The sequence below is a fragment of the Winogradskyella endarachnes genome, from assembly GCF_009741275.1.
GTDB lineage: Bacteria > Bacteroidota > Bacteroidia > Flavobacteriales > Flavobacteriaceae > Winogradskyella > Winogradskyella endarachnes.
Window position 1 is genome coordinate 115,343 of record NZ_WOWS01000003.1, and the last position, 115,343, is coordinate 230,685.

105 protein-coding genes and 1 tRNA gene (2 of these 106 running past the window's edge) are annotated in these 115,343 nt (G+C 33.1%); 61 read left to right on the plus strand and 45 right to left on the minus strand.

What is annotated here, in order from left to right; genetic code table 11:
• A protein-coding gene (gene mutY / locus GN138_RS08830; protein ID WP_157363443.1) for an A/G-specific adenine glycosylase crosses the window boundary here: on the minus strand, window positions 1-208 show its start. It extends 833 nt beyond the left edge of the window; 208 of the gene's 1,041 nt are visible here — the first part of the coding sequence; its start codon is at window positions 206-208; its stop codon lies beyond the left edge, outside the window.
• Between the two features lie 136 nt (window positions 209-344).
• Here mutY and GN138_RS08835 point away from each other — a divergent pair, with 136 nt between their 5' ends.
• Window positions 345-635 (plus strand): HU family DNA-binding protein, encoded by a 291-nt coding sequence (locus GN138_RS08835; RefSeq protein WP_008270198.1) that lies wholly within the window; start codon window positions 345-347, stop codon window positions 633-635.
• A gap of 318 nt (window positions 636-953) precedes the next feature.
• Window positions 954-2,498, plus strand: a complete 1,545-nt coding sequence (locus GN138_RS08840) for an Rne/Rng family ribonuclease (protein ID WP_157363444.1) — start codon at window positions 954-956, stop codon at window positions 2,496-2,498.
• 65 nt (window positions 2,499-2,563) lie between these two features.
• On the opposite strand, the gene GN138_RS08845 is transcribed toward GN138_RS08840, so the two are convergent.
• The 5 genes from GN138_RS08845 to leuS all read right to left on the minus strand — a co-directional run bounded on the left by GN138_RS08845 (window position 2,564) and on the right by leuS (window position 9,020).
• A complete protein-coding gene (locus tag GN138_RS08845; protein WP_157363445.1) occupies window positions 2,564-3,280 on the minus strand; it encodes a Bax inhibitor-1/YccA family protein in 717 nt (238 codons plus the stop codon).
• 127 nt (window positions 3,281-3,407) lie between these two features.
• Window positions 3,408-4,094 carry a zinc metallopeptidase gene (locus tag GN138_RS08850; protein ID WP_157363446.1) on the minus strand — a complete coding sequence of 229 codons (687 nt, stop codon included), beginning with the start codon at window positions 4,092-4,094 and terminating at the stop codon, window positions 3,408-3,410.
• Window positions 4,095-4,193: 99 nt separating this feature from the next.
• Window positions 4,194-5,294 (minus strand): alanine dehydrogenase, encoded by a 1,101-nt coding sequence (gene ald / locus GN138_RS08855; protein ID WP_157363447.1) that lies wholly within the window; start codon window positions 5,292-5,294, stop codon window positions 4,194-4,196.
• A 280-nt stretch (window positions 5,295-5,574) separates the two neighbouring features.
• Window positions 5,575-6,003, minus strand: coding sequence for a hypothetical protein (locus GN138_RS08860; protein WP_157363448.1), 429 nt, complete (start codon window positions 6,001-6,003; stop codon window positions 5,575-5,577).
• Between the two features lie 152 nt (window positions 6,004-6,155).
• Entirely contained in the window at window positions 6,156-9,020 is a 2,865-nt protein-coding gene (gene leuS / locus GN138_RS08865; RefSeq protein WP_157363449.1) for a leucine--tRNA ligase, read from the minus strand.
• A 167-nt stretch (window positions 9,021-9,187) separates the two neighbouring features.
• Here leuS and GN138_RS08870 point away from each other — a divergent pair, with 167 nt between their 5' ends.
• The 6 genes from GN138_RS08870 (at window position 9,188) to GN138_RS08895 (ending at window position 13,502) form a co-directional block, all read left to right on the plus strand.
• Window positions 9,188-9,883: a hypothetical protein gene (locus tag GN138_RS08870; RefSeq protein ID WP_157363450.1), complete on the plus strand. Its 696-nt coding sequence runs from the start codon at window positions 9,188-9,190 to the stop codon at window positions 9,881-9,883.
• Between the two features lie 27 nt (window positions 9,884-9,910).
• Window positions 9,911-10,789 carry a cell division protein FtsX gene (locus tag GN138_RS08875; RefSeq protein ID WP_157363451.1) on the plus strand — a complete coding sequence of 293 codons (879 nt, stop codon included), beginning with the start codon at window positions 9,911-9,913 and terminating at the stop codon, window positions 10,787-10,789.
• 82 nt (window positions 10,790-10,871) lie between these two features.
• Entirely contained in the window at window positions 10,872-11,135 is a 264-nt protein-coding gene (locus GN138_RS08880) for a DUF3098 domain-containing protein (protein ID WP_157363452.1), read from the plus strand.
• Between the two features lie 56 nt (window positions 11,136-11,191).
• Window positions 11,192-11,983 carry an undecaprenyl-diphosphate phosphatase gene (locus tag GN138_RS08885; protein WP_157363453.1) on the plus strand — a complete coding sequence of 264 codons (792 nt, stop codon included), beginning with the start codon at window positions 11,192-11,194 and terminating at the stop codon, window positions 11,981-11,983.
• Window positions 11,983-12,681, plus strand: a complete 699-nt coding sequence (gene truB / locus GN138_RS08890; protein ID WP_157363454.1) for a tRNA pseudouridine(55) synthase TruB — start codon at window positions 11,983-11,985, stop codon at window positions 12,679-12,681. Before GN138_RS08885 ends, truB begins: the two co-directional genes overlap by 1 nt.
• A gap of 80 nt (window positions 12,682-12,761) precedes the next feature.
• On the plus strand, window positions 12,762-13,502 hold the full coding sequence (locus tag GN138_RS08895) for an energy transducer TonB (protein WP_157363455.1): 741 nt from the start codon (window positions 12,762-12,764) through the stop codon (window positions 13,500-13,502).
• Window positions 13,503-13,572: 70 nt separating this feature from the next.
• On the opposite strand, the gene GN138_RS08900 is transcribed toward GN138_RS08895, so the two are convergent.
• Window positions 13,573-14,187 carry a thioredoxin family protein gene (locus GN138_RS08900; RefSeq protein WP_157363456.1) on the minus strand — a complete coding sequence of 205 codons (615 nt, stop codon included), beginning with the start codon at window positions 14,185-14,187 and terminating at the stop codon, window positions 13,573-13,575.
• A 78-nt stretch (window positions 14,188-14,265) separates the two neighbouring features.
• Here GN138_RS08900 and GN138_RS08905 point away from each other — a divergent pair, with 78 nt between their 5' ends.
• Entirely contained in the window at window positions 14,266-14,829 is a 564-nt protein-coding gene (locus GN138_RS08905; RefSeq protein WP_157363457.1) for a DNA-3-methyladenine glycosylase I, read from the plus strand.
• Here the strand turns inward: GN138_RS08905 and aat are convergent, their stop codons facing one another.
• From aat to GN138_RS08920, 3 genes are all read right to left on the minus strand, one after another.
• Complete coding sequence (gene aat / locus GN138_RS08910; RefSeq protein ID WP_157363458.1) at window positions 14,830-15,453, minus strand: leucyl/phenylalanyl-tRNA--protein transferase; 624 nt, start codon at window positions 15,451-15,453, stop codon at window positions 14,830-14,832.
• Window positions 15,454-15,730: 277 nt separating this feature from the next.
• Window positions 15,731-16,105: a DUF3127 domain-containing protein gene (locus GN138_RS08915; RefSeq protein WP_157363459.1), complete on the minus strand. Its 375-nt coding sequence runs from the start codon at window positions 16,103-16,105 to the stop codon at window positions 15,731-15,733.
• A gap of 43 nt (window positions 16,106-16,148) precedes the next feature.
• A complete protein-coding gene (locus GN138_RS08920) occupies window positions 16,149-17,018 on the minus strand; it encodes a flavin reductase family protein (RefSeq protein ID WP_157363460.1) in 870 nt (289 codons plus the stop codon).
• Between the two features lie 123 nt (window positions 17,019-17,141).
• On the opposite strand from GN138_RS08920, the gene GN138_RS08925 reads away from it, so the two are divergent.
• A complete protein-coding gene (locus GN138_RS08925; RefSeq protein WP_157363461.1) occupies window positions 17,142-18,299 on the plus strand; it encodes a sensor histidine kinase in 1,158 nt (385 codons plus the stop codon).
• A 70-nt stretch (window positions 18,300-18,369) separates the two neighbouring features.
• Complete coding sequence (locus GN138_RS08930; RefSeq protein ID WP_157363462.1) at window positions 18,370-18,726, plus strand: hypothetical protein; 357 nt, start codon at window positions 18,370-18,372, stop codon at window positions 18,724-18,726.
• Here GN138_RS08930 and GN138_RS08935 read toward each other — a convergent pair whose 3' ends face one another.
• Both GN138_RS08935 and greA read right to left on the minus strand, forming a co-directional pair.
• Entirely contained in the window at window positions 18,727-19,116 is a 390-nt protein-coding gene (locus tag GN138_RS08935) for an HIT family protein (protein ID WP_157363463.1), read from the minus strand.
• A 99-nt stretch (window positions 19,117-19,215) separates the two neighbouring features.
• The gene (gene greA, locus GN138_RS08940; RefSeq protein WP_157363464.1) at window positions 19,216-19,689 is read right to left on the minus strand and encodes a transcription elongation factor GreA; all 474 of its coding nucleotides are present in this window, start codon (window positions 19,687-19,689) and stop codon (window positions 19,216-19,218) included.
• A gap of 139 nt (window positions 19,690-19,828) precedes the next feature.
• Between greA and GN138_RS08945 the strand changes: the two genes are divergently transcribed.
• A complete protein-coding gene (locus tag GN138_RS08945) occupies window positions 19,829-20,266 on the plus strand; it encodes a hypothetical protein (protein ID WP_157363465.1) in 438 nt (145 codons plus the stop codon).
• Here the strand turns inward: GN138_RS08945 and GN138_RS08950 are convergent.
• The 7 genes from GN138_RS08950 to GN138_RS08980 all read right to left on the minus strand — a co-directional run bounded on the left by GN138_RS08950 (window position 20,263) and on the right by GN138_RS08980 (window position 27,637).
• A complete protein-coding gene (locus GN138_RS08950; RefSeq protein WP_157363466.1) occupies window positions 20,263-22,491 on the minus strand; it encodes a TonB-dependent receptor in 2,229 nt (742 codons plus the stop codon). The two genes, GN138_RS08945 and GN138_RS08950, sit on opposite strands and share 4 nt — an antisense overlap.
• A gap of 351 nt (window positions 22,492-22,842) precedes the next feature.
• Window positions 22,843-23,247: an alternative ribosome rescue aminoacyl-tRNA hydrolase ArfB gene (gene arfB, locus GN138_RS08955; RefSeq protein ID WP_317162725.1), complete on the minus strand. Its 405-nt coding sequence runs from the start codon at window positions 23,245-23,247 to the stop codon at window positions 22,843-22,845.
• Entirely contained in the window at window positions 23,247-25,373 is a 2,127-nt protein-coding gene (locus GN138_RS08960) for a DUF4301 family protein (RefSeq protein WP_157363467.1), read from the minus strand. The genes arfB and GN138_RS08960 overlap by 1 nt, the downstream gene beginning before the upstream one ends.
• Complete coding sequence (pnuC, locus tag GN138_RS08965; RefSeq protein WP_157363468.1) at window positions 25,334-25,966, minus strand: nicotinamide riboside transporter PnuC; 633 nt, start codon at window positions 25,964-25,966, stop codon at window positions 25,334-25,336. Before pnuC ends, GN138_RS08960 begins: the two co-directional genes overlap by 40 nt.
• The gene (locus GN138_RS08970) at window positions 25,950-26,210 is read right to left on the minus strand and encodes a hypothetical protein (RefSeq protein ID WP_157363469.1); all 261 of its coding nucleotides are present in this window, start codon (window positions 26,208-26,210) and stop codon (window positions 25,950-25,952) included. Before GN138_RS08970 ends, pnuC begins: the two co-directional genes overlap by 17 nt.
• A 75-nt stretch (window positions 26,211-26,285) precedes the next feature.
• Window positions 26,286-27,011 carry a geranylgeranylglyceryl/heptaprenylglyceryl phosphate synthase gene (locus tag GN138_RS08975; RefSeq protein ID WP_157363470.1) on the minus strand — a complete coding sequence of 242 codons (726 nt, stop codon included), beginning with the start codon at window positions 27,009-27,011 and terminating at the stop codon, window positions 26,286-26,288.
• A complete protein-coding gene (locus tag GN138_RS08980) occupies window positions 27,011-27,637 on the minus strand; it encodes a 4'-phosphopantetheinyl transferase family protein (protein WP_157363471.1) in 627 nt (208 codons plus the stop codon). Before GN138_RS08980 ends, GN138_RS08975 begins: the two co-directional genes overlap by 1 nt.
• A gap of 132 nt (window positions 27,638-27,769) precedes the next feature.
• On the opposite strand from GN138_RS08980, the gene ahcY reads away from it, so the two are divergent.
• Window positions 27,770-29,086, plus strand: a complete 1,317-nt coding sequence (ahcY, locus tag GN138_RS08985) for an adenosylhomocysteinase (RefSeq protein ID WP_157363472.1) — start codon at window positions 27,770-27,772, stop codon at window positions 29,084-29,086.
• 340 nt (window positions 29,087-29,426) lie between these two features.
• Window positions 29,427-29,714, plus strand: a complete 288-nt coding sequence (locus tag GN138_RS08990; protein ID WP_157363473.1) for a GIY-YIG nuclease family protein — start codon at window positions 29,427-29,429, stop codon at window positions 29,712-29,714.
• Window positions 29,715-30,138: 424 nt separating this feature from the next.
• On the opposite strand, the gene GN138_RS08995 is transcribed toward GN138_RS08990, so the two are convergent.
• Window positions 30,139-32,274 carry a S46 family peptidase gene (locus GN138_RS08995; protein ID WP_157363474.1) on the minus strand — a complete coding sequence of 712 codons (2,136 nt, stop codon included), beginning with the start codon at window positions 32,272-32,274 and terminating at the stop codon, window positions 30,139-30,141.
• A gap of 79 nt (window positions 32,275-32,353) precedes the next feature.
• Here GN138_RS08995 and GN138_RS09000 point away from each other — a divergent pair, with 79 nt between their 5' ends.
• The 3 genes from GN138_RS09000 (at window position 32,354) to GN138_RS09010 (ending at window position 35,064) form a co-directional block, all read left to right on the plus strand.
• Window positions 32,354-33,496, plus strand: coding sequence for a methionine aminotransferase (locus GN138_RS09000; protein ID WP_157363475.1), 1,143 nt, complete (start codon window positions 32,354-32,356; stop codon window positions 33,494-33,496).
• Between the two features lie 64 nt (window positions 33,497-33,560).
• Window positions 33,561-34,166, plus strand: a complete 606-nt coding sequence (locus GN138_RS09005; RefSeq protein WP_157363476.1) for a hypothetical protein — start codon at window positions 33,561-33,563, stop codon at window positions 34,164-34,166.
• Between the two features lie 115 nt (window positions 34,167-34,281).
• Window positions 34,282-35,064: an amidohydrolase gene (locus tag GN138_RS09010; protein WP_157363477.1), complete on the plus strand. Its 783-nt coding sequence runs from the start codon at window positions 34,282-34,284 to the stop codon at window positions 35,062-35,064.
• Here GN138_RS09010 and GN138_RS09015 read toward each other — a convergent pair.
• Together GN138_RS09015 and GN138_RS09020 are read right to left on the minus strand one after the other, a co-directional pair.
• Window positions 35,048-36,658 carry an Ig-like domain-containing protein gene (locus GN138_RS09015; protein ID WP_157363478.1) on the minus strand — a complete coding sequence of 537 codons (1,611 nt, stop codon included), beginning with the start codon at window positions 36,656-36,658 and terminating at the stop codon, window positions 35,048-35,050. The genes GN138_RS09010 and GN138_RS09015 overlap by 17 nt on opposite strands.
• A gap of 56 nt (window positions 36,659-36,714) precedes the next feature.
• A complete protein-coding gene (locus GN138_RS09020) occupies window positions 36,715-37,392 on the minus strand; it encodes a ComF family protein (RefSeq protein WP_197429332.1) in 678 nt (225 codons plus the stop codon).
• Window positions 37,393-37,461: 69 nt separating this feature from the next.
• Between GN138_RS09020 and GN138_RS09025 the strand changes: the two genes are divergently transcribed.
• Window positions 37,462-38,367 carry a hypothetical protein gene (locus GN138_RS09025; protein ID WP_157363479.1) on the plus strand — a complete coding sequence of 302 codons (906 nt, stop codon included), beginning with the start codon at window positions 37,462-37,464 and terminating at the stop codon, window positions 38,365-38,367.
• 78 nt (window positions 38,368-38,445) lie between these two features.
• Complete coding sequence (locus GN138_RS09030) at window positions 38,446-39,984, plus strand: glycine--tRNA ligase (RefSeq protein ID WP_157363480.1); 1,539 nt, start codon at window positions 38,446-38,448, stop codon at window positions 39,982-39,984.
• Window positions 39,985-40,086: 102 nt separating this feature from the next.
• Here GN138_RS09030 and GN138_RS09035 read toward each other — a convergent pair whose 3' ends face one another.
• From GN138_RS09035 to GN138_RS09050, 4 genes are all read right to left on the minus strand, one after another.
• A complete protein-coding gene (locus tag GN138_RS09035) occupies window positions 40,087-41,217 on the minus strand; it encodes an efflux RND transporter periplasmic adaptor subunit (RefSeq protein ID WP_157363481.1) in 1,131 nt (376 codons plus the stop codon).
• A gap of 2 nt (window positions 41,218-41,219) precedes the next feature.
• Window positions 41,220-45,539, minus strand: coding sequence for a CusA/CzcA family heavy metal efflux RND transporter (locus GN138_RS09040; protein WP_157363482.1), 4,320 nt, complete (start codon window positions 45,537-45,539; stop codon window positions 41,220-41,222).
• 67 nt (window positions 45,540-45,606) lie between these two features.
• Window positions 45,607-45,996 carry a hypothetical protein gene (locus GN138_RS09045; RefSeq protein ID WP_157363483.1) on the minus strand — a complete coding sequence of 130 codons (390 nt, stop codon included), beginning with the start codon at window positions 45,994-45,996 and terminating at the stop codon, window positions 45,607-45,609.
• Window positions 45,997-46,053: 57 nt separating this feature from the next.
• On the minus strand, window positions 46,054-49,485 hold the full coding sequence (locus GN138_RS09050) for a hypothetical protein (protein WP_157363484.1): 3,432 nt from the start codon (window positions 49,483-49,485) through the stop codon (window positions 46,054-46,056).
• Between the two features lie 145 nt (window positions 49,486-49,630).
• On the opposite strand from GN138_RS09050, the gene GN138_RS09055 reads away from it, so the two are divergent.
• From GN138_RS09055 to GN138_RS09065, 3 genes are all read left to right on the plus strand, one after another.
• Complete coding sequence (locus tag GN138_RS09055) at window positions 49,631-50,392, plus strand: exodeoxyribonuclease III (protein WP_157363485.1); 762 nt, start codon at window positions 49,631-49,633, stop codon at window positions 50,390-50,392.
• A 69-nt stretch (window positions 50,393-50,461) separates the two neighbouring features.
• Window positions 50,462-51,421, plus strand: coding sequence for an OmpA/MotB family protein (locus GN138_RS09060; RefSeq protein WP_157363486.1), 960 nt, complete (start codon window positions 50,462-50,464; stop codon window positions 51,419-51,421).
• A gap of 85 nt (window positions 51,422-51,506) precedes the next feature.
• Window positions 51,507-52,544, plus strand: a complete 1,038-nt coding sequence (locus GN138_RS09065) for an aldo/keto reductase (protein ID WP_157363487.1) — start codon at window positions 51,507-51,509, stop codon at window positions 52,542-52,544.
• A 41-nt stretch (window positions 52,545-52,585) separates the two neighbouring features.
• Here the strand turns inward: GN138_RS09065 and GN138_RS09070 are convergent, their stop codons facing one another.
• The 3 genes from GN138_RS09070 to GN138_RS09080 all read right to left on the minus strand — a co-directional run bounded on the left by GN138_RS09070 (window position 52,586) and on the right by GN138_RS09080 (window position 55,139).
• A complete protein-coding gene (locus GN138_RS09070; RefSeq protein ID WP_157363488.1) occupies window positions 52,586-53,056 on the minus strand; it encodes an Lrp/AsnC ligand binding domain-containing protein in 471 nt (156 codons plus the stop codon).
• Between the two features lie 81 nt (window positions 53,057-53,137).
• A complete protein-coding gene (locus GN138_RS09075) occupies window positions 53,138-53,662 on the minus strand; it encodes a hypothetical protein (protein WP_157363489.1) in 525 nt (174 codons plus the stop codon).
• Between the two features lie 112 nt (window positions 53,663-53,774).
• Window positions 53,775-55,139 (minus strand): saccharopine dehydrogenase family protein, encoded by a 1,365-nt coding sequence (locus tag GN138_RS09080; protein ID WP_157363490.1) that lies wholly within the window; start codon window positions 55,137-55,139, stop codon window positions 53,775-53,777.
• Between the two features lie 69 nt (window positions 55,140-55,208).
• On the opposite strand from GN138_RS09080, the gene GN138_RS09085 reads away from it, so the two are divergent.
• Both GN138_RS09085 and pckA read left to right on the plus strand, forming a co-directional pair.
• Entirely contained in the window at window positions 55,209-55,598 is a 390-nt protein-coding gene (locus GN138_RS09085) for a DUF423 domain-containing protein (protein ID WP_157363491.1), read from the plus strand.
• Window positions 55,599-55,664: 66 nt separating this feature from the next.
• Window positions 55,665-57,281: a phosphoenolpyruvate carboxykinase (ATP) gene (gene pckA, locus GN138_RS09090; RefSeq protein WP_157363492.1), complete on the plus strand. Its 1,617-nt coding sequence runs from the start codon at window positions 55,665-55,667 to the stop codon at window positions 57,279-57,281.
• A 76-nt stretch (window positions 57,282-57,357) separates the two neighbouring features.
• Here pckA and GN138_RS09095 read toward each other — a convergent pair whose 3' ends face one another.
• Window positions 57,358-58,107 carry a uroporphyrinogen-III synthase gene (locus GN138_RS09095; protein WP_157363493.1) on the minus strand — a complete coding sequence of 250 codons (750 nt, stop codon included), beginning with the start codon at window positions 58,105-58,107 and terminating at the stop codon, window positions 57,358-57,360.
• 18 nt (window positions 58,108-58,125) lie between these two features.
• Entirely contained in the window at window positions 58,126-58,776 is a 651-nt protein-coding gene (locus GN138_RS09100; protein ID WP_157363494.1) for a DUF4271 domain-containing protein, read from the minus strand.
• Window positions 58,777-59,008: 232 nt separating this feature from the next.
• On the opposite strand from GN138_RS09100, the gene GN138_RS09105 reads away from it, so the two are divergent.
• The 3 genes from GN138_RS09105 to GN138_RS09115 are packed head-to-tail and all read left to right on the plus strand — an operon-like array spanning window position 59,009 to window position 61,535.
• On the plus strand, window positions 59,009-59,731 hold the full coding sequence (locus GN138_RS09105; protein WP_157363495.1) for a polyprenol monophosphomannose synthase: 723 nt from the start codon (window positions 59,009-59,011) through the stop codon (window positions 59,729-59,731).
• A 6-nt stretch (window positions 59,732-59,737) separates the two neighbouring features.
• Window positions 59,738-61,081 (plus strand): dihydroorotase, encoded by a 1,344-nt coding sequence (locus GN138_RS09110; protein WP_157363496.1) that lies wholly within the window; start codon window positions 59,738-59,740, stop codon window positions 61,079-61,081.
• 1 nt (window position 61,082) lies between these two features.
• The gene (locus tag GN138_RS09115; RefSeq protein ID WP_157363497.1) at window positions 61,083-61,535 is read left to right on the plus strand and encodes a DUF4296 domain-containing protein; all 453 of its coding nucleotides are present in this window, start codon (window positions 61,083-61,085) and stop codon (window positions 61,533-61,535) included.
• Here GN138_RS09115 and GN138_RS09120 read toward each other — a convergent pair.
• Window positions 61,532-62,551 carry an NAD-dependent epimerase/dehydratase family protein gene (locus GN138_RS09120; protein WP_157363498.1) on the minus strand — a complete coding sequence of 340 codons (1,020 nt, stop codon included), beginning with the start codon at window positions 62,549-62,551 and terminating at the stop codon, window positions 61,532-61,534. The genes GN138_RS09115 and GN138_RS09120 overlap by 4 nt on opposite strands.
• Before the next feature lie 149 nt (window positions 62,552-62,700).
• Between GN138_RS09120 and tyrS the strand changes: the two genes are divergently transcribed.
• Window positions 62,701-64,011, plus strand: coding sequence for a tyrosine--tRNA ligase (tyrS, locus tag GN138_RS09125; RefSeq protein WP_157363499.1), 1,311 nt, complete (start codon window positions 62,701-62,703; stop codon window positions 64,009-64,011).
• A 95-nt stretch (window positions 64,012-64,106) separates the two neighbouring features.
• Window positions 64,107-64,577 (plus strand): DUF1572 family protein, encoded by a 471-nt coding sequence (locus GN138_RS09130; protein WP_157363500.1) that lies wholly within the window; start codon window positions 64,107-64,109, stop codon window positions 64,575-64,577.
• Between the two features lie 134 nt (window positions 64,578-64,711).
• Here the strand turns inward: GN138_RS09130 and GN138_RS09135 are convergent, their stop codons facing one another.
• The 3 genes from GN138_RS09135 to GN138_RS09145 all read right to left on the minus strand — a co-directional run bounded on the left by GN138_RS09135 (window position 64,712) and on the right by GN138_RS09145 (window position 69,496).
• Window positions 64,712-65,692: a LuxE/PaaK family acyltransferase gene (locus GN138_RS09135; protein WP_157363501.1), complete on the minus strand. Its 981-nt coding sequence runs from the start codon at window positions 65,690-65,692 to the stop codon at window positions 64,712-64,714.
• A 132-nt stretch (window positions 65,693-65,824) separates the two neighbouring features.
• Window positions 65,825-67,666 carry a T9SS type A sorting domain-containing protein gene (locus GN138_RS09140; protein WP_157363502.1) on the minus strand — a complete coding sequence of 614 codons (1,842 nt, stop codon included), beginning with the start codon at window positions 67,664-67,666 and terminating at the stop codon, window positions 65,825-65,827.
• Window positions 67,667-67,855: 189 nt separating this feature from the next.
• Window positions 67,856-69,496 carry a T9SS type A sorting domain-containing protein gene (locus tag GN138_RS09145; RefSeq protein ID WP_157363503.1) on the minus strand — a complete coding sequence of 547 codons (1,641 nt, stop codon included), beginning with the start codon at window positions 69,494-69,496 and terminating at the stop codon, window positions 67,856-67,858.
• A gap of 234 nt (window positions 69,497-69,730) precedes the next feature.
• On the opposite strand from GN138_RS09145, the gene GN138_RS09150 reads away from it, so the two are divergent.
• Window positions 69,731-70,417, plus strand: coding sequence for a response regulator transcription factor (locus tag GN138_RS09150; protein ID WP_157363504.1), 687 nt, complete (start codon window positions 69,731-69,733; stop codon window positions 70,415-70,417).
• Window positions 70,417-71,460 (plus strand): sensor histidine kinase, encoded by a 1,044-nt coding sequence (locus GN138_RS09155; protein WP_157363505.1) that lies wholly within the window; start codon window positions 70,417-70,419, stop codon window positions 71,458-71,460. Before GN138_RS09150 ends, GN138_RS09155 begins: the two co-directional genes overlap by 1 nt.
• On the opposite strand, the gene GN138_RS09160 is transcribed toward GN138_RS09155, so the two are convergent.
• On the minus strand, window positions 71,443-72,552 hold the full coding sequence (locus tag GN138_RS09160; protein WP_317162726.1) for a glycosyltransferase: 1,110 nt from the start codon (window positions 72,550-72,552) through the stop codon (window positions 71,443-71,445). The genes GN138_RS09155 and GN138_RS09160 overlap by 18 nt on opposite strands.
• Window positions 72,553-72,614: 62 nt before the next feature.
• Here GN138_RS09160 and trmB point away from each other — a divergent pair, with 62 nt between their 5' ends.
• From trmB to GN138_RS09195, 7 genes are all read left to right on the plus strand, one after another.
• Window positions 72,615-73,289 (plus strand): tRNA (guanosine(46)-N7)-methyltransferase TrmB, encoded by a 675-nt coding sequence (trmB, locus tag GN138_RS09165; RefSeq protein WP_317162727.1) that lies wholly within the window; start codon window positions 72,615-72,617, stop codon window positions 73,287-73,289.
• 2 nt (window positions 73,290-73,291) lie between these two features.
• Window positions 73,292-73,921, plus strand: coding sequence for a LysE family transporter (locus tag GN138_RS09170; protein ID WP_157363506.1), 630 nt, complete (start codon window positions 73,292-73,294; stop codon window positions 73,919-73,921).
• Between the two features lies 1 nt (window position 73,922).
• Window positions 73,923-74,252 (plus strand): MGMT family protein, encoded by a 330-nt coding sequence (locus GN138_RS09175; protein ID WP_157363507.1) that lies wholly within the window; start codon window positions 73,923-73,925, stop codon window positions 74,250-74,252.
• Between the two features lie 177 nt (window positions 74,253-74,429).
• Complete coding sequence (locus GN138_RS09180; RefSeq protein WP_157363508.1) at window positions 74,430-75,569, plus strand: Mrp/NBP35 family ATP-binding protein; 1,140 nt, start codon at window positions 74,430-74,432, stop codon at window positions 75,567-75,569.
• The gene (locus GN138_RS09185; protein WP_157363509.1) at window positions 75,570-75,812 is read left to right on the plus strand and encodes a NifU family protein; all 243 of its coding nucleotides are present in this window, start codon (window positions 75,570-75,572) and stop codon (window positions 75,810-75,812) included.
• A gap of 62 nt (window positions 75,813-75,874) precedes the next feature.
• Window positions 75,875-76,930 carry an NAD(P)/FAD-dependent oxidoreductase gene (locus GN138_RS09190; protein ID WP_157363510.1) on the plus strand — a complete coding sequence of 352 codons (1,056 nt, stop codon included), beginning with the start codon at window positions 75,875-75,877 and terminating at the stop codon, window positions 76,928-76,930.
• Window positions 76,930-77,265: a 2Fe-2S iron-sulfur cluster-binding family protein gene (locus GN138_RS09195; protein ID WP_317162728.1), complete on the plus strand. Its 336-nt coding sequence runs from the start codon at window positions 76,930-76,932 to the stop codon at window positions 77,263-77,265. The genes GN138_RS09190 and GN138_RS09195 overlap by 1 nt, the downstream gene beginning before the upstream one ends.
• A 54-nt stretch (window positions 77,266-77,319) precedes the next feature.
• Here GN138_RS09195 and GN138_RS09200 read toward each other — a convergent pair whose 3' ends face one another.
• The 7 genes from GN138_RS09200 to GN138_RS09230 form a co-directional block, all read right to left on the minus strand.
• A complete protein-coding gene (locus tag GN138_RS09200) occupies window positions 77,320-77,619 on the minus strand; it encodes a thioredoxin-like domain-containing protein (RefSeq protein ID WP_394366126.1) in 300 nt (99 codons plus the stop codon).
• Between the two features lie 234 nt (window positions 77,620-77,853).
• Window positions 77,854-78,750, minus strand: a complete 897-nt coding sequence (locus tag GN138_RS09205) for a metallophosphoesterase family protein (RefSeq protein ID WP_157363511.1) — start codon at window positions 78,748-78,750, stop codon at window positions 77,854-77,856.
• Window positions 78,751-78,837: 87 nt separating this feature from the next.
• A complete protein-coding gene (locus GN138_RS09210) occupies window positions 78,838-82,287 on the minus strand; it encodes a hypothetical protein (RefSeq protein WP_157363512.1) in 3,450 nt (1,149 codons plus the stop codon).
• Window positions 82,288-82,417: 130 nt separating this feature from the next.
• Window positions 82,418-83,596, minus strand: coding sequence for an acyl-CoA dehydrogenase family protein (locus tag GN138_RS09215; protein WP_157363513.1), 1,179 nt, complete (start codon window positions 83,594-83,596; stop codon window positions 82,418-82,420).
• 111 nt (window positions 83,597-83,707) lie between these two features.
• A complete protein-coding gene (locus GN138_RS09220; protein WP_157363514.1) occupies window positions 83,708-84,424 on the minus strand; it encodes a tRNA1(Val) (adenine(37)-N6)-methyltransferase in 717 nt (238 codons plus the stop codon).
• The gene (rimM, locus tag GN138_RS09225; RefSeq protein WP_157363515.1) at window positions 84,424-84,954 is read right to left on the minus strand and encodes a ribosome maturation factor RimM; all 531 of its coding nucleotides are present in this window, start codon (window positions 84,952-84,954) and stop codon (window positions 84,424-84,426) included. Before rimM ends, GN138_RS09220 begins: the two co-directional genes overlap by 1 nt.
• 175 nt (window positions 84,955-85,129) lie before the next feature.
• On the minus strand, window positions 85,130-85,624 hold the full coding sequence (locus tag GN138_RS09230; protein WP_157363516.1) for a 30S ribosomal protein S16: 495 nt from the start codon (window positions 85,622-85,624) through the stop codon (window positions 85,130-85,132).
• Between the two features lie 207 nt (window positions 85,625-85,831).
• On the opposite strand from GN138_RS09230, the gene GN138_RS09235 reads away from it, so the two are divergent.
• The 3 genes from GN138_RS09235 (at window position 85,832) to dnaE (ending at window position 92,387) form a co-directional block, all read left to right on the plus strand.
• The gene (locus tag GN138_RS09235) at window positions 85,832-87,157 is read left to right on the plus strand and encodes a DUF6252 family protein (protein WP_157363517.1); all 1,326 of its coding nucleotides are present in this window, start codon (window positions 85,832-85,834) and stop codon (window positions 87,155-87,157) included.
• Window positions 87,158-87,351: 194 nt separating this feature from the next.
• Window positions 87,352-87,801: a ferritin-like domain-containing protein gene (locus GN138_RS09240; RefSeq protein WP_157363968.1), complete on the plus strand. Its 450-nt coding sequence runs from the start codon at window positions 87,352-87,354 to the stop codon at window positions 87,799-87,801.
• A 200-nt stretch (window positions 87,802-88,001) separates the two neighbouring features.
• Window positions 88,002-92,387 carry a DNA polymerase III subunit alpha gene (gene dnaE, locus GN138_RS09245; RefSeq protein WP_157363518.1) on the plus strand — a complete coding sequence of 1,462 codons (4,386 nt, stop codon included), beginning with the start codon at window positions 88,002-88,004 and terminating at the stop codon, window positions 92,385-92,387.
• Window positions 92,388-92,499: 112 nt separating this feature from the next.
• On the opposite strand, the gene GN138_RS09250 is transcribed toward dnaE, so the two are convergent.
• A complete protein-coding gene (locus GN138_RS09250) occupies window positions 92,500-94,068 on the minus strand; it encodes a hypothetical protein (protein ID WP_157363519.1) in 1,569 nt (522 codons plus the stop codon).
• 370 nt (window positions 94,069-94,438) lie between these two features.
• Between GN138_RS09250 and trxA the strand changes: the two genes are divergently transcribed.
• From trxA to GN138_RS16165, 6 genes are all read left to right on the plus strand, one after another.
• Window positions 94,439-94,756 carry a thioredoxin gene (gene trxA, locus GN138_RS09255; protein WP_157363520.1) on the plus strand — a complete coding sequence of 106 codons (318 nt, stop codon included), beginning with the start codon at window positions 94,439-94,441 and terminating at the stop codon, window positions 94,754-94,756.
• 253 nt (window positions 94,757-95,009) lie between these two features.
• Window positions 95,010-95,939: a DUF58 domain-containing protein gene (locus GN138_RS09260; protein ID WP_157363521.1), complete on the plus strand. Its 930-nt coding sequence runs from the start codon at window positions 95,010-95,012 to the stop codon at window positions 95,937-95,939.
• A 66-nt stretch (window positions 95,940-96,005) separates the two neighbouring features.
• Window positions 96,006-96,079, plus strand: a tRNA-Asp gene (locus GN138_RS09265).
• A gap of 229 nt (window positions 96,080-96,308) precedes the next feature.
• Entirely contained in the window at window positions 96,309-97,538 is a 1,230-nt protein-coding gene (locus tag GN138_RS09270) for a site-specific integrase (protein ID WP_157363522.1), read from the plus strand.
• 97 nt (window positions 97,539-97,635) lie between these two features.
• Window positions 97,636-97,842 (plus strand): phage integrase SAM-like domain-containing protein, encoded by a 207-nt coding sequence (locus tag GN138_RS16160; protein ID WP_394366127.1) that lies wholly within the window; start codon window positions 97,636-97,638, stop codon window positions 97,840-97,842.
• A 139-nt stretch (window positions 97,843-97,981) separates the two neighbouring features.
• Window positions 97,982-98,149 (plus strand): site-specific integrase, encoded by a 168-nt coding sequence (locus GN138_RS16165; protein WP_231743059.1) that lies wholly within the window; start codon window positions 97,982-97,984, stop codon window positions 98,147-98,149.
• Window positions 98,150-98,278: 129 nt separating this feature from the next.
• Here GN138_RS16165 and GN138_RS09280 read toward each other — a convergent pair whose 3' ends face one another.
• On the minus strand, window positions 98,279-99,529 hold the full coding sequence (locus GN138_RS09280) for an IS256 family transposase (protein ID WP_157363523.1): 1,251 nt from the start codon (window positions 99,527-99,529) through the stop codon (window positions 98,279-98,281).
• Window positions 99,530-100,156: 627 nt separating this feature from the next.
• Between GN138_RS09280 and GN138_RS09285 the strand changes: the two genes are divergently transcribed.
• The 14 genes from GN138_RS09285 to GN138_RS09355 all read left to right on the plus strand — a co-directional run.
• The gene (locus tag GN138_RS09285; protein ID WP_197429333.1) at window positions 100,157-100,984 is read left to right on the plus strand and encodes a sensor histidine kinase; all 828 of its coding nucleotides are present in this window, start codon (window positions 100,157-100,159) and stop codon (window positions 100,982-100,984) included.
• Complete coding sequence (locus GN138_RS09290; RefSeq protein WP_157363525.1) at window positions 100,965-101,732, plus strand: LytR/AlgR family response regulator transcription factor; 768 nt, start codon at window positions 100,965-100,967, stop codon at window positions 101,730-101,732. Before GN138_RS09285 ends, GN138_RS09290 begins: the two co-directional genes overlap by 20 nt.
• Before the next feature lie 161 nt (window positions 101,733-101,893).
• A complete protein-coding gene (locus tag GN138_RS09295) occupies window positions 101,894-102,226 on the plus strand; it encodes a hypothetical protein (RefSeq protein WP_157363526.1) in 333 nt (110 codons plus the stop codon).
• Between the two features lie 61 nt (window positions 102,227-102,287).
• Window positions 102,288-103,130 (plus strand): DUF6515 family protein, encoded by an 843-nt coding sequence (locus GN138_RS09300; RefSeq protein ID WP_157363527.1) that lies wholly within the window; start codon window positions 102,288-102,290, stop codon window positions 103,128-103,130.
• A 151-nt stretch (window positions 103,131-103,281) separates the two neighbouring features.
• The gene (locus GN138_RS09305; RefSeq protein WP_157363528.1) at window positions 103,282-103,752 is read left to right on the plus strand and encodes a DUF2147 domain-containing protein; all 471 of its coding nucleotides are present in this window, start codon (window positions 103,282-103,284) and stop codon (window positions 103,750-103,752) included.
• Window positions 103,745-104,683, plus strand: coding sequence for a DUF6268 family outer membrane beta-barrel protein (locus GN138_RS09310; protein ID WP_157363529.1), 939 nt, complete (start codon window positions 103,745-103,747; stop codon window positions 104,681-104,683). The genes GN138_RS09305 and GN138_RS09310 overlap by 8 nt, the downstream gene beginning before the upstream one ends.
• Complete coding sequence (locus GN138_RS09315) at window positions 104,676-106,082, plus strand: TolC family protein (protein ID WP_197429334.1); 1,407 nt, start codon at window positions 104,676-104,678, stop codon at window positions 106,080-106,082. Before GN138_RS09310 ends, GN138_RS09315 begins: the two co-directional genes overlap by 8 nt.
• Window positions 106,072-107,127 (plus strand): efflux RND transporter periplasmic adaptor subunit, encoded by a 1,056-nt coding sequence (locus GN138_RS09320; protein WP_197429335.1) that lies wholly within the window; start codon window positions 106,072-106,074, stop codon window positions 107,125-107,127. The genes GN138_RS09315 and GN138_RS09320 overlap by 11 nt, the downstream gene beginning before the upstream one ends.
• A complete protein-coding gene (locus tag GN138_RS09325) occupies window positions 107,124-110,219 on the plus strand; it encodes an efflux RND transporter permease subunit (RefSeq protein ID WP_157363532.1) in 3,096 nt (1,031 codons plus the stop codon). Before GN138_RS09320 ends, GN138_RS09325 begins: the two co-directional genes overlap by 4 nt.
• A 74-nt stretch (window positions 110,220-110,293) precedes the next feature.
• Window positions 110,294-111,412 (plus strand): adenylate/guanylate cyclase domain-containing protein, encoded by a 1,119-nt coding sequence (locus GN138_RS09330; protein WP_157363533.1) that lies wholly within the window; start codon window positions 110,294-110,296, stop codon window positions 111,410-111,412.
• Between the two features lie 702 nt (window positions 111,413-112,114).
• The gene (locus GN138_RS09340) at window positions 112,115-112,987 is read left to right on the plus strand and encodes an AraC family transcriptional regulator (protein WP_157363535.1); all 873 of its coding nucleotides are present in this window, start codon (window positions 112,115-112,117) and stop codon (window positions 112,985-112,987) included.
• A gap of 465 nt (window positions 112,988-113,452) precedes the next feature.
• Window positions 113,453-114,472, plus strand: coding sequence for an NAD(P)/FAD-dependent oxidoreductase (locus GN138_RS09345; protein WP_317162730.1), 1,020 nt, complete (start codon window positions 113,453-113,455; stop codon window positions 114,470-114,472).
• A gap of 12 nt (window positions 114,473-114,484) precedes the next feature.
• Complete coding sequence (locus GN138_RS09350) at window positions 114,485-115,081, plus strand: short chain dehydrogenase (protein WP_157363536.1); 597 nt, start codon at window positions 114,485-114,487, stop codon at window positions 115,079-115,081.
• A 12-nt stretch (window positions 115,082-115,093) separates the two neighbouring features.
• On the plus strand, window positions 115,094-115,343 hold the beginning of the coding sequence (locus GN138_RS09355; protein WP_157363537.1) for a class I SAM-dependent methyltransferase. The gene runs 389 nt beyond the window's last position; 250 of the gene's 639 nt are visible here — the first part of the coding sequence; its start codon is at window positions 115,094-115,096; the stop codon falls past the right edge of the window.

Sequence of the window (115,343 nt, forward strand, 5' to 3'; positions counted from 1 at the left end):
AAACTTCTGTTTCAGAAGCTGTAGCAAGATCAAATATTGTTGGAAAATTAGAGGTAAAAGCCTCGTAATACGGTAGACCTTGTTTTACTTGTGTTTGTTGTAAAATAATTTCTGAGAGCCAAATGTTGTAAGGATTTTTGGTTTTACGCCAAGGCAAATCCCTCTTATGTGCTGAATACCAATTAATTAATGTATATTTGAAGTCCATTTAGTTTAAAAAGTGTTGAGGCAAAATTAAATCTTTAGAACGTTAAAATTTAATTAATTACGTTTGAAATATTGAAATTAAATTACTTATATTTGCCAACCCTTAGAATTTAATAGTAACCCTAAAACTAATAATAATGACAAAAGCCGATTTGGTAGCAAAAATATCTGATAAGTTAGGTATTGAAAAAGGTGACGTTCAAGCAACTGTTGAAACCTTTATGGAAGAAGTAAAAACATCTTTAGAAAGTGGAGATAATGTTTATTTAAGAGGTTTCGGAAGTTTCATCATTAAAACAAGAGCTGAAAAAACAGGTCGTAATATTTCAAAAAATACTACAATAAAAATTCCAGCTCACAACATACCTGCATTTAAACCTGCAAAAGTATTTTTAGAAGGTGTTAAATCTAATGTTGAAGTGAACTAATAAAGCATTTAAAACAAAATATTAATTAAAAAGCATTATTTATTATGCCAAGTGGTAAAAAAAGAAAAAGACACAAGGTAGCGACGCACAAGCGTAAAAAACGTAGACGCGCTAATCGTCACAAGAAAAAATAAATTGAAAAAAGTAGTTTTTAAACTACTTTTTTCAGTTTTAATGAAACGTTCTTTGATATAGAATTTTCAGCATTTAATAGAGTGCTGTTGATTTGTTGGAATCCCGATGTTTTTTCGGGACCTGTGTCAAAAAATTTAGTAAACTCCATCTATCTCAATTAAGAGTTAGATATAAATTAACATTATGAACAAGGAATTAATCGTAAGATCGAGTTCAGATATTGTTGATTTTGCTTTATTAAAAGATGGAAAACTTATTGAATTGCATAAAGACGAAGAGGATAACAACTTTTCAGTTGGTGATATTTTTATTGCCAAAATACGTAAGGTTATTCCTGGTTTAAACGCTGCGTTTGTTAACGTTGGCTATGAGAAAGATGGTTTTTTACACTATCATGATCTAGGACCACAATTGCCTTCACTTTTAAAATTCATTAAGCGTGTAAGCACAGGGAAGCTTAAGGATTATACCCTTAAGGATTTTCCTATGGAGAAAGATTTAGACAAAAATGGTAGCATAGCAAATGCTATTAAATCTAATCAATCTTTATTAGTACAAGTAGTAAAAGAGCCAATCTCTACAAAAGGGCCACGCATTAGTTCAGAATTATCTATTGCTGGTAGATACATTGTCTTGGTACCTTTTTCAAATCGTATTTCAATTTCGCAAAAAATTGATTCGCAAGAAGAAAAAGACCGTTTAAAAAGACTGGTAAAAAGTATTACACCTAAGGGATTTGGCGTTATTATACGTACAGTAGCAGAAGGCAAAAAAGTTGCCGAGCTAGATAGTGATTTACAAAACTTGCTGGATCGATGGACAGCAATGTGTAAAAAATTGTATAAAGCACATCACCCAACCAAAGTACTGGGAGAAATGAACAAAGCATCCTCAATTCTGAGAGATATTTTTAATGATTCATTTTCTGGTATAGTTGTAGACGATGAAGCATTGTACTTACAAGTAAAAGATTATGTGCAGCAAATTGCACCAAACAAAGAGTCTATAGTTAAATACTATAAAAATGGTGTTCCTATTTTTGAAAAATTTGGTATTGAACGCCAAATAAAAACATCATTTGGACGAACCGTATCTATGGCAAAAGGTGCCTACTTGGTAATAGAACATACCGAAGCCCTTCATGTTGTAGATGTAAACAGTGGTAATCGCTCTAACAAAGAGAAGAACCAAGAAGACACTGCCTTAGAAGTCAATATGATTTCTGCGCAAGAAATTGCTCGCCAATTACGATTACGTGATATGGGAGGAATTATTGTTGTTGATTTCATAGATATGGGCAAAGCAGAAAACAGAAAGAAGCTTTATAATTATCTTAGAGATGAGATGAAAGATGATAAAGCAAAGCACAAAATATTGCCGCCGAGTAAGTTTGGATTAGTGCAAATAACCAGACAACGCGTTAGGCCAGAGCGTAATATTAAAACGAAAGAAGAAAATCCTAACCTCATAGGAGGCGATGAAATTGAAGCACCGATTAAGGTGATAGAACGAATTAATCAAGACCTAGAGCGCATTTTCAAAAAAGACTATAAAAAGGTAACACTTAATACACACCCTTTTATAGCAGCCTTTTTAACCAAAGGGTTTCCATCAGTACGTTCAAAGTGGTTTGTTGAACACAAAAAATGGGTAAAAGTTTTACCTAGAGATGCTTACACATATCTTGAATACCATTTTTACGATAAAAATGGTAACAAAATCAAATAATATCTATTAGAAAAGCCCAATTGAGAAATCAATTGGGCTTTTTATTTTTTAAGGTTTAGAAATTCTTAATCTCTAGACATAAATATTCTTAAGATGTACCAAAATAATAACATTAAAGAGGCAAACAGTCCTAATGCAGCTGGTATATAATCTTCCATACCATAAGTTTTAACTAAGTTAGAGGTTTGGTATAATATAGAACCACCAGCAAGTAAACACATTGCTACGGAGAACCATAATCCTAAATTAAATCCGAATAAAGCACCAGCTATAATTAAACCAATTGCAATAAAGAATCCTATTGTTAAACCTGTTTTTAAGAATGAAAAATCTTTTTTAGTTAATAATACTGTGGCAGATAAGCCAGAAAATAGAGCTAATGTAACTATTGATGCTTGGTACAATAATTCTAAACCAGAATCCATATATACAGCAGCAATATAAAGCATAGGTATAAAAATTAAAGCTTCAAAAAATATATAAATACCATAGGCTAAATATTGCATATTTTTATCTGTTGTGCGCATAGCCATACTTTCTGCATAGTTTGTAGCAAGCATAAATCCGCCGAGCATAATTAACCATTTGTAGCCTTCGGTCATAGATAGCATAAAGTCAACGATGGTTTCACTTTGTAATAATAAATATTCAAACAAAACAAAAACAAGCACGCCTCCTGCAACATGTGCATAAGTTTTTTTGTAGAACGCAACACGTTCTGCTTCAGATAGATTACCGATTAATACTTTTTGAGGTAAGTGGTTTGGGATTTGATTTTCCATAGAAATTAAATAAGATTAGTTGTATAAATGTAGTTGAATTCAGACTTTAAAACAAAATAAAAGCCTTGAAATTCAAAGCTTTTATTATTAGGTAACTATAAAATGTATCTTACTTATATATCAAATTTTATCTTCTGTTTAGAAATATGCTTACAAAATATAATAAGGTTGCTAATGACCCTAATGCGGCAACTAAATAAGTTCTTGCAGCCCATTTTAACGCGTCTTTTGCACCTGCATGTTCTTCTCTGGTTACCATATTTTTGTTTTCTAGCCAAGCCAAAGCTCTATTACTAGCATCGTATTCTACAGGAAGTGTAATGAAAGTGAAAAGTGTAGTTACGGCAAATAAAATAATTCCCAGAAGTAGTATAGAACTACCAAATGAGCTTGTTGCAGACAAAACTAAACCAGCCATAATAACAATATTAGATAGCTTACTACTAATACTAACAGCTGGTACAATTTTAGAACGCATTGTTAACCAACTATACGCTGTTGCATGTTGTACAGCATGGCCAACTTCGTGAGCAGCAACGGCAGCAGCAGCAGCATTTCGCTGGTTATATACAACCTCACTGAGGTTTACCGTTTTATTTGCGGGATTGTAATGGTCTGTTAATTGACCAGGTGTTGAAATTACTTCTACATCATATATGCCATTGTCTGCAAGCATTTTTTCCGCAATTTCTCTTCCGCTTAATCCATTTCTTAGATGAAGTTTTGAGTAATGCTCAAATTTGCTTTTTAACTTTCTGCTTACAAAAGAACTTACTAAAAAGATAACTCCTGCAATAATATAATATCCCATCATAATTTAAATCGAATTTTGATTTTACAATTGTAAATATAACAAATAGTAAGCCAAATTTTGGTTAAGCAAAATTGTCAGTAAAATTATGACAGGTTTTTTTTATATAGCATCTACAGACCAGTTAAAAGCTTCAGCTATTTCTTCGTAGACTATTTTGCCATTAACAATATTTAAACCTTTAGCCAATGTTGGGTCTTTTTCACAAGCTTTTTCCCATCCTTGGTTTGCTAATCTAATTACGTATGGTAACGTAACATTTGTTAAAGCAAGCGTTGAAGTATATGGTACTGCACCTGGCATATTAGCTACACAATAGTGTACTACATCATCAATGATATAGGTTGGGTTCTCGTGTGTTGTGGCTTTTGTAGTTTCCATACAACCACCTTGGTCTACAGCGACATCTACTAATACAGTACCTGGTCTCATATCCTTAAGCATATCTCTGCTTATTAATTTTGGTGCCTTTGCGCCTTTTAGTAAAACACCTCCAACAATTAAATCGTGATCTTTAATTCGTTTTCTAATATTATATTCGCTAGAGAATTCTGTAACAACATGGCTAGGCATAACATCGTTAACATATCTTAATTGTTTCATGTTAATATCCATTATAGTAACATGTGCTCCTAAACCAGCCGCCATTTTAGCCGCTTGGATACCTACTACACCAGCGCCCAAAACTAAAACGCGTCCTGGAGGAACGCCAGGAACTCCACCTAATAATACACCACGACCTTTTATAGGTTTTTCTAAATATTTGGCACCTTGTTGTATGGCCATTCTTCCGGCAACTTCAGACATTGGTGTTAATAATGGTAAAGAGCCATCTTTATCTTCTACAGTTTCATAAGCAATACAAACCGCTTTACTTTTTAACATTGCTTTAGTTAAAGGCTCACTAGATGCAAAGTGAAAATACGTAAATACAACATGGTGTGATTGTATCAATGGATACTCTTGTTCAATTGGCTCCTTTACTTTAACAATCATGTCACTAGAGGCATAGACTTCTTCAATTGTATCTAATACAATTGCGCCAGCGTCTATATAATCTAAATCTGAAAATCCACTGCCAAAACCAGCTTCTTTTTGTACGTAAACAACATGTTTGTTTTTAGTTAATTCAAAAACTCCAGCTGGTGTCATACCAACTCGGTTTTCATTGTTTTTAATTTCCTTTGGAATACCGATTTGCATATTATGTAGATTTTGATATTAATAGCTTGTCGAAAATTACTATTAAAAAAGTTGTTGTTCCAAATTTGAAGCGCAATTTGAAATGATTTTTACGGAATTAATATATTACTGTTAATATTTTGAAAACTTCCAAAAAGAGTATTGGTTTACAGTGCAATATGATATTCGATGAATGTTTGATACTTTCGATAACCTGAAATACCTTTAAAGTAACATCATTAAAATTTGATAATAATGGTTCTTATTTTAAGAAATATAGTTAAACTAAAAAGCAATGTAACTAATCTTTACTCCGTGTAATTGCAGTTTTAATAACGTGGTTATTTCTAAAAAATAGCGTAAACTGTTTAATGTCTCCATTTTTAAATTTTCCGCGAACACCAACATAATAGTTAAATTGGTCTGCGTCTTTATAATTAGATTCTTTAGGGTAGCCTAATTGTTGTATAACCTCTCTTTTTGTATCATTAATAAAGAGATTTCTGTCTATAATATCATCTATCATTTCATAACGGTTCATAGGACTTTGTTTCCAGCGTTCTTCTGAAAAACGGTCTTCAAAAAAATAATGTAATGATGTGGCGATTACAAATGATACAAAAAAAATTAAACCAATTTGATTCACTTGATTATTTCTATAATCAAAATATTCCCATATAGCTTTTGGTTTCTTTTTGGATGAATTTGTTTTAACTGTAGGTTTGTCCAATAACATAAATTTGTGTGGCCTATGCTAGGAGCAAATTAATGATTTAAATGCATATGTAAGGCATTTGGAATTACTAGAATAGAATTACATCAAAAAATAACCCTTTCGATAAACATTATCAAAAGGGTTATTTTAAATAATTAATTTAATAGTTACCCAACAATATTTACAATTTTGCCAGGCACTACAATTATCTTTTTAGGTGTTTTGCCATCTAATTGCGCTATGGTTTTCTCGTGAGCCATAACGGTTTTTTCAATCTCGTCTTTAGGCATATCCATTGGTAACTCTAAGGTAAAACGCATTTTACCATTAAAAGAAATAGGATATTTTTTACTACTTTCTACTAAGTGACTCGCTTCAAATTTTGGAAAATCTACAGTTGATATAGAACCTTCATGTCCTAATTGTTCCCATAATTCTTCAGCAATATGTGGTGCGTAAGGCGAAATTAAAACCAATAAAGGTTCAAGAATTTCTTTACTTGTACACTTCTGGGCAGTCAACTCATTTACAGCAATCATAAATGTAGAAACAGAGGTGTTAAAAGAGAAATTCTCAATATCTTCTTCTACTTTCTTTATGGTTTTGTGTAAGGTTTTTAAGTTGTCTTTGCTTGGTTCAGTATCTGTTACTTTTAAACCATTTTCATTGACAAACAGTTTCCAAAGTTTTTTTAGGAAACCGTGAACACCTGTAATACCAGCTGTATTCCAAGGTTTGTATTGTTCTAATGGACCAAGAAACATTTCGTATAAACGTAAACTGTCTGCGCCATAATCTACTACAATATCATCAGGATTAACAACATTGTATTTTGATTTGGACATTTTTTCGACGTCGCGACCAACTTTATAAACTCCTTCTTCAAGAATAAATTCAGCATCAGCATAATCTTCTCCAAATTCAGAATCATTTTTTAACCCTTCAATATCTAATTCATCTGAAGCATTAACGTATTTAACTTTAACATGAATAGGAAGAACATTTTTTCCTTCAATTAATCCTTTAGAGACATAGGTGTTTGTGTTTTCTTCTCTATATAAAAAAGCACTAGTCCCCAAAATCATACCTTGGTTTATCAACTTTTTAAAAGGCTCTTCAACATTTACAAAACCTCTATCTTTCAATAATTTTACCCAAAAACGAGAGTAGAGTAAGTGACCTGTTGCATGTTCGCTACCACCAATGTATAAATCTACATTTTCCCAATACTTCAAAGCTTCTTCACTTGCAAACACTCCATCTCTATTGGCAGCCTCTTCCATATAACGGAAGAAATACCAAGAACTTCCTGCCCAACCAGGCATGGTGTTTAGTTCTAGTGGATGAATAGTTTCGTTATCAATTAACTCGTTACTTACTACTTTACACTTTTCTGTATCCCAAGCCCAAACGTCTGCACGTCCTAAAGGTGGTTCGCCTTCTTCGGTTGGTAAATATTTTTCTACTTCTGGTAATTTAATTGGTAAATGCTCAGCTTCTATCATTTGAGGCATACCATTTACATAATACACTGGGAAAGGTTCGCCCCAATAGCGTTGACGAGAAAATACAGCATCTCGTAATCGGTAATTGGTTTTTCCTTCACCTTGACCTAATTGCTCTAGTTCATAAATAGCGCGTTTAGATGCTTTTTTATAGTTCATGCCATTAAGGAAATCACTATTGGCAATTTTTACATTGTCTTTAGAGGTAAAAGCCTCCTCTAATTCCTCCGAAGGAGGAGAATTTTCACTTGAACCTTTTATACTTGATAAATCAAAAATATTAGGAATTGGAATTCCGAAGTGCTTTGCAAAATCAAAATCGCGTTGGTCGCCACAAGGTACAGCCATTACAGCACCTGTTCCGTAGCTTGCTAAAACGTAATCACCAATCCAGATTGGAATTGGTTCTTTTGTAAATGGATGTTCTGCATAAGCACCTGTAAACACACCAGTAATGGTTTTTACATCTGCCATACGATCGCGTTCGCTTCGTTTTGCTGTTTTTTCTATGTAAGCTTCAACGTCTGCTTTTTGTTCTGCTGTTGTTATTTTTGATACTAGCTCGTGTTCTGGTGCAAGTGTCATAAAGGACACACCAAAAATGGTATCTGGTCTTGTAGTGAAAACGTCAATGACGTCATCGTGTCCGTTTACATTAAAAGATACCGAAGCTCCAACCGATTTTCCTATCCAGTTTTTCTGAATGTCTTTTAAAGCATCTGTCCAATCAATCGTATCTAAACCTTGCAACAAACGTTCGGCATAAGCCGAAATTCGCATGCTCCATTGGGTCATTTTTTTACGTACCACAGGATGTCCTCCTCGTTCTGAAACACCGTTTACAATTTCGTCATTAGCTAAAACGGTTCCTAAAGCCGGACACCAGTTGACTTCGGTTTCTGCTAAATAGGTTAATCTGTATTTTAATAGAATTTCTTGTTTTTCAACTTCTGAAAAAGCGTTCCATTCTTCAGCAGTAAAAATTTCAATATCATCATCGCAAGCTGCATTTACAGTTGCATTTCCTTCCGCTTCAAATTTTGAAACTAAGGTTTTTATTTCTTCAGCTTTATTAGAGTCATTATTATACCAAGATTCAAATAACTGAATAAAAATCCACTGTGTCCATTTGTAATATTCAGGATTAGAAGTTCTTACTTCTCGGCTCCAATCAAAAGAAAAACCAATTTGGTCTAACTGACGACGATACGTTTTTATATTGGCTTCTGTTGTTACTGCTGGATGCTGACCTGTTTGTATAGCATACTGTTCTGCAGGTAGCCCAAAACTATCGTAACCTTGAGGATGTAAAACGTTAAAACCTTTGTGGCGTTTATAACGTGCGTAGATATCACTGGCAATATAGCCTAAGGGATGACCAACATGTAAACCTGCACCAGAAGGATAAGGAAACATATCTAATACGTAGTATTTTGGTTTGTCGCTTGTATTTGAAGCTTTAAACGTTTGGTTTTTTGCCCAATAGTCTTGCCACTTTTTTTCTATAGAATTAAAATCGTACATCATTATTTTTTTCGCCTTGTATTGATGTCGCAAATTTAAACTTATTGACTGATAATTAAAGGCCGAAGCGTAAAAATTATAGCTCATTAGCTATCAAAATTATAGAGATTATTACTTGCGTCGCTATAATATTTATTAATTTCGTGGTACATTATTTTAGCACCTAAAAAATGAGTGAAAATTTTGAATCAATTCTTTTAGAACATGAGGGTTTAAACAAGCTTATCACAGAAAAAGACCTTAATACGTTTGTTAAATTTCCGTCTTTTGATACGTTTAGTACAGCATTTATTGATTGGTTAAGCCCAAAATATTATGAAGCTTTTGTTGAAATATACACTACGCATTTAGGTACTAAGAAAGAGGCAAAGGTTGTTAAGCTAATTAATTCCACGTGGTTTTGTAATGCAGAAACTACAGATCGTATTGTAGAGTTTTTATCTGAGCGTTTAGACACAACTGTAGAATTATCTAAACAATTAAATAAAAAAATTACAGGAAATAAAAATCTAGAAGATATAATTAGTGTTAGCAGTTCAATGGTGAATGATGTATTAAACTATGTTAATAAAGCCATTTTCGAAAAAAATCATCCAGAAATTGCAGACAAGAAGAATGAAATTTTAGATAATAGCTTGGCAGTTTGCGAAGAGCTAAAACAATATAAAGCATCTAGCGAGGTAGAATTTACGATGTTTAATGGTATTTTAGACCGATTAAAAAGTATTAAACTAAATGAAGCACAATCTGTGCGTTACCAAGCTTGTGTTAATAAATCGAAATCATCGTCTAATAAATACTTAATAGTAACCGTTATACTCGTGATTCTTTTTATTGTTAGAATGATTGTACGGTTTGCAAATTAAATAAATAATATTTTACAGAATTAATATATGGCATCATCTTTTGATAAATACCAAAAACGTAAACTGATATCTTCTTATGTATCTGTAGTGATTAGTATTGCTTTGGTTTTGTTTCTTTTAGGCTGTTTAGGGCTTTTAGTAATTAACTCTAAAAAAGTAGCTGATCACTTTAAAGAGCAAGTGGTTATGACAATTTATCTCAATGATACGGCGAAAGAAGTAGAGGTTAATCAGTTAAAAAAGAGTTTGGCAATGGCAGATTATACCAAAGAAGCACTTTATGTTTCTAAGGAAGAAGCTGCTGAGTTTATGAAAGCAGAAACAGGCGAAGATTTTATGGATTTTGTGGGTTATAATCCGCTTAAAAATTCAATAGATGTGCATTTAAAAGCCGATTTTGTAACCACAGAACAATTAACAGAAATCACAGATAGCTTATCTAATAAAGCCTTTATAGAAGAAATTAGATACGATAATGATTTGGTAGAATTAATGAACGATAATGTTAAGAAAATTACCTTTTGGGTCTTAATAATTAGTGGGTTGTTTACATTGATTGCCGTGTTATTAATAAATAGTTCTATTCGTTTAGCAGTGTATTCTAAACGATTTATCATTAAAACCATGCAAATGGTTGGCGCAACAAAACGTTTTATACGTAGACCATTTGTTTGGAAAAGTGTACAACTAGGCATTATTGGTGCATTAGTGGCTTTAGCAGGTATGGCAGTGGTTTTATACTATTTAGATATTACATTTCCAGAATTAGAATTATTAAAAAATACCGTTTTAATTGTTGCATTGTTCATTGGGATTTTTCTTTTAGGAATTGTTATTACCTGGATTAGTACTTTTATTGCAACGCAACGTTTCTTAAACTTAAAGACGGATCAGTTGTATTATTAAGTGTTAGGAAAATACTAATGAAAACTTTTATTTATAAAAATTCTGTTACTTTGCAAACAACAAAAGCCTAGCTGAAAAGATTATGGGAGAGCAAAAAAGAAAAGAAGAATCTAAGTCCGAATTTATATTCGGGAAAAAAAACTATAAATTCTTATTTATTGGTTTAGCATTTATTGTTGTTGGGTTTATCCTTATGTCTGGCGGCGGAAGTGACGACCCAAATGTTTTTGACGAGTCGATTTATAGCTGGAGACGCATACGTTTAGCACCAACTTTAGTTCTTATAGGTTTTGGTATTCAGGTTTATGCTATTCTTTTAAATCCAAATAAGGAACCCAAGAAATAATTCGCTTTTTATTCACTTTTAGCATGTAGTTTTCTGATAATTGATACATTTGTCTCATGGAAATTATAGATGCAATTATTTTAGGAATTATTCAAGGGCTTACAGAGTTCTTACCTGTTTCCTCAAGTGGTCACTTAGAACTAGGAAAAGCAATTCTTGGTGACAATTCTGTACCAAAAGAAAGTTTATTATTTACAGTAGTACTTCATTTTGCAACGGCTTTAAGTACCATTGTTATTTTTAGAAAAGATATTCTTTTAATTATTAAAGGAGTTTTGAAATTTGAATGGAATGAAGATTTACAATTTGTTTCAAAAATTGCGTTGTCTATGATTCCTGCCGTAATTGTTGGTGTTTTTTTTGAAGAACAATTAGAGCAACTCTTTAATGGTAATATTTTACTTGTTGGTTGCATGTTAATTATTACCGCAGTTTTATTGTATTTGGCAGACAAAGCTAAGGATACTCAAAAGAAAGTTTCGTTTTCTAATGCATTTGTTATTGGTATATCGCAAGCCGTTGCTATGTTACCAGGAATTTCGCGTTCTGGTGCTACAATTTCTACTTCTGTAATTTTGGGTAATGATAAAACAAAAGCAGCTCGTTTTTCATTTTTAATGGTGGTGCCTTTAATTTTTGGTAAAATAGCAAAAGACTTGTTAGGAGGCGAATTAACCTATGATAGTTCTAATTTTACAGCTTTAAGCGTTGGGTTTATAGCAGCGTTTGTAGCAGGTTTATTTGCGTGTACATGGATGATTGCTTTAGTTAAAAAGAGTAAATTGTCTTACTTCGCAATTTATTGTTTAATCGTTGGTATTGTTGCCATCATATGGTCTTTAATGTAATGCAGACCAAAGAAGACTTTTTAGCCGGACAAGTTTTATTAATTGATAAACCTTTAACATGGACATCGTTTCAAGCCGTAAATAAATTGCGTTGGGAGATTCGTCAAGCTTTTAATATTAAAAAAATTAAAGTTGGTCATGCAGGTACGTTAGATCCACTTGCAACAGGTTTGTTGGTGATTTGTACAGGGAAAATGACCAAGCAGATTAACATTTTTCAAGGTCAAGAAAAAGAGTATACAGGGACGTTTACTTTAGGCGCAACTACACCTTCTTTTGATTTAGAATCAGAGATTAACCAAACGTTTCCTACGGAACATATTACGGATGAATTGATCCACGCAACCACAGAACAATTTATTGGTAAAATAGAGCAATTTCCACCTGTGTTTTCTGCAATAAAAAAAGATGGCAAACGTTTGTATGAATTTGCTAGAGCAGGAGAAGCGGTTGAAATTAAACCGAGACAAGTTGAAATTACTGAGTTTGAAATTACTAAAATAGATCAGCTAGAATTGCATTTTAGAGTGGTTTGTAGCAAAGGTACTTACATTAGGTCATTGGCTAATGATTTTGGAAAAGCGCTAAATTCTGGGGCACATTTATCTTCTTTACGTCGTACAAGAATAGGTGATTTTAAAGTTGAAAATGGTTTAACACCTGAAGAATTTATGGCTAGTTTGCCTTCTATAGATTGATTTGATTTTGTTTTTTATATTGGTATTTCAACTATTTCGTTATTATATTCGTATATACATTCAACACCAATTTTATTCTATTGAGTTTCATTGAAAAACATAAGGCACTAATTATTACATTTCTTCTTTCGAGTACTATAGTGCTTCTATTGTTTAGTGCAGAACTAAAATTAAAAGGAAAACTTATTAGTGAAAGTTATTATCTGTTAGAACCAGAACCAGAGAAGACAATAGAAGAGCTTAAACAATTAGAAGATTTAAATGCAGAATCTACCAATAAAGCATTTAACGAAGATCAAGAGTATAAAGAAATGATGCGTAACTTTAAATCTGTTAGTGCAAATGATTTTGAGCGTACTACAAAAGCAATTGAAGAAGCTAAAGCCAGTAAAATAGATAATCAAATTAACGAAGAGAATACTATAAAATCTTATGCTAATGGTGGAGACTACGCTTTAAATACATCCGAAACTGCATCATATAAAGAACTGCAAGAAGAGCTTAAACAACGTTTAAAAAATAAAAAGCTAGCAGATGAGCATGCTAAAAATAAAGGAACTTTAACTTATTCATTAAAAGGTAGAACTTTAGCGCATTACGAAATTCCCCGTTACCTCTGTGAAATTGGAGGTAAAATAGTAGTAAATATTAAAGTCAATGCCTCTGGTGATGTTTATGATGCTTACGTCAATGGTTCATCTAATTCTAACAACAAATGCTTAGTTGAACATGCTTTAGACTACGCAAAGTCTGTAGCATTTGATGCTTCAACTAAAAAAGACCAAATAGGCACAATAACTTTTATGTTTAAGGGGAAGTAAAGTAAGAAGTATAAACACAAAAGTTAATGTGGCCCTATTGATTATAACAATCTTAATAAAGCTAATTAGTTTACCCTAATAAATTAACTAAATCTTCAATTATAGATTGTCCTTTATCTTTATTGTACCATCGTTGTAATTCTTCTTTAAACTCTGGTGTAATTGTACCATGTTCTTCTTTATAAGCCTTAACCATGTTAGTAGCTATAGTTGGTCTAGGTCCAAAAGTGTTTAAAACTTCATTGGTTTTAGAATCTAACATAATTAATTTTGGTACTGCTTTTCCGCCGTTAGTTAAAAACTGGTTCATTAAAGCGTCGTTTTCATCTCTAAGTACCACTTTATAATCAATATTATCATTAAGCTCAGCGGCTTTATTAATAATAGGCATTATGTGTGCAGCATCTCCACACCAACTTTCAGAAATGACTAACCATGTTACTTTTTTATTGAAACTTTCAATTTTAGTTTTTAAGTTTTCGGCTACTTTTCCGGTTTTATCCCAACGTCTCATACGTCTATCGTTAAGCTGTGTGTAATTTACCATGGCATCCGATTTATCGTTTCCGGTAGTGGAATTTTCTTCAACTAAGTTAATAACCAGTGCTCTAAATTCAGCATAAGTCATACTATTTTTTAGACTTTCTGAAATAATATCTTTTACTGTAAGTGTGTCTGTTTCCATAAAACAAAAATAAGGTTCTGTTGCTATTTTTTATGCAACAGTTGTTACATTAGTAGCACTAAATAAAATTCCTTACATATGAATAAAAACAGATGTGGCTGGTGTGCCGGAAATGCATTATATGAAGCTTACCATGATCAAGAATGGGCAGTACCAGTTTTTGATGACGCCACGCTGTTTGAATTTTTAATTCTTGAAACGTTTCAGGCTGGTTTAAGTTGGATAACAATTTTAAAAAAACGCGATAATTTTAGAAAAGCATTCGATTTTTTCGACTATAAAAAAATAGCTAATTATGATACTTCTAAAGTAGAAGTATTGTTGCAAGATCCAGGAATTGTTAGAAATAAATTAAAAGTAAATGCAACCATTACTAACGCACAAGCGTTTATGAAACTGCAGGAAGAATTTGAGTCGTTTTCTAAATATATTTGGAATTTTGTAGATGGAAAACCTATTAAAAATAAGGTTGAAAATTATAAAAATGCACCAGCAAACACACCTCTAAGTGATACTATTAGTAAAGATTTAAAAAAGCGTGGTTTTAAATTTGTAGGTTCTACTGTAATTTATGCTTTTATGCAAGCTACAGGTATAGTAAATGATCACGAAACATCTTGTTTTAGATATAATCAAGTTTAATTACAGATATGATAAAAAAGCTTCTCTTGCTATATGTTTTGCGCCTAAACTTTCTAAATGTTTAGTATGTAATTGGCAGTCTATTAGCTTATAGTTAGAGTTGTTAATAAAAGTGATAAAGCCCACTTTACTTGCATTACTCACTTTAGTAAACATACTTTCACCACAAAAAACGGTATCGTTAATAGCAATGCCATACAAACCACCAACGAGTTCTTGGTTTTGCCAAACTTCTATAGATTTTGCAAAACCAAGCAGGTGTAATTTGCAGTAGGCCTCAATCATACCATCACTAATCCAAGTGCCATCTTGGTCTGTACGTTTTGCTAATGCACAATTTTCTATAACAGCTTTAAAAGCTTTGTTTTCTGTGACTTTAAAATCCCCTTTTCTTAAGACTTGTTTCATGCTTTTAGAAATTTTTATGTCCTCAGGAAACAGAACAAATCTGGGGTCTGGTGACCACCATAAAATGGGTTCTTCATCTTGAAACCATGGAAATATCCCATTTGCATAGGCATGGAGTAGGCGTTGAGGTGATAAGTCGCCACCAATAGCTAAAAGACCTTCTGCAGTAGCCTTAGATACATCCGGAAATTCAATTGCTTTGGTTAAATAGTGCATTAAGAATAAAAGGGGTTAACTTACTATTGCTGTTAAATTAACGCTTTAACTTTGATAGTAACAGATTTTTTTTCATATTTGAATTGACCTTTGTGAATTAAATTTTTGTTCATCATTGCTTTTTTTTTTTAATTTATTTGGAGAGGTCAAACCTAAAACCACAATACTAAGTCCTGATTAACCACCAGGACTTTTTTAGTTTTATAAACTGATAGACATAAAAAAGACTTGCCTTAAAAATAAAGCAAGTCCATCTTTATAGTATCTAACTAACGATTTAGAATGGTAAATCGTCGTTGTCATCTTCTTTTAAGTCACTAACAGGTTCAAAAGCTTCTGTTGGTGGAACAGGAGGCATGTCTCCGCCTGCTGCTGGTTGTAGAGCCTCAATTCTCCATCCTTGTATAGAGTTAAAATATTTAGTTTCACCTTGTGGGTTTACCCATTCTCTACCTCTTAAATTTATGTTTATTTTTACTTGTTGACCTACCTTATAATTATTTAATAAGTCTGTTTTATCTTGAACAAACTCCACCATAATATGCTGTGGGTATTGCTCTTCTGTTGTGACTACAATCTCTCTTTTTCTAAACCCATTACTTCCAAAAGTTTGAGTCTCTCCTATCATTTTAACACGTCCTTGTACTTCCATTTTTGCTTAATCTATTATTTAAATAATTCTTTTTTATTTCAGGCTACGAAAGTAATAACTTCCAAGCACTTTTTACGTCTCCATAGCTCAAATAATTTTGAGCTAATTTATGTTTTTCTCTGTGAGATGCTGTTTTAATATCCGGATAACGTTCCGAAATATCTTCAACAAATTGCTCTACTTCGTCTTTATTTGGTAAGGCTTCAACATTGCCAAGCATACCAAGATTATTACCAGTTAAAATCATGCTATTTCTTACATGTTCTGGCATATTATCTACACCAATTCCCATGGTTTGTAATGGTTTTGGGATTTCAAAAAATCCTTTTTTAGCTCTACTATAATAACTTCCGCCTGCTCTAGCCACTAGATCTAATGCTTCTTGGTTAATGGTATTGTCTTCATTTAAAACCTCTTCTGTAATATGAAGTTTTACCACTTCGCAAATTACTAAATTACCTGCGCCACCTTCAGTTCCTAATGTAACAATCTCATTGACTTTACATTCTAACTGTATTGGAGATTCAGCCACTCTAAATGGCTTAACAATATCCGATGCTACCATTGTTAAACCTGCTTTTTCAAATTCATTTGTTTCTGCAGGATATTCTGTACTTGTTAGTGACATTTGCTGAACAATGTCATAATTTACCACATTAATAACAACCTCTTTTGTAGCTTCTACATTTTTTAAAGTGTGTTTTATTGTATTGTCTCTAACGCGTCTGGCCGGAGAAAATATTAATATTGGCGGATTAGCACTAAAGACATTAAAAAAACTAAATGGCGATAAATTAGGATTGTCATTAACATCCATTGTACTTGCAAAAGCAATTGGTCTTGGAGCAACAGCACTTAATAGATAACTATGTAAAACGCCTGTTGAAAGATCTTTTGGGTTAAATGATATCATGTATTTAGCTGGTTTTCAACAAATATAATTTAATTGGTTTGGCAACGAAAGTGTTTTATAAACATTAACGTACAATATTATTAACAGTTTTGCATTATATTTAGAATAGATAAAAACGAATTAATGACTTTTAGCTTAAATAGAAATATAATCCGTTGGGTTATTATAGCGTCTTCTTTTATAATCATCTCTCTTATTCTATGGAATACGTATACGTTTTTTCAAAATTTTAAAGCCGAAGAACGTTCTAAAATGAAAACATGGTCTGTTGCGCAGATTGATCTAAATAGTATGGATAATCTAGATACAGACGTTAACCCTGTGACATCTCACGTTGTAACAGAAACCATTATTAGTACACCAGTTATTGTATTAGATGAAAATGGTTCTGTTAACTTTTCTAGAAATATAGATAGCTTAACAATAGCAAATCCAAAGAAATTAGAAGCCCTTATTCGGCAATATGAAAGTGAAAATCACCCTATTCCTGTAAAAATAGGAAAGAAGGTGAAACAAACTATGTATTATGGCAATTCACCACTTTTAAATAAATTAAAATTTTATCCATTGGCATTATTGCTTATAATTTTGCTATTTGGAGCAGTGGTTTATTTCTTTTACAGAAGCTCCAAAATTGCAGAACAAAATAAGCTTTGGACTGGTATGGCCAAAGAAACAGCCCATCAAATTGGTACTCCGCTTTCTTCTTTGGTTGGGTGGACGGAAATTTTAAAAACCGAAAATGTAAATTCAGAATACATTGTTGAGATTGAAAAAGATATAGATAGACTGCAAACCATTACAGATCGCTTTAGTAAAATTGGTTCTGTACCAACCCTTAAAACCAAAGATATTGTTGCAGTAACTAAGTCGTCTTATGAGTATTTAAAATCGCGTTCATCAAAACTTATTAAATTTGAAATTGTAATTCCCGATAGAGAAATTTACGTAAATTTAAACGAACAACTCTTTAGCTGGACTATAGAGAATTTGGTAAAAAATGCTATTGATGCCATGAAAGGTAAAGGCGATTTAAAGCTAGAACTAAACCAGGTTGAAAGACAGGTTTTTATTAATATTACAGATACTGGTAAAGGAATTCCTAAATCATCTTACACTAAAATTTTTGAACCAGGTTATACAACAAAAAAACGAGGTTGGGGACTTGGACTGTCTTTAGCTAAGCGTATTGTTAATGATTATCATAAAGGAAAAATAAAAGTACTAACTTCTGAAATAGGAAAAGGAACAACCATTCAGATTATGTTGAAGCAGGCCTAATTTTTGAATTTTTATAATTAAGAAATTTAGCTTAAAGTTTGATAATCAAAAATTTACTTTAAATTTGGGTATGAGTTCATCACAATTTCAACTTATTAAAGAAGCAAGGTTAAAAAATAATTGTCCGGAATGTTATTCTAATGATAGTTTAGAACTTACAATAAAACAAAAATTATCAGAAACACAATTTTATAAATCAATTACCAACGAAATTGTCAGTGATATTAATTGTCTTAATTGTGAGCTTCAAATTTTTCCGGTACGTTGGACAGATGATATAGAACAAGTAGTTAACTATCACAAAAGGGGATTAAATCTTAAAACAAAATCGGTAGCCTTAAAGCCAATTTCTTGGGGAATAATTACGTTTTTTACTGTGATTATTATTGCAACAATCTTATTCGCAACAGGTGTTTTGGTTCTGTAATTATAAATAAGACGCTATTTTATCTGCAATAGCTTTAAATTCTTCTGGATCTAATTTTTGTTTGTTAGAAAAACGTGCATCATCCATAGAGTGTAAAGGAATTAAATGTACATGCGTGTGTGGTACTTCTAAACCAATAACAGACATGCCTATTCGTTCGCAAGGCACTGCTTTTTCAAGAGCAATTGCCACTTTTCTAGAAAATTGCATTAAACCAAGATATAAATCTTCATCTAAATCAAAAATTTTATCAACCTCTTTTTTAGGGATGCAAAGTGTATGACCTTTAGAATTAGGGTTAATATCTAAAAATGCAAAAAAATCTTGAGTTTCAGCAACTTTGTAAGACGGTATTTCTCCAGATATTATTTTAGTAAAAAGTGTTGCCATAGTTTTGGTTATTATGTCTTTTATAAAGATAAAAAGATTCCTGTAAATAGGAATCTTTTTAAGTTATTACTGTTTTAAAAGCAGGTAATCTGTACTGTTTTATCTCGAAATTTCTAAAATATCAAATTTCATAATACCACTAGGTACTTGTATTTCTGCAACATCACCAACAGATTTACCTAGTAAACCTTTACCTATTGGAGAATTAATAGAAATTTTACCAGAGGCTAAATCTGCTTCACTTTCTGCAACCAACGTATAGGTCATTTCCATACCGTTCATTTGGTTTTTTATTTTTACAATAGATAATGCCAACACTTTAGAGGTGTCTAATTGAGACTCGTCAATAACTCGTGCTCCAGACAGAATTTCTTCCATTTTAGAAATTTTCATCTCTAACATACCTTGTGCTTCTTTTGCAGCATCGTATTCTGCATTTTCACTTAAATCACCTTTGTCTCTTGCCTCTGCAATAGCTTGAGAAGCTTTAGGACGCTCTATATCCTTAAGTTGGTTTAACTCTTCTCTTAATTTTTTTAAACCTTCAGCTGTGTAATAAGATACTTTACTCATAATTCCTTCGTTTATAGTCTAAGATGCTGAAATACAATCAGCATAAAAAAAATCTCGCGCTAACGAGATTACTATACAAATATATAAAATATTTACGGCATAGTTCAAATAATTGTAAATTGCCTTATTAAAATTAAAAATGAAAAAAATACTCTTAGCCCTTAGTTGTATTGTAATTTTTGGATGTAGTAATACAGATGATAATAACAATTGTAATTTTTTATTAGATGTAGGTGTAAACCTAACTGTTAATACTAATTTCCCACAATTTAGCCAATTACAATTTACAGGAAACTCTGTTTATGTGTCTGGATACGGAAATAAAGGTATTTGGTTGTATAGAGCTAGTTCTGCAATATTATATGCTTGGGATGCTGCAGATCCAGGGGTAATACCTTCTTCTTGTTCTACATTAACAGATTCTGGTATTGGTGATATTGTTGTAAGTGGCTGTGATGAAGCTAATCAATTTAGTTTAGCGACTGGTCTAGGATTGAGTGATAATTCTCACTCCTGTACGTTGTTGCCGTACAGGGTTGAGAATATCGGTAATAATACGTATTTGGTAAGTAATTAAAATTTTAACGTTAAACCTGCCAAAAAGTTTGTTGTGGCTTGTGGATAAAAACCTGCGCCTTCTATGGTGGTTACGCTATTTGGGTCAGACCACGTATCATCATAAGTGTAATAATACCCATTAGATATGTATTCTACATTAAATATATTATTAACTAAAGCAGAAAACACTACTTCTTTAAAAACAGAGTTTGTTTTTAAGGTATAATTAATGTTAAAATCATTGATGAAAAAACTATCTAATTTTGAAGTTTCAGCTTCTGTGTTAGCCATAAATTGTTCACCAACAAATTTACTTAACAATGACATTTGAAGGTTTTTTATAGGTTGAAAAACTATGGCATTAGCAGCAACTATATCTGGTGAGAACGAAATGTCTGTTTTTCCTAAATTCTGTAATTCGCCATCAAAATCAATTATAGTTTCTTCGTTCTTATTAGTGCTTAGGGTTACGTTAGGTTGCAAAGTTAATTTTGAAGTTACTGGTATTATAGCTTCTAGTTCTAAACCTAAACGGTAACTTTTACCACTATTGGTTCTTATTGGGTTACCAACATCATCTAACTGACCAGAAAGAACTAATTGTTCATTATATAACATGTAATACGCATTGGCATTAAAGGTGAAATTACCTTTGTTGTGTCTCCATCCTAATTCAAAATCATTGAGTTGTTCTGGCTCTATGTTTTCGTTACTTTCAAAGTCAGTTCTATTTGGTTCTCTATTGGCTCTGGCATAAGAAAAATATAGATTGTTTTCGTTATTTAATTGGTAAGTAATTCCGGCTTTTGGATTAAAGAATGTAAAGTCTTTATCTACAGCAAATTCTACTAAATCTGAGGTTGTACCTGTAGTTTTGTAGGTTACATTTCTCAATTGTAAATCACCATACAGACTTATTTTTTCATTAAGCTTATAGTTTGCTTTTGTAAAAACTGAAAAATCATTTTTTCTGCTATTTCCGTCATAATAACGATCTCTAATTTCAGTTTGACTTGCAAATTCTGCCCAAATCACTTCACCAAAATGGTCACCATCATAATGACTGTAAGATCCACCTAAAATTAAATTGATGTTATCGTTTGTGTAATTTACATTGGCATTTAAAACGTAAAAATCATTATCTAACCAACGTCTTCTAATTAAATCCGTTTGATCAATTATTTCGCCATTAAAATCTAATGGTTCAAAACCGTAATCAGCAAAATCTTCGCCTTCTTTATATTGTTCAAAATAACCGCTTCCTTTGGTGTAGTTTAGTCCAAGCGTGGTAGACCATTGGTTGCTGTAACGTTGATTCCAATGTAATTGATAATGGTCTTGCCCATAATTATCTACTTCGTTATCATAGGTATAATAGTTATATCTTCTGTCTGAATTTCTAAGGTTTTCAGCTTCAGCTTCACTTAAATAGTTTTCGGCTATAAATGCTTCAATACCTGCTTCGTCTCCATTGATTCTTGCTAAAGGTGTTCCGTACCAAGCTTGGTAAGTCACTTCTTCTCCGCCAAAAGTGATTGCTTTTATTAAGGTATTATCATCTATATAAGAGCCTTGTAAAAAATAAGATTTTAAATCTGAAGACGCGCGATCAATATAACCATCTGAAGCAATATTAGATAAACGACCTGCAATTTCAAAGTGATTATTCATTAAACCTGTACTGAATTTTACGGTATGCTTTCTGGTGTTGTAACTACCAAAAGAATTAGAAATCTCACCTGAAGCATTTTTAGAAACTGCATCTGTTAATAGGTTAATACTTGCTCCAAATGCACCAGAACCATTAGTAGATGTACCAACACCACGCTGTAATTGTAAACTTTCTGTTGATGACGCAAAATCACCTAAATTAACCCAAAACGTCCCTAAAGATTCAGCATCATTGTACGGAATTCCGTTGATAGTTACATTGGTAGATTGTGAGCTAATACCTCTAACTCTAATCCCAGTGTAACCTACACCTGCACCTGCATCTGTTGTAGTTACTACTGATGGTAAAAAGTTAAGCAATATAGGGATGTCTTGACCTAAATTACGTTTTGCTAAATCTTCTTTGCTGACATTACTGTGTGTAATTGGCGCTTTAGCATCTACTCGTACTGCTTTTACTAAGACTTCATCTAGTTTTTCTACTTTAGTAGAGTCTTGTAGTGGTTTGTTTTGTTGCGCTGTAGCGCTGACTGATAACACTAAGAGTGTTAAAAAAAGAAATAAATTTTTCATTACGATTGTTTAAAATCGAATAAAAAGAGGTAATTATTCTTTATTATTAATAATTAAATGTTTTGAGCTAGAGGTATAAGCAAAGCTAAAAAATGCCTTTTTCTTTTGAAATTTATTCGTTGTATACAAAACAAGAATAAACTAGAAGTAGAAAAATAAACATTGATAACTGTTGCGTTTACCAAAAACAATATTCTATTGTTTTCTTTACGCTCGTTTCCTAAACAGCATTACCTGTTCTAGGTTCAATGGGTATGATCTCAGCCGCAAATAGGCACCCCTTTTTTGAGAACGCGGCAAAGATATAACAGAATTACGATTTATGAATTACGATTTTTGATTTTTTTTGATTTATTCAAGTTGAGGTGGTTTCCTATTTGCCTTTTTATCTGCATTAATACGTTTATCTTTTAAGCGTTTCTTTTTTGCACTTCTTGGCACGTTTGTGGCAATACGTATTTTATCTTCTTTTAAGCCCTCTTCAATTAGTTCTAAAAACCTTTGTGTTACCAAAGCTTTGTTTCTAAACTGACTTCTGCTTTCAGAACATGCTAATATTAAAATGCCATCTTTGGTTAAGCGATTATTTAAGAATTCTGAAAGTTTTTCACGTTCTTCTGTAGTGATCGCATTAGAATTTTTAAGGTCAAAATACAATTCGGCTTTAGAGGATACTTTATTAACGTGTTGTCCTCCGCTTCCTGAGCTTCGTACATATTTATAGGTTAATTCAGATTTAAGTAATCTAATGTCCACTATTCTTTAATTTGATGTGGGGCTTTTAGCAAATCATTTACCGTTTTAACAGGATTAAAAGTTATAATTGGTACTTCAACAAAAATGGTAGTCCAATCTGCCATACTTCCATTCCAAAGTCCAGGTAATTCTAAAGCTTTTAAGTCTTTACCGTTTTTAGTTTTTTGAGTAATAAAAGCAGCGTTGTGGTCTACGTAATTTTCTAAATCAAATTTTTCGCCCTTGTAGTTTTTTACACCACAAACTAAGTCTACAGGATTAAAATGGGTTGCGTTTTTAAGTATATCTGCTTGTTGTGGGTTATCTAAGTCGATTTGTGCAGATTCTACAATTTGAAGCGATTGATTAGATTTTTCATCCTTAACCCAAAATGGTCCTCCTCCTGGTTCGCCTTCGTTTTTAACCATACCACAGATACGGATTGGACGATTTAATTTTTCTTGTAAATATTCAATTTTATATTGATTGGTATACTTTTTATACTCATCTGATATTTTAATGTTTAAACTAGATGTTAAAAATTCCTCAATAGATTTAAATGTAGCTTCAGAAATAGTAGCAGTATCTAAAATGTGTAAATACTCAAAAGTTTTAGTTTGTAATTTAATAAGTATACCAGCTAATACTTTTTTGTATTTCGCAATTTCTTCTTTGTATTTGTAGACAACTACGTTATCTATGTTTTTTATAAAAATGATGTCAGAATTTAAGGCATTTAGGTTTTTTAATAAAGCACCATGACCAGATGGTCTAAATAAAATTGAGCCATCTGCTTCTTTAAACGGTTGGTTGTCTAAAGTTACAGCAATGGTGTCTGTAGATTGTTGTTGGTAAGAGAATGAAATATCAAAGTTGACACCTGTATTTTCCTCAACATCTTTCTGTATTTTGTGAAACTCTTGGGTAAATTTATCTTTATGTGTCTCTGAAATCGTAAAGTGAAGTTTGGCTAAACCTTTACTAGAGGCATATAATGCGGCTTCGTACAGGTGTTCTTCAAAAGCCGTAGAAACATGATCTTTTTTGTATTCATGAAATGGTAATAAACCTTTTGGTTGATTTCCAAAACTCAATTCGTTTTCATCTAACATAGTTTTAGCAAAGTGCCAAACTTGTTCGTGTTTAGGTAATGACTTAAAATCAATACCTTTAGATGTAAGTAATTCTAAAATCTGATTGTAAAACGGAAACTTTTCCATACCAACCATAAATAAAGGTAACTCCTTTATTTTGTTTTTATTGATGTAAGAATTAAGAGATTCTTCGTTTGCATTATATGCACTTACAAATTGAAATAAAAACTTAAACATTCTAGTAGCTGCGCCAGAAGCAGGTACAAATTTTAGCAAGGATTTATTGTCCTTTTCAGTATCAAATTCGCTGAGGAAATTTTTTATGTTTTCTTCGTTTAAAGAAATGATACCGTTATTAATCGTAGCAGCTTCAGAAATATTAGTAAACGGAATTCCTGTTTTAAAAAGTTGAATTTGGGCTTTTACTTTTTCAGCATTTAAGCCTTTAGATTCTATTTGTTTGATATCTGTTTCTGTAAATTTCATGTGTTGTTCTCTAAATAGTTTATCAATATGTTTAGTTGCTAATGCTAAACGTTCCTTTTTACTTCCTTTTAAAATAACGTAAGGTTTATTGTAGGTTTTTAAAGCATTTTCAAAAGCCTTAAACATTAGTTCTCTTTCTTCAGGTTTATCTCTAAGGTCATCAGCTTCCCACGGCGTGTCAATATAAGTTAAAAAATATAAGTCATAAAAATTTTCTAGAGCATGTGTCTCTAAAATTGGGTCACATGTACCTTTGTAATACACTTCGCTATATACTTTAGTTTCAAGTAAATTGGTGTCGCAAATTAAAACGGAATCTGTTTGCTGTGCCAAGTGATTTTCAAGTTTCATTTGTCCTATGGCGATAGGAAGCAAATCTTTGGGTTCACAGGTTTTACGTTGGTTATTCCATTTATTTTGAAGATATTCTCTGGCATATTCAGGTACCCAAACAGAATTATAATACCTAGCTAATTGACGAGACAAGGTTGTTTTTCCTGTTGATTCTGGGCCAAATAGCACTACTTTTAAGCAGTTACTTGGCTGTTGTTTAAGTTTTTCTTCCATGCTAAATATCCAAATATGGCTATTACTGTGAATCCTAGATATTGGAAACTTGTAAATGTAAATCCTTTATAAAAGTATAGAGGAATTGAGATGAGGTCACCAATTATCCAATATATCCAATTTTCTATTTTTCGTTTTGCCATTAACCACATGCCTACAAAAAAGGTAGCTGTAGTAATGGTATCAACGTAGGCAACCCAACCTGTCCATTTATCAAAGCTTTTGTAAACAACAAAGACAAAAATTAGCGTTGCTATAAATATAGCTACGCTTAATTGTTTTTCTTTGGTAGTGGTTGTAGATATTGGAGTTTCATGCTTTGCGTCTACTTTTCTGGTCCAGACGTACCAACCAAATACACTCATTATAAAATAATAGGCATTTATCATCATGTCTCCTAAAAGTTGCCATTTTAATAATAGATACACAAAAATACAGGTGCTAATCATACCTGTAGGGAACACTAAAATGTTGTTTTTTTTAGAAAACCATACGGAAAGAAAACCGAAAATTACGGCCACAATTTCTAATATAATATCAGAGGTTTGATATTCGGCATACTGACCGAAAAAGAAATCAAAAATGTGGTTCATAATCACTTCTATTGGTTTTAACTACTTTCATGGTTAATACCGAAATATCGGCAGCTGCAAAAGAACGTTTTATTTCCTGATTTAAAAAAGGCATTAGTTCATCATAGTTACCAAATATCTGCGTACTTAATGGGTTTTCTAGTACTTTAAATTTAGAATTACGTAGTGCTTTTATAAAGTTAATTACGTGTATTTCGTAATCATTTTGTAAAGGTGAAAGTGTTAGGTCTACTGATATTTCCATGGTTGATTTCCGTTAATTCGGACTTTTAATTAATTTTCTATTTATATGATGCTAAATCAAGTTTATAGTCACAATTTACTTCTGTAAATGATTAAAAAATGCTTCATCTTTTTCAAAAGCTGTTCCAATAACAATTACATCCGCACCTGCTTTGTAAGCTAATTCTATTTCGGTTTTTGTTCTTATGCCTCCACCAACAATTAAAGGAATGGATAATTGTTTTTTTACAGCTGAAATAATTTTAGGTTCAATAGCATGTGTTGCACCACTGCCAGCTTCGAGATACATAAGTTTCATACCTAATAATTCTCCTGCTTTTGCTGTGTCTGCGATGTGTTGAATTTTGTCTCTCTCTAAAGGTTTTGTCTGGCTTACGCGTTCTACCGCAGTTTGTTTTCCATTTTCAATGAGTATATACCCTGTAGATATGACTTCTAAATCCGAATCTTTTAATTTTGAAACGGCTTCAACATGTTTTCCAATAAGATACTCTGGATTTCTTCCTGAAATTAACGACAAAAATAAAATACCATCTGCTTTATTTGTTATTTGGGTCACGTCACCAGGAAATAAAACTACAGGTAATAAGGTGTGTTTTTTTATTTCTATAACTAGAGCTTCAGTTAATCCTTCGTTAACTTCGCTTCCGCCAACAAAAATGTGTGTGGCAATTGATTGATTTACTTTAGAGATAAAACTTGAAACATTTGAGAGCTTCATCTTATCAGGATCAATTAATACAGCTAAAAGTTTCTCGTTTTTTGCTATAGATGCGCTTATATTTTGATAGATGTTTTTCATTATGGAACGACGTATGCACACATAAATTCATCAAATTCAAAAAAGGCAGTGTTATATCTGTATTTTTTATTATTGTAATCAATCCAAGCTACAGTTTTACCATCTTCCATCATAAACGGAATCACTAAAAAATGCTTATTAAATAGCATTCCTGGTGTTGCAAAAAGTTTATATAAGGATTCTTTAATTCCCCAAATTATGGTAAGTCGGTTAATGTAATCTTTGTCTGTGGGTTTTAAATAATTAAACTCATAATCCACAAATTTATGAGCAATTTTAGTGATTTTATCTCGGCGTTTTTCAATATCAATACCAACTTCTTTATCACTCACTATAACACCAGAGAACGTAAACGAATGCGTAATAGAAATATGTTTACCGTCATTAAGATGAGGTTTTCCGTTTTCATCATAAAACAAATCTTGATCGGTATAACCAAATTCTCTAAGTAAATGCCTTACACTTAAAAAACCACGTTGGTGTAATTCGCTTTTCATGCCTAAAACACGTTTTAAACTTTCTGGTTTTAAATCTAATGGTTGCATCAACGCGTCGTAAGATTCGTCAATCTTCCAGATTTTAACAGTAGTTTGTGAGTTTACACTAATGGTTTTGTACAGTGGCATTTAGTATTGTTAATGTTATTGATTATCTTTGCGCAGCCTTAGCTAGACATGGCGATTTTAGATAAGCGAATTTAACCATTTAAGCGCTAAAGCCAAAGGTGTTTTAGAATATAAAAAAACAAAGAAAAAGATATGAGTACAAAAACGATTCCTTACGTGCCAAACAAGGTGAAAGACATGTCGCTTGCGGCTTGGGGAAGAAAAGAAATTAATTTAGCCGAAGCAGAGATGCCAGGTTTAATGAGTTTACGTGAAGAATATAAAGACGAGCAACCATTAAAAGGTGCTCGTATTGCAGGTTGTTTACATATGACTATTCAAACTGCGGTTTTAATTGAAACATTACAAGCTTTAGGTGCAGAAGTAACTTGGAGTTCTTGTAACATTTTCTCAACACAAGATCAAGCAGCTGCGGCCATTGCGGCGGCAGGAACTGCGGTGTACGCATGGAAAGACATGACGGAAGAAGAGTTTGATTGGTGTATTGAGCAAACCCTTTTCTTTGGTGAGGATAGAAAACCATTAAACATGATTTTAGATGATGGTGGCGATTTAACTAATATGGTTTTAGATAAATACCCAGAATTAGCTGAAGGCATCAACGGTTTATCTGAAGAAACTACAACTGGTGTTCACAGACTTTACGAGCGTGTAAAAAATGGAACTTTACCAATGCCAGCAATTAACGTAAATGATTCGGTTACAAAATCTAAATTTGATAATAAATATGGTTGTAAAGAATCTGCAGTAGATGCCATCCGTAGAGCAACCGATGTTATGTTAGCAGGAAAACGTGTAACGGTTTGTGGTTATGGTGATGTAGGTAAAGGTACAGCAGCTTCCTTTAAAGGTGCTGGTTCTATTGTAACGGTTACTGAAATTGACCCAATTTGTGCATTACAAGCTGCAATGGATGGTTTTGAAGTGAAGAAATTAGAAACTGTAGTTGGTAATAGCGATATCATTATTACAACAACAGGAAATAAAGATATCGTTAGAGCTGAGCATTTTGAAGCTATGAAAGACAAAACCATAGTTTGTAATATAGGACACTTTGATAACGAAATTCAAATGGCTTGGTTAAACGAAAACTATGGAGATACTAAAGATACTATTAAGCCACAAGTTGATAAGTATACGATTAACGGAAAAGAAATTATTATTCTTGCTGAAGGTCGTTTAGTAAACTTAGGTTGTGCAACTGGTCACCCAAGTTTTGTGATGAGTAACTCATTTACAAACCAAACCTTAGCACAAATTGAACTTTGGAATAACAAAGAAGCTTACGGAAATGATGTGTATATGTTGCCTAAGCATTTAGATGAAAAAGTAGCAAAATTACACTTAGCTAAAATTGGTGTTGAGTTAACTGAACTTAAAGATTACCAAGCAGAATATATAGGTGTAACGGTTGAAGGTCCTTATAAGCCTGAGCACTATCGTTATTAATATCATTCCTGCGAAGGTAGGTGAAACGTAATTATAAATTAAACCCTTGCAGAAATGTGAGGGTTTTTTGTTGGTGTACAATTGAAACCAAAAAAGGAACAATAATGTCACTTCGAGTGATTTGAGTGTAACGAGCAAATAGTATCGAGAAGCCAATGAGTAAAATTATACATGATATTTCTAGAAAGGTTCTCGATACAAAATTGCAGAAAGAGCAATTTCACTCGAACTGACGACTAAGTTTCAATTGTACTTTAGATTTAGTTATAAACCAAAACGTCACTTCGAGTGATTTGAGAGGCACCAGCATATTGTATCGAGAAGTTTCTATATTTAGAACATGAAACAATCTTATGTATATATTTTAAAATGTTCAGATGAAAGTTATTACACAGGAATAACTTCAAATCTCACAAAAAGATTACATGAACACAAAACAGGAAAACATAAGGAGAGTTACACATATAATCGAAGACCATTAACTTTAGTGTTCTATGCGGAATTTACTGATATTACATTAGCTATTCAGACAGAAAAACAAATTAAGAAATGGTCGAGGGCGAAAAAAGAAGCATTAATAAATGAAGAATTTGATAAGCTTCCGAATTTAGCAAAAAAGAAGTTTTAAAGGTTCTCGATACAAAATTGCAGAAAGAGCAATTTCACTCGAACTGACGACATTACAACAATTGAAACCTTATATTAAATATGAATCCACCACGTCCCTTCGAGTGATTTGTGAGGTACGAACAAATTGTATCGAGAAGCTATTAAGTTGAAATTATTCTGAATATTTCTAGAAAGGTTCTCGATACAAAATTGCAGAAAGGGCAATTTCACTCGAACAGACGACTGAGTTTCAATTATCCTTTAAGTTTTATACTAACCTATAACGTCACTTCGAGTGGTTTGTGAGGCACGAGCAAATTGTATCGAGAAGCTAAAACACCAAATGCATAAAGACCTCAAAGTTTTAAAAAACAATGAGGTCTTATATTATTAACGCAGTAAGTGAAATTTAGTAACTATCAATTAGCCAATTAAACCAACAACTAACCACGCTTAGTACGTTTTTTCTTCTTTTTCTTAGATTTAGGACCATCCTTTTTAGGATGAACCAAAGTCATTTCATCAATTAAGTGCGTTGCACCAGCATATTTATCAACTATAAAAAGTACGTAGCGTAAATCTACCATAATGTTACGGCAGATTTCTGGGTCGTAATTCATGTCGCTCATAGTACCTTCCCAAACACGGTCAAAGTTTAAGCCGACTAAATTTCCTTCGGCATCAATAGCAGGACTCCCAGAATTTCCACCAGTGGTATGGTTTGTTCCTAAAAAGCAAACTGGGACTTTTCCATTTTTATCAGCATACTTACCGTAATCTTTAGCGTTGTATAAATCTCGTAATTTTTGTGGTACATCAAACTCGTAATCGCCAGGAATGTATTTTTCAATAACACCATCTAAATAACTTACTGGATTATAATAAACCGCATCTCTTGGCGAATAGCCTCTTACTTGTCCGTAAGTGACACGAAGTGTGCTATTAGCATCTGGGAAATAACGTGCGTTTGGTAATGCTTCCATTAATGCTGTCATATATTTAGTTTGTAAGGCTGTAATTGGTTCGTTTTTTTGTTGGTATTCAGGATTTAGTGTGTTAAAAAACTCATCAATAATTGGTTTTGCATACTCATAAGCAGCATCATTGTTTAAGTTTTTTATAACCGTTTCTGCATCGCCTTCAAGCAAGCTTAAAGCAGAATCTAAATTAGTAAAAGCTGTTTTGTCATAGATAGACGCATCAACGTCTTTACCATATAAAGGCATCACATTGAGGTAAACCCCTTTGTCTAATTCTGCATTATAATTTTTATGAATACCTTGTAATTGACCAGTTAACACTTCTTTTCCTCTTTCTAAATTTTCTGGGTTAGCAACTAAAGCTTGTTCAACTTGGTAAGCTCTAAAGGTCATTTGCATTAATTCATTGGTTACTAAAAAGACTTCAATAAAGTTTCTACGTTTTATATTAATTGGTGCGAAGTCTTTGTACAGTCTATCAAATTCCGGAAGGATATTTCCATATTTATCCTCTAGCCCTTTTTCTTTCAAGGCTTTTGTAAATGTAGCTTCAAATTCTTTACGTTTTTCAACCGCATTACTTTTTTTAATTCCTAAATTCTCGCCAATCCATTTTTTCCAAGCGTTAGCAATTCTGGCTTGTTTAGAGGCATATTTAATTCTTATGTCATCGCTTTCTTTCATTTTTTGGTCAATGACTTTTAAAGCCGCTTCTCTAATCGCAATATTTGTAGGATTAAATTCTTTGGTAATATGCTCAATGGCAACAGCAGGTAGATACTCGCTTGTTGTACCTGGAAAACCAAAAACCATTGTAAAATCCCCTTCTTCCACACCATCTAAAGATATTGGTAAGTAATGCTTTGGTTTATATGGCTTGTTGTCTTTGCTATATTTTGCTGGTCTATTATTAGCATCTGCATAAATACGAAACATAGAAAAATCGCCAGTATGTCTAGGAAAAACCCAGTTGTCTGTGTCACTTCCAAATTTACCAATACTGCTTGGTGGTGCACCAACTAAACGAATATCTTCAAAACGTTCGGTTACAAAAAGGAAGTATTGATTGCCTTCATAAAATGCTTTTGTCTTTACGTCTTGCCAAGCTTCTTTTGGCCAAGTTTTTAAAGCTGCGTTTGTGTTTTTTGAGATTAATGATTGTTTTTCAGATTCGGTCATTGTATCAGTTATTCCTTTTAAAGCAACATCGGTTACATCGTGAATACTGACAATAAATTCAATAAATAAACCTTTGTTTGGTAATTCGTCTTCTAGAGACATGGCCCAAAACCCATCTTTTAAATAATCGTTTTCTAGAGATGAATGCGATTGAATTTGTCCAAAACCACAATGATGATTGGTTAATACCAAACCTTGGTTTGAAATCACTTCACTTGTGCAACCACCATTAAAATGACCAATGGCATCCTTTAAGCTAGAATTGTTAACATCGTAAATATCTTGAGCCGTTAATTTACTGCCCAAACTTTGCATTTCAGTTTCGTTCATGCCTTCTAAAAGAGAAGGAATCCACATACCACCTTGTTGGGCAGACACTTGAAAAACAATAAATAGAAATAAAATTTTTATAAAGCGCATAACCTATATTTTATTAGTTTTTGTAAAGATAGAAAAGCTTGTTTTATATCTTTAAGATTTTCATATTTAAAGCATGTTTATGAATCATCAATCAAAATTACCAAACGTTGGCACCACAATATTTACTGTAATGAGTGCTTTGGCTAACGAGTATAATGCCATTAACTTATCGCAAGGTTTTCCTAATTATCCCAGTTCTCAAAAATTGAATGATTTGGTCACTAATGCTATGACTAATGGTTATAATCAATATGCACCAATGGCAGGCAATTTAGATTTGCGTTTGGCCGTTGCTCATAAATATGAGTTGCTGTATAAAAGCACCTATCATCCAGAAAAAGAAATCACAATTACAGCAGGTGCAACACAAGCTATTTACACTATAATTTCTGCATTTGTAAGACCAAATGACGAAGTCATTATTTTTAAACCTGCCTACGATTGTTACCAACCTGCGATAGAACTAAATGGTGGAAAAACGATTCCTATTCAATTATATGCGCCAAATTATAATGTGAATTGGGATGAGGTGGCTTCAAAAATTACCTCTAAAACAAAAATGATAATTATAAACTCACCTCATAATCCTAGTGGCACCATTTGGTCTAAGGACGATTTGCTTCAACTTCAAAAGTTAACAAAGGATACAAATATTATTGTGTTAAGTGATGAGGTCTACGAGCATATTGTATTTGATGATGCACAACACCAAAGTGCATGTTTATTTACAGGTTTAAAACAACGCAGTTTTATAACCGCTTCTTTTGGAAAGACCTTTCACAACACAGGTTGGAAGATTGGGTATTGCTGCGCTCCAGACTATTTAATGGAAGAATTTAGAAAAGTGCATCAGTTTAATGTGTTTTCTGTAAATCATCCTGCACAAAAAGGCATTGCAGATTACATGCAAGATGAAGAAACCTATTTGGGTCTCAACACCTTTTTTCAGCGGAAGCGCGATTTGTTTTTAAGTTTAATTTCAGAATCTCGTTTTAAGTTTCAACCGTCTAAAGGGACTTATTTTCAAGTTTTAGATTATTCTGAAATCGCAGATGAATATGATGTAGATTTTGCGAAGCGACTCACCAAAGACTATAAAATTGCGTCTATTCCTTTATCTGTTTTTAACGAAAATAACAAAGATGATAAAGTGTTGCGATTTTGTTTTGCTAAAACAGACAAAACATTAGTGGATGCAGCAGAGATATTATGTAAAATTTAATAAAATAACCTGTTACCTTTCATTTATTTTTGTGTCTTAATACTGAACAATAAAAACAAATACAATGAAATATTATATCATCTTATTATTCTTAAGTTTATCACTAACAACATTTGCGCAAGAGGTAACTAAAGAAGGAAAAGTTTACGAAGTTAAAAACGAAAAAATCTTTTTAGAAGGTGTTGACGTTACTGAAACTTTAAAGTTAGAAGAAAGAACGTTGATTTTTAAAGAAGCAGCTTTAATTTCAGACAAAATGAAGTTAGCAGAAGAAGCAAAGCTAAAAGCTGAACAAGAGAAAAAGGAAGCTGAGAAAGTAAAAAAGGAAGAAGAGAAGGCTAAAAAACAAGCAGAAAAGCTTAAAAAAGAAGAAGAAAAGGCTTTGGAAGAAAAAGAAGAATTAGCTGAAAAGTTAGAAAAAGAGAATAAAAAAGCCGAGAAAGCTCAGAAAAAAGCCGAAAAAGAACAAAAAAAGGCAGAAAAGGCCATAAAAAAAGAAGAGAAGCTACAAAGTAATTTTGAGAAGGCAGAAAGTAATCTTGAAAAAGCACAAAAGAAATACGAGAAGCTAAAAAGAAAAGGTAAGTTATCTCCAGTTGATGAAAATAAATGGATGGATAAAATAGAAAAATTAACTGAAAAGGTAACTAAAGCCAAACGTAAATTGTAATTAAAAATCTACCTTAACCTGCTTACTGGCAAGCTGAGTTGTAAACACAAATAAGTTTATAATTTAGCTTGTTTTTTTATGTTCTATTCTAATATCAAATTTGTATTTTTAAATTATGAATACAGATTTAAAAGTAGCCATGATTCAAACCGATTTGGTTTGGGAAAATCCAACAGAGAATAGGCGAGTCTTAAATGATAAGCTAGATGCTATTTCTACCGATATTGACCTCATTATTTTGCCAGAAATGTTTACTTCTGGTTTTACAATGAATCCAGAAACTGTAGCAGAAACTATGGACGGTAAAACCATAGTTTGGCTCAAAGAAAAAGCAACAGCGAAGCAAGCGGCAATTATGGGAAGTTTGGTTGTAAAGGAAGGCAACCACTACTATAATCGTATGGTTTGTGTAGAACCTTCAGGTAAAATTACAACTTACAATAAACGTCATAGCTTCACTTTAGCAGGCGAACATAAAGTTTATACAGCCGGAACAGAAAAAGTAATTTTTGAATACAAAGGTTGGAAAATTTGTCCATTGGTTTGTTATGATCTACGGTTCCCAGTTTGGGCAAGAAATACAGAAGATTACGACCTTTTAATTTACGTTGCTAATTGGCCAAAAGTAAGAATTGATGCTTGGGATGCTTTACTAAAAGCCAGAGCTATTGAAAACATGACGTATTGTATAGGTGTTAATAGAGTAGGATTAGATGGTAATGATTATGAATATTCTGGGCATTCAGCAGCCTATGATGTATTAGGAAAACGACTAAATCATCTATCTGAAAATACAGATACCATAGAAATTGTACTATTAGAAAAAAGTACTATTAAAAAGTACAGAGAAAAATTAAACTTTCTGAATGATAGAGATATGTTTAGTCTGAAAGGGTAAATTCTATAATTAAATCAAAGTTAGATCTTACCTCTTGCTCTTCAGGATAATAACTGGTACGTTCTGGTTGTATGCCTAATAAATAATTTCCTGTATCGTATTTTTCATTATTGTTAGCATCAAAAATAGCTCTAATCATATACTTACCTGTTACCAAATTGGTAAAGTCTACAACTGGAGATTCTTTAGCATATTGCTCATACTTAATATCTCCACTAGTACTTACTAACTGAACAATTAAAGGAAGTTTAGCATTTCTAAGATTTACTCTTATATTTCCGTATTCAGATTTTAATTTGGTTCTAACAGAATAACTTAACGTATCTAGATTAGTGCCATCGTAGAAATCAGTAAAGGCGCCAGGCAGAAATTTGAAATTGTATTTTTGGTCTTCTCCTTTTTTAATTGGAAACTTATAAGTGTTGTAGATAGAATCGTATTTAACCTTAATTGGTATATTAATAGAATCTTTATCTATAATTGAAATCTTAGTTGTGTCTATTTTAGAAAACGGAATGTTACCTTCAATGGCAAAATCTTCTTCATATTTAATAACACCATTTATTAGAGATTTAAGGGTTAAAGAATCACTCTTTATAGTTCTAAAACGATGTTTAAATGTGTCAATTTGTTTACCATTGGTAACAGTGAAAAATGTTGTGTCTACATCAAATTTTGGCTTATACCAATAGTATAGTGTATCGGTTTTTCTGTCTTTAGTAATCCGTGTTTTAAAACCTTCGGGTTTGTTTTCAAGGACCTTAATCTTTATGTCTTCATAATTTCCTTCGTACGGAAATATTATTCTAGATTCACCGTCATGTATAGGTTTTATGGCTTTAAAATTAATCTCTTCATTAAATAGCTTTAATTTATAGGTCGAATCTGTTGGTACCGTAATAAACCCTTCATGAAAACCAATTTTATCTGTCTTTTGATTAAATAAATAGTTAGAATTCTGATCCTTTAAGGCAATCATTTTGTAGGTACCTGCTTTAATATTATCTATACTAAAAGAGGTGACACTATCTAAGGTATTTGTAATATATCTTGGTTTTTCTTTGTAAACTAGAGAATCTGTATATGTAGAGTCTTTTTCGTATAGCATTACAGAAACAAAGGTGTCTGGTTCGTTAAGCAAAGCATCTTCTACATATCCTTTAACAGAGAGAGAATCTATTACATCTCCTGTTGAAAATACATAGCGATAATAAGGATAAGGGTTTCCTTCATTATTATCAACTATACTTTCTCCAAAATTAAGTGCGTAGGTTGTATTTGGTTTTAGTGTATCTACAATTTTAATAGAAACTATTTTACTTGCAATACTTGTAGGTGTAATAGTAGGTTGCGTATCCATTGGTGGCGAAATAATAAGTTGTTTACTTAAATCGTTGATTTTTACATACTCATTAAATCGTATGGTTATTTCATTGCCTTTAAAATTGGTAGAAAAATTTTCTGGTGTGGTTTGCAATATTATAGGTGGCTCAACGTCTTTTTCTCCTCCAGTTGGTGTACCACGATTAGCACAATTTGCTAGTGTTATTGCAATTAAAATAAAACTTAAAATTCGCATTAAAGGTAAACGCATATATTCAAAACTATTTAGCACAAAGAAACAATTTAATTTATAGAGAAACGAAAAAATTAATCTGCAATTGCCATCGTAACAACACTTAACTTAATTTTATTAATTTTTAACAATACGGTAGCGCAAGCTTCAATGGTTGCACCTGTCGTAATAATATCATCTACAAGTAAAATATGTTTACCTGCTAATTGTTGTTGGTCTGAAATATTAAATAAAGCACCATCATCATTCCAGCGTTTTAATCGTCCTTTAAAAACTTGTGTCTTTGTTGGCTTCGTTTTTATTAAAACAGAATCGTTATAAGTTGCATTGAGAGCTATGGCGATTTCTTTTCCAAATTTGGCTACTTGGTTATAACCGCGTTCTCGCATTTTAGTTTTGTATAGTGGTACAGGCACAATAACATCGATGTTTTTATAATCCTCTAATGTTGCTAATTCAGTACCAAACCATTTTCCTAAAAAAGCACCAATATCTTCATGGCCTCTATATTTTAAATTATGAAGAATTTGCTGTACAATTCCTTTTTTAGAAAAGTGTAAAAGTGCTGACGCATTTTCTAGTTTTACGCGTCCATAAAGTACTTTTTTTACAACTTCCTTATTGTTAAAATGATAGTTAGTAACGGGTAAGTGATGTCTGCAACTGGTGCATAAAGTAGTCTCATTATCAGTTAAAGCACTGTTACATGCCTCGCAAACCATAGGAAAAATCAAGTTTAACAAGTTTTTCATCACTTAATCGATTAAAACAATAGTGGTTTATAAATAATTATAATTTCGCATTAAATTAACAAAAAATTAATGATAGTTAACCCTCAATTATTTAACTACAGATTAATTATAAGTTCTTTATTGGTGGTTTTAACTGTTTTAGGTATTTACAGCTATAGTGAATACAAGTCTAATGAATCCTACAAGGCTTTTTTAAAACAAGAAAAAGTATTAATAGAATCTGAGTTGTCAGAACTTTTATCGAGTTATGATGATTTAAGTAAAGATTATAATCTTATCGCTTCTCAGCTCCTAGAAGCAAAATTAGAAACTAAGAATGCCTTAGATTCTTTGAGATTATTAAATAGTGATTTATCTATTATCACAAAATTTAAAGAGCAACTTATAGTTTTAAAGTCTAAAAGCAAGGTGCTACTAAGTACCATAGATTCTTTGAATTCTGCAAATATTAAATTGCAGTCTGAAAATTTATATGCTTTAAACACTATAAAGAAGAATACGCAAGAAATTAATTCTCTAGAAGTTATAAATAATAATTTAGTTGCTACTAATGATTCTCTTAATATATCATTAGATAAAGCATCTGTACTAAAGGTAAGTAATATAATTGCCCAATCTTTTAAAATTAAAGCGGGTAAAAAAAGATTAACCACGCGAGCAAAACGAGCAAATGCTATTGATGTGTGTTTAACTCTTAATGAAAACCCATTAGCCGCTAAAGGCAAAAAGGATATTTATGTACAAATTGTAGGGCCAGATGGTAATGTGGTTTCAGATAAAGGCGAAGTTCAATTTGGAGATTCATCATTACTTTATAGCCAAAAAGAGATTATTGAATATAAAAATGAAAATTTAGAGATCTGTACAGAGATTGTAACAGAAAACAATGAAAAAACATTTGATGAAGGTTACTATTTTATTAATGTTTTTCTAAGAAATAAAAAGTTAGGAAGTACAAGTATTCGATTAAATTAAAATAAGATAATAATTAACGATATAATTTTTAAAAAAACCGTTCTGTTAATCAGAGCGGTTTTCTATTTTTGCAACATTATGGCAAACGAAGATCAATTTAAAAAAGTAATCTCTCACGCAAAGGAGTATGGTTACGTATTTCAGAGTAGTGAAATCTACGATGGACTAAGCGCAGTATACGATTATGCTCAAAACGGAGCAGAATTAAAGAAAAATATTAGAGACTATTGGTGGAAAGCCATGGTACAAATGCACGATAATATTGTTGGTATAGATGCTGCAATATTAATGCATCCAACCACATGGAAAGCTTCAGGACACGTTGATGCTTTTAATGATCCATTAATAGACAATAAAGATTCTAAAAAACGTTATAGAGCAGATGTTTTAGTAGAGGAATTTAGAGAGAAAATTCAGCAAAAAATAGATAAAGATATTACCAAAGCAGCAAAACGTTTTGGCGATGCTTTTGATGAAAAAGAATTTAGAGCGACTAATGGTAATGTACTGCGTCGTCAAAAACAGATCGATGAAATTTCTACTAAATTAGCAAAAGTACAAGAGGAAAATGATCTTGAAGGATTTAGGCAGCTCATTTTAGATTTAGGTATAGTTTGCCCAGTATCTGGCAGTAAAAACTGGACAGAGGTCAAGCAGTTTAACCTTATGTTTGGTACTAAACTTGGTGCTTCTGCAGAATCTGCGATGGATTTATATTTAAGACCAGAAACAGCGCAAGGAATTTTTGTAAACTTCTTAAACGTGCAGAAAACAGGACGTATGAAGATTCCTTTTGGTATTGCACAAACTGGTAAAGCATTTAGAAACGAGATTGTTGCAAGACAATTTATTTTTAGAATGCGAGAGTTTGAACAAATGGAAATGCAGTTTTTTATTAAACCAGGCACTCAAAAAGAATGGTTTGAATACTGGAAAGAAACACGTTTAAAGTGGCATAAATCCCTTGGTTTAGGTGAAGAAAATTACCGTTTCCATGATCATGATAAATTAGCGCATTATGCAGATGCTGCTACAGATATAGAATTTAATTTTCCGTTTGGATTTAAAGAATTAGAAGGCATACACTCGCGTACGGATTTCGATTTAAAACAACACGAAGAATACTCTGGTAAAAAATTACAGTATTTTGACCATGAAGATAATGCCAATTATACACCTTACGTTTTAGAAACGTCTATTGGTTTAGATAGAATGTTTTTAGCGGTATTTTCTAATGCTTTAGTTGAAGAAGAATTAGAAAACAATACAACAAGAACCGTTTTAAAATTACCAGCAGTTTTAGCGCCTACAAAAGCAGCTATTTTACCTTTGGTTAAGAAAGATGGCTTACCAGATGTTGCTAAGAAAATTGTTGAAGATTTAAAGTGGGATTTCAATGTTACTTACGATGAAAAAGATGCTGTAGGAAGACGTTACAGAAGACAAGATGCCAACGGAACCCCATTTTGTATCACCGTAGATCATGATACATTAGAAGACAATTCGGTTACTATACGTCATAGAGATACTATGGAACAAAAACGTGTTAAAATTGAAGATTTAAAAGCTATTATAAAAGCTGAGGTTGATGTTAAGCATTGGCTGCAGAAAATGTAATAACTAATTCCTGCGAAAGCTGGAATCTCATTATAAAAACGCCCAAACAATTAAGTTTGGGCGTTTTTTTTCAATTAAGTCGCTTTAATTTACGTGATAATATTATTCTGAATCACTAAGTAGCATGCCTAATCCTTCAATTAATATTTGTTTGTTTTTTAGGTCTTCAGGATTTAAAATTTCTACGGCATCTTCAGAAGTTCTACCAATGTTTAATTCTATTTTTTCAAGATAAATTGTATTGTCTTTTTCTTCAACTAAGACTAAAACATAGCTACCATCTTCTAATGTTATTAGAGCTTCTTTGGGTAATCCCATTTTTCTGGCACTTTCAGAAATAATTTCAGCTTCTACAAACATCCCAACAATAAAATTATCTTTTTCGTTATCTACATGGCCATGAACTTGTACTTGTCTATTCTTATCATTAATAGTGGTTCCAACCAAATGCACTTCAGCACCAAAAGTTTCATTAGACGCTTCAGGAATTTTAAAGCGTATTTTTTGACCTTTCTTAACTTTCATAATGTCTTTTTCAAAAACCGATAATTCTAAATGAATGTGGTCTGTATCTACAATTTCCATAATCACATCGCTTGGCGACACAAAGCTTCCGTTGCTCACATTTACTTTAGTGACATAGCCTTCAATTGGTGCATATAAATTAATGCTCGATGAGATTTGTCCTTGTTCTACGCGTTTTGGACTAATATTCATCATCTGTAACTTTTTACGTAACCCGTTGTAATGTGCCAAATTGCTTTTGTATAAGCTTTCTGCTTTTAAATAATTTTTTTCTGAAGTAATTTCTTCATCAAACAAGGTTTTTTGCCTGTTGAATTCAGATTTTAAGTAATTTAATTGCTCGGCAACTTCGAGATAATTTTGTTGGATTTCAACATATTCCGGATTTTGAAGCGTTACCAAAAGCTCTCCTTTTTTTACTTGGTCACCTATTAATAAAGGTGTTTTTGTAATGTAACCTCCAATAAAAGTAGACACACTCGATTTGTTTTGAGGTGGCACATCTATCATGCCATTGACTTTTATACTTTCACTAAAATCGAATTCACTTAAAGTGCCAAAAACCATTTTTTCACTTTCAAATTGCGTTTTAGTAACGGTTATGTCATTAGAATCTGTTTCTGTTTTTACAACCTCTGTATCGTTAGTTTTGTCGTTTCCACAAGCTGTAATAACTAATGTAAAAAGCAGTATATATAGGTTTTTCATGATTAATATATGTTTAAAATAAGGTTGTTAATATTGATGACCGTTTGGTTATAAGCGTTTAAATTATCTAAATTAGTGAGTTCAATAGCTGTAGCAGTTTCTATGCTTTGGATGTATTGAAAAAAGTCAATTTCGCCTTCTTTAAAAGTTCTGTTTGCCGTTTTTATAATCTCATCTTTTAAATGTTTGCCTTGTGTGTCGTAATAATTAATGGCTTCTTCGTATTTATTTAATGTGGTTAAAAGCGATTTATATTCTGAATTTAACTGCACTTCATAATCTTGTTTTTGTTCAGATATGATTTCTTTTGCAATTTTAGATGCTTTGATTTTTGAAGAATTGCCAAAGAATAGCAACGGAATTTTTAGTCCGACTTGATAACCTTTTATATTAGAATTTAATTGGTCGTTTGTACCTTGAAAATATTCAAAATTAAGGTCTGGTAGTAAATTCTGTTTTTCAGATTGGTAAACAGCATTTTGATAATTTTTAGCATTTTCAAAATAGAGTAGACCAGAATTATTTTGCATCGAAGGACTGTTCAGTTCTAATTTTTCTAACTTTTGGTCAACAATTTCCAAGCTATCAACTTGAACAATAGCTTTTAATTGCTCTTTTGAAAATTCAACATCTTGCAATGCTTGTTTATATAAGGTTTGAAGCTGTTTTTGTTTAGATTCTGCTGAAATTTTTTCGAGATAATTGGTTTCACCGAGTTCAAAACGTCGTGCTGCTTTTTTAGCAAAATCTTGATACAAACTATCTAAAAACCGATACGTTTCTGCTTTTTGTTTGACATAGATTAGTTGATAATAACTAGCGTAAATGGTCTTTTTAACTTGCTGAAATTGCATATTGTATTTAGACTCTTCTAAATGCATCATGGCTTTGTTCACTTTCTTTTTAGCAAAATAAACGGTCGGAAATCTGAAATCTTGAGCAATACCAAATACTTTTAAAGGTTCATTATTAATCGCTAAATTATTCTCATCGTAATTATAATACAAGGCTGTTTTATCAAAACTAAAAGCACTTCCAACAGAAGCATCACTTTTTTCAATTTGTAAATTGGATGCTTTTAAACTCGCATTGTTTTCAATGGCTAATTCTAAAGTTTGTTCTACAGTCAAAGGTGTCTGTGCATTTGTGCTCAACATAAAAAAGAATCCGATAATTGTTGCGATAACTGTTTTATTCATTTTAAGTTCTTTTTTTTCTTCAAACCATGCATATAATACAGGTAAAACAATGAGTGTTAATACGGTCGCTGTGAATAAACCACCAATAACTACTGTAGCTAAAGGTCGTTGTACTTCTGCACCTGCATTGGTAGAAATTGCCATAGGTAAAAATCCTATTGCAGCAGCCATTGCAGTTAATAAGACTGGTCTAAGTCGGTCTGTAGCACCATGTATTATACGTTCTTTAATATCATTAGTGCCTTGTGCTTTGAGTTCGTTAAAATGCTCAATGAGTACAATTCCGTTAAGTACCGCAATCCCAAAAAGTGCAATAAAACCAATACCTGCAGAAATACTGAAAGGTAAATCGCGCAACCACAATAATAAAATGCCACCAACGGCTGAAAGTGGAATCGCAGAATAAACCAATAAAGCTTCTTTAACAGAATTAAATGCAAAGTAGAGCAGTACAAAAATTAAGACTAATGCAATAGGAACTGCTACAGTTAAACGCGCTTTAGCACTTTGTAAATTCTCAAATTGTCCACCATAGGTAATATTATAGCCAACAGGTAATTTTAGTTGATTATCAATTATAGCTCTTACATCATCTACAACGGATTGCAAATCTCTATTTCTCACGTTTATACCAACTACAATGCGTCGTTTGGTATCGTCTCTAGAAATTTTTGCAGGACCAGTAGTATATTTTATATCTGCTAATTCGCTCAGTGGAATTTTAGTTCCACTAGGTGTATCGATATATAAATTTTGAAGGCTTTCAAGGTTCTGACGATTTTTTTGATCTAAACGAATTACTAAATCAAATCGTTTTTCGCCTTCAAAGACATTACCAACAGTTCCTCCGGCAAATCCCATGGAAATTAATTGATTGACATCGGCTATATTTAGACCATAACGTGCAATTTTACTTCGGTTGAAGTTGACGCTCATTTGCGGTAAACCTTCAACCTTTTCAATAATAATATCTGAAGCACCATCTACATTTTGAATTAATCCTTTTACTTCATCAGCTTTATTTGCTAATACAGATAAGTCTTCACCAAAAATTTTAATGGCAACATCTGCTCTTACACCTGTAATTAGTTCATTAAAGCGCATTTCTATAGGTTGGGTGAATTCTACTTCCATACCTGGAATTATAGTCAACGCTTTTTTAAATTTATCTGCTAATTCATCTTTGCTACTTGCCGAAACCCATTCCTTTTTGGGTTTTAATTTTATAATAACATCACTTTCTTCCATAGACATTGGGTCTGTAGGTACTTCAGCAGCACCAATTCTACTCACTACTTGGTCTACTTCAGGAAAATTATCTAATAGTACTTGCTCAATTTTAGTGGTGATTTCAATGGTTTTACCAAGTGAAGTTCCTGTTTTTAAAACAGGTTGAATTACAAAATCACCTTCGTCTAAAGTCGGTACAAATTCGCCACCCATTGTGCTAAATACATAAAAGCTAGAAGCTAATAATAAGGTGGCTAAACCAATTACTATTTTTTTGTGATGCAGAGCCCAATTAATAGCAGGTTTGTACCAAGAATTTAAGGTTTTCATTAATCTAACAGAGATATTCTTATCACTTGGTTTATTAGGTTTTAAAAATTGCGAAGCCACTACAGGAACGTAAGTTAAACACAGTAACATAGCGCCAATTAAAGCAAAGCTAAAAGTGAGTGCCATTGGTCTAAACATTTTACCTTCAACACCACTTAAAGATAAGATGGGAATGAAAACGATTAGAATGATTAATTGCCCAAAAATGGCAGAATTCATCATTTTTGAGGCGCTTTTTAGCGTAATTGTATCAATTTCGTCTTGTTTTGCTTCTTTTGTGAGTGCTTTGAGGTTTGCGCTTTGGGTAATAATTTTGAACGCAATAAACTCTACAATGATGACGGCTCCATCTATAATAATTCCGAAATCGATAGCACCAAGGCTCATTAAATTGGCATCCACACCAAAAATATTCATTAAGGAAATAGCGAATAATAAACTCAACGGAATTACAGAAGCGACTACTAATCCAGAACGTAAATTACCTAATAATAAAACCACAACAAAGATGACGATGAGTGAGCCTAAAATTAAGTTCTCAGTGACTGTAAATGTGGTTTTGTTTATAAGTTCACTACGTTCTAAAAAACCATTAATATATACACCTTCTGGTAGACTACTTTCAATGGAATTGACGCGTTCTTTTACAGCATCAATAATGGCTTTAGAATTTCCATCTTTAAGCATCATTATTTGGCCTAGCACTTTTTCTCCTTGTCCATTTCCGGTGATGGCACCAAAACGTGTTGCACTGCCAAAACCTACTTCTGCAATGTCTTTTATATAAATTGGTGTGCCTTCATTTTTAACGACAATATTACCAACATCCTCAAGCGATTTTACCAAGCCTTCACCTCTTATAAAAAAGGCTTTGTCTGTTTTTTCAATATAGCCACCACCTGCAACACTGTTGTTTTTTTCTAAAGCCTCGTATATTTCCGAAACCGAAATATTCATGGCATTTAGTTTGTTTGGATTGATGGCAACTTCATATTGCTTTAAAAATCCGCCCCAAGTATTGACTTCTACCACACCAGGAATTCCTGATAGTTGTCGCTTAACAATCCAATCTTGTACAGTTCTGAGTTCTGTTGGTGAGTAACGGTCTTCATAACCAGGTTTTACATCTAAAATGTACTGGTATATTTCGCCTAAACCTGTAGTAATTGGTCCCATTTCAGGGCTACCAAAACCTTCTGGGATTTTCTCAGACGCTGACTTTATTTTCTCGGCAATTAATTGTCTTGGTAGATAAGTTCCCATATCGTCTTCAAAAACAATTGTAACTACAGATAAACCAAATTTAGATACAGACCGAATTTCTTCAACACCAGGTAAATTTGCCATTTCCAATTCTACAGGATAGGTAATAAATTGTTCTACATCTTGCGTAGACAAATTGCGAGATGTTGTTATGACTTGGACTTGATTATTGGTGATATCCGGAACCGCTCCAATAGGAATTTGGGTTAAGGAAAAAATACCGAAACCAATAAAAAAGGCTGTAAATAGAAAAATAATTAGCTTATTTTTTAAGCTAAATTTGATGATGTATTCTAACATAATTCAAAAAATTAAGAAATAATGAATGCCTGTTTTTATAACAAAACAGTATTATATCTAAAGTGAATTATGCGTGTTTGGGTGGATGGAAAAAAGTTGGTTTTTCGAAGCTAGAAAAGGTGTCTTCGTAATGAAAATTAAATGGAATACTGATGTGTTCTCGTTCCTTTAGTTTAAAAGCAATTGTGAAATTTATAAAAGGTGTATTTATATGAGAACATATTTGTTGGGCATCTTTAAAAGGTAAATCTTCATGTTCTTTGTGCTCGTCTTGGTGCACTTCTTGTTTATCACCATAATGTTGTACTAGAAATTCAAGAAAATTATCGCCATATTTTTCTTTGTGATAGTTCGCATGTTCCATTAGGGCACTGAACTTAGAAAAATCTTCTAAGCCAATATTGAAACTTTGAATAAGAATCAACAATGAGAACGAAAAAGCTATCACTTTACCCATAATGCTCACTAAGATACAAATTTTGGAAATAACAATAAGTGATAAAGGTTACATAGATTAGAAATAAGCCTTCAACTGAACCGTTCCTGTATGAATGGTTTTAGAAGTTTCAGATTTTCTTCCGAAGTAAGTTAAATTTAAATCTAAATATTTGGTTAGTTTTTTCTGAGCTAATAAACTCCAAGTATAATTTTTACCAGCTTGTAAACCTTCTAACATTTGGTAACCAACAGGTGTGTTAGTATCGCCTTCAAATTCATTTTCAAATAAGTTGAATTCGCCTGTTAGCCCAATTTTTTGTGCGTTGTTATAGGTAAAAGAGAAGCCATAATTATTCTGTGCTAAGGTTTCAAAACTTTCTAATGTATTTTCTTTTGAGGTATATTGATAAAAAATATCAAATTGAGCATTTTCACTAAATAAATAGCTCAATTTGGGTTTAAATTGATAATTGTCTAAAGTATAATTTCTGGTGGTATAATTTTCGCTTCGGCTTTCTTCTGTTCCCACGTTAGCTAACGTATTAAATAACCAATTTGTGTTGAATTTGTGTATAAAATTAAGCTGATGGCTGTTAGTTTCATTTTGTTGTAAACCTATTGAGAGTAAATTTCTACTTTTATTACTTAAATAAGTGTAAGATGTGGTATATCGTTGTTTTCCTCTATTAAAAAATAATACATTTCTTATGCTATAATTAAGTGAAACGTAGTCTTCAGTATCAATATCATCTTTTAAAGCTTCAAACGGATTAAGGTTAAAAGAATTATCGGTTTTAAATTTTTTACTATCTACAATAAAAGAAGTTTGATTGTAAAAATGCGACCAAAATACTTTCGTTTTACTTTTTGAAACACTCCAAGATTGCGGATTAATGGTAAGGGTTTGTCCAAAACTATTTTGATGTGTTTGTACATAAACTTGGTTGGGTAATAATACTCTAATGTAATTGCCTTGGTCTGTAAATTGAGCAATTTCAAACTCATTTAGTTCTTGTATGCTATTGTCATTATAGTCAATCCACGTGTAAGCACCTTGTCCTGATTCTACTTCAACATAAGTAAAATCTTGCTGTGCTGTGGTACCAGAATTGGTTTCAAAATTAGTATTAGCTATGATGAGGTTTTTAAATAATTTCTGGTTGTAAATTAATCTGCTATTTAAACTTTGCTCGTCTTCTTGGCTATTATCATCGTATTTTAAATCTCTATAATTGGCATACAACTGAAGCGTTGTATTTTTATTCTGAATTAATCTCGATTTTAAATAGTATGTATTAGAATGGTTAACTCGTTGCAGACTATTGTTTCTTAAACTATCATTAACACGGTTTATATAGCCTATTTCTGCATAAACTTTAGTGCTATCTCCTATGCCAACAAAAGCTTCGTAAGCATTGAATTTCTGACTTAGTGCTGTAAGACTATCACTAGTAATTGCTCGTTGTTCATTTTTTTCTGTGCTATATTTTAAACCTATCCATTTATTGTTTTTTCCATATACTAAACGATTAAAAGACCTTAAAAAAGTAGACCGATTTATGGTACTTTGATTATTTAAATAACTAGAATTAGAATATATGGTAAAATCACCCATATTTAAATCCGTAGCAATACTATGTCTGTTTCCGTTGAAGTTTTCAGAATAATTTAGATGCTCAAAATTATAAGAAGCAACACCTTTTTTAGAATGCGATAAGCGTAAACCAGATGTAAATAATAATTGATTGCCATAATCTGTTTCATCACTACTTTCCGTGGTGTCGAGATTCCAATCTCTGTTAAATTCTGCTCTATATAGACGTTGTATAGAGTTGAAGTTTTTCTGAATATAATCGGCATCAACGGTTGCAGATAAGTTCCATAGGCTATCAGATTGTTTTAGATTTTGTTTTAAGGTGAATTTAGCCGCATAACCGTCATTATTAGCGTCGTCTATATTTGAAAATAGATTTTCATCTTTTTTACTGCCTGCAAATTCAAAAAAGACATCTGTTTTTTTAGAAGGTTTATAGGCACCATTAATCACAGCCATTTGTAAGCGTTCTGGTGCTATAAGTTGCGTTATAGGTTCGTAATTTCCTTGCGGAACTCCAGAAACTGGTGCTATATATTGGTAGATGTTATCAATGGCATCACTATTACTTAATATGTAATTCCCCTCATTGTCCCCAACTAATGTAAAACTTACGCTGTAAAGTTCGTCTTCTTCGTTTGTAGAAAACACGTAGATTTCTTCAGTACCAACTAGTTCTTTTTTGTAAAGAATTCTGTTTTCAGAATATGTGGTTGCAGTGGCAGAAGGTGCAATCATTAAATCTACATCATCACCTGCGGCAGCTAAAATTTGTGTTTGTTCTGTGGAGAGATTCTGTTGTAAGGGTTGGTTTTTAGCATCGCTTTCAGAATATACAGAAACATTTAATTTTAATTTTTCGGCTGTATAATTTGCACCTCCATAAACTGTAAACCTAGAGTAATTACGTTCGCTAAACTGGTAATCTACCGTTATCCGCATTTCTGAAGTTATAGGAAATGTAGAATTAAAAATAATTTCTCCTGCATTATAATCTATTATATAATCGTTGTTTTCGCCACGCTCTAAAGGCAAACCATTAACGTAAACGGTTTCGCTACCAGAGACAACAAGAACATATAACTCATCATTAGAACCACTAAGCTTATAAGGCCCTTGGTTACCTTCTTGTGCTGTAAATTGTGTAGTTGTAAATTGTCCTCTCACCAAAGCACCAGAAGCATAAACTGAGGTCTTGTCACTTAATTTAGCGTTAACCAATAACCCTTGTACACGCTTAGAGAAATTGGCAAAATAACTGTTGGTGTCTACTAAATCTATATCACCTGCTCTAATGTTCCAATCCTCACTAAATAGTTCAATAAAAACTTGGTCAAACTCATCTAAGCGTTGTGAGTAGCCATTTTCTTGCAAGGGTATATTTGCATCTTGAATAGAAGCTCTCAGTGAAACTTTATCACTTAATTTACCAGAGATTTGTAAGTCTAACTCACTATTTAAAACCGAGTTTTGATTATTACCTATGGTAATTCCTCTAGATATGCTTCCGGACGTTGTTAACCCATCAAAAGGTGTATACGTATTGTTTTTAGTGGTGTTTTTAAGTTGATAAAGTGGCTGAGATTGAGACGAACGATTAACAATAATACTTTTATCTAACTGTTTATACACTTTAGTAAGAAAAAGTGGATACCGCAGATATTCAATTTGAATAGTGTCAATTTCTGTAGGTTGTTTAAAACGTAAAATTGCTGTTGTAAAATTAACTGTATATAAAGTTGAATCTATAATTTTATTAGTTTTTACTTTAAATCTCGATGGGTTAATGCTTATAGAATCTATCTTAATTGAATCTGTAACCGCTACTTTTTTAACTCTATAGTTGCCTTCTTGTTCTTGAGAAAAACCCAAAAAAGAAATGATAAGTAATATAAAAAGTAACGAATTCTTCATGTAGTGTAATAACTGCGGAATACTTAAATTATTTTATCGTTAAAAGCAGTATAAATTTATAGGGTAAAAGTACAGTATTATTTAATTTAGCATTTCACGGATTGTTTAAATTAAAAAGAGATTTCTACTAAGGTAGAAAATGGGTATGAAAATAGTTTCTTACAACGTTAACGGAATTAGAGCAGCTTTAAAAAAAGGGTTTATAGAATGGTTAGTAGCAACAGATGCAGATGTGGTATGTTTACAAGAAATTAAAGCCATGGAAGAACAATTAGACCTAAGCTTATTTACAGAAGCTGGTTATGAGTACAATTATTGGTTTAGTGCACAGAAAAAAGGTTACAGTGGTGTTGCAGTTTTATGTAAAACAAAGCCAAATCATATAGAATTTGGCACAGGGATTGAGTCTATGGATTACGAGGGTAGAAATATACGTGTAGATTACAATGAGGTATCTATAATGAGTATGTATTTACCATCTGGTACTAATGCAGCAAGATTATCTCATAAGTTTGAATATATGGATTTAATTCATGACTATTTGAACGAATTGCAAAAGGAAAAACCAAATTTAGTAGTTTGTGGTGATTATAATATTTGCCATGAGGAAATAGATATCCACAACCCAAAGATGAAAGGCGTTTCTGGGTTTTTACCAGAAGAACGTGAGTGGTTGGGTAATTTTATAGACAGCGGATTTACCGATAGTTTTAGATACTTGCACCCAGAACGTCAGGAATATTCTTGGTGGAGTTACAGAGCAAACTCTAGAGCTAATAATAAAGGTTGGCGCTTAGATTATGCTATGGTAAGTTCGCCTTTACAAGAAAAAATTAAGCGTAGTGTTATATTAACAGAAGCGGTACATAGTGACCATTGTCCGATTTTATTAGAATTAGACGTCTAGTTTGCCATATTTTATAAGTAAATAATACATGCTGCACAGCGTTCAGTACAAACAAATTAATAACGAATTATGATCAAAAGAATTTCAATACTAGCATTAACCATCACATTGTTTTCATCTTGTGTATCTAAGCAAATTTATACAGACCTTGAAGATAAATATGCGGATTTAAAAAAGGAAAATAGAACGCTTACAGATGAGATGGCAGAATTAGAAAAAGAAAAAACGAAGGTTTCTAATGACTTAAATGAATTACAATCTGCTTATGAATCTGCTATTTCCGAAAGAGATAAATTGCAAGCAGATTATGCAGCTGCAAAAACAAATCTTGAAACCTTAAAAGCGTCTTATAAAGCTCTAGAAGAAAATAGTTCTGCTTCTATTGCTAAAAATTCTCAAAAAAACAGAGAGCTTTTAGCTCAATTAGAAGCTAAAGAGCAAGCGCTTGCAATGGAAAACGAACGACTAAATACGTTAAAGAAAGAATTAGAAAGCCGTTCGCAACGTGTAGCAGAATTAGAAAATGTAATTGCATCAAAGGATGCTGCGATGAATAATTTAAAGGACGCTATTTCTAAAGCATTAACTAATTTTGAAGGTAAAGGATTAACTGTAGAACAACGTAACGGAAAGGTTTACATTTCTATGGAAAATAAGTTATTGTTTGAGTCTGGGAGCTGGTATGTTGGTGCTCAAGGAAAGCAAGCTGTAAAGCAATTAGGAAACGTATTGGCTGAAAACCCAGAAATTTCAGTGTTAATTGAAGGTCATACAGACAATGTACCGTATAAAGGGAACGAGCAATTAAGTGGAAACTGGGATTTGTCTGCAAAGCGCGCTACAGCAATTGTAAATATCCTTAGAGAAAATGAAGCTATTAATCCTGAAAATTTAACAGCAGCAGGTCGAGGTGAATTTGCACCAATTGCATCAAACGAAACAACTGCAGGAAAAGCAAAGAATAGAAGAATTGAGGTGATTTTAACCCCTAAATTAGATGAGATTTCTAAGTTGTTGAATGAGATTTAATCAAAATCATCATTGCTAGTTGTTGTTGCTATGCAGCAATCTTTGTGAATTTAAATTAAAAGATTTCCAATTTATTTTAAACGCTATGAAGTATACTAAATTACCAAATACAGATATAAAAGTTAGTAAAATATGCCTTGGTACTATGACTTGGGGAAACCAAAACACCCAAAATGAAGGTTTTGCCCAAATGGATTTTGCATTAGATAAAGGTGTAAATTTCTTTGATTGTGCAGAATTATATCCTGTACCTGCCACAAAAGAAACTTACGGTGAAACTGAACGTATTATTGGTAATTGGTTTGCTAAAACAGGACATAGAGATAAGGTAGTTTTAGCATCTAAAATTGCAGGAACAGGTGATTATACTGCTCATATTAGAACTAATGGTTTTAGTAAAGAAGCATTAAATGAAGCTGTAAATAATAGCTTAAAACGTTTGCAAACAGATTATATAGACCTTTACCAGTTGCATTGGCCAGAACGTGATACTAATTACTTTGGCGTTAGAGATTATAAGCATAATACAGCAGACAAATGGGAAGATAATTTTAATGAAATTCTTTTCAATTTAGATGAAATTATCAAATCAGGAAAAATAAGACAAGTTGGTATTTCTAATGAAAAAGCTTGGGGAACAATGCGCTATTTAGAAGAATCTAAAAAGCACAATTTACCAAAAATGATTACCATTCAAAATGCATATTCATTAATTAATAGAGTGTTTGAAGGTGATTTGGCAGAGGTAGCTTATAGAGAAAATGTTGGTCTGTTAGCGTATTCGCCAATGGCATTTGGTGTTTTGTCTGGTAAATATGTAAAAGGAATTGATGCTGAAAATGCAAGGTTGAATTTATTTCCTCGTTTTTCAAGATATAGTAGTAAGCAATCTACTGAAGCGACAAAACGTTATCTTAAAATTGCAGAAGATAATAATATGTCTCTGGCACAGATGGCTTTAGCTTTTGTAAACGAAAGACCTTTTTTAACTAGTAATATTATTGGTGCAACAAGTATAGAGCAGTTAGAAGAAAATATTGATAGTATTAATATGTCGTTATCAGATGAGGTTATGAAAGCTATAGATACTGTGCATGCAGAGATTCCAAATCCTGCGCCTTAAAACTACTTTAGCTTCGATGAGATTTCTGCTTTCTGAGGAATTTATATCTTAATTTGACGATTAATTTGCTGTTGTAAAGAGATAAATGTTTCTGTTCTAGAAACCCCTTTTATACTTTGTATTTCAGAATTAAGGACATGCATTAAATGCTCATTATCCTTGGTTAGAATTTTAATAAAAATAGACCAGTTCCCTGTGGTATAATGACATTCAATCACTTCTGGTATTTTTTGTAATTGTTTAACCGCTTCAGGATTACTAATAGCTTTATCTAAATACACACCAACAAAGGCCATTGTGGTATAACCTAAGACCTTTGGGTTAATTATAAATTTAGAACCAGCTAAGAGTCCAGATTTTTCTAACTTCTTTAAACGTTGATGAATGGCAGCACCAGAAATGCCTACATGACGTGCAATTTCTAAAATGGGTGTTCTAGCATCTTCCATTAATGCACGTAGTATTTTTTTATCAATACCATCAATGTATATTCCGTTATCATTAACTTTCATGCGTCTTCTTTTGTTTTCAAATTGAAAGTTAAAAATAAGAATTCAATTACAAATTGAAAACACAAAAATTTTCGATATTTTTTAATTTTCGTATTCTAATTCTGTAAAAGAACCTATAAAAGTTGTACTGTCGCTATTATCAGTAGTGCTTGCAGAAATATCAAAAGTTCCAGAAACTAGTCGTATTCCTGATTCGGTTGGGTGATTTCTATTTTCAGTAATAGTAACGTTTCCTGATGTAGAATAATAACTTTTTTGCGTACTAGCTTGCCTTATTAAAACATAAGTTCTGTAGTTATTAGAATCTGTGTCTCCCATAATTTTTACAGTGTCAGAACTAAAACCTCCTGTACTATTTAAAAACAGTGTTATTTGGTCTCCAGTTGTATCTGCTGCATTTATACTCATTGTACTATTAGTTTCAGAGTAAGTTATTTCATAAATACCATCCGTATAGGTGTAGTTATTGTAGGTTCCGCCATCAATGGTTGCATTAATTCCGGGATTCTCGTTTAGTGGTTCATTACTACCTCCACTATCATCTGAGCTACAAGATAACATAAGAAGTGAAAAAATAAAGATTTGAGTTAAGCGTAGGTTTTTCATTTGGTATTAATTTGGGGTTAATAACAGTTTGATTATTAGTAAATTGCGAGGGCAATATACAATTTATTTTAAAATGGTGTGTTTTGTATTATTTATAGCATAATGTGTAGCATTATATATTGAGAGGATTGTAACCTAAATAAGGTACATCATGTTCTTTGAAAATAATATCATAATCCTCTAACTCTTTTAGTATTGGTGTATACACTTCTTTGGTAATTGGTATTTGTACGCCAGGTGTTTTTATTTTTCCGTTTAAAATTGCTAATGTCGCTATTGCTACTGGTAAGCCTACTGTTTTAGCCATTGCTGTATAGGTTTGGTCTTTGCCAAGTGTTACCATTGTAGCATCTATTTGGTGTTTTTCACCATTAAGTTCATACCCAAATTTATGATACATTACAATCATATCTTTATCTTCTGGGCTAAGCGTCCAACTATCCATTAAAATTTTCTGAAGTATTTGTGCAGGTGTCGCTTTGTCTAGTTCTACCATTTTTTCAGCATTAAAAATATCGAGTTCTAAAAATTTATCCCAAACAATATCATCTTGGTCTATTTTTAAGGCATGTCTAAATTTAAGTTCAACGGAATCTGTTGGACTGTAGGGTAAAAATGAATTCACAAAATCACGATAGCTCATGTTAATACTATCATCTATTGTGTAGCTATCATCAGTCATTCCTAGCTGTACAAAGACGTGCCAAGCTCTACTAAAACCTACACGTCTCATGGTGCCACGGTAAAGTGTTTTAACATGGTCTAAACCATATACATGTTGATATTTTAAAGAATCTCTATTGGCATAGGCTTCAAAACGACCGTAATGGTCTACATCTAAAAATTCAGTTCTTCTAAATAATCTATGATAAGGAATATACTTAAATTGATTTTCTTGTAAAAATTTTGCTGCACCACCTTGGCCTGCAACAACCACATTTCTTGGATTCCATGTAAATTTATAATTCCATAAATTGTTATCACTTTCTGGTGCAACTAAACCACCTGTAAAAGATTCAAACAAAATCATTTTTCCACCTTTATCTCTAATATTGTCAATAACTTGCATAGCACTCATGTGGTCAATACCTGGGTCTACGCCAATTTCATTCATAAAAATGAGGTTACTGGTTTTAGCATCTTCATTTAGAGCTTGCATTTCGTCACTAACGTACGAGGCAGTTACCATATGTTTTTTGTAAGTAATACAATCTTTAGCAACTTCTATATGAAAACGTGCAGGTAGCATAGAAACTACAATATCTGCATCTTTTACAGCTTCTACGCGAGATGCTTTATTAAAAACATTGAGATGAATTACTTTGGTATTAGGATGCGAACCAACCAATTTTTTAGCGTTATCTATATTAAGGTCACCAACGGTAATTTGTAGTTGTTCTGATTCTGATTTATCAAGTAAATATTTTATAAGAAAAGAACAGGATTTACCTGCTCCAATGATTAAAATCTTTCGCATTATAACTAATTTTGTAGTACACGAATGTAAGAAATACTAAAGGTATTTTAGACCAAAATAATACTAATTATGAATAAAAGACTATTAATTACTGGATCAATACTTGGAATTTTAAGTATTATTTTAGGTGCTTTTGCGGCCCATGGCTTAGCTAAATTAATTGATGCTGATGCTATTAAAACTTTTGAAACTGGAGTGCGATATCAAATCTATCATGCCTTTTTTCTGTTAATTTTAGGAGGCACTTCTTTTGTAAATTTAAAATTTAAAAAGACTATTTTTTATTTAGTAGTTTTTGGAGTACTCTTTTTCTCTGGATCTATTTATGGTTTGGCGACCAATGCACTATCTGGTTTTGATTTTAAAACTATTGGATTTATAACACCAGTTGGTGGATTACTTTTAATTGTGGCTTGGACTGTTATGATAATAGGAATTGTTAAAAATAAAGTGGATTAATGAACATGAAGCGAGCTGTTTCAAAATAAAATTTTAGTTTTGCAGAACTAAATAACAAATAATATTATGGCAAACCATACTCAATTTACGAAAACGATTTCGTTAGAACAATATGGAATTAAAAATGCAAAGGTTAATTATCAATTATCTTCAAATGAACTTCATGATGAGACAATTGCTAAAGGACAAGGTGTAGAGTCTTCAGCTGGTGCAATTGCAGTTAATACTGGTGAGTTTACTGGTCGTTCTCCAATGGATAGATTTATCGTAAAAGATGCTATTACGGAAGATAAGGTTTGGTGGGGAAATATTAATATTCCTTTTGATAGTGATAAGTTTGAAAAGCTTTACCATAAAGTAACAAATTACCTATCTGAAAAAGAGCTTTATGTAAGAGATAGTTATGCTTGTGCGGATAAAAATTATAAGTTAAATATTAGAGTCGTTAATGAGTATCCTTGGAGTAATATGTTTGCATATAACATGTTTTTGCGCCCAACGGAATCTGAATTAGAAAACTTTTCTCCAGAATGGATGGTTATTAACGCTCCAGGGTTTATGGCTGATCCAGAAGTAGATGGAACACGTCAACACAACTTTGCCATTTTAGATTTTACAAGAAAAATTGCTTTGATAGGTGGAACGGGTTATACAGGCGAAATTAAGAAAGGTATTTTTTCTGCTTTAAATTTTATTCTTCCTGTTTATAAAGAAACATTGCCAATGCATTGTAGTGCTAATGTAGGTAAAGATGGCGATACGGCTATTTTCTTTGGATTATCTGGTACAGGAAAAACAACACTTTCTACAGATCCAAATCGAAGTTTAATAGGAGATGATGAGCATGGTTGGACTAAAGAAAATACAGTTTTTAATTTTGAAGGTGGTTGTTACGCTAAAGTAATTAACCTATCTCAAGAACAAGAACCCGAGATTTTTGCAGCTATAAAAAAAGGTGCAATACTTGAAAATGTAATAATGGATGATAATGGCAATGTAGATTTTGCAGATACATCTATTACTCAGAATACGCGTGTAAGCTATCCAATACACCATATAGAAAATATTAAAAAACCGTCTATTGGTAAAAATCCCAAGAATATATTTTTCTTAACAGCAGATGCATTTGGTGTATTGCCTCCAATTTCTAAATTAACACCAAGTCAAGCTGCCTATCATTTTATATCTGGATATACGGCTAAAGTGGCAGGTACAGAAGCAGGAGTTGTAGAACCAGTACCAAGTTTTTCAGCTTGTTTTGGAGCTCCTTTTATGCCATTGCACCCAACAGAATATGCAGAAATGCTAAGTAAAAAAATGTTAGAGGCAGGTGTAAATGTTTGGTTGGTTAATACAGGGTGGACAGGTGGCCCTTATGGTGTTGGTACACGTATGAAATTAAAGTACACACGTGCTATGATTAATGCGGCCTTAAGCGGAGTTTTAAAAGATTATACGTATGAAGATTATCATATCCATTCGGTATTTGGAGTTGCACAACCTAGAACTTGTCCTGGAGTACCAACAGAGGTATTAAGTCCTAGAGCAACTTGGAATGATGACGAGGCATATTATAAAATGGCTTTTAAACTATCTAACGCTTTTAGAGAAAACTTTAAAAAGTTTGAATCTTATGCTTCAGAAGAAGTTAGAAGAGGAGGTCCACAGCGTTATGCGTTTTAACATAAGTTATAAAACCAAAAAAGCGATTCTAATCTTAGAATCGCTTTTTTTATGTTTTAATCTTATTCGTTTATCTCTATTTTCCTTTATTTACAGAATCAATATATTTCTGTAAAGCCATGGTCATAGATGGTGTTTCTGGTGTAGGTGCAGATATGTCTACACGTAATCCTTTTTCCTTCACAGCTTTTACTGTAGTATTACCAAAGACAGCAATACGTGTTTCATTTTGTTTAAAATCTGGGAAATTATGAAATAAAGATTCTATCCCAGAAGGGCTAAAGAATACCAAAATATCATAGGTTACATCAGACAAATCAGATAAATCACTGATTACTGTTTTATAGAAAGTTGCTTGTTTCCATTTTACACCTAACTCATCTAAAGTTTCGGGTATAATAGGTTTAACTTTATCTGTTGTAGGTAATAAGAAAGATTCCTCTTTATACTTTTTAAATAATGGAATTAAATCTGCAAAAGTTCGTTTCCCTACATAAATTTTACGCTTTCTATATACCACGTATTTTTGTAAATAGTAAGCAACAGCCTCAGATTGACAAAAATATTTCATAGAATCTGGTACTTTAAAGCGCATTTCGTCTGCAACTCTAAAAAAGTGATCAACAGAGTTTCTACTTGTAAGTATAATGGCTGTAATTTTACTAAGATCAACTTTTTGCTGTCTTATATCTTTAGAAGAAACGCCTTCAACATGAATAAAGGGTCTAAAGTCTACCTTAACTTTTTGCTTCTCTTGCAAATCAAAGTACGGAGAGTTTTCTACTTTAGGCTCTGGTTGTGATACTAAAATTGTTTTCACTTTCATACGTAAACCTTGTGTTTTTTAACCGTTATACTCTCTAATGACCTTATATAAAAGTACATAAGGCCCAATTTCGAGAGCGCAAAGATACAATAAAAAATAGAAAAAATTAGGATTAATTAGTTTTTGATAGGTTTTAATAGAGTTAAAAAAACCAATGAGATTAATAATACATACCAAAGAAAACGCTATAATGATTGTTATATCCGTATAAATAGTAGTGTATAAAAGAAACAGGTTGGCTATTAAAAACACAATGCCAGATAAATTTTTGAAGGTTGTTTTCTGAAATAAATAGCCATCTATTACACTATCTATTTCAAAAAGGCTTCCTAATAATCTTTCTATTAATGTTTTTATTATTATTAGGCTAAACACTGTAAATAGTAGCTTTAGAAAGTTAATTAAATCGAAATCTATCGGTGTTACAAACGTAGAGTAAAAGAAAAATATAAAGATACTTAAAGATAAACAGAGGTTTATAAATAAAAAACTATCAAATTGATCAACAAACTTTTGGTCTTTACTATAAATTTTTAAATACTTAGAATTACCAAGCACGTATATAAAATCTTTAAACCTTAAGGTATTTAAAATTTTAGCCAATGCAATTGCGCATAGCCCAATAATGGTAAATACGGTAAACCAATCGTAAGTAATATAGTTTCGCATGTTGCTAAATTATAAAGATTAATGAGCAAAACCAATTTAATTATAAGTCAGTTTTTACCTAGTGAATATGTTTGTAATAATAGCACTTTCTATAAATCAATGATTGTAAATTTATTTGAGAGAAGTAAAAAAGGTCTCTATAGAAAACGTTAATTTGAAACGTTAGTTCATTAAAAACTCTATTTTTGCTAAAATTCTAAACGTATTTTAAAGCGTAATTAAAAGTGATTTAATGTCAGACGCAATTGTCATAATTCCTACATATAACGAGATTGAAAATATAGAATCAATCATTAGAGTTGTTTTTTCTCAAGAAAAAGAGTTTCATGTGTTAATAGTTGATGATAATTCTCCAGATGGAACAGGTGATTTAGTTAAAAGGCTTCAACAAGAATATAAAAATAAGTTATTCTTACTAGAGCGAAAGCAAAAAAGTGGATTAGGAACAGCATATATAGCAGGTTTTAAATGGGCTTTAGAAAAATCATATCAATTTGTTTTTGAAATGGATGCTGATTTTTCACATAATCCAATGGACTTAGAAAAATTATATAAAGCCTGTGCAATAGATGGTGCTGATATTTCAGTAGGATCTAGATATGTAAAAGGTATTACTGTAGTAAATTGGCCTTTGTCTCGTATTTTATTGTCTTATGGTGCTTCTCGTTACGTAAGGTTAATAACACGTATGAAAGTTAAAGATTCTACAGCAGGTTTTGTGTGTTATAAAAGAAAAGTCTTAGAAACTATTAATCTAGAGAAAATTAAATTTATAGGTTATGCATTTCAGATAGAAATGAAATTTAAAGCGCATAAAAAAGGTTTTAAAATTGTTGAAATACCAGTTATCTTTAAGGATAGAACAAAAGGACATTCTAAAATGAGTGGAAGTATTATTTCTGAAGCTATTTTTGGTGTCATTAATTTAAAAATGAAAAGTTTATTTGCTAAATAGAATAATATGAATCGGCAAACACTAATAAAAAACGCAAAAATTGTCAACGAAGGTAAGGTTGTAGAAGGCGATATTCTTATTGAAGACAAAATTATAAAACAAATAGATTCATCTATTAGCGTAAAGTCTGCAGATGTAATTGTTGTAGATGCTGAAGGTAGCTTTGTAATACCTGGTATGATTGACGATCAGGTACATTTTAGAGAACCAGGTTTAACGCATAAAGCTAATATTGAAACCGAATCTAAAGCAGCTTTGGCAGGTGGTATTACCTCCTTTATTGAGATGCCAAATACCAATCCACAAACCACAACCGTAGAAAAATTAGAAGAGAAATTTGCTATTGCAGCAGAAACATCTCATGCTAATTATTCATTTATGTTTGGTGGTACAAATGATAATTTGGATGAAATTTTAAAAGTAGATCCAAAAACTGTAGCAGGTTTAAAATTATTTTTAGGTTCTTCTACTGGAAATATGTTGGTAGATGACCCAAAAGTGATTGAAAAAATATTTTCTAGTACAGATATGGTCATTTCCGTGCATTGTGAAGATGAAGCCACTATAAAAGCAAATTTAGCTAAGTACAAAGAGGAATATGGTGATGATATTCCTATAGAAAAGCATCCAATAATTAGAAGTGAAGAGGCATGTTATATTTCGTCATCTAAGGCGATTGAATTAGCAAAGAAAACAGGAGCGAGATTGCATGTTTTTCATCTTTCTACAGGTAAGGAAACTAATTTGTTTTCTAATAAAACACCTTTAAAAGATAAAAAAATAACAGCAGAGGTTTGTGTACATCATTTATGGTTTTCTGATGAGGATTATGCTAAAAAAGGTAGTCATATTAAGTGGAATCCTGCTGTGAAAACAGCGCAAGATAGAAATCAATTATGGAAAGCGTTGTTAGAGGATAAAATAGACGTAATCGCAACGGATCATGCTCCACATACTTTAGAAGAAAAAAGTAATGTTTATACAAAAGCACCCTCTGGAGGACCACTTGTTCAGCATGCTTTGGTAGCTTTATTTGAAGCACATCATCAAGGTAAAATTTCGGTAGAAAAACTTGTTGAAAAGGCTTGTCATAATCCAGCAATATTATTTAATGTTGAAAAAAGAGGCTATGTAAAAGAAGGCTATTATGCAGATTTGGTTATTGTAGACCCTCAAAACCCATGGACAGTTAATAAGAATAATATTTTATATAAATGCGGATGGTCACCTTTTGAAGGCAATACTTTTAAAAGTAGAATAACGCATACTTTTGTTAACGGTAAGTTGGCCTATCATAATTTTAAAGTTTTAGATGTAAAAGCTGGTGAACGATTAACCTTTAATAGATAATATGTTAAAATATTTTATAGCATTAGTAGTAATTGGTGTATTAGCATTAGCTTGTGAAAACATTGAGAAACCTAATAAGCCTGATAATTTAATACCAGAATCACAAATGGCTGACCTTTTGTACGATGTTTACGTTGTTAATTCAGCAAAAGGTGTCAATAGAAAAGCATTAGAAGTGAATGGAATTATACCTCAGGATTACATTCTTTCAAAACATAATATAGACAGTGCGCAATTTGCCGAAAGTAATAAGTATTACAGTTTTAATACCGAAAATTACAAGAAAATTGTTACTAGTGTTAAAGAACGATTAGAAAAGGAAAAGCAGGTGTTTGAAGATGAAAGAAAAGCAGAGAAGGAAGCGCAAAAAGTACAAAGGGATTCAGTAAAGAAGAAAAAGCGTGCAAATCCAACTAAGGAAATTAAAAAAGTACCTGTTTTTAATAAAGATTAAGAGTTTAAATCTTTGAGATATAAATTACTTACGGTCTCAATAGTTTTTTCAATGGGTTTAAAATTAAATTCTAAGGTGTTTTCTAACTTTGAAGCATCATATTTTCTAACACTTAGTAAAGCATTAGAAGCTTGTTTTGTTAAGGCTCTAGGTTGGCCTAATACTTTAGATTTTAACCAATCTACTCGCCAAATACTATTTACTAACCAAGGTTTAGCCTCTTTTTTGGGCGGTTTAATTTGTAATACTTTAGCCGTTTTTATAAAAAAGTCTTTATAACTGAGGTTGTGAGATACTAAAATAAAACGTTCATTTTTTATTTTACTTTGCATTAATTGCTCCATAACATTAACAACATCCCAAACATCAACAAATCCAGTTACACCATTGGTGTAATAAGAAAGTCCATCTTTAACTCTTTTAAATAAATTACCACTACTGTTACCAGACCAGAAACCAGCACCTAAAATTATACCTGGATTTACAATTACAGTATCTAAACCTTCTTGCGTACCTCGCCAAACTTCAAGCTCTGCACCATATTTTGTAATCGCATAAATACTATTGTCATTTTCTGCATTCCACTCAGTTTTCTCGTCTATTAATTTTTCAGAATTTGTATGATGCCCAATAGTTGCAATAGAACTAACATAGCATAGTTTTGTAATGTTAAAAGCAATACAAAGATTAATAATGTTGGCCGTACCTTCAATATTAATTTTTCTTAAGAGTTTATACGCTTTAGGTTGAAAAGATACAAATGCAGCACAATGGTAGACATGCGTAATATTTTTAAATGCCGCTTCAAGTTGAGGTATATTATTGAGGTCTGCTTTTACCCATTCAATTTTGTTAAAAAGAGTTACGTAGTCTTCAGAATAATAAGAAAACACTTTTTGAACTTTTTTTAAAGTATCGTCACTTCTATAAATAGCGCGTAAAGCGTCATTTTTTTTCAATAATTGAAAAAGTAAATGCGAGCCAACCAAACCTGTTCCTCCTGTTACTAAAATCATTAGGCGAAAATACAAATCTTAAGCTAAATTTGATGTAATAATGTTGTTAATAAGTGATACAAGTAGATTCTAAATTGAGTGAAATTTGTCTTTTGTCTTTAGCAGCGGAAACCTATCTTTGTGCCATTAAAATTTGAAACTAAATAACAATGGCAAATAAGTTTGTAGAAGAATTACGTTGGAGAGGAATGGTACATGATATCATGCCAGGAACAGAAGAGCAATTAGATAAGGAAATGACCACAGCTTATATTGGGTTTGATCCTACTTCAGACTCCTTGCATATTGGTAGTTTAGTGCCAATTATTCTGTTAGTACATTTAGAAAGAGCAGGCCATAAACCAGTAGCTCTGGTTGGTGGAGCAACAGGGATGATTGGTGATCCTTCTGGTAAAAGTGATGAAAGAAATTTATTAGACGAAGTAGCATTGGCGCATAATGTTGCTGGTATAAAAGGTGTATTGTCTCGTTTTTTGGATTTTAATTCCTCAGAAAAAAATGCACCAGTTTTAGTTAATAACTACGACTGGATGAAGGATTTTAGTTTTATTGATTTTGCAAGAGATGTCGGTAAACGTATCACTGTAAATTACATGATGGCCAAAGATTCTGTAAAAAAACGGTTAAGTGGTGATGAAGGGAGTGTAGGTATGTCTTTTACTGAGTTTACGTATCAATTAATACAAGGTTATGATTTTCATTATTTGTACAAAACCATGGGTTGTAAATTACAAATGGGAGGAAGTGATCAATGGGGAAATATTACAACAGGTACAGAATTAGTTAGACGCATGCATGATGGAGAAGACCAAGCAAAAGCCTATGCTATGACTTGTCCGTTAATTACCAAAGCAGATGGTTCTAAATTTGGAAAATCTGAAGGCGGAAACGTTTGGTTAGATCCAGATAAAACAAGTGTCTATAAATTTTACCAGTTTTGGTTAAACACCACTGATGCAGATGCAGAAAAATACATTAAGATTTTTACATTTTTAGATAAAGAAACTATTGAAAGCTTAATTGCAGAGCATAACGAAAATCCTGGTTTTAGAGCATTGCAGAAACGTTTAGCAGAAGAGGTAACTGTTTTTGTACACAGTAGAGAAGATTATGATAATGCAGTAAAAGCTTCTAAAATATTGTTTAGTAAAGATTTTAAAAATGAAATTAAGCAATTACCAGAAACTTTATTTCTAGATGTTTTTGAAGGTGTAAAGCAGGCTGAAATATCTGAGTCAGAATTTAAAGAAGGAATAGATATGATTGGTGCTTTAGCTGCTAAAACTAAGTTCTTAAATTCTAATGGAGATGCAAGACGAGCACTAAAAGAAAATGCCGTTGCAGTAAATAAAGAAAAAGTAAAGGAAGATTATATATTATCTTCTGAAGATTTAATACACGATAAATATATTATTATAAGTAGAGGAAAGAAAACAAATTTTCTTTTAAAAGTAGTTTAAGACTAACTTTAATCACAATCTAAGACCTCATTGTTTTGTTATAAGTGAGGTCTTTTTTTATCTTTAAATTCTCAAGTAAAAGTTTTTAAATATATATGAAACAGGCACAACAAATTGCTAGTAGGATTAAAGAAGTGTTTCTAAACGGTACATGGATTGCTAATACTAATTATAAAAATGAATTAGTTAATTTAGATTATGAAATAGCCAATAAAAAAATAGATACTCTAAATTCTATTTCTGTTTTAGCACAGCATATTCATTATTATGTTGCAGGGATTCTAAATGTTTATATCAATAATACATTAGAAATAAGAGATAAGTTTAGTTTTGATTTTCCACCAATTGACTCACAACAAGCTTGGGACGCCTTTTTAACTCGTTTTTGGCAAGATACACAGGTTCTTATTACTTATATTGAAGATATGTCTGATAAGGATTTAAATCAAGAATTTGTTGATGAAAAATACGGAACATACACTCGTAATTTAAATGGAATGCTAGAACATAGTTATTACCATTTAGGACAGATAGTATTGATTAAAAAATTAATTGCTAAATTGTAATTGAAGAAAAAAATGCCCAAAATAAAATTTTGGGCACAATCTAACCAATCAATCAACTATAGAAAATCTTCCTTTTTCATAGCAATTGTTCAGTCGTATGTAAGTTTAAGTCCTTACAAAAAAATAAAATAATTTTAAAGTGCCATTAAATTGCAGCCTCTAATGTCTGAATTATCAAATCGGCCTAAAATTTCAAACAGACCGTTATCGTAGACTTTTCCGAGATCTTGAGTGGCTATAAATGAACAAGAATTGATGTTTGCCAAATCAATAACATTAATGCCACCTGTTTTGTTAGGCTGCTGTATGGTAAGTGCATCTTCAGTATCTCGTGTTAAGATTTTCATCCAAGGTGGACATTCAAAAACACCATGACCTTTAGAATAGGCTTGACTTAACAATTCAGTCATACCATACTCACTATGGATATGATTAACATTAAATCCATTCTGAAGAATTTGATGCAACTCTTGCCTTATAATTTCTTTTCGTCTGCCTTTCATGCCACCAGTTTCCATTATTGTGGTGTGTTTTAAACTTAATTGATACGTTTCAACTAAATCCAATAATGCAAATGAGACACCAATTAGTAATGTTTTTTGTTGTTTTGCTTCAAGTGATTTTAAGGTGTTTGCTAAATCTTCAAGATTATTGAGGTAAAAGCCACTTTCCGTTTTATTAGATTTTTCAATTAAATCATTAACCATATAAATAAGTGAAGAACCATCGCGTTCTAAATAAGAAGGTAATAAGGCTAAAACAACATAGTCCTCAATATTTCCATAGAAGTGGTTAAACGCTTTTAAATAACTGTCCTCGTAAAGTTTTAAATCTGTAACTAAATGTTTACTAGTAATGCTTCCTGTTGTACCAGAACTTGAGAATGTTTTTTCAATAGGATTAGAAGTACTAACAATATCCCTAGTTTTAAAAAACTGAATCGGTAAAAAAGGAATATCAGAAACTTGTTTTACATCAGAAGGATGTTTGTAAAGTAAATCGCAAAAGGAACGATATACTTTGTTATTCTCAAACTGAAACTTGAATACTTTTAAGGCCAATGCTTCAAAATCGGCATCAGTTTTTATGTTAAAAATAGCGTCCTTTAATTTCATAATGCAAAAATATGCAAAGAAGTGATTTAAACTTTTTCTTTTAGTTATAATTTAAACTTGTTAAAATAAGCACATAAAAAAAGCGTAACTCTAAAGTTGAGTTACGCTCTTAGTATGTAATAAGAATTAAGCTTAATTGATTACTAATTTTTTAGTAGTAGAAGCGTTATTCTGAGTTATTTTTACAATGTAAACACCAGACTTTAAGTTAGAAACGTTTAACGTGTTGTTTGTTATTGTTTCGCTAATCACTTGTTTTCCTAAAACGTCGTAAACTTTGATGTTTATATCAGCACTATTTGTTGAAGAAATATTTACAAATCCTGTGTTTGTTGGGTTTGGAAATATAGAGAATTGATTTTTATTGTTATCCACTACAGATAATGATTGAGGTGTAACCTCGGCCCAAGTTGTAGCAATTCTTATTTCATCTATGATTAATGCTGGAGTTTCTGCTGTGGAATCTTGTCTTAATGCAAATGAATCAATCAATGCGCTAGGACTACTGTCAGTGTCAGTAATTAAAGCTGTTGGTTCAGAACCACCGAAATTAGCGCTTTCTGGATTTATCCAGCCATTTACCTCACCATTATCGATGTTATAACTCATTACCACAAAAACGTTATCACCTACATTGTAATTTGTTGTAGTAAATGATGAAACCATACTACCATTTGTTATAGCCATACCATATGTTGTTCCAACAGGGTTTGTATCTGGTCTAACCCAAACTCTAGCATCAAATGCGCCGAGTATAGCAATATAGCCTCCATCATTTAGATCTGTAACATTTGATAAATCAGTTATATTTAAAATAAATGAAACATATACTTTACCAGAGGTTATTGCTGTGAATTCTACTTCAGAATCAATTGCTCCACCTTCTAAATATACTGAGTTTCCTGAAGATGCCGCTAAATCTAAATAAGATAAATTCCCTGATACAATATCAATTGGGTTTGTTGTTCCACTGTAGTTATACCAATTTGGTTGGTCTCCTAAGTCGGCACCAACTGTGTAATCAAAGCCTTCGTATATAGGGAGTGTTAATGTTGGGTCGCAAGTAGGAGAGGTAATTGTAGTATTTATATCGCAGATTGCGCCATCTACTATAGATAATAAAACATCTGTACCTTCTGCAATTCCCGTTATAGTTATAGTACCAGAAACGTCATTGGTAGGGTTTCCAGAGGATAAATCAACCGTGCCAGAATCAGATGATACAGTATAAGTTGCTGTACCTCCACCAGTAAAATCAATAGTTGCAGTATATGTATCAGTTCCAAGTGTAAAGGCGTCACAGGTTGTTGTGATGGTAGTTAATGCTAAGGAACAGGTTACTGTTCCCCATGCACCTGGATCAAAATCTGTAGGTGCTGTTCTTGGGGAATTTAAGTGAGAAGTACAACCTGTTATGGCAGAATCTGCCCATATGTTCCACTCTGCTTCATTAAATGTGGTACTACCAGAGGTTACAGAAGTTAATCGTTCTGCTCTACCATCTTCATATTCTGCACAGGTACCAGTGTTATCTGTATTTATATCTGTAGTGAAATCATAAACACCCCAAAAATCTACTAAAGTATCTGTTCCGTCAATTAATGCTAAGTCGTCATCACCATTACTTCCAGCTACACCGTTTTGTACAGCATCTAATTGGTCTGGTGCAAAGCCATATACATTTACAAATGTACCAGGAACTTCATAATCATATGCTATGATATAAAAACCTCCAGCAGGTATAACACCTGTTAAGTCTAAAGTTGTATTAACACCAGAATTACCGTTTAAATATTTGTCTATTTGCCAGCCATTACCTTCTGTGAAATCAACATCAGTAGTTCCTGCATTGTGTAATTCAATGTAGCGTGCTGCTAGATTATTATTTGGGTCTGCAATTTCCGTTATAAAAACCTGTGAAAAGGATAAAAGGCTTGTTAGGCAGAATAAAAATAAAAAGTAAATTTTCTTCATAATAAAATTAATATAATGGATTAAGCTACAAATATAGAAACAAATATGTTCTTCATTGAAATTATATACATTATCAACATTACCAAAGATTTCAATTAGATAAAAGCATTAGCAAGTGGTTAAATTTTGTCATAAAAAAAGCGTAACTCAATTTTAGAGTTACGCTTTTATATGTAAAAACAGTTATGCTTAGTTAATTACTAATTTCTTAGTAGTAGAAGCGTTATTCTGAGTTATTTTTACAATGTAAACACCAGACTTTAAGTTAGAAACGTTTAACGTGTTGTTAGATAATGTTTCATTTTTAACTTGCTTACCTAAGATATCAAAAACTTGTACAGAAATAGCATCACTATTTGTTGAAGAAATTGAAACGAAACCAGTATTAGTTGGGTTAGGGTATAAGCTAAACGCAGTATCGTTGAAATTGTTTACACTTAAAGCAGCAGCAACATCGCTGGCATACCTTGGGAAAATTTGATATGTACCATTGTATTCAGTACCTAATCCCATAATACTAGAAACTGTTGTTGGTATTGCGCTACCAATTAAATCTTCATCTGCAAATGTTACTCTACAAACTGTTACATCTGTTCCGTCTGCAACACTATAGTTAGTATTGTCTGCAAATACACCAGTATCTTGAAATGTAACATTGTTTAAAGTTATTAGCATACCTTCATAGGCTTCACCATTGTTAATTAATTCAGATGCACTAACGATTATTTGTGGTAATACATTACCAGTAGAAGAAGCTGCAGCTACATTTTCCGTAGGTACAAACTCTAATAAACCGTTGTAATCAACAAGCGTCCCTTTTAAACCAGTAATTCCGTCTCCGGCAACAAATGCAGTTGTTAAAATACCTGAAGGATCATCAATTAAAACACCAGCACCAGCATCTTGTATAAATCTTTGGTTTCTGGTGTTGTCTGTAACTACGTAAGATACTATAGCTTCACCTGTTAATTCATAAGTGATAGCAGGATCAATTGTACTTGCTCTTAAAGCTGTAATATCAGCAACTTGAACAGTAGAAGAAGGGTTTGCAACACTAAAATCTATTGTGCTAGTGCTAATACTTGTTGTTCCATCCATTAAATCGGCTGTTACAGTGTAAGCCTCTCCATCTGTAGTGGCAATTGAGAAAGGACTTGTAGCATTTGCTGTTTCAGTACCGTTTACTGTAATCGTTACACTTTCTCCACCTACTAAATTAGCCGTTGAGAAAACTACGTCTACAGAAGTTGTACCAGCATCAAAAATATCATTATCTGCAGGACTAGTAATTACAACATTTGGTGTTGTAGCTTCTACAATTTGAATATTATCTATGTAAAATAAAGAAGACTGTGTTCCTGCGGTCCAATTTGCAGAGATATCATAAAATCGAATTCCAAATTCAAAAACTTCATCTGCTGTAGGTGTATATTCAAAAGAAATAGTCTGCCATTGGTTTAAAAGGGTTTCATCAGAATACACTGAAGGATTAAAACCACTACCATTAAAAATTCTTGCTCTAGCTTCATCATTTGTAGCGTATACGTCTAAACTCATTACATATGTTACACCTCCAGTTAAAGATACAGTTTGTCTTATGTCAGTATCACCCTGACTTTGCGTTAAAACATTTACACTGGCTGAAGATGCTCCTTCAGAAACATACGTTGCATTAGTGTTTTCTGTTAAGTCAGTTGTACTAAAATCAACAGTTGTGTAAGAATCCGGTACACCGGCCGTCCAGTTTTCAAAACCACCATTAACAGCAGCATTTTGACCGTACGAGACCAAACTCATTAAACAAAATAATAAAAAGTAAAATTTCTTCATAATTGAATTTTTATAAAAGTTAGGAAACAAATATAATAACTAAACCTTATTTTTAATAATCTATTCTGTTAATAGTTAATATGTTTACATTAAGTTAATATGGTTATTATCAGGTGCTTCTGACTAACAATGTTTTAAGTTTTTAATGTTAGGTAATTGTTATCAATTCACTATATTTAGATGGTTAATAGAGATATATTTTATATTTACATCCATTAAAACAAACAATTCCCATTGAAAAAGAAAGACATTAAAATACTATTGGTTGATGATGAACCAGATATTTTAGAAATTGTAGGATATAATTTATCTAACGAAGGATACCAGGTTATAAAAGGTGAAAACGGTGAAGAAGCGGTAGAATTGGCTAAAAAACATAAGCCACATTTAATAATATTAGATGTTATGATGCCAAAAATGGATGGTATAGAAGCTTGTGAACGCATTAGAGAGTTTCCAGAATTAAGTGAAACTGTTATAACATTTTTAACCGCAAGAGGAGAAGATTATTCTCAAGTAGCTGGTTTTGATGCTGGTGCAGATGATTATATTGCCAAACCAATTACACCTAAAGTATTAATTAGTAAAGTAAAGTCTTTATTAAGACGTTTTAAGCAATCTGAAATTGTAGCCGAGTCTATTGTAAAAATAGGTGATTTAGTGATTTTTAAAGAAGAATATAAAATTACATTGAACGGTAAAGAAATTACCTTACCTAGAAAGGAGTTTGAATTATTATCTTTGCTAGCAACTAAACCAGGAAAGGTGTTTAAACGCGATGAAATTTTAGATAGAGTCTGGGGAAATGAAGTTGTTGTAGGAGGAAGAACTATTGATGTTCATATTAGAAAACTTCGTGAGAAAATAGGCGATAAATCCTTTAAAACCGTTAAAGGTGTTGGTTACAAGTTTGTAGACTAATGCAAAAAAAAACCATTAAAAAATCCTATAAGTTCGCTTATAGAACAGCACTATACGTTACACTGTTTTCTTCAGTGCTTGTTGGCTTGTTTCTTTACTATTTTAAAGTAATTAATTGGCAATTTATTTTTTATCCTTTTTTGTGTTTTCCGCTATGTTTTGGTATTGTACAATATAGAGTAGAGCGATTTATCTATAAACGTGTTAAAAAGATTTACGACGATTTAACACTTTTAGAATCTACAAGTCTAAGACAAATGCCAATCACCACAGATATGGGAACTTTAACAAAAGAAATAGATAAATATGCTAAAAACAAGAAAATTGAAATAGAAACATTAAAGGTTAGAGAAGAATACCGAAAAGAATTTATTGGTAATGTTTCACACGAGTTAAAAACACCATTATTTACAGTACAAAGTTATTTACTTACACTAATTGATGGCGGTATTAATGATGAAAAAATAAGAGATAAATATTTAGCAAGAGCAAGCAAAGGTGTAGAAAGGCTTACCTACATCATTAAAGATTTAGACATGATTACTAAATTAGAAGTGGGTGATCTTAGTTTAACAAAAGAAAACTTTGACATAGTCAAATTGGTTCAAAACGTTTTTGATTTGTTTGAAATGAAAGCGGCTAAAAAGCAAATTACTTTAACTTTTGATATTAATTACTCTAAACCAATTATGGTACACGCTGATAAAGAGCGCATACAACAAGTTTTAACTAATCTTATTGTTAATTCTATTAAGTACGGAAGAGAAAAAGGAACTACTGAAGTAAGTATAGAAAATCTTATTAAAAATAAAGCGATAATTAGGGTAACCGATAACGGAGAAGGTATTGCAAAAGAAAATCTTCAACGTTTATTTGAACGTTTTTACCGTGTAGATAAAAGTGGTTCTCGTAAAGAAGGTGGTTCCGGTTTAGGCTTGTCTATTGTAAAGCATATTATTGAAGCTCATGAAGAAAAAATATATATAGAAAGCCAGTTAGACGTTGGTAGTGAGTTTTCTTTTACGCTAGAAAAGTCTGAATAATTTGTGGTAATTAAGCTCGTATTCTTCAAACTTAAAGCCACTGTAAGTATCCACATTTTTAAGTAAATTAATATCAAAATTATCTTGTTCGCAATAAGGTGTTATTCCTTCAGAATCTAATTTTTTAGCCAAATACTCTTGCTCAAATTGTCCTGGAGTTGGTATAAAGAACGCTTTCTTTTCAAGTTTAGCTAAATCCATTATGGTAGTATAGCCCGATCTACTGAGAATAAGTTCACTTTCATTAATTGCTGTTTCAAGCTGTTTACTCGCCATAAAATTGTAAGTAGTGATATTATTTATTACTTCCTTATGTTGTACCGCTTCAATTTTACCTTTTACAAAAAGTACATTTCCTTCAAATTTATTTAAATCGTTTAGTAACTTTTCTTCCAAAAATGTACGTTGTGGTTCTGGTCCAGAGAGTAAAACCAGCAATTTGTATTTAGTAACAGTATTTTGTTTTTTAAATCTGGTTAGAGGTCCTAAATATTTTATGGTAGCATCAAAATTATCAACATGACCAAGCCTGCCGCTTAAATTAGAAATTCCATTATGATCAGGAACCCAACATTCATCAAATTTTAAAATTATTTTCTGATGCATTTTACTGCTAAACCAGGTGGTGCTGCCACTTAATACGCGTAATTGGTGTGTAATAAAAACGGAAGGAATAGATTTATGCCTTACACCAAATCTATTATCTGAGATAATCCCAGAGATTCCCTCATTTACAATTAATTTAAAAACTGCTTTTTTTTCTTTTTTAATTGTTTTTAAAAGATGAGGAGAATCCTTAATTAATTTGGTTTTAAAGCCTTTAGCTTTTTTTGAATACGTAATATTATACGAAGGAAGTTCAAAAGCAGTTAAATTGGGAAATTCTTTTTTTAAAAGTTGAAGCGCAACACCATCACTTGCAATTACAGGTTCAAAATTATGTTCTATTAACGCATTAATAATAGGAATACAGCGCGTAGCATGACCCAATCCCCAATTTAATGGCGCAACTAAAATACGCTTTCGGGTGTTATCTAAATTTTGGTTCGTTGTTTTCAGTTTTTTAATGGATATTAATATATCATTAGCCAAAACAAAGGTAAACCTAATTTGTTTGCTTAATTTTACCGAATTATTATTAAATCATAAATTTAGTGGGAAGTAAAAATAAACTTAAACGCTTTAAAGAAAACGAAACTTTTCATAATGTCTATCAGCCAACTCGTGAAGAAATAGTTGATGCAACCTATAAATTAAAAGGTAATTGGAGAACGGATGTATTTAAAAATGAAAACCCAATTGTTCTAGAATTAGGTTGCGGAAAAGGTGAATATACTGTTGGTTTAGCTCAACGTTATCCTCATAAAAATTTTATAGGTATAGATATTAAAGGTGCAAGATTTTGGAGAGGCGCAAAAACAGCCATTGAACAAAACATAACTAATGCCGCTTTTTTAAGAACTCAAATAGAACTTGTAGATATGGTTTTTGCGGAGAATGAAGTTGATGAAATCTGGATTACCTTTCCTGATCCACAGATTAAATACCAGAGAACCAAGCATAGAATGACTAATTTAAAATTTTTAGAGCGATACAAGAAAATTTTAAAACCAGGTGGTTTAATGCATTTAAAAACTGATAGTGAGTTTATGCATGGCTATACTTTAGGGTTATTGCATGGTACAGGTCACGAGGTTTTATATGCTAATCACAACGTTTATAAGTTAGAAGGCAGCCCAGAAGATGTTACAGAAATTCAGACTTTTTATGAAAATCAGTATTTAGAGAAAGACAAAGCAATTACGTATATTAGATTTAAAATTAACTAAACTTGAGTATAACCGTAATTTTCTCTTTAGGCTTTATTGTTGCCTTAATTGGTGTAGTGCCACCAGGCTTACTGAATATGACAGCTGCAAGAATAAGCTTAAAAGAAGGTGCAGGTAGAGGTATTATGTTCTCTACAGGTGTTTGTATTGTAGTTTATATACAAACCTATCTTGCGGCAATTTTTGCCAGATATTTATCGCAAAACCAAGACGTCGTTGAGATTCTGCAACGTGTTGCATTTGTTATATTCGTTTTAATTACAATCTATTTTTTAGTTCTAGCTTCAAAACAAAAGGAGACAAAAAAGGAAACAGAAATAAAGAGTAAACACGGCCGTTTGTTACATGGCATGCTTTTGTCTGCACTAAATGTGTTTCCTATTCCTTATCAAGCCTATATGACAATTACCTTGGTGTCTTTTGGTTTTATGAATTTTGAAAAATTGAGCATCGTTACCTATGTTACAGGTGCCGTAACAGGTACATTTGCCATGCTTTATTTTTATATTTTCTTTTTTGATAAGATAAAGGATAAAAAATTTACATCTCAAAAAAGTATGAACCTAAGTATAGGTGTTATTACAGGTATTGTTGCACTAATTACACTCATTAACATTCTTAAAGAACTTTAAGATGAAGCCAGAAACATCAGGTTTTTTTGAAAAAGTTTACGATGTCGTAAGGCAAATTCCATATGGTAGAGTTACCAGTTATGGTGCAATTGCAAAATATTTAGGTGCCGCAAAAAGTGCTAGAATTGTAGGATATGCCATGAATGGTTCTCACGGAAAAAATGTACCAGCACACAGAGTGGTAAACCGAAAAGGGCTGTTAACAGGAAAACATCATTTTGAAGGAACCAACCTAATGCAACAATTATTAGAAAACGAAGGTATTGAGGTTATAGAGAATCAAATTCAAAATTTTGAAGCCTTATATTGGGATCCTGTTAAAGAATTATAGGCGATTTTTCAGCTTAATTTTGTCTCTATTACCAATCCAAATTCAACTATTGTACAATTCAATTTATCTGCTTCAAAATCTAAACTTTTAGCAGTATCTTTGTTTTTAGAATAAATCTTAATAAGAAATAATTGAGTCTAAATTCTAGCCTCCATTATTTCTGTTCTCATAATATATATGAAATTAGTAAAGCAAGATATACTTAACGCGCTAAAAACTATAACTGCACCTGGCGAAGGTGAAAACATGGTAGATAGTGGAGCAGTAACAAATGTAGTTACATTTGCCGATGAAGTAATTGTAGATATAACCATTAAAAACCCAAGTCTTCAGGCACGTAAAAGGACAGAAGTAGATATTTTACAAACCATTCATAAAAAAGTTTATGAAAAAGCCAAAATTAAGGTTAATGTAAAAGTTAAAGCTGCAGTTGCAGAACCAAAAAACGAAATAAAGGGAAAAGCAATTCCTGGTATTCAGAATATAGTTGCAGTTGCCTCTGGTAAAGGTGGTGTTGGTAAATCTACAGTAACCGCAAACTTAGCAGTTACTTTGGCAAAAATGGGGTTTAAAGTTGGCGTTTTAGATGCTGATATTTACGGACCATCTATTCCTATTATGTTCGATGTAGCCAATGAAAGACCATTGTCAGTAACTATAGACGGAAAATCTAAAATGAAACCTGTAGAAAACTATGGCATTAAAGTATTGTCTATTGGTTTTTTTACAAAACCCGATCAGGCAGTAATTTGGAGAGGACCAATGGCCTCTAAAGCATTAAACCAAATGATTTTTGATGCAGCTTGGGGAGAATTAGACTTTTTATTATTAGATCTTCCTCCAGGTACAGGAGATATCCATTTAAGTATTATGCAGGCTCTGCCAATTACAGGTGCTGTTGTGGTAAGCACACCGCAAAACGTTGCTCTTGCAGATGCTAAGAAAGGCGTGGCAATGTTTCAACAAGATAGTATCAATGTTCCTGTTTTAGGTATTATTGAAAACATGGCGTATTTTACACCAGCAGAATTACCTGATAATAAGTATTATATATTTGGTAAAGAGGGTGCAAAACATCTTGCCGAAGATTTAGATGTTCCGTTTTTAGGTGAAGTGCCATTAATACAAAGTATTAGAGAAGCAGGTGATGTAGGAAGACCAGCAGCAATGCAAACCGAAACACCAATAGAAGCAGCTTTTGAAGATATTACACGTAATGTTGTACAACAGGTAGTGGATAGAAACGAAGCATTACCAGCTACTGAAGCAATAAAAATTACAACAATGGCAGGATGCTCTGCAGTTAAAAAGAATTAAATGAATTCAGAAGATTTAAAATTAAATGTTGAAAAAGCATTAGACGAAATCCGTCCTTTTCTTCAAAGTGATGGTGGAGATATTAATTTATTGTCTATTGATGATGGTAAATTAGTAAAAGTACAACTTGTAGGTGCTTGCACCTCATGTAGTGTTAATCAAATGACACTAAAATCTGGTGTAGAAATGACCATTAAAAAATATGCTCCTCAAATAGAAGCGGTAATAAATGTAGAAAAGTAATGTGATATTTATTACATACTTATTAAAACTTCTGAGTTAATTTTGACTCCAATTTAGCATCTATGATTACAACAGATATTCTTATTATTGGCGCAGGTCCTACCGGACTTTTTACAGTTTTTGAAGCTGGATTATTAAAGTTAAAATGTCATTTAATTGATGCACTTCCGCAAGCAGGTGGTCAATGTACAGAGTTATATCCTAAAAAGCCTATTTATGATATTCCTGCATATCCAGAGATTCTTGCAGGTGATTTAACCGACAAACTTTTAGAGCAATGTAAACAGTTTGAGCCAGGTTTTACCTTAGGCGAGCGAGCAGAAACTATAGAAAAACAAGAAGATGGCAGTTTTATTGTAACAACAAATAAAGGAACAGAACATAAGGCTCCGGTAGTTGCAATTGCAGGTGGTTTAGGAAGTTTTGAGCCAAGAAAACCTTTACTAGATAATATTACAGACTTTGAAGATAAAGGCGTTGAGTATATGATTAAAGAACCTGAAATGTATCGCAATAAAAATGTGGTTATTGCAGGTGGAGGAGATTCAGCTTTAGATTGGAGTATTTTTTTAAGTGATATTGCAAAGAGTGTTACACTAATTCATAGAAGAAATGAATTTAGAGGGCATTTAGATTCTGTAGAAAAGGTACAAGAATTAAAAAATTTAGGTAAAATTAACCTAATTACACCTGCTGAAATAACAGCTATAAATGGTAATGAAAAAGTTGAAAGTGTTGAGGTAACTAAAAAAGACGAAAGTCCAATTTTAGTTAAAACCGATCATTTTATTCCCCTTTTTGGTTTATCTCCAAAACTAGGACCGATTGCAAATTGGGGATTAGAGATTGAGAAAAATGCCATTAAAGTAAACAATGCTTTAGATTACCAAACTAATATTCCTGGTATATACGCTATTGGAGATGTGAATACCTATCCAGGGAAGTTAAAGTTAATCCTTTGTGGTTTTCACGAAGCAACATTAATGTGTCAATCGGCATATCAGATTATTAATCCAGGGAAACGTTTTGTCTTAAAATATACTACGGTTGCAGGTGTTAATGGATTTGATGGTACACGAAAAGAAGCGCCAAAAGCTGTTGTAAAAGCAATAAACTAGTGGAGAATCTAGATATAAATATAACTATCATTGATAGAGATGGTGTAAAACATAACGTTGCAGCACCAACAGATATGGCAATGAATTTAATGGAGGTTGTGCGCTCTTATGAGTTAGCGCCAGAAGGTACAATTGGTGTTTGTGGAGGTATGGCAATGTGTGCGTCTTGCCAATGTTATGTTTTAAGCGATACTGAATTGCCAGAAATGCAAGATGATGAAGAAGCTATGCTTTCTGAAGCATTTGATGTAAAGGAAAATTCTAGGTTAGGATGCCAAATACAATTAACACCAGAAATGGAAGGTTTACAGGTGGAGTTGGCACCTGAGTCTTAAATTCATTTAAACACAGAAATCTCTTAGTGAATTAAGAATTATAAAGTTCAAAATTTATTCATTTTTAAAATTTGTAGCTTCAATAAATTCCAAAGCCTTTTTAAATCTATTTGATTTATGAAGTATGTCTCCTTTATTATTTACAACCAAATACGTTGGAAATAACTGTATTTCTAAATCTTTATATAGCGACTTATCGGAGCCAAACTGGTTGTAATTTACCCAGTTATGCTCATGGGTTTCTAAATAGGCTTTCCACTTACTTTTACTTCGGTCTATAGACATACCTATAACTTCAATGTTCTTGTTTTTAGTATAATCTGCATGTTTTGCAATCACCTGGTGGTCTTTAATGCACGGCGCACATTCTAAATATCAAAAGTCTAAAATATAAATCTTGTCATCTTCTAATGTTATTTTGGTTTGTTCACCAGTAGTTGTATTAAATGTATATTCTGAAAAATATATCGTCGATACAGTAGGTATTTCAGACTTCATGTTTATAAAACACATTAGAAAAAAAAGACTCATATTTAAATAGCTCATAGGATTTTTTCAATTTTAGAAATTACTGTTTTTCTTAATAGATTACTCCGTTTTATAATCCGCCAATTTTGTTGGACCTTCTAATAAAAAGCGGTCAATTTTTAAATTACCATCTTCTGAGGTGATTACCTGCCACTTAATTAAGGAGATGGCTCCGTTTTCAATTTCAAGACCTGTAATACTTCGTGGGTGCACACAACTACCATCATTAAAATAAGCGATATCTCCAGGTTCAGGGAAACGTGGCCGATGTGTGTGGCCTACAATTGTAATTAGATTTTTGTTTTCGGTTATCCAGTGTTTAGTTCGTTTTTCAATTTTAATAAGTTCGGTGTAATTTTTAGCTGGACTTGTAGGATCTGCGATTCCCATAACATTTAGTGGTTTCCATAAGATACGCACCATAAATCGACTCCATTTCCAGAATAGAAAATTCCACCAATCGGCTTGGTGTCCATGGGTTAAAAATAATTCTTGTTTGGTGTCCGCATGTTCTAAAACAATAGCCTCATTATAAGTTATTCCGCAAAATAAATCTTCGTTATTTCCAGTTTTTGGGTCAAAAAAAGTGGTGAGATGTTTTTCTACGTATTTTGGATCACGATACACCATATCGTGGTTTCCCCAAATCATGTGCAGTCTATCTTCATCATGAAACTGCTTCATCAGCATAAATACATTTTTGTGCGCGTAGAAAATAGATTGAAATGATAGGTTTTCCCATAACTCATCACCATCACCCAGTTCGCAGTAATCAAAACCTTCAGAATAATAATGTCTTAAGGCATGGTAATAAATATTTCTATTATTTGCAAAATCATCTGCAAAACTATTATCTCCTCTATGGCAATCGCTAAATAATATAAATTTAGAATTATCATTAAATGATATGCGTTTAGCATTTTTATATGCACGATCTAATCTGGTTTTTGAAGACATAAAGTAAATTTAAACAAAAAATGCTTCCTGTTTAGTGGAAGCATTTTTAATTTGAATAATGTTAATAATAAAAATTAGACTATCACATTATTTTTTATAAAGAGGATCTACACCAATAGTACCTACTAATTGATTTAAATAGTCTGGAGATTTAACATTGTCACATAACGCTTTAGTTGTTTTTAAACGTTCGTTTAATTGCATGTCTTCCACTAATATATCATTACGAGAATCGTTAATAAAAGCTTCTAAATATTTTATCTGAGAACTATAATACGCAATATCTTTTTCCTGTTTTAAAGCTAATCTTTCTTTATACCAATCTGCATTAACAACATATGATCTATCAAAATATTTTCTTAACTCTGGGTCGCTAATAGATTTACCTTCATAGTGTCCGTAAGCCATTATATTAAGAAGTATTTTTAGAGGCGGAATAGCGGCATCAATGCTACCATCTTCAAAATAGTTTAAGGCCACTTTTTGTTGTGCTTCAACTATATTATTAATACCGTCTACAAAATCTTCTAAATTCTGTAATTCTGGTTTCAGCATATGTTTATTAAATACAGCTGTAGGTTCATCAAATAGTCTATTTAGACATAATAGTGAGAATTTTTTAGTAATTCTATAACCTAATCTACTTGCAAGTACTTTTTCTCCGTTGTGCTCAAAATCTTCAAGTTTTTCTAAAGACCCATTGGCAATTAAATTTTTAGGATCTCTATCCTCTGGAGCCATTCTGGCCCAGATTTCTGGAATTAGTAAACTAATATCATGGTCAATTTTATTTTCTGCACCAACGTATCCTGCAGCTGTACTAAACCCATTAGATTCTGTTAAAATATGAGAAAGTAAGGCATTGTTTAAATCGGTAGTTGGCGTTAACATGTTAAATGGAGCCTTTGTTAAAGCGCCTTCTGATCCAGCACCTGTAGTAGATGGTGATTTACCGGTTAAACTACAAATAAAGTCCATAAATAATTCTGGAGTTTCTTGATAATGAATTGGATTATAAACGGCCAATGGTCTAATGCCAGCTTCTTTATCTGCAGGATTATTTCTTCTACCAGGTAGTACTGCGTTTACCACATGTATAACTGGGTCTTCTGGTTTTATTCTTCGGCATAAGCGTACACCAATATCAGATATATAAGTGGCTTCGGTTTCGTTATAGAATTTATTAGGCTCTAAATAACGTGGGTTTTTTGTAGGTTCACCATTAACAATCCTTGGATGAGATGGTAAAACAAATTGAACCTGGTCATCATCAGCGTCAATTATTTCTTTTATAAAATCTTTAACCGGTTGGGTGTACTTATCATAGTTTATGGTGTCTTCATAGATAGCAATAGCGTCTTCTTTAGTTAACAATTCATAGTTAGTTAAAAATCTACCATCTGTAATTATATCTAGTTCGGCTAGTTTATCATAACCTCTAACGATTGCTTCATCTGGTCTTTGAAATAGATGTGCTTCGCAATTGGTTAATACCTTTACACTTTTGTTTGAGTATTCTGGATTTAAGTTTTTAAATTGTTCTCGAGGCAAAGTAATAGAGGCCGTAATATCATCTTCCGTTTGAATTTTTTCACTTGCAGAAAAATCTGAACGTAATTTATTTAACATCCAATTACCTTCTTCATTAAATCCAATGCGCACATAACTACCAACAACAGGTGTGTGATTATAGATTAGTGACGTTCCTTTTGCACCATTTATATATTCTACAGACATCATGTCTTTCCAGTTAAGGTTAGCGCCATGTGCTTGTCTAAATAATCGTTTTACAAATAGCACTAAAGAACGTATATGTACTGGGATATTATTTAAAAATTCGTTAAACTCATCTGAGTTTTCATCGTTAGGAGTTAACAATTTTACAACAGAACCTAATGTTCTTTTTTCACTTAAAAAAGATCGAGATTTTGGTCTGTTAGGATCCTTAATTTTCCATCTGGTAGAATAGTCAAACTCTATAATTTCATCTGCTTTCTTAAAATCCTCGTCGATATTATGAATGTTGAATGCACTATAAGTAATTGCATTTTGCATAGATTTTGAAATCTCAGATTTACCACCACCAGAAACTGTACATGGTTTGTGGCAAAAAACGCCTTCTGGGTACGTTTCTACAATGCGCCATAAATCTATAGACTTATGTTTTTCTAATCTCAATTTGTTTCCTGATGGATGGATGTAAGTTTTAAACGGCGATAATGTTAATTTTTGTTCCTTACCTTTATAATTCCAAGTTATACTATTAGTAGCTGTATTAAAGTATGAGGATTCTGGAATATAAACGATGTTAGGATAATTTTTATCTACTGCGTAATTTTCTGGTTTAACGTCAATTCTGTCTCCAATTAAATTTTTAACGTCTTCAAAAGTATGATTTAAGCCATAATATGTAGCATAATCTTTACTGTCTACAGTTTCTCCCATAACACGTCTAGCATAAGCAATTGCACCACCAGCATGTTCTTCTTCTGCTAAACCATATAAGTTAGCAGAATAACTAATTTGTGTTTTTATTTCTTTTTTAGAATAGCCAAAATAATTGTCAGCAATTAATGTAACAACAACTCCTCTTTCGTCTCTACATGTAATTTTAAAAGCGCCACCGTCATTATAAAGTTCATTTTCATTAGTCCAGCACATGCCATCTTTTTTCTGGCGATCTGTAGCGTCATCAAAATGAGGTAGTCCTAAATCTTTCTTTTTAAGAGTTAAAAGTTGAGGTGCTAACACAATGCAACCTGTATGGCCTGTCCAGTGTTCTGGGTCTAATGCGGAATCATTATGTGCTAAATTTGGATCACCTGCATTGCCAAATATAGACTCAACAAAATCTAAATTACTTACTAATGATCCTGGTGCAAAAAAGCGAACTTCTAAAGATTTTTGAGATATTACTCCTTTAACTTCTGGGCATACAACAGGTCTTAACAACATAGAAACCATTGTTTCTGCTTTAGACTCTTGGTTTGCTGTAAAAGGAAGTGTTTTTAAGTCCTTTGAGGGATTAAAAGCAGCGTGTAAAAAATGAGCTAATACTACCTTTGGAACTTCCTTTTTATCTAAGGGAACAGGCAGCGTACCTTCTACAATATGAAAAGTTCCTTTTGTTGTTCTCTTGTCATGTAAAGGGTTGTTTAATATACCTTGCTTTAGTCGCTTAGAGGTAATTAATTCACTTTCAAAAGACGTGCCATCTGGTGGTAAACTGGCTTCTCTAGCTTGTCCTTTTCTAGATAATATTAAAGTATTGTTTGGAAGTACAAATGATTTGTCTATACTTACCTCCTTTAAATAGTCGTCTATAAAATTTTGAATTCTAGCATCTGCTGGGCAAAGATGGGTTGCTAATAGTCTAGATTTTTCTCGTAAACTTCTTATTAAACCTTGTGATAGTAATTCAAATTCTGAATCACAGAATTTTTCTTCGCTATCCTCTGCATCTTTAAAGATGGGTTGTCCTATTGAGGCTAATTGTAAATTGATGAATTGAATAAGCTCCTGTCGTGTATATTCCATGCTTGATAATATTAGTTCAATGCAAATTTAGAATACAACAGAATGAAAAAAGCTGTCAAAAATCAGTTAATGAAAAATAAAAAAGGCCTACATTAACCACGTAAGCCCTCAAATTGGAGTTTAATATTGTTTATTTAAAAGCATTTAAGCCTGTAATATCTAAACCTGTGATTAGTAAATGAATATCATGTGTACCTTCATAAGTTATTACACTTTCAAGGTTCATAGAATGACGCATAATAGAATATTCACCAGAAATTCCCATGCCACCAAGCATTTGTCTCGCTTCTCTTGCTATATTAATAGCCATTTCAACATTATTACGTTTTGCCATAGAAATTTGTGCAGACGTTGCTGTACCTGCCTCGCGCATTACACCTAGTCTCCAGGCTAGCAATTGTGCTTTTGTGATTTCCGTAATCATTTCGGCTAATTTTTTTTGTTGTAGCTGAAATTGTCCAATAGGTTTTCCAAACTGTAGACGTTCTTTACTGTAACGTAATGCAGTATCATAACAATCCATAGCTGCTCCAATGGCGCCCCAAGCAATACCAAAACGTGCCGAATCTAAACAACCCAATGGTGCGCCTAATCCAGATTTTTTAGGTAATAAATTTTCTTTGGGCACTTTTACGTTATCAAAAATTAGCTCGCCAGTTGCACTTGCTCTTAGTGACCATTTATTATGCGTTTCTGGTGTAGAAAAACCTTCCATACCACGTTCTACAATTAAACCGTGTATACGTCCTTCTTCATTTTTAGCCCATACTACGGCTATATTACAAAAAGGCGCATTAGAAATCCACATTTTTGCACCATTTAAAAGATAATGGTCACCCATATCTTTAAAATTTGTTACCATACCTCCAGGATTTGAACCATAATCTGGTTCTGTTAATCCAAATGAACCAATCCATTCGCCAGATGCTAATTTAGGCAAGTATTTTTGGCGTTGCTCTTCGTTTCCGTATTTCCATATAGGATACATTACTAAAGACGACTGTACCGAAGCCGTACTTCTTACGCCAGAATCGCCACGCTCTATTTCTTGCATTATTAAGCCATATGAAATTTGATCTAAACCAGCACCTCCATATTCTTCAGGTATGTAAGGGCCAAAAGCGCCTATTTCTGCCAAACCTTTAACAATTTGATTCGGGAATTCTGCTTTTTGAGCATATTCTTCAATTATGGGAGAGACATCACGTTTTACCCATTCTCTAGCAGCATCTCTAACTAATTTGTGCTCTTCTGTTAGTAATTCATCAAGATTATAATAATCTGGTGCTTCGAATAAATCTGGTTTCATTCTAATGTTGGTATTTATAGCTTCTAATTTTAAGAATTTATCAAAATAGAAGAGGTTATTTTATAACTTTAACAAAAATAACGAAATCGTATGCATTGCCCAACAATAGAATTACATTTTCAGATAAAAATCTTTGGTTAAATTTATGTAGTCTTCTGAGTATTGGTGACGTGAGGTTTCTATAATTAATTCTGAAGTTTCAATTTCAGTTTTTGTAAAAGAAAATTCTATTAAACTTCGTTTTATTTCTGAATTAGGATTGCCTTTAATATGAAGAATACGTTTAGGATGTAAACCAGATTCTAATGCTAATGCTGTAAATTTGATTTCTTCTTTTACAGGAATTACAACAGAAAACAAACCGTCTTTAGATAACAAATTGGCAACCGCAAAAATTAAATGCTCAAAAGGCATAGCATCATTAAAACGAGCTAAGTCTCTAGATGTGTTTTTAGTTTTATAATCCTCGGTATAAAATGGTGGATTACAAATAATTAAATCAAATTTATCATCTATTTCTTCAACAAATTCTAAAAGAGATGCATGATAACAAAAAAGACGATCTGCCCAAGGTGAGTTTTCAAAATTCTGAGCACATTGCTCAAAAGCAGCAGCATCTATTTCTATGGCTTCAATGTTCTGGGCAAAACTTCGTTGTGCAATCATTAAAGCTAAAATACCAGTTCCAGAACCAATATCTAGTACAGAAAAAGGATTATGTTTTATTGATGTCCATGCACCAAGTAAAACGCCATCTGTACCAATTTTCATAGCACATTGGTCTTGGTTAATTGAGAATTCTTTGAATTTAAACGGAAGTGAACTCATTATTCTTCTAGGTACAAATCTATCAATCCTTCGGGCGTATTAACTTCTATGGTTTTATTTTCTCGGTCTACTTTAACAATAAATTCATCATTCATAGGTATTAAGATTTCAACACCATCTCTGTCAATTTCAAATAAGGATTGCGCTGTAGAATCGTTAATTCCTGTGATAACACCTACATCTCCAAAGTTTTTATCTTTAATAGTAAAACCAATTACTTCATGAAAATAAAACTTATTACCTTCAAGCTTAGGTAATAATTCTAAGGGTAAATATAAATCTGATTTTAGTAATGCGTCTGCATCAGCTTCATCATTTACATCTTCAAATTTTAAACGCAGTAAATCTGATTTATGTAATTGCGAAGATTCTATAAAGAATGGTACTAAATTTCCTCTCAGGTCAATAAAAATGGCATCTAGATTATCGTACAAATTGGGTTCGTCAGTATCTAGTTTAGCTAATAGTTCTCCTTTAAAACTATATTTCTTAACTATTTTGCCTAAGTAAAAGCAGTCTTCTTTTTTCATTACAAATCTTGGATTTGTTGTTCTCGCCAAAGCGGTAAACTTATAATTGTTAATTCAATTCTTAATGTGAGCCTCATTTTTATGAAGATTATGACATGAAATCAATATGGAATTTTACATCATAAAAAAACCCAGACTGTTAAAGTCTGGGTTTAAAAGTATAAAAAATAATTTTTTATTCTTCCTCGTTAGAAGCTGTTTCTTCAGCTACTTCTTCTACAACAGGAGCTGCTGCAGCTATACGAGCTTCATTTACAGCTTTCTCAGCTTCTAATGCTTTAGCTTTTGCTTCTGCATCTGCTTTAGATAATCCTTCAGCTTTCGCTGCAATTTTTGCTGCTTTTTCTTCTAACCAAGCATTAAATTTTTCTTCTGCTTGCTCTTCAGTTAAAGCACCTTTTCTAACACCACCAGCTAAATGATTTTTTAACATAGCACCTTTATAAGATAAAATTGCTTTTGCTGTGTCAGTTGGTTGTGCGCCATTTTGTAACCATGTTACGGCACCATCAACGTCTAATTCAATAGTTGCAGGATTTGTGTTTGGGTTGTAAGCTCCTAATTTTTCAAGGTATTTACCATCTCTTTTTGCGCGAGAATCCGCTGCTACGATCCAGTAATAAGGTTTTCCTTTTTTACCGTGTCTTTGTAATCTAATTTTTACAGGCATAATAATTAATTAGTGAGGTTCTCGACCTCTGTTATTAATGAGGGCGCAAATATACTATAATTTTAGCAAATACAATATTTTAAATACATTTTAACTAAAAGAACCTCTTTTTAACTAAAAGAAAAAATCAATTTATGCTCTATATAAAAAAATATTATACATTTGGGTTTCTCGTTTCAACATTTTTGAATAAAGACCAATTTACACATGAAGAAAATAATCCTCTTATCTCTTGTTTTTTTAACCGTATTTAGCTGTGGTGATGAAGTAGAATTTAATTCACCTGCTTTTCAAGGTGATCGTGAAAACGAATTATGGCGAGCATCATCATTTTCTGCGTCGATTGATACTAATGGTTTTTTAACAATTACTGGTTCTAATAATTACGAAACTGTAAACCTTAATGTTCCTACGGTTTCGGAAAATACTTTTGTAGTAGGTGAGGTTGATTTAATGGAGGCTGAATATATTGATGCTTTTGGAGAAGTTTATTCTACTAATAATACACCCGATGAAAGTGTTTCAGTTTATCCAGAACTAGGAGAGATTGTTATTAGTGAAATAGATATGGTAAATAAAACATTTACAGGAACCTATAGGTTTTTGGCATTTGATGAGGATGGCTTAAGTTCTATTGGTTTTACAAATGGCATCTTTTATAAAGTACCTTTAATTTCTGGAGATATTCCTACAAACCCAATTGTTTGTGCAGATGTTGAAGATTTAGCTAGTGATGCGTTAATTGCATATGAGGCTACCTTTTCACCTAGTTTAGATTTTGTAAGTAGTGAAGATTTTGCAACAGCTTGTGCTAACTATATGGATGCATTATATACTCAGCAAGGTTATTGTGGTGATCCTGATGGAGCCATTCAAGCTTTAATTGATGAGTTGGGCGATTGTACTTTGCCTTGTGAATATGCAACTGCCAACGTAGAAGAAGCTCTTTCTCAATATTCAACAGCTACTATTGGTAATTTTAATGAAAAGTGTGCACAGTATGCCCAATACTTACAAGATGAAATTGATATTTGTGGTGATAGCGATGGTAGTCTACAAATAAAAATCGATGAATTAGATTGTGGTGATGATGATAGTGATAGTGTGCCAAATGTGTTTGAAGACTTTAACGGTAATGAGGATTTTGAAGATGATGATACAGATGGTGATGGTGTTCCTAATTATTTAGATAATGATGATGATGGTGATGGTGTTTTAACTGAATATGAAGCGGTTGATGAAGACGGAAATCCAGCTGATACAGATGGCGATGGCGACGTTGATTATTTAGATGATGATGATGATGGTGACGGTATTTTAACTATTTACGAAAATGCAGACCCAAATGGCGATGGAAATTTAGATGATGCAGTTGATACAGACGGTGATGGTGTGCCAGATTATTTAGATAATGATGATGATGGTGATGGTATTTTAACTATAGACGAAAATGCAGACCCAAATGGTGATGGAAATCCGGATGATGCAGTTGATGCAGATAGTGATGGTGTGCCAGACTATTTACAAGCTTAAAACAATGTTAAATATTTATAAAAAGCTTTACTCATTAGAGTAGGGCTTTTTTTTGTTAAAGACTTTTCAAACCTTTGTTAAAGATGTTAATTCATTCGCTATAGGCTTATATAATATGTATATTGAATTCACAAGATGTTAAACAATACGCATCAGAAAACAATGGTATTGAAATTAAAATGATAAAAGATAGAATGAAGTATTCAGAAGAAATTTCAAATAAGTTAAACGAATTATTAATTAAAAATTACGATGCCGAAAAAGGATATCTTAATGCTATTGATAATGTAGATAGCGACCGATTGAAAATGTATTTTAAGCGTAGAGCTTCAGAACGAAGTGATTTCGCTAAAGAATTAAGGCTAGAAATATTAAGGTATGGAGAAATACCGGAAGAAACAGGTAGTTTAAAAGGAACTTTACACCGTAACTGGATGAGTTTAAAATCTACATTCAGCTCAAACAATGAAGAGTCTATTTTAGAAGAGGCTATTAGAGGTGAAGAAGCAAGTATAGATGTGTATAATGATTTGTTGCAAGAACGACATTTACCACCATCTATCGATAGCTTATTAATTAAGCATAAAAATGCAATTCAAGCCGCTATTAATACAGAAAAAGTACACGAAGAATTAGTGTCATAAAACGCAATAGATTTAATTAAAAAAGTCAGCTTATTAGGCTGGCTTTTTTTATGTTTAAAACTCTTCATAAATTCATTGCAGATGAGTTAAAATTCTACGTAATTTTATATGCTATTTTATTTTGAAGCGCTGAACTTGCTTCAGTATCTGGTTTTTAGGTCGTTATAGAGCCTTAAGCCTTAAATTTTTAACGCAACAATATGTACTTAATATTCGATACAGAAACCACAGGATTACCAAAACGTTGGGATGCACCAATTACAGATACAGATAATTGGCCAAGATGTATACAAATTGCATGGCAATTGCATGATGGTATGGGTAATTGTATTGAGCATCAAGACTATTTGGTACAGCCAGAAGGTTTCAACATCCCTTATGATGCTGAGAAAATTCATGGTATTTCTACAGAATTAGCTCAAGAACAAGGTGTACCATTGGCAGAAGTTTTAGAGAAATTTAATATTGCTTTATCAAAAACTAAATTTGTGGTAGGGCAAAATGTTAAGTTCGATTTAAATATTATGGGTGCCGAATTTGTTCGTGAAAACGTTACAAATCCATTACAAGAATTACCTGTGTTAGATACTTGTACAGAGCACACAGCAGAATTATGTCAGATACCAGGAGGACGTTACGGAAAATTTAAATTACCAACCTTAACGGAATTACACGAGTATTTATTTAATCAACCATTTGCAGAAGCGCATAACGCCACTGCAGATGTTGAAGCGACCACACGTTGTTTTTTAGAGTTAATAAGACGTAAGCAGTATACCAAAGAACAGTTAGATGTTGAGCCAGATTATTTTGAAAACTACACACAAGAGAATCCTGCAGAGATTCAATTAATAGGTTTAAAACATGTTAATCTTAAACAGGAAAGTGCTAAAATCAATGCGCGACTTCAAAAAGAGCAAGCTGAATCTACACCAACAGTTTTAGATAAAGAAGCAGCCTCACAAATAAAAGATGTTGATTTTGCCCATTTGCATAACCACTCGCAATATTCCATTTTACAATCTACTATTAGTGTTAAGGATTTAGTAGCTGCAGCAGCTAGAGAAAATATGCCTGCCGTTGCTATGACGGACCATGGTAATATGATGGGTGCCTTTCACTTTGTAAGTGCGGTTTCTGGTCATAACAAAAAAGTAAAAGCGCAACATAAAGAAGCAGAAGAAGCTGGTTTAGAAAAGAAAGGTAAAATTATTAAACCAATTATAGGTTGTGAGTTTTTTGTGTGCGAAAACCATGCAGACAAAACCCGAAAAGACAATGGGTACCAAATTGTATTAATGGCCAAAAATAAAAATGGCTATCATAATTTGGCAAAATTATCCTCAGCAGCCTTTACAGACGGTTTTTATTATGTGCCTAGAGTAGATAAAAAACTCATTGAGCAATACAAAGAAGATTTAATTTGTTTAACGGGAAACCTTTATGGTGAAGTGCCAAGCAAGGTACTTAATGTTGGTGAAAACCAAGCAGAAGAAGCGTTGTTATGGTGGAAAGAAACATTTCAAGATGATTTATATATCGAAATCATGCGCCATAATCAAGAGGATGAAAACCGTGTGAATCCTGTGTTAATTCAGTTTTCAAAAAAGCATAATGTTAAGTTGGTGGCAACCAATAACACCTATTACGTTGACCAAGAAAATGCCAATGCGCACGATATTTTACTCTGTGTAAAAGATGGCGAAAAGCAAGCCACACCAATTGGACGTGGACGTGGTTACCGTTATGGTTTACCTAATCAGGAATACTATTTTAAGTCTTCAGAAGAGATGAAGGCGTTGTTTAGAGATGTGCCTGAAGCGATTGTAAATATTCAAGAAGTTGTTGATAAAATTGAACCTTATGAGTTAGCAAGAGATGTATTATTACCTGCTTTTGATATTCCTGAAGAATTCAAGCACAAAGAAGACGAAGTGGATGGCGGAAAACGAGGTGAAAATGCATTTTTAAGACATTTAACATACAAAGGTGCCAAGATTAGATATGGTGATATTACACCAGAAATAGAAGAACGTCTTGATTTTGAGTTAAACGTTATTGAAAAAACAGGGTATCCAGGTTACTTCTTAATTGTTGAAGATTTTATTCGCGAAGCCAGAAACATGGATGTTTCCGTTGGTCCTGGTCGTGGATCTGCAGCAGGTTCAGTGGTTGCTTATTGTTTATGGATTACCAATATAGACCCAATAAAATACGATTTACTTTTTGAGCGTTTCTTAAATCCGGATCGTGTAAGTATGCCAGATATCGATATTGATTTTGATGATGAAGGTAGAGGTCGTGTTATGGATTATGTCATTGAAAAATATGGTGCTAACCAAGTTGCGCAGATTATTACTTACGGAACAATGGCAGCTAAATCCTCTATCAGAGATACAGCCAGAGTTTTAGATTTACCATTAAATGAAGCGGATCGTATAGCAAAATTAATTCCGTTAATGTCTAAACTCGGAAAGATTTTTGGTTTAGATGAAAAGGAACTTGCTAAAAAATTTAGAGCCGAGGATTTAGAAAAAATTAATGAACTATTAAATATTTCAGATGGTGACGACTTACAAGCCGAAACTATTAACCAAGCCAGAATTTTAGAAGGTTCGGTAAGAAATACTGGTATCCATGCGTGTGGTGTAATTATTACGCCAGGTGATATTACTAATTATGTTCCGGTATCCTTGGCAAAGGATTCCGATTTATACGTGACCCAATTTGATAACTCAGTAGTAGAAAGTGCTGGTTTATTGAAGATGGATTTCTTAGGATTAAAAACCTTAACCTTAATTAAAGATACGGTTAAGATTGTAAAAGCGAGACATAATATTACTTTAGATCCAGAGAATTTTCCTTTAGATGATGTAAAAACCTATGAGTTATTTCAACGTGGAGAAACGGTTGGTGTGTTTCAATATGAATCGCCTGGGATGCAAAAACACATGAAGAATCTTAAACCTACGGTTTTCGATGATTTAATTGCTATGAATGCCTTGTATCGTCCTGGTCCAATGGAATATATTCCAAGCTTTATTGCGCGTAAACACGGTGATGAAGAGATTGTGTACGATTTGCCAGAAATGGAAGAATACCTCAAGGAAACTTATGGTATTACGGTTTACCAAGAGCAAGTAATGCTCCTGTCTCAAAAACTTGCAGATTTCACCAAAGGTGAAGCCGATGTTTTGAGAAAAGCGATGGGTAAAAAGCAAATTGCGGTTTTAGATAAAATGAAACCAAAATTTATTGAGCAAGCAGGAGCAAAAGGATTAGATAAAACCAAACTAGAAAAAATCTGGAAGGATTGGGAAGCCTTTGCAAGTTACGCCTTTAATAAATCGCACTCCACTTGTTATGCATGGATTGCATACCAAACAGCCTACTTAAAAGCGCATTATCCTGCAGAATATATGGCAGCCGTTTTATCTAATAACATGAATGATATTAAATCCGTAACCTTCTTTATGGAAGAGTGTAAACGGATGCGATTACCTGTGTTAGGACCAGATGTTAATGAAAGTTTTTACAAGTTTTCGGTAAACAAAGATAATGCGGTACGGTTTGGAATGGGAGCCATAAAAGGCGTTGGTCATGGTGCTGTACAAACCATTGTAGATAATAGAAAGGAAGGTGGGAACTACAAATCTATTTTTGATTTGGCTAAGCGGATTGATTTAAGAGCTGCAAATAAAAAGGCTTTTGAGGGTTTAGCTAATGCAGGTGGATTTGATTGCTGGCCAGAAACCCATAGAGCCCAATATTTCGCTCACGATGGTGATGGTATAACCTTTTTAGAGAAAGCTGTAAAATATGGAGCCAAACATCAGGAAAATGAAAATTCGGCTCAAGTAAGTTTGTTTGGTGAAGCTAGCGATGTACAAATTGCAGAACCAACTGTTCCACCATGCGAAGATTGGGGAACTATGGAAAAACTATCACGAGAACGCGACGTGGTTGGTATATACATATCGGGTCATCCTTTAGATGATTTTAAAACCGAAATGAAAACCTTTTGTAACGGAACTGTAGGCTTATTTAATGATTTAGAAGCTATTGTAAATAAAGAGGTGACTTTTGGTGGTGTAGTAACAGATGTGCAACATCGTGTGAGCAAACAAGGTAAAGGTTGGGCAATATTTACCATTGAAGACTACAGTGATAGTTTTGAATTTAGAATTTTTGGTGAAGACTACTTAAAGTTTAGACACTTTTTTGTTATTAATTCATTTGTGTATGTACGGGCTTTTGTTCGGGAAGGATGGGTAAACAGAGACACAGGTAAAAAAGGTGATCCAAGAATTCAGTTTAATAATTTTCAGTTATTGCATGATGTTATGGATACTTATGCTAAGAAGTTATCTATTCAGCTTAATATAAGGGATTTAGAGAGGGATAAGATTTCAGTTTTATACGATTTAATTAAGTTCCATGAAGGCAATCAAACTTTAAATTTTGTGGTGTATGATAATGCTGAAAAAATTAAAGTACAAATGCCAAGTAGAAAAAATAAAGTCAAAATTTCTCAAGAATTATTGAATAGTTTATCAGATAATAATGTGATGTATAAATTGAATTAAACAAAATCTTTAGTTAATATAAACGCTTTAAAATCATATTTATCTAAAACAAAAAGCAACTAATTAAAGTTGCTTTTTTATTACTATTTATTTTTAATTTAACATGTTCAAGTTATTTGGAAACAGCCAATTCATTACAGAATTTAACCAAGTCTTCAACGGTGTTTTTAAACTGTTTATTATTCACTTTTTCAACAAGTTCTGGGTGTCCTTCAGCTAATTTAGCAAGATTTTTATTAAACCCAAAAACATAAGATTTTGATAACGTAGATGTTCCTGTGTCACTATTTGGTGTTACAATTACAGGTTCTTCTTCCTTAAAAAGGTAAAGGTTAATAGTGTCAGATTCAACTAAAACCTTACATAATTTTTCTTGTGTAGCATTGAGTGCCTCTTTACTCGTAGTTGTTTCTTTAAAATCTATATTTTTATAATGTGTGCCATCAACAAAAAGGACTTCGTTTAGTTCTTTAGCACTTTTAACTTCTGTGCCAATTGGTGTGCCGTTATCTGCATATCTTACAATATTCATTTTATAGGCAATGTTTTTAATGTCTTTAGTATCCAAATCTACTAAAGTGGTATCATTAGTTTTAGACACTAAGTACGCTTTAATTAATTCTAAATTTAGAGATGAAGACACTTCTGGTTTTGTAATTGTAGGTTTTTCTACAATATGGCTTAAATCTTCAGTAAGGACTTCAAAGTGTCTAGTGTTTGTGTTGTTAGCGTTAAATCTTTCTATTAACTGGTCTGCTATTCTTATAAAATATTTACCATCAGATTTATCGTAGTCATTATCAATTAATTTTTGTGCATATATTTTAGTTTCTTCAGGCATGTCTAGATAATAGTACATTTTCGCCATGTTATAAAAACTCGCATATCTCATTTTTGCATCTTTCTTTTTTGTGCCATTATATTTAGAGACTAAGCTAGTAAAGTAATCCATAATTGGCGCTAATTCAGTTTTTAATTCATCTACTGATTCGTTAGATTTCATTTTAGAAAAAGCTGTTTTCATAGCTTCAAAAGCTTCTATATGTTTTTGGTATTCAGGATGTTTTTTCTTGCCTAAAATCCAAAAATGTTCACTCCTTTTATTAGTAATTTGATAGCCGTAAATAGTATTTAAATTATAATTTATAGAATTCAATATCGCTTTTTGGTGGTCAGATGAATATGTGTTTCTTAAGTTATTACGGTTGTTATTGTAATAATCTTGCGCAGCTCTATAGGTTTTAAAATCTCTACTTTGGTAGTTGTCTTTTTCTGAAAAGTCATTTTGATAATCGTTTTCAATATTTTCAGAATTACTAACTGCTATACTAGCTGATGACGTATAAGTAACATGAATTTTATATGTATAACTTGTAGAAACTACGTTGCCATCATCATCTTTTTTTTCGTGTTTGGTCTTTTTTATTTCAACATCGCCAACATTGGTTCCATTAAATCTATAATTAATATCTAAAGTTCCATTTTTATTAACTCTAGAAAAACCAGATAATGAAATTGCTCTTTTATTAGTAGAGAATGTTCGTTTTAGATTATTTAAAATTGGATGTGTTGGTAATTTTACATAAGATACATTAAAGTATTCTCTGTCTAAGTTTGCACCTTGAGAAAAAGACAACGCGTAGGTAAAGAGGATGAGAGTGAGTGTTAAAATGTTTTTCATGAGTAGGATTTTGTTCAATCAATTGATAAACAAATATATTCATAATTATTAATTGGACTAAAATCTATGTTTACAGGTGCTAATGGTTTGGTTGTCTATCAAATACATCAGGTGCTTAACCGGTAATTTGTTGTTAAATATTAATAATATCGTCATTCTATTGAATAAATAATGACGTTTTTTGGTTTTAGAACATTCGTTTAATGTTTACTGCGATTATATTTTTAAGAATGTAATAAGCCTAGAAAATGTATCTATAGTCAAATCCAATACGGTCATTGTAAGGTTTGCGGAATATTTTGACTAATTTTGTACTTCTATCAGTTGAGTGATAGTAAAAAAGGAAGTACAATACAAAATAATAAATATTATGGCATTAGAAATAACAGATGCAAACTTTGAAGAAACAGTATTAAAAAGTGATAAGCCTGTAATGGTTGATTTCTGGGCTGCTTGGTGTGGGCCATGTCGTATGGTTGGACCTATCATTGATGAAATCAGTACAGAATACGATGGTAAAGCTGTAGTTGGAAAAGTTGATGTTGATGCAAACCAAGAATTTGCAGCAAAATATGGTGTAAGAAACATCCCAACAGTTTTAATTTTCCAGAACGGAGAAGTTGTTGGTCGCCAAGTTGGTGTTGCGCCTAAAAATGCATATTCAGACGCAATTGACGCATTATTATAGTCTGAAAATAAAATTAGTTTCTAAAAGAAATGATAAAAGGTTTGCCAATATGGTGAACCTTTTTTAGTTTGGACGTGATTAGGTTTTTAGTTAGTAATCTTCAGTATTCAGTCACTAGTAATTTACATTGTTGTGTTAGAAGTAGTTTAAGTAATTGAAGGCTAATTTAAAAAACTAAAAAATAGTTTTTTTGTGCGTAACAAATAAACAAAATTAGCTAGTTCTTTCTTTTAAAGAAGGCTAAGTAGGACTTATGAATTTACAACAAGAACTAAATAAAACAGGTGGTTTTAAAAACCTAGAACTATTAGCAAAACAAGTAGTAGAAGGCTTCATTGCTGGTATGCATAAAAGTCCCTTTCATGGGTTTTCTGCCGAGTTTGCAGAACATAAGGTTTATAATCCGGGAGAAAGTACAAAGCATATAGATTGGAAACTATACGCAAGAACTGATCGTTTATATACCAAACGATATGACGAAGAAACTAATTTACGTTGCCACCTCATTGTAGATAACAGTACGTCTATGCATTATCCTGAAACGGCTGGTACTACATTAGATAATTTAAATAAAATTGCCTTTTCTGCTCTGGCAAGTGCATCGCTAATGCATATTCTTAAAAAGCAACGCGATGCGGTAGGTTTAAGTATTTACAGTGATACTTATGATTTTTATGCACCAGAGAAAGGTAGTGAGCGTCACCACCAAATGTTATTACATCAATTAAGTGAAGCTGTTGTTTCTAAACAAGATACCAAGACTACTGAAACGTATAAATATTTGCATCAAATTGCAGAAAAGATGCATCGTAGATCACTAATATTTTTGTTCACAGATATGTTTCAAACCTCCGAAGATGACGAAAAACTTTTTGAAGCACTCCGTCATTTAAAGCACAATAAGCATGAAGTGGTTTTATTTCATGTATTTGATAAGAAAAAAGAACTCTCTTTTGATTTTGACAATAGGCCAAAACGATTTATCGATGTTGAGACAGGAGACCACATTAATTTGTACGCAGATAACGTAAAAGAAACTTATGAAAATGCTGTAAAAGAATACTTTACTGACCTAAAAATTAAATGTGGACAATATAGAATTAAGTATGTTGAAGCCGATATTACTGCAGGTTTTGATAACATTTTAACGACTTATATGTTAGAGCGACAAAAATTTATTTAGATTTTTTTCAGTTTTTGTTTGTCAAATTAAAAATGCAGTGTATATTTGCACTCGCAATTAAGCAACGGTCTGGTAGTTCAGTTGGTTAGAATGTCGCCCTGTCACGGCGAAGGTCGCGGGTTCGAGTCCCGTCCAGACCGCTAAATGGGAAGTCAAAATCCCTCAAAACCTTGTAAATCCTATGATTTACAAGGTTTTATAATTTTAGGCCAATCATTTAATTTGATGTGATTTGCTTTTAATTGTTCACAAATCGTCAACATATCTTTTTTTGGAATAAAAATGTTGACAGATTATGTATCTTACTCATAATTAGTATAGTTGATTTGACTTTCGTCCATCGATGTTTAACCATTAAAGACGACAACCATGCGCACTTCATCAACATTTTCTATCCTGTTCTGGATATATGTAACCCGTAAAGTAAATAACAAAACCAATATCTATCTGAGATTGACCTTGAATGGTCAACGTGTCAACATAAGTCTAAAACGAAAAGTGGATGTTGACACTTGGAATTCGAAAACTCAGCGCGCAAGCGGTTCGGGAAAGATTGCAAAGAATCTTAACATATATCTTAATAATGTTCAGGCAAATATTTATAAGATTTACGAAGGTCTAAAGTCTGAAGAAACTCCATTTACCGTTGAGACTCTAAAAGAAAAATTTCTTGGAGAATCCAAAAAACATTTTTCATTCCAAAATCTTATTAATTATCACAACGAAAAGATGCGGCACAAGCTGCACAGAAATACATTAGGGCACTATAAAACTAGTCAACGTTATATGTTATCCTTTATCCTATCCGAGTATGGGAAAACCGATATCAATCTAAATACTTTAAATCACGAATTTATAATAGGCTTTGAAAGCTATTTAAGAAACTATATCCCAAAAACTGGTCAAAAGCCGATAGGGAATAACACAGCTATGAAGCATATTAAACGTTTAAGGCGAATGGTCACACTGGCGTATCGGATGGAATGGATGGAAAGAGACCCGTTCGTTAATTTTAAAGTTAAAATACAAAAGAAGGAGAGAGAATTCCTTACCGCTGATGAGTTAGAAAGTATTGAGAAACTACAATCTATAATCGAGAGACTGATAGTAGTTCGCGACATATTTATTTTCAGCTGTTATACTGGAATATCTTATAGTGATGTACAAAGTCTAACTAGTTCGAATATTGTTGTTGGAATCGACTCTAAACTTTGGATTATGGCAGATAGAGTTAAAACCGGCACCCCTTTTAAAATACCAATTCTCCCTAAAGCCCTAACTCTAATTGAAAAGTACAAAGACCATCCGAGAACTATAAATTGTGGAAGCCTTTTACCCAAACTATCGAATCAGAAATTAAATAGCTATCTAAAAGAAATCGCCGATTTATGTAGTATTAAAAAGAATTTGACCTTTCACATGGCTAGACATACTTTTGCAACTACGGTAACACTCAGTAATGGTGTACCCATTGAAACTGTATCAAAATTACTAGGGCATACAAAATTGGCCACTACTCAAATTTATGCAAGAGTTGTTGAGAAAAAGGTGAGTGAAGATATGGGTAAGCTAGAATTATTATTACTTGAAAAAAAATAATCCATGCAACCTGAAGAGTTACCTTTTTATTGATTTCTAATTTTAATCCAAATTAAAAAATTTCACAATTGTCCTACTTAAATTTATAATCGCCCCAATTTCCTGTTCAGATTGTAGCCTTTCCTACATTTTTAGGGAAGGCTACATTGATTTTGAAAACTACCTGACCAATGTCTGGCCAGTTGACCATCCGCGCGCAATTAGTAAAAAGACCATAATGAAGCACATCCAGCATCTACGCAAGATGATAACGCTTGCTTATCATTTAACTGTTACACTGGTATTAGCTATGTGGATATTATGAATCTTACCTCAAAAATGTGATAAAAGGTATTGACGGTGCTAACTGGATAGTTACTCAACACCAAAAGACCAAGTCCTCGGTAAAAGTACCACTGCTAACTAAAGCAGAACAAATCATTGAGAAATATGAAAATCGCCCGATGACAACAGTTACCTCGTCACTTTTAGCTATAATTACGAATGAAAAGTTGAATGCTCATCTTAAGGAGGTAGCCAATCATGTAGGTATAAATAAAAATCTAACCTTTTACATGGCACGGCACACCTTTGCAACTACAATTACACTTAGTAATGGAGTACCAATATAAACTGTATCGAAGCTTTTAGGTCATAGTAAATGCAACTACCCAGATTTATGCAAGAGTATTGAAGCATAAGGTAAGTTCGGATATGGCGGCATTAAAAAAAAAGCTCAAATTGCCAAAAGGGTCTGTAAATTAAACTCTGTCCGTTGATTCAATTCCTTTGGGGCTAGCCCCAAAGGAATTGGCGTTTAATTCCAGTGGTATCCGCTCCCCAAATTTAATATAAAGTTGTTGAACGCTAAGGCTCCAATTGTGCAAAGGGCTTGTCCATTTCTTCTCGATGTTTTTTGTTGCCAGATATACCAGTTTCAATAGGGCCATATCGTTCGTGAAGGCACCCTTGGTCTTGGTGACCTTGCGTACTTGGCGGTGGAACCCCTCCACGGCATTGGTGGTATAGATGATCTTCCTGATGGGCTCGGTGTACTGAAAGTACTGCGACAGTTGCTCCCAATTACGCTGCCAGCTCTCGATGACCACAGGGTATTTTCCTCCCCATTTTTCTTCCAGGCCCAATAGTCCGTCCTCGGCCACTTCCTTGCTCGTGGCCCGATAGACAAGTTTCAAATCGCGCATGAACTCCTTTTGATCTTTGGAGGCAACGTACTTCAACGAATTCCTTATCTGGTGTACGATGCAGAGCTGTACCTGTGCCTTGGGGAACACGCTCAATATCGCATCGGTAAGGCCCCTAAGGTTATCGGTACAGGCGATAAGGATATCCTTTAGGCCACGGTTTACCTGAAGCCAAAAGTTGGCGCCCTCGCTCTCGGATATGTACATGCCCAATATTTCCTTGTAGCCTTCTTTGTTGATACCGAGGATATTGTACAGGGCCTTGTGCTCGATCTTACCCTCCACTTTGACCTTGTAGTGCATGGCATCGAGCCATACGATACAGTACATCGGCTCTAATGGGCGGTTTTGCCATGCCTTTACATCAGGGATGATCTTATCGGTTATCTGGCTCAGAACGGTATGGGAGATATCGGTATCGTACATCTCCTTGATATGCGAAGAGATATCGCGGTAACTCATACCAAGGCCATAAAGGCCTATGATCTTGTCCGAAAGGTTATCGGCTAAAATAGTTTGTCGCTTTTTTACCAATTCCGGTTCAAAACTGCTTTGCCTGTCCTGGGGAGTTTCGATATCGAAAGTGCCAAAACCGCTTTTAATGGTCTTTTTGCCCTTGCCGTTGCGCTTATTGCCGACACTACGCTCCGAATCGTCCAAATGACCTTCCATCTCTGCATCAAGCGCCTTCTCGATTACATTTTTAAGCATCGGGGCAAAGGCCCTGTCCTTGCCGAAAAGGTTCTTGCCCGACATGAACTGGTCAAGTACCTTTTTCTCGAATTCTGTTTGTTCTTCTTTTCTCATAATCCTGTCTGAATAAAATTAATACTTAAATTTATTTCAGACAGAGTTCAGTTTACACCCTCTGCCAAAAATAGAAAACGACTCGAAAGCCATTTAAAATAAAATCTCTTACATTACAACGTGATTTCGGTAAATCTTTTCTTTACGCTTAAAAGGTACTATTTTGGCATTGGCGTTTCTTCAACTAAATTAGGAAGATTTTAACCTAAGCAGTTGTTTCGAGGAAAATACTTCAAACATAAACTATAAAATACTCCCTTTTTTTTTAAATGCACTCAATCTTTTTTTCTAAACAATTTACATAGCCTCTAGGTACTTTGTTCATAAGATAATTGTCAATTTATATTTTTCAATTTCAAATAATTTAGAATATTTCAAAAATATCCTATACTTTACCAAGATAAAAAGTTAATAAATTCTATGATCAATAAACGATATTGGATATTTCCCTGGTACATCGTCTATGGCTCTTCTTTTTTCATAGGGGTATTAGCTGCCGTACCCAAGATACTGAGGTCAAACTCTTCCCATTTCACTTTACTTTACATAGTGCCATCTGAAAGTTTTAGCGTCTTTTTGTCGGCATTATTAACTTCTCTAATGATATGGGCAGTAAACCTTTACATATTGAATAAAGGAGAAGAATTCCTGAGTTTATCGATAAGAATCATATTCAGCATTTTAGCCGGTGGCTTTGGTATGTCACTGGCTTATGGGGTGGTCGTTTATATTTTTCCTGATTACAACGCGACCGTTATGTTTTGGGTATTTCAGTTTAGGGGACTTCTTCTTAATATAGTTATCCTGACGATTATCTATTCCTTTATACAGTTTAATAAGGCACGTAAGTTTGAATTAGAAGCAGAGAGGCTACGATCGGAAAATCTGGGTGCCCAGCTTTCGTATTTAAAGGAACAGCTTAATCCTCATTTCTTTTTCAATAGCTTGAACATCCTTAAAAGTATGATTGAGCTCAAAAATCCACAGGCACCTGAACTGGTAATGAAGTTATCAGAATTCTATAGGTTTACACTACAACATCAAAAAGAGGATTATGTTCTTCTAGAGAAAGAGCTAGAAATTATGCAACTATATGCTTACATGCTCAATGCCCGTTTTGAAGAAGGTTTGCAAATAAAAAATAGTATCCCAGAGATGGCTTGCAAGGTATTAATACCACCATTTACGCTTCAAATATTGCTCGAAAATTGTATAAAACACAATACCATAACTCAAAATGAACCTGTAATTTTTGAATTATATATTGAAAATGAGTTTTTAGTAGTGAGAAATAATGTCATAAAAAAGCGTCAGACCATAATTTCAACTCAAACAGGCTTATACAATATAAAAAAACGCTATATGTTGTTAACAAATAAAACGATCGATGTGATCGCTTCCAGTGATCATTTCACAATTAAACTTCCTCTTATTTATGAAAATACTAATCATTGAAGATGAAATAAAGACTGCCCAACTTTTATATAACTATGCATTGGAGTTAAGACCAGACGCAGAGGTTTTGCCATTTGTTCATAAAATCGATGAAAGCATAAAGGTATTAACCAAGCAATCTGATATAGATATCATCTTTATGGATATACAACTGGCAGATGGCTCTTGCTTTGAAATATTTAAGGAAGTCCAGGTAAACTGTCCTGTAATTTTTTGTACTGCCTATGATGAGTACGCACTAAAAGCATTTGATGCTAATGGCATCGCTTACATATTAAAACCCTTTGATGAGAAAGCAATTGCAAAAGCGTTGAACAAGTATGATCAATTTTCAAAAAAAAATGACTTAGAAGTCTCTGTTTTGATGAAATTGAAAAATATAATTGCAAATGACTCAGTCTCAAAGCAGGTAAAAAGCTTTTTAGTCTTTCATAGAAATAGATATTTGCCAATAGAACTCGACCATATTGCATACTTCTATATAAGAAATGAATTAACTTATATCTACACCTACGATGAGAAGTCTTACTCAATAGATTTGACATTAAATACCATTGAAGATCAAGTAAGTCAAAATATTTTTTTCCGTGCTAACAGGCAGTTTCTTATTCATCACAAAGCTGTTAAAGAAATAGAAAATTATTTTGCACGTAAGCTTCTGGTAACCTTAAAAGTCGCCACACCAGAAAGAATCATTGTAAGCAAAGCAAAAGCAACAAAGTTTATACAGTGGATGCAATCATCTTAGAAATACCTTATTTCTAAGTTTATGCTTTTGGAAAACAAAGAGCGCAACTTCAACGAGGTTTCATAATACACCTGCCTAAATTGCCGCTTTAAGCCCTAATTTGCCAGTTTCATGTTATTGTTATAATGACGCTTCATTTGTTGTCTTATGTTTGCTGTATTATGGATACAAATAATGGAAGTGAGATTACTTTTGGTACCTTTTTAAGTGTCCTATTAGTAGCATTATTGTTTTCGGTACTACAAGGAGCAATGCTGTTTTCTATCATATCATGCGAAAACGATAATGTATTAATAGGCACTGGTACCAATGATGGCGATATGTCCAGAATTATACTTTACAAGAACGATGTAAAGTACTGTGCAACCATAAAATGGACCTCAATACTAAAAGATGGTGTAAAATGTGAAGTACACCAGAATGATATCCTAAAAGAAAGTGTTTTAAAAGGTGTAATAACACTTAAAGAGGTTTTTATACCAGATGAAGATTGACAAAAGGCTACATTTTCATAATTCATAATGCCCATTAAATTTAAGAACGAAAAAATAAAAAATGATGAATTTAACAAAGCTTATCTATTTAGGAGTATTCTTTATCCTATTTCTATCCAGTTCTAAGACTTACGGTCAACGTGTAATCGTAAAAAGACCTGCGCGCACAGTTGTAGTAGCACCATCACCCGCTTTTAGGGTCATAAGACCCTTTCCTGCACCGCGTGTGAGGGTTACTACGGTAGTTCCTTCTGGAGCAGTAATAATAACTTATGGGGGCATTCCCTATAGCTATTACGGCGGTGTTTATTACAGATATTATGGTGGACAATACATCATCGTTACACCACCAGTAGGAATGCAGGTCAACACTTTGCCTGTAGAGTTTGACAAAATCCTAGTTGATAAAACACTTTACTATTATGCAGATGGGGTTTTTTATCTTCCCATTGATAAGCAATATGAAATTGTTGATGCACCAATAGATGCCATAATCTATAGTCTGCCAAAGGAAACACAAAAGGTTTCCATCGACAATGTAACCTATTACAGCTATAATAAAACCCTATACCTAAAGATACAAACTCAGGGCGGTCGTGCTTACAAAGTTATGGGCACTGCGCCTGAAAATGCCGTGTCACAGCCTGAACAATATACGACTATTGAGGTTGATGACACGACTTATTATTTTTCAGAAGGTGTTTTTTATATTTTATTGGACGGACAATACAAAATAGTGGGACCGCCCAAAAATGCAATTGTTTGGGATTTGCCTCAAAATCTACAAGAGCTGGTCATTGATGACAAAACGTTGTATGCCTACAAAAATGTTTTGTATTCAAAAGTCGAAACAGATGCTAACGATACAGCCTATAAAATTATAGGAGAACTCTCGACAGATTGATTTGTGTAGTAATTGGCTTTCGTTAAAGCATAATATTTGGGTTTAAGATTGCCAGTCTTAAACTTTAATTAGCCCGTCTTGCGCTTTTTTATGCTGGAGGCATTAGCAATAAAGGTAATTTCAACAACTATTAATTCGAACTTATAAAAAGATGAATAAAAGAAAAATTAAAGATTTGTTTTTGATATGCTTCACATTCATGTTCAGCTATTCTGTGCTTGGACAAAAAGCAGATGATATTCTTGGCTTTTGGATTAGCGAGAATGCTGCCACAGGCTTTGAAATTTACAAATCCCAGAACAAATATTTTTCGAAAATTGTATGGCTTGCGCAACCTAATGTGAATGGCAAACCCAAACTGGATAAAAACAATGTAGATATTTCAAAAAGAGACAAACCTCTTTTAGGAACTATAATATTATCGGGACTGGTCTTTGATAAAGATGAATGGAATGACGGCACTATTTATAATGCTAAGGATGGCAAGACTTATAAAGTATATCTGCAATTAGATGGAAAAAACTTGAATGTTATTGGTTTTAAAGGAAGCAGATGGCTTAGCAAAATAAACACCTGGTATCCTGTTCAGGATAAATCTAAATTTCCTGAACGAGATGAATAAATGGTACAAGCTCGTTACTATAAGGAATACTTTTAAAAAGTATCTTATCATCTCGTTTTTACTTATCGTACATTTAGCAACTGCACAGTCTTTTGAGCCATTTGCTATACGTTATAGTCGGTTACCACAGGCTGGCGTAAATCAGGCAGATAATGATCAATATGAACTTGTAGAAAGAGAACCTTTGCAAGTCATTGATGTTAATTTGCGGTCACCTTTTGAAATTGGAGATAAAGGATTTCGATTAGGGCCTTTTTTGAATTATACCAAAGCGTTTCAAGAGGTAGATAACTGGGCCTTTACCGGTGATCGTCCTGCAGATGCCTCTCAATTCGGTATAGGTCTTGCTGCACTACTTCCTGTTAGTAAAAGAGTTTCTTTAGTCAGTATTTTAGGTGCAGACCAAGGCACCAACGATGGTGTTCCCTGGACGTGGGATAATAATTTGTATAAAGTTGGTTTGGGTTTTATTCTAAATATGGACAAAACAGAACGACCTTATCAAATGGGACTTACTTTAGTTTATACAGAATTACTTGGTTTTCCCATTCTAAATCTAATTTATAAACGAGAATTTTCAGATAAGTGGTCTGTAAATCTTGCACTTCCCAATTATGGTATCATTGATTATTCGTTAAGTGAAAACACAAAAATTAGATTTGAAGAACGTTTTTCGGTAGGTCGTTTCGCTCTAAGCGAAAATGAAAACAATATCGGTTCTTATAACATTTCCAGGGTAACACTATCTGCCGGTATTTTGCAGCATATCTCGGGCCCTGTATTTTTTCAGGGATCTGTAGGACTTACGATATGGAATCGTTCTGCCCTTTTTGACAATAGCAATGAACAACTAGACATGCTTAGATATGAAATACCTCAGCCAGCCGTGAATTTTGGAATTTTAGTCAATATCAATGCTAAGAATGAATAAGCTTAACTTGACCATTTGTGCTATTCTTTTAATAACTACAGTCCATAAAGTTATTGCACAATCTGATAACATTTTAGAAAACTACATAAAGATTGCTATTGAGTCAAATGTAGCATTAAAAAGAGAAACCCTAAATTTTGAACAAAGCCTTGAAGCTCTCAAAGAGGCTAAACGCTCATTTTATCCCACGGTATCCTTGAACGCGAATTTTCAAACAGCTGCAGGCCAAAATCTATTCGGATTACAAATACAGGATCAATTAGACGGGTTTCTTCGTAATCTTGATATGATCAACAATAGTCTGGAACAATTGGATGCACCCAATTACCCAGATTTGCCATCTTATCTCACAGGAAATGATCAGGGTCTAAACGATGCGCTCAATCAAAACCAGCAAACCTTCGTACGTTTAGCCATACCAGTTTATAACGCAGCAATTATTGAGAACCACAAAATCAAAAAAGAGCTGGTAACACTAAGTAAGTTGAGTCAAGAGTATTATAAAGATGAGTTGGTCAAAGAGGTGAAAACGACATATTATCACTGGTTACAAGCAGGAGAAATAGTAAAAGTCTTTGAGAACGCATTAGCACTAGCTAGTGAGAATGTTAGAACCAATCGTAGTTTACTCAACAATTCAAAAATCACAAAGGACGGGCTGCTATCTGCCGAAGCTCGTGAAGCAGAGGTAAATCAAGAACTCATCACTGCAAGAAAAAATCAACGTTTGGCACAGGCTTTCTTCAACTTCCTTCTTAATCGTGCTTATGATATGTCTATCAATCAAACTGAAATTGACGATGATATAATCAACCTTCAATCGCTATCATTCTACGAGCAACTGGCACTATCACAGCGAAGGGATCTTCAACAGATTATACAACTACAATCTGTAAGAGAGGCACAAATCGGACTAGAAAAAGCAACGATGAAACCTAGGGTTAATCTGGCTGTTGATGCTGGCTATCGTGGCAATGAATATGCGTTTACCACAGAAGATGATTTTGTAGCGGTAGGTGCACAATTGACTTGGAATGTATTTACATTTGGTAAAAGCAAAGCTAAAATTCAGCAAGCACAACTAGATCAAGAAATCGCAAAAACACTGGAAGAAGAACTTATTGAAAAAATAAAAATTGAAGTGGTGGAAGCATATCTGGAAGTTGAAGCTGCTTATGAACAATTAGCAGCAGCTCAAAAAGAAGTAAATGCTTCACAGGAGGAACTTAAGCTTGTGATGCGCAAGTTTGAGTTAGGCAGTGCCAATAGACTTGAAATAGAAAGTGCTGAAACTGATTTTCAAAATGCCCAGTTACGCGAGGTAGCGGCAAAATACAATGTTTTATCTCAAAAAGCTTCGCTCGAAAGAGCATCAAGCAGTTATAATTATGAAGAATAGCTTAAAATTTTCAGTAACGCTCTCCCTACTTGTGCTTGTGATAGCGTGTAAGAACGAGCAAGAACAAGAAAACACGAAAAAAATAAAAAGTGTTGCCACGGCCATTGCCGAAAGCGTAGATTACCAAAGAGAAGTTTTTGCAACAGGTAGGGTATCGTTAAGCAAAGAAGTAAAACTCAGTTTTAAAACTGGTGGTATCATTGCACAGGTATTTGTGGATGAAGGACAGAGGGTTCAGCCCGGTCAGACGCTGGCAAGATTAAAACTAGACGAAATAAAAGCACAGACAGACAATGCATCGCTGCAATACAACAAGGTACAACGCGACTTAGACCGCACCCAGGCACTATTTAAAGATTCGGTGGCGACCCTTGAGCAATTACAAAATGCTAAAACGCAGGTTCAAGCCGCAAGAAATTCGTTAGAATCTGCTGGGTTTAATCTTCGTTACTCTGAAATCAAGGCACCCTACAAAGGAATCGTGCTGACTAAGCTAGCGGATGAAAACGAGCTAGTAGGTTCAGGTAATCCAGTATTTTATTTTGGGGCTTTATCCAATACCAAACGTATAATTGTAAACCTAACTGCAAGGGAAATAGGAAAGATTGCCTTAGGCAATTCGGCTCGGGTTGTTTTTGATGCCCTGCCTGATCTCGTATTTAAGGGTAAAGTGACTGAGAAGAACGAAATTGCTGATATGCAGACTAACACTTTTTCTGTAGAGATTTCTCTTGATGATCCAGATGGTGTGTTGTATTCAGGTTTCGTAGGTAAGGCTTACATCGCTGTAGCCGGAGTCAAAACTGCGATAAAAATTCCTATTGATGCCCTAAAATATGCGCAGGGTGAACAAGCTGCTGTTTTCGTTTTGCGTAATGGGATAGCCCAGAAAAAAGACGTAAATGTTTTCACCATTGATGGAAAATACATTTTACTTAAAGACGGATTAGAAATTGGCGATGAGGTTATTACAGAAGGTGTGGGTTACATCAAGCAGGGAGATAGTCTTACTACAAGAACAAATAAACAAAACAGTGCGCAATGAATCTCCCTAAACTCGCCACTGAAAACAAAGAGGTTACCATTGTAGCTTTCCTTCTCATCTTGATAGTGGGATTGCAAGCTTACTTTGTAGTGCCTCAGTATGAAGATCCTATAGTTCAGCCGCCGGGCGGAATTATTGTAGCCATATATCCTGGTGCAACCCCTAGTGATATGGAAAGCCTAATTGTCGATCCACTTGAAGAGTCTCTTTATGAGCTGGAGGATGTCATTAAAATGGACGCTGAAATTCAAAGTGGTTTAGCTACAATTAACTTGGAGTTCGATTTTAGTACAGATACAGATGAGAAATTTGATGATATTCTTAGTCAGGTTAATGATGTAAAAGAATCGCTACCAGACGGGTTATACGATTTACGAGTGATGAAGAAATCGACCTCAGATGTAAATATCTACCAGATTATGTTGGTAGGAGAAAACACACCCTACAGGATGTTACAACAGGAGGCAGAGAAGTTAAAGGATGCCATAGAGTCTATAAACGGTCTAAAGGCAGTAGATATTGAAGCTTATCCGGAAAGACAAGTGCGTATCTCACTCGACCCTATTCAAATGAAGGCTTCTAATATTTCTATTAATGACTTAGAACAGGCCATTCAGAGCAGCAATGCAAACATACCTGCAGGAAGCCTGGATCTGGGAGGAAAACAGTTTAACGTACAGACCTCAGGATTTTATGAAGACCTCAAAGAAATCAAAAGGACAGTGGTAGGAACCTATCGTGGTCAAAATGTTTATCTGGAGGATATTGCTAGTGTAGATTATCAATATGAAGATGAACGCTATATAGCTCGTATTAATGGTAAGAAATCAATCATTATATCCATACAACAGAATGAAAATGAAAATGTGCATACCGTTTCTGAAGCTATTCGATCGCGCATTGATAAACTAATTTTTCCTACAGGTATAGAGCTTGTGTATGCTTTTGAGCAAACAGAGCAGGTAAAAGATAGTGTAAACAACTTTATTTCAAACCTTTTGCAGGGTATTCTTCTGGTAGGATTGATTATCTGGCTGGTGTTGGGGCAACGTCCTGCATTTCTTGTAATGGTCAGTATTCCGCTTTCAATATTTATGGCCATTGTGGTCATATATCAAATGGAACTGGGTCTGCAGCAAATATCCATTGCTGGTTTGATTATTGCTTTAGGTTTACTGGTAGATAATTCGATTGTTATTGTCGAAAACATTTCTCGCTATCTCAATGAAGGGCTTTCCCGTAAGGAGGCTGCGATAAGAGGTTGTTCAGAACTAGGTGGTGCTTTAATCAGTGCCACATTAACCACTTGCCTCGCGTTCATACCCATCATAACAATGCCGGACAAAACGGGCGAGTTCATACGTTCTATGCCTATTACGGTAGTTGCAACATTAGTAGCCTCACTCATCATAGCATTTACACTTACACCATTTGTAGCTTCTCGTATTTTTAAAGAAGGTACTGCTATTAAGACGACTTGGATTGCAAAAAAATTCAAAACATTTGCAAACGGTTCATATACGCAACTTCTAACGTGGGTCTTTAAGCGAAGGCCATTAGTTATAATTGGTACCATAATCACTTTTATCTGCGCTATTACAGTTTTTGTTCTTTACATTGATCAGAGTTTTTTTCCGAAGGCTCAAAAACCACAGTTCCGCATAACGGTGCGTCTGACACCCGGTAGCAATCTGGATGCAACAGATAAAGTGGTAAAACGCGTTGAGACTGTGCTTGATACCACAAGTTTAGTAGATTACTACGTAGCAAACGTGGGACATGGTAATCCAAGGATTTATTACAATGTCAATTCAGAAAATTTTCAATCCAATTTTTCGGAGATTTATGTGCGACTCAAACGTTATGAAGAGAAAGAGTTTGAAAGCTTCATACAGCATATGCGAAATACCTTTGATACCTTCGGTGAGGCGCAGATAGATGTCAAAGAATATTCTCAGGGCCCTAGTACGGGCGCCCCAATTGAAGTAAAGGTTTATGAAGATAACATTGAACGCCTTAAAACCCTCTCATTACAGGTAGAGGAGCGGCTGGCAAAACATCCTGCCATACTCAATTTATCAAATGAAATGGGACAGACCACCACAGATCTGAAGCTAGAGATTTATCGGGAAAAAGCCGCAATGCTTGGTGTTCCTCTTATTAATATAGACATTGCGATGCGTACTTTTATTGCAGGTCGACCTGTTTCAAAATATCGTGATGATGAAGGGAACGAAATGAACATCGTTTTGCGATACGACATCCGTCAAGCTGATTTCAGCTATGAGGATTTTGAGAAAATTCAGGTAGAATCACTCAGCGGTAGCTTTATTCCTCTTTTTAACTTGGCAAATTTAACTTTTATTGAAGCAGAGACTTCAAGGGAACATGCGATGGGAAATCGCACAGCAACGGTGAGTGCAGATTTAAAGGACGGTTACGCCATCAAGGAGGTAATTAAAGAATTATCTGCTGATCTTGATGAACTAGCTTGGGAAGAAAGCAGTTATGAGTTTGCAGGAGCCCTAGAAGATCAGCAATCTTCGTTTGGAGGGTTGCTAAGTGCCACTGGCTTTGCGCTTGGGCTGTGCTTTATGGTCTTGATTATTCAGTTCCGCTCGTTTACACAACCCTTGATTATTTTTACCGCCTTGCCATTTGGGGTAATAGGAGCAGTATTCCTAATGTTTATATTCAATGAGACTTTTTCTTTTATGGCTTTTGTAGGACTAATAAGTCTTATCGGTATCGCCATCAACAACTCTATCGTAATGGTCGAGTTCGCCAATCAACAATTAAGAGAAGGAACTACTATACGAGAAGCAGCTATAGAAGCTGGAAAAATTAGGCTAGTACCCATCGTTTCGACAACCTTGACTACTGTGCTCGGGATCATTCCTTTAACTGTTTTTGGGGGGGCATTATGGCGCCCAATCGGCCTAGTTATAATTGGAGGAATGATTTCTTCCACTATCCTCATATTACTTCTTTTGCCAATGATTTATGATTTCTTTACCAGTTCCAAAAGGACAAATTCAGAACTCGATAGGAGTGAAAATCAACAAGCAGATAACAATCTGAGTTTAGAATAAGCTGTATCAAGGTAAATGCCCAAATAAATCATATCAATCACAAAAAATTGTCTTTACAATTAAATAAAAGAAGTATGTCAGTGTCGCGTAAAATAGACAAAAGAGTAAGACCTGTTTTTATTAAGCAAGGTATAATTCTTAGCTTTTTCTGGGGATTATTTGGAATGCTCTATATCTACATTAGATACATAGGTCAGACCAGTGAGATTCGGGACACTTTTCCATATGTATTGCCTTTAAATAGTTCTGGACTTCTTCTCGTAGGTTTTTCCACTGGTTTTTTGATAGGCTTGTTTTTAGCTTTGATCAATGTATATTCCGGACACTATCTCTCAAAACTGTCTGTCTGGCAAGGTATTATATTTAATTTGGCGATGGTGTTTGTTGTATCTCTATTCTGCATAGGTTCAATTTTGCTCATAGCACTGCTCCTTAAAGGATTTGAATTTACCACAGTTTGGAGTATAACTATAAGTGTTATACTTTCCCATCACTTATTATCCATATTTGCTTTTATGCTGCCTTTGGGCGCCTTGTTCAATTTAGCCCGTGAAATATCCCTGAGGTTAGGGCCAAATCATTTTTGGAAAATCCTATCCGGATCTTACAGGAAACCTATTGAAGAAAACCGCGTATTTCTTTTTGTTGATTTGGCATCATCAACAAGTATCGCAGAGCACTTAAGCCATATACGATATAGTGAATTAATACAAGATTGTTTTGAAGAGCTCTCATTAATCGCTTTAGAATTTAATGGCAGTATTTATCAATTTGTAGGTGATGAAGCGGTCATAACCTGGTCTCTTGAAAAAGACCAGAAGGCAAGGAACAAGGCTGTAAAGCTGTTTTTTGCGTTTAGAAAAGCCTTAGAAAACAATACCTGCTATTTTTCAGAGAAATATAACGTTCAACCTGTATTTAGAGGTGCCGTGCATAGTGGTATGGTAACTATTGCAGAGATAGGTGTTTTTAAAAAGGAAATAGCCTATCACGGAGATGTACTTAACACCACTGCTCGCCTAATGCAAATTAGCAAAGAAAACAACAACAAACTAGCGATGACTACCATCGTAATGAATGGCCTTCCAGAGTGCAGTAAATCAGAATTTTTAGGAGAATATGTATTGAGAGGAAAAAACAGCAAAGTAACGGTGTATTTGCTGAAAGAGAGCAGTGAGGCAGCACCACAATAATTTTGGTACTACAATTATATTATATCTAAACCATCAATGAAAGAAAATAAGCTTTCAGAGAATATTCTAGCCAATCTATCAGCTTTTTTAATCATTTTTTTAGCTTTCGCGAAAACGAATTACACTCAAACCACCATTGAGGCATTTACCACCGCAGATAACCTAACGCTGAAAGGCTGGTTTTCAAACCCCTAACCGAGGATTACAAACTCATCATCTTCAGCTTAAACGAGACCATTGTCGGATACGATAACGAAGAAGCCTCTTTCGTATTCTAAAACGTTATTGCCCGTTTGGGAAGAAATGTTTGGCTAAATCTATTAATTATGACCCAAATGCACTTGAAAATCAGAAGAATCATAACTCGAGTATAGATGAGGGCAAGTAATTATTTGGCCACTACTCAAATTTATGCAAGAGTTGTTGAGAAAAAGGTGAGTGAAGATATGGGTAAACTAGAATTATTATTACTTGAAAAAAAATAATCCATGCAACCTGAAGAGTTACCTTTTTATTGATTTCTAATTTTAATCCAAATTAAAAAATTTCATAATTGTCCTACTTAAATTTATAATCGTCCCAATTTTTTGTTCAGATAAATAGTAATTTTGTGAGATTTGAATTTTATCACTTACAAAGAAAAATTATATGATTTCAAAGAGTATTTAGAACCAGACTTTATTAGAATACAATAAACTATAGATGAAAGACATACCCATTATACATAAAGCAAATGCCAAAGCGCGTTCAAATTTTAATATACGGAGTATGTCTGAAATTTTGAAAGGGAAAGATTTTAAAAGAGACTTGCACAGGCATGATTTTTTTGTGATTTTTTGCTTTAAAAAAGGTAATGGTTTTCAAGAGATAGATTTCAAAGAATATTCAATACAAAAAAATTCACTTTTCTTATTACGCCCTGGTCAAATCCATAAATTAAGGATTGATGCAAAAAGTGAAGGGTTTCTAATTCAGTTTGGACAAAACTTCTTTAGACCCCTAAAATCACATTTGTATAAAACATTACGCTTACAAGAAAATAAAGATTTCTACGTATTTGATAATAATGAATACGACGGTATCAATTATTTAGCTGAATGTATATACCAAGAACACAAGGACAAAAAAGCGGGCTACGTTGAAAGTATAAAAGCCTACTTTGAGCTACTTTTTATTCATCTTTTCAGAAAAATATCTTTAGATAAATTCCCCTCCAATCAAAGTACAAGCTACTATCAAGAAAAGTTGGAAGTGCTTTTATTTACTATTGAGTTGAAATTAGGTGAAATGAAACAAGTAAATGAATATGCCGAATACTTAAATCAGACCCCATATCAACTTAATAAGATTACTAAAATTACACTTGGCAAGACATTCTCAGAAGTTATTGCTGACAATATACTACTTGAAGCTAAACGCTACACATTGGGCACTTCTAACCAAATTAAGGAAATTGCGTATCATTTAGGGTATGATGATGTTTCTTATTTTATTCGTTTTTTCAAAAAGCATATTGGCCATACACCAGAAGAATTTAGGCAATTACATACTTCAAAAATTGATTCTCGGCTTTAAGAATAAAGTTTAAATTTTACAAAAGTACCATTAGACTAGAAACGAGTCCTACCTATTAGGCACGAGGCAAACTACATTTGTACTTTACAATTTAAGAGAGAAAATATCTTAATAGCCTCGGTTTATGAATACAAAAATAAAGCTTATTGCTTCACTAAAAATATGGGTGCTAATATATCCACTGCTAACACTTTTTCTTTATGTGTTTCAGGGCACATTGAGTTCTATTCCAGTCTATTTGCGTACGCTAATAATGACATTGGTTTTAGTCCCGTTGATTGTATTCGTTGGTTTACCCTTATTAGATAACATCATTGGTCTTTTTAAAAAGAATAAGAATAATTAATTCAACATCGGTGAATTAATTATTCAATTAAGGATTATAAAAATAGGTTTAAGAGGAATATTGTCATTGATATTTTACGGCAACTTTAACTCAATCAACCTACTTAAACCTCTCAAATTATGAACAATAAACATAAAGGAATTGGCAGACGAGAATTTGTTAAAAACAGCAGTTTAGCATTAATAAGTATTAGCCTGCCTTGGCAAAACTTGGAATTAATAAATCAAAAAAAAATGACAGACACAGAATTTGAAGTAATAATAGTTGGAGGGAGCTACTCCGGTTTGGCTACTGCAATGGCATTGGGACGAGCATTAAGAAAAGTACTTATTATTGATAGTGGAAAACCTTGTAACCGACAAACGCCACACTCTCACAATTTCATAACCCAAGATGGCAAAACACCTAAACAAATAAGTGACCTAGCTGCTGAACAAGTAAAAGCTTATCCAACGGTTCACTTTTTAGATGATTTGGTAACCGATGCGAAAAAATCTCTAAATAGTTTTTCGATAAGTACAGCCAATGGAGATAGTTTTACTGCTAAAAGATTAGTGTTTGCCACGGGCATTCACGATATAATGCCCGAGATTGAAGGATTCTCCGACTGCTGGGGTATTTCGGTATTGCATTGTCCATACTGTCACGGTTACGAAGTGCGAAAAAAAACAACAGGGATTTTAGGAAACGGAGATTTTGGTTTTGAGTTCTCGCGATTAATTTCGAACTGGACAGATAATTTAAGTCTGTACACAAATGGTGCTTCTACATTGTCAAAAGAAGAAACCGAGTTGTTGAAAAGTCGCAATATTAATATCGTTGAGACAAAAATTATCAGGTTTGAGCATATTGATGGCTATGTAAAGAATATTCATTTTCAAGATGGTTCTCAATTGGCAGTAGATGCAATATATGCTCGCTTACCATTTAAACAACATTGCACAGCACCTGAGAAGTTGGGTTGTAAGCTAAATGAAAAAGGCTATGTAGTTGTTGATGAAATGCAAAAAACAACAGTAGAAGGTGTCTATGCTTGTGGCGACAATACAACGAAAATGCGTACCGTTGCTAACGCAGTAGCAATGGGTACTAATGCCGGTATGATGCTTAACAAGGAATATGTACTTGAAAATTTTTAATCTTAATAAATTATGAAAATAATAGTAGTAGGTGCTTCCGGTACTATGGGAACTCATCTTGTTAAGGCTTGGAAGGATAAGCACGAACTTATTAAAGTAGGTTCTAATAGTGGAGATATCATTGCAGATATTACTTCCCCTGAAAGCATCAAATCAATGTATGAAAAAGTTGGAAGGTTTGATGCTCTAGTTTCAACCGCAGGTCCTACCTATGTAGGTCCTTGGAGTACCTTGACTGATGATACTTTTAGAAAAGGTTTAGAGGGCAAGTTGATGGGGCAAATCAATTTAGTGCTGATAGGTAAGGATTACGTAAAGCCCAAAAGCTCTTTTACTTTGATTGCTGGAGGACTTACTTATGAGCCGCAACAGAACTTTGCAAATGCCTCTGTTGCTAATGGAGGTATTGAAGCTTTTGTTAGGGCTGCCGCAATAGAATTTGAAAAGGACGTCCGTATCAATGCTGTAAGCCCTACAGTCATCGAAAACTCTCCACAATATTTTAAGTATTTCCCAGGTGAAATTCCTGTAACGATGAAGCAATTGGAATATGGTTTTGATAAATGTGTGTTCGGGGCAAATACAGGACAGGTCGTTAAACTCTATTAATAGTTAAGAATTATGGAAACACAAAAAGATAAAGAATACAAAGAATTTTGGGACAAACGATATTCGGAAAAGGTTTATTCCTATGGAAAACAACCAAACAATTTTTTCCAAAAATGGATAACAAAATTTAATCCAGGTAAAATCTTTTTACCTGCTGATGGAGAGGGGCGAAACGGGGTTTATGCTGCAACATTGGGATGGGAGGTTATTTCCAATGATTTAAGTATAGAGGCACAGAAAAAAGGGTTACAATTAGCCGATG

What these genes read in the sequence shown, in the direction of transcription:
- GN138_RS08835 (WP_008270198.1), top strand. Translation starts at nt 345, where the DNA reads ATGACAAAAGCCGATTTGGTAGCAAAAATATCTGATAAGTTAGGTATT.
- GN138_RS08840 (WP_157363444.1), top strand. Translation starts at nt 954, where the DNA reads ATGAACAAGGAATTAATCGTAAGATCGAGTTCAGATATTGTTGATTTT.
- GN138_RS08845 (WP_157363445.1), bottom strand. Translation starts at nt 3,280, where the DNA reads ATGGAAAATCAAATCCCAAACCACTTACCTCAAAAAGTATTAATCGGT.
- GN138_RS08850 (WP_157363446.1), bottom strand. Translation starts at nt 4,094, where the DNA reads ATGATGGGATATTATATTATTGCAGGAGTTATCTTTTTAGTAAGTTCT.
- ald (WP_157363447.1), bottom strand. Translation starts at nt 5,294, where the DNA reads ATGCAAATCGGTATTCCAAAGGAAATTAAAAACAATGAAAACCGAGTT.
- leuS (WP_157363449.1), bottom strand. Translation starts at nt 9,020, where the DNA reads ATGATGTACGATTTTAATTCTATAGAAAAAAAGTGGCAAGACTATTGG.
- GN138_RS08870 (WP_157363450.1), top strand. Translation starts at nt 9,188, where the DNA reads ATGAGTGAAAATTTTGAATCAATTCTTTTAGAACATGAGGGTTTAAAC.
- GN138_RS08875 (WP_157363451.1), top strand. Translation starts at nt 9,911, where the DNA reads ATGGCATCATCTTTTGATAAATACCAAAAACGTAAACTGATATCTTCT.
- GN138_RS08880 (WP_157363452.1), top strand. Translation starts at nt 10,872, where the DNA reads ATGGGAGAGCAAAAAAGAAAAGAAGAATCTAAGTCCGAATTTATATTC.
- GN138_RS08885 (WP_157363453.1), top strand. Translation starts at nt 11,192, where the DNA reads ATGGAAATTATAGATGCAATTATTTTAGGAATTATTCAAGGGCTTACA.
- truB (WP_157363454.1), top strand. Translation starts at nt 11,983, where the DNA reads ATGCAGACCAAAGAAGACTTTTTAGCCGGACAAGTTTTATTAATTGAT.
- GN138_RS08900 (WP_157363456.1), bottom strand. Translation starts at nt 14,187, where the DNA reads ATGGAAACAGACACACTTACAGTAAAAGATATTATTTCAGAAAGTCTA.
- GN138_RS08905 (WP_157363457.1), top strand. Translation starts at nt 14,266, where the DNA reads ATGAATAAAAACAGATGTGGCTGGTGTGCCGGAAATGCATTATATGAA.
- aat (WP_157363458.1), bottom strand. Translation starts at nt 15,453, where the DNA reads ATGCACTATTTAACCAAAGCAATTGAATTTCCGGATGTATCTAAGGCT.
- GN138_RS08915 (WP_157363459.1), bottom strand. Translation starts at nt 16,105, where the DNA reads ATGGAAGTACAAGGACGTGTTAAAATGATAGGAGAGACTCAAACTTTT.
- GN138_RS08920 (WP_157363460.1), bottom strand. Translation starts at nt 17,018, where the DNA reads ATGATATCATTTAACCCAAAAGATCTTTCAACAGGCGTTTTACATAGT.
- GN138_RS08925 (WP_157363461.1), top strand. Translation starts at nt 17,142, where the DNA reads ATGACTTTTAGCTTAAATAGAAATATAATCCGTTGGGTTATTATAGCG.
- GN138_RS08930 (WP_157363462.1), top strand. Translation starts at nt 18,370, where the DNA reads ATGAGTTCATCACAATTTCAACTTATTAAAGAAGCAAGGTTAAAAAAT.
- GN138_RS08935 (WP_157363463.1), bottom strand. Translation starts at nt 19,116, where the DNA reads ATGGCAACACTTTTTACTAAAATAATATCTGGAGAAATACCGTCTTAC.
- greA (WP_157363464.1), bottom strand. Translation starts at nt 19,689, where the DNA reads ATGAGTAAAGTATCTTATTACACAGCTGAAGGTTTAAAAAAATTAAGA.
- GN138_RS08945 (WP_157363465.1), top strand. Translation starts at nt 19,829, where the DNA reads ATGAAAAAAATACTCTTAGCCCTTAGTTGTATTGTAATTTTTGGATGT.
- GN138_RS08950 (WP_157363466.1), bottom strand. Translation starts at nt 22,491, where the DNA reads ATGAAAAATTTATTTCTTTTTTTAACACTCTTAGTGTTATCAGTCAGC.
- GN138_RS08960 (WP_157363467.1), bottom strand. Translation starts at nt 25,373, where the DNA reads ATGGAAGAAAAACTTAAACAACAGCCAAGTAACTGCTTAAAAGTAGTG.
- pnuC (WP_157363468.1), bottom strand. Translation starts at nt 25,966, where the DNA reads ATGAACCACATTTTTGATTTCTTTTTCGGTCAGTATGCCGAATATCAA.
- GN138_RS08970 (WP_157363469.1), bottom strand. Translation starts at nt 26,210, where the DNA reads ATGGAAATATCAGTAGACCTAACACTTTCACCTTTACAAAATGATTAC.
- GN138_RS08975 (WP_157363470.1), bottom strand. Translation starts at nt 27,011, where the DNA reads ATGAAAAACATCTATCAAAATATAAGCGCATCTATAGCAAAAAACGAG.
- GN138_RS08980 (WP_157363471.1), bottom strand. Translation starts at nt 27,637, where the DNA reads ATGCCACTGTACAAAACCATTAGTGTAAACTCACAAACTACTGTTAAA.
- ahcY (WP_157363472.1), top strand. Translation starts at nt 27,770, where the DNA reads ATGAGTACAAAAACGATTCCTTACGTGCCAAACAAGGTGAAAGACATG.
- GN138_RS08990 (WP_157363473.1), top strand. Translation starts at nt 29,427, where the DNA reads ATGAAACAATCTTATGTATATATTTTAAAATGTTCAGATGAAAGTTAT.
- GN138_RS08995 (WP_157363474.1), bottom strand. Translation starts at nt 32,274, where the DNA reads ATGCGCTTTATAAAAATTTTATTTCTATTTATTGTTTTTCAAGTGTCT.
- GN138_RS09000 (WP_157363475.1), top strand. Translation starts at nt 32,354, where the DNA reads ATGAATCATCAATCAAAATTACCAAACGTTGGCACCACAATATTTACT.
- GN138_RS09005 (WP_157363476.1), top strand. Translation starts at nt 33,561, where the DNA reads ATGAAATATTATATCATCTTATTATTCTTAAGTTTATCACTAACAACA.
- GN138_RS09010 (WP_157363477.1), top strand. Translation starts at nt 34,282, where the DNA reads ATGAATACAGATTTAAAAGTAGCCATGATTCAAACCGATTTGGTTTGG.
- GN138_RS09015 (WP_157363478.1), bottom strand. Translation starts at nt 36,658, where the DNA reads ATGCGTTTACCTTTAATGCGAATTTTAAGTTTTATTTTAATTGCAATA.
- GN138_RS09020 (WP_197429332.1), bottom strand. Translation starts at nt 37,392, where the DNA reads ATGAAAAACTTGTTAAACTTGATTTTTCCTATGGTTTGCGAGGCATGT.
- GN138_RS09025 (WP_157363479.1), top strand. Translation starts at nt 37,462, where the DNA reads ATGATAGTTAACCCTCAATTATTTAACTACAGATTAATTATAAGTTCT.
- GN138_RS09030 (WP_157363480.1), top strand. Translation starts at nt 38,446, where the DNA reads ATGGCAAACGAAGATCAATTTAAAAAAGTAATCTCTCACGCAAAGGAG.
- GN138_RS09035 (WP_157363481.1), bottom strand. Translation starts at nt 41,217, where the DNA reads ATGAAAAACCTATATATACTGCTTTTTACATTAGTTATTACAGCTTGT.
- GN138_RS09040 (WP_157363482.1), bottom strand. Translation starts at nt 45,539, where the DNA reads ATGTTAGAATACATCATCAAATTTAGCTTAAAAAATAAGCTAATTATT.
- GN138_RS09045 (WP_157363483.1), bottom strand. Translation starts at nt 45,996, where the DNA reads ATGGGTAAAGTGATAGCTTTTTCGTTCTCATTGTTGATTCTTATTCAA.
- GN138_RS09050 (WP_157363484.1), bottom strand. Translation starts at nt 49,485, where the DNA reads ATGAAGAATTCGTTACTTTTTATATTACTTATCATTTCTTTTTTGGGT.
- GN138_RS09055 (WP_157363485.1), top strand. Translation starts at nt 49,631, where the DNA reads ATGAAAATAGTTTCTTACAACGTTAACGGAATTAGAGCAGCTTTAAAA.
- GN138_RS09060 (WP_157363486.1), top strand. Translation starts at nt 50,462, where the DNA reads ATGATCAAAAGAATTTCAATACTAGCATTAACCATCACATTGTTTTCA.
- GN138_RS09065 (WP_157363487.1), top strand. Translation starts at nt 51,507, where the DNA reads ATGAAGTATACTAAATTACCAAATACAGATATAAAAGTTAGTAAAATA.
- GN138_RS09070 (WP_157363488.1), bottom strand. Translation starts at nt 53,056, where the DNA reads ATGAAAGTTAATGATAACGGAATATACATTGATGGTATTGATAAAAAA.
- GN138_RS09075 (WP_157363489.1), bottom strand. Translation starts at nt 53,662, where the DNA reads ATGAAAAACCTACGCTTAACTCAAATCTTTATTTTTTCACTTCTTATG.
- GN138_RS09080 (WP_157363490.1), bottom strand. Translation starts at nt 55,139, where the DNA reads ATGCGAAAGATTTTAATCATTGGAGCAGGTAAATCCTGTTCTTTTCTT.
- GN138_RS09085 (WP_157363491.1), top strand. Translation starts at nt 55,209, where the DNA reads ATGAATAAAAGACTATTAATTACTGGATCAATACTTGGAATTTTAAGT.
- pckA (WP_157363492.1), top strand. Translation starts at nt 55,665, where the DNA reads ATGGCAAACCATACTCAATTTACGAAAACGATTTCGTTAGAACAATAT.
- GN138_RS09095 (WP_157363493.1), bottom strand. Translation starts at nt 58,107, where the DNA reads ATGAAAGTGAAAACAATTTTAGTATCACAACCAGAGCCTAAAGTAGAA.
- GN138_RS09100 (WP_157363494.1), bottom strand. Translation starts at nt 58,776, where the DNA reads ATGCGAAACTATATTACTTACGATTGGTTTACCGTATTTACCATTATT.
- GN138_RS09105 (WP_157363495.1), top strand. Translation starts at nt 59,009, where the DNA reads ATGTCAGACGCAATTGTCATAATTCCTACATATAACGAGATTGAAAAT.
- GN138_RS09110 (WP_157363496.1), top strand. Translation starts at nt 59,738, where the DNA reads ATGAATCGGCAAACACTAATAAAAAACGCAAAAATTGTCAACGAAGGT.
- GN138_RS09115 (WP_157363497.1), top strand. Translation starts at nt 61,083, where the DNA reads ATGTTAAAATATTTTATAGCATTAGTAGTAATTGGTGTATTAGCATTA.
- GN138_RS09120 (WP_157363498.1), bottom strand. Translation starts at nt 62,551, where the DNA reads ATGATTTTAGTAACAGGAGGAACAGGTTTGGTTGGCTCGCATTTACTT.
- tyrS (WP_157363499.1), top strand. Translation starts at nt 62,701, where the DNA reads ATGGCAAATAAGTTTGTAGAAGAATTACGTTGGAGAGGAATGGTACAT.
- GN138_RS09130 (WP_157363500.1), top strand. Translation starts at nt 64,107, where the DNA reads ATGAAACAGGCACAACAAATTGCTAGTAGGATTAAAGAAGTGTTTCTA.
- GN138_RS09135 (WP_157363501.1), bottom strand. Translation starts at nt 65,692, where the DNA reads ATGAAATTAAAGGACGCTATTTTTAACATAAAAACTGATGCCGATTTT.
- GN138_RS09140 (WP_157363502.1), bottom strand. Translation starts at nt 67,666, where the DNA reads ATGAAGAAAATTTACTTTTTATTTTTATTCTGCCTAACAAGCCTTTTA.
- GN138_RS09145 (WP_157363503.1), bottom strand. Translation starts at nt 69,496, where the DNA reads ATGAAGAAATTTTACTTTTTATTATTTTGTTTAATGAGTTTGGTCTCG.
- GN138_RS09155 (WP_157363505.1), top strand. Translation starts at nt 70,417, where the DNA reads ATGCAAAAAAAAACCATTAAAAAATCCTATAAGTTCGCTTATAGAACA.
- GN138_RS09175 (WP_157363507.1), top strand. Translation starts at nt 73,923, where the DNA reads ATGAAGCCAGAAACATCAGGTTTTTTTGAAAAAGTTTACGATGTCGTA.
- GN138_RS09180 (WP_157363508.1), top strand. Translation starts at nt 74,430, where the DNA reads ATGAAATTAGTAAAGCAAGATATACTTAACGCGCTAAAAACTATAACT.
- GN138_RS09185 (WP_157363509.1), top strand. Translation starts at nt 75,570, where the DNA reads ATGAATTCAGAAGATTTAAAATTAAATGTTGAAAAAGCATTAGACGAA.
- GN138_RS09190 (WP_157363510.1), top strand. Translation starts at nt 75,875, where the DNA reads ATGATTACAACAGATATTCTTATTATTGGCGCAGGTCCTACCGGACTT.
- GN138_RS09205 (WP_157363511.1), bottom strand. Translation starts at nt 78,750, where the DNA reads ATGTCTTCAAAAACCAGATTAGATCGTGCATATAAAAATGCTAAACGC.
- GN138_RS09210 (WP_157363512.1), bottom strand. Translation starts at nt 82,287, where the DNA reads ATGGAATATACACGACAGGAGCTTATTCAATTCATCAATTTACAATTA.
- GN138_RS09215 (WP_157363513.1), bottom strand. Translation starts at nt 83,596, where the DNA reads ATGAAACCAGATTTATTCGAAGCACCAGATTATTATAATCTTGATGAA.
- GN138_RS09220 (WP_157363514.1), bottom strand. Translation starts at nt 84,424, where the DNA reads ATGAGTTCACTTCCGTTTAAATTCAAAGAATTCTCAATTAACCAAGAC.
- rimM (WP_157363515.1), bottom strand. Translation starts at nt 84,954, where the DNA reads ATGAAAAAAGAAGACTGCTTTTACTTAGGCAAAATAGTTAAGAAATAT.
- GN138_RS09230 (WP_157363516.1), bottom strand. Translation starts at nt 85,624, where the DNA reads ATGCCTGTAAAAATTAGATTACAAAGACACGGTAAAAAAGGAAAACCT.
- GN138_RS09235 (WP_157363517.1), top strand. Translation starts at nt 85,832, where the DNA reads ATGAAGAAAATAATCCTCTTATCTCTTGTTTTTTTAACCGTATTTAGC.
- GN138_RS09240 (WP_157363968.1), top strand. Translation starts at nt 87,352, where the DNA reads ATGAAGTATTCAGAAGAAATTTCAAATAAGTTAAACGAATTATTAATT.
- dnaE (WP_157363518.1), top strand. Translation starts at nt 88,002, where the DNA reads ATGTACTTAATATTCGATACAGAAACCACAGGATTACCAAAACGTTGG.
- GN138_RS09250 (WP_157363519.1), bottom strand. Translation starts at nt 94,068, where the DNA reads ATGAAAAACATTTTAACACTCACTCTCATCCTCTTTACCTACGCGTTG.
- trxA (WP_157363520.1), top strand. Translation starts at nt 94,439, where the DNA reads ATGGCATTAGAAATAACAGATGCAAACTTTGAAGAAACAGTATTAAAA.
- GN138_RS09260 (WP_157363521.1), top strand. Translation starts at nt 95,010, where the DNA reads ATGAATTTACAACAAGAACTAAATAAAACAGGTGGTTTTAAAAACCTA.
- GN138_RS09270 (WP_157363522.1), top strand. Translation starts at nt 96,309, where the DNA reads ATGCGCACTTCATCAACATTTTCTATCCTGTTCTGGATATATGTAACC.
- GN138_RS16165 (WP_231743059.1), top strand. Translation starts at nt 97,982, where the DNA reads ATGACAACAGTTACCTCGTCACTTTTAGCTATAATTACGAATGAAAAG.
- GN138_RS09280 (WP_157363523.1), bottom strand. Translation starts at nt 99,529, where the DNA reads ATGAGAAAAGAAGAACAAACAGAATTCGAGAAAAAGGTACTTGACCAG.
- GN138_RS09290 (WP_157363525.1), top strand. Translation starts at nt 100,965, where the DNA reads ATGAAAATACTAATCATTGAAGATGAAATAAAGACTGCCCAACTTTTA.
- GN138_RS09295 (WP_157363526.1), top strand. Translation starts at nt 101,894, where the DNA reads ATGGATACAAATAATGGAAGTGAGATTACTTTTGGTACCTTTTTAAGT.
- GN138_RS09300 (WP_157363527.1), top strand. Translation starts at nt 102,288, where the DNA reads ATGATGAATTTAACAAAGCTTATCTATTTAGGAGTATTCTTTATCCTA.
- GN138_RS09305 (WP_157363528.1), top strand. Translation starts at nt 103,282, where the DNA reads ATGAATAAAAGAAAAATTAAAGATTTGTTTTTGATATGCTTCACATTC.
- GN138_RS09310 (WP_157363529.1), top strand. Translation starts at nt 103,745, where the DNA reads ATGAATAAATGGTACAAGCTCGTTACTATAAGGAATACTTTTAAAAAG.
- GN138_RS09315 (WP_197429334.1), top strand. Translation starts at nt 104,676, where the DNA reads ATGAATAAGCTTAACTTGACCATTTGTGCTATTCTTTTAATAACTACA.
- GN138_RS09320 (WP_197429335.1), top strand. Translation starts at nt 106,072, where the DNA reads ATGAAGAATAGCTTAAAATTTTCAGTAACGCTCTCCCTACTTGTGCTT.
- GN138_RS09325 (WP_157363532.1), top strand. Translation starts at nt 107,124, where the DNA reads ATGAATCTCCCTAAACTCGCCACTGAAAACAAAGAGGTTACCATTGTA.
- GN138_RS09330 (WP_157363533.1), top strand. Translation starts at nt 110,294, where the DNA reads ATGTCAGTGTCGCGTAAAATAGACAAAAGAGTAAGACCTGTTTTTATT.
- GN138_RS09340 (WP_157363535.1), top strand. Translation starts at nt 112,115, where the DNA reads ATGAAAGACATACCCATTATACATAAAGCAAATGCCAAAGCGCGTTCA.
- GN138_RS09345 (WP_317162730.1), top strand. Translation starts at nt 113,453, where the DNA reads ATGAACAATAAACATAAAGGAATTGGCAGACGAGAATTTGTTAAAAAC.
- GN138_RS09350 (WP_157363536.1), top strand. Translation starts at nt 114,485, where the DNA reads ATGAAAATAATAGTAGTAGGTGCTTCCGGTACTATGGGAACTCATCTT.